The following is a 115,343-nucleotide window of genomic DNA, read 5'->3' on the forward strand; positions in this document are numbered from 1 at the left end:
AAAGGAAAGTAAGAACTGGGATGATTTTAGCCGCCGCCTGCAATACCATTTTAAGGCTTATGGTCAAAAGGGGCTGCATCATAGTCCGGGCAATTACACCGTAGATATAAAGCCCGGTTCCCAGAACGGAAAACTGGCAGTCACCCTGACTACTGAAGCCATGAATGGTTTAGTTTACTATACTTTGGACGGTTCAGATCCGTCACTGGAAAGTAGCAAATATCAGGCTCCGGTAAGTATCGATTCCTCGGTAGTTTTAAAAGCAGTAACTGTGTTAAACGGCCGTGTGATGGGAGTGAAGCCAGCTCAGCAATCTTTCGCCGTGCACAAGGCACTCGGTAAGAATGTAGAGTATGTTAATCCAATCAGCCGGTTCTACCAGGCGGATGGCCCGAATACGCTAACAGATGGTGTGAAAGGCACTAATTCAGTAACTAAGTTCTAGCATGGCATCAGTGGCCGCGATCTGATCGCTACGATCGACCTCACGGAGGAAAAAGCAGTAAAACAAATTTCCGCAGGCTTTCTGCAGAACTATAGCGACTGGATCTTTATGCCTTCTCAAGTGAAGTTTGAAACTTCCCTTGATGGCAAAACCTTCAGGGAAGCGAAAATTGTAAACAATTCTGTATCCCCGGAAGAGAAGTCAGCTCTTCAAAATTACACTGCTGATTTTCCTGAACAAAAAGCACGTTATATTCGCGTAAGCGCGAAGAATGGCGTATTGCCGGCCAGTCACGGTAGTGCGGGTAAGCCAGCCTGGGTTTTTGCGGATGAGATTGTAGTCAAATAAGTAAAAATAAGATGAAACGATTGTTAAGCTTGTTCTCTTTAGTCATTTGGTCAATCGCACTGATGGCACAGAATGCTGAAGTAACCTTATACTTTAAGAAACCTGCTGCAGTTTTTGAAGAAGCATTGCCGCTCGGGAATGGAACACTGGGTGCCATGATCGGGGGCAACCCCAACACCGACCGTATCACCCTGAATGAAAAGACGCTGTGGAGTGGTGGAGTTCAGGACGCTGATCGCGCGGATGCTCATACTCACCTTAAGCCGATCCAGAGTTTTTTAGTGGATGGACGGAATAAGGAAGCCCAGGATCTTCTGCAGAAGCAATTCATTTCCAAAGGTTCGGGTTCGGGTCTGGGAAACGGTAAGGACGTGCCTTTTGGTTGCTTTCAAACGTTCGGCGACCTTTGGATTCGCTGGAAAGATACCACTGCGGTTTATACGGATTACAGCCGTAAGCTGGATATCTCCAAAGCGATAGCGGTTACAACCTGGAGACGAAAAAACGTCACTTACAGTCAGCAAGCTTTGGTCAGCATCCCCGGGAAAGTTCTCGTCCTCAGGCTAAAAGCATCTCAAAAGGGAAGGATCAATTTTACGACCACACTAAGCAGGGCAGAGCATTCGCAGATTATTGCAACCGGACAGCGGGTTCTGATGGAAGGTCAGCTCAATAATGGCGATCACCCCGGAATGCGTTTCGCATCTGCTTTGCAGGTGATCAATATAGGCGGTAAAAGATCAATAAAGGGAAAGGAAATAGAGGTTATGGGTGCTGACGAATGCCTTTTGATCTGAACTGCTGCTACTGACTACCTAATTGATGACTATGCCAAACGTGGGCCTGATCCCGTACTCACCGTGGCTAACAACCTGGATCAGGCTGTGCGGAAGACCTTTGTTCAGATTGAGAAAGAGCACTTGAAAGCATACGCATCTTTTTGGGATCGCAACAACTTCAGTCTGCATTCGTCCGTTGCAGGAATTGATGCGCTAAGCACACCGGAACGACTCGCAAGGTATGCCGCTCAAAAACCTGATCCGACTTTACCGGTGTTATACTATAATTTTGGAAAGTATCTGCTCATCTCTTCATCGCAGCCTGGTGGCTTACCGGCAAATCTGCAGGGCTTATGGGCCGACGATTACCAAACCCCATGGAATGGTGATTACCATCTAAACATTAACCTCCAGATGAATTACTGGCTGGCCGACCAAACAGGGTTGGGGGATCTTGCGGAACCCTTACATCGTCTTATTGCTGGTATGGTAACACCCGGAATAAAGACGGCCAAAGCTTATTACAATGCACCGGGGTGGGTGGCGCACGTGATTTCAAATCCATGGGGATTTACTTCGCCCGGTGAAGGTGCCGACTGGGGCTCTACTCTTACGGGAGGTGCCTGGTTATGCCGTCATATATGGGAACACTATCAGTTTAGTCGTGACACCGCTTTTCTGGCCAAATATTATCCTGTAATGAAGGAAGCGGCCATGTTTCTCTCGTCTATCCTGATTGAAGAACCTCAACACAAATGGCTGGTAACTGCGCCTTCGAACTCGCCCGAAAATACTTATATCATGCCCAATGGTTTCAAGGGGCAGACAGTAATGGGGCCGGCGATGGATATGCAGATCAGTCGCGACATTTTTTCAAGTGTCATTGAAGCTGCCGCGATTCTGAAGAAGGATAAGGAATGGACTACAAAACTGGATAGTATACGGTCAAGGCTTGCTCCAAACCAGATAGGTAAAGAAGGCGATATCAACGAGTGGCTTGCCGATTGGAAGGATGCAGAGCCTTCGCATCGCCATGTTTCTCATCTTTATGCCCTGCATCCGTTTGATGAGATCACTCCCTGGGCGACGCCCGAGCTAGCGAACGCTGCCCGTGAAACCTTAGAGCAGCGCGGTGATGGCGGAACCGGGTGGTCGAAAGCCTGGAAGATCAATTTCTGGGCGCGTTTAGGCGACGGCGACCATGCACTGAAACTTTTCCGGGAATTGCTGACGCCGGTAGATCCCCGCAGTAAGTTAAAAATGAGCGGTGGCGGGACTTATCCCAATTTGTTCTGTGCTCATCCGCCATTCCAGATCGACGGCAACTTTGGCGGAACAGCTGGTATCGCCGAGATGCTGATGCAAAGTCAGGGTGTGGATAACGTAATTCGCTTGTTGCCCGCCTTACCTTCGGATGCCGGCTGGCAAAGTGGATCAGTGAAAGGGATGCGTGCCCGGGGAGCTTTTATTGTTGATTTCAGCTGGGAAAAAGGAAAACTGGTGCATGGCAGCATCCGGAGTTTGAAAGGAGGCCACGTTAAAATTCTAATGCCTCCGAACGCCCGTATAAAGAGTGCGGCGGGGAAAGTAATTGTTGGTCCCGTAAGAGATAGTCGTATTGCAGAGTTTCCTGCTGAAAAGAATGGCACCTATGTAATCTCATTTTAATTGATCTGGTACTGACTTAAAAAAATGATACATGATGAAACGAATATTTTTGACAGTGTTGGTGTACGTTTTACTCCTATTGGGTAGCGCATCAAACGGACAAACGAAATCTTCTTCAGGTGAAATTCTCGCCGCAACGCCGCCTATGGGCTGGATGAGCTGGAATTATTTTGCTGATAAAATTAATGAGAAAGAATTGCGGGAAATGGCCGACGCGATGGTTAGTTCCGGGATGTTAGATGCAGGCTAATCAGTATCTTTTTATTGATGACGGCTGGCAGGGTGGCCGTGATAATAGGAATAATATCCTGGCTGATCCTGCTAAGTTTCCCTCAGGAATTAAAGCTCTTGCGGACTATGTTCACAGTAAAGGCTTAAAACTCGGTATCTATTCAGACGCCGCACAGCTTACCTGTGCCGGCTACACAGCCAGCTTAAACTTCGAAGCACAGGATGCCAGGACCTTTGCTGCCTGGGGAATTGACTATCTGAAATATGATTACTGCGGCGCTCCTGCAGACTCTGCGACGGCTGTAATCCGCTATAAAAAAATGGGTGAGGCTCTCCGGAAAAGTGGCCGTGATATCGCTTTTGGTATTTGCGAGTGGGGTGACAGAAAACCTTGGCACTGGGCCGCCGAAACAGGCGGGCAGCTTTGGCGTACGACAGCCGATGTTCGCGATAAATGGAAAAGCAAAAACTCCTTCAATTCGGCCAAAGAACTTCATGGTATTGGTGCGGGTATCCTGGACATTGCAGATATTAACAGCAGCCTGAGCCAATATGCCAGACCGGGAGCCTGGAATGATATGGACATGCTGATAGTTGGCTTGTATGGTAAGAAAGGCCCTTCCGGCGACTTGGGCGGTATCGGTTGTACAGATACGGAATATCAGAGCCAAATGAGCTTATGGAGTATGATGGCATCCCCGCTTGCGGCCACAAATGATATCCGCAACATGAATGCGGCTACAAAGCGCATTTTATTAAATAAGGAGATCATTGCGATAAACCAGGACGCGCTGGGTAAACAAGCTGAACGAAAGGTAAGCAATGAGGATTGGAGCGTTTTCGTGAAGCCATTGAGTAACGGCGATTATGCAGTTGCGATTTTAAACCGTTCGGACAAGACGAAGAATTATTCGATCAAATGGTCAACACTGGGACTAACCGATCAATATGTAATTCGTGACGTCTGGCAGCATAAGCTAATCAGTAAAGGCCGGAAATGGAAAGGACGGGTCCTAAGCCATGAAACGAGGGTCTTTCTGTTAAAAAAGGTTTAATGAGAATTACTTAATCTTTCGGAGTGCTGAGCTTTTGTGGGCAGCGATATGATCGGTTTTATCACTCTTGATCTCGTATTGCGGATCATCTTTGCTTGCGTGATGGGTGTACCCTTTATAAGGAAAGTCAGATGTATGAACTTTAATAATGGTACCGCTGACCTGGCCGGCCTCCGAGTTCCAGCTAACGTGATCACCAACCTTGAAAGCAATTGACATAATTTTCAGATTGAACATAGAACCGATCTATTGGTTCGGACAACTAAATTAACAATAAAATCATCGAAGAAATAATGAAATACCTGGTTGCAATTTTTGTCTTCTGCTGTCTGAGCCTTTCGGCATCGGCACAACGTGACACCTTAAATCTCGACAAAGGCTGGCAATTTGCCGTCGACAAGAAAGCCGAAGGTATGGCCAGTGCCTGGTTCAATAAACCGCTTGCCGATTCCCGCAAGGTTCAGCTGCCCCATACCTGGAACGTTGAAGATGCCAACCAAAATCATTATGGCTGGGGTTGGTATCAGCAAAAGCTGAATATTTCGGCTAACTGGAAAAATAAAAATGTGGTATTGGTTTTCGGGGCGATCAACCATACTTCGCACATATATATCAATGGCAAGAAAGCATTTGAGAATGTCGGCGATGGCTTCAGCAAGTTTGCCGTCAACCTGAACGGAAAACTTAATTACGGCAAAGAAAATGTGATCACTGTAGCCGTGAATAATGACTACGGCAAAAACAAAGTTCCCTTCGGCAGCTCTTTCGATTGGGCAAACGATGGCGGATTGATCCGTTCGGTCTATGCAATAATTTCAGACAAACCGGCCGCTAATTATATCCACGCAGAACCGGTATTAAAGATGGCCGACAGTTCTGCAACGCTGAAGGTCAAGCTTGGCTTTGATGCTGATGCAAATAAAAATATCCGGCTTGCCGTAACCATCACTGAAGAGAATCAGCCATCAAAGGAGGTGATCCTAAAAGCCACGGGCAAACCAGTGTGGGAAAAAGGGGAAGCAATTCTAAAATATGCTTTACCGCGCGTGAATCTCTGGCATTTTGATCATCCCAACCTTTACCGTATTGATGTGACCGTGTTGAATGGCCGTAAAGCAGTTGATCAGTTAAGTACCAATGTGGGCTTTCGTGAAATCAAGTTTGTGAATGCGCAAACTCACCTAAATGGCGAGCGCATTAAAGTAATGGGAGTGGAGTGGACGGCGGGATCAAATCCTGATTTTGGGTTTGCCGAACCTGCCTCCGAGATCATTCGGCATGGTAAGCTGATGAAAGATGTAAACTCCATTTTCAGTCGCCAGCATTTTCAGCAGGATGATCTCTTTTATGATTTCTGCGACCGTAATGGAATTATCGTACAGCAGGAGCTTCCGCTTTGGGGACCTGAGACACCATCCAACGATACGATCCGGACCATTGCTATGAGGCAGCTTGAAAGAATGGTGAACAATATGTATAATCATCCCAGCATATTTTCTTGGGGAGTAGGAAACGAACTACGGGGCCGTGATGCAGAGATGAAAGAAATGATCGCCGATCTGCTGAAAAGATCGCGGGAGCTTGATCCGACAAGGATGACCGGATATGTAAGTAATACCTTAACAAGCAGCTTCTATAATAACCCGAAATTTGTTCCTGATGCTGCGGCTGACGGCGATTACCTGATGATGAATGAATATGGTGGCAGCTGGTGGGATATCCCCAATGGGAAAATCCATAGTTACCTGGATAGTGTGCATCAGAGCTATCCGAAGATGCCCTTCTTTATTTCCGAATTTGGCTTATGCGAACCAAATTTCAAGGGAGGTGATGTGAGAAGAATTGAAGACATGATCTATCATATGGCTATCTATGAAAGCAAACCCTATGTAGAAGGCGCCATTTATTTTGACCTTACGGATTACCGCACTCACTACCCAGGCACACCAGAGAAAAACAAATTTAGAAGAAGGGTGCATGGCGTTTATGATATGTATGGGTATCCGAAACCATCTATGAGAGTGTTGCGGGAACTTTCATCGCCGGTAGAAGTGCAGCAGCTCCGCCAATGGAAAGAGGGGAAAGCCAACGTATTAATATTCGGTTCCATTGGATTACCACAGCATTCCGTAAAAGGTTATAAGTTATACCTGAGTGATAAAACAGATAATTATTCTGGCACGAAAGCGTATGATCTACCTGAGATAAAGCCCGGTGAACGCCTGAATTTTGAAGTGGATGATCTTTACAACGGCCAGGGTATTATAACGATCGTAAGACCGACCGGCTTTGTGGCTTCTCAGAAATCATTTTACTGGACGGAAGCAGACCAATAGGAACTGCTATTTATGTTACTGGTAAAGCAGTCGCCGACTCAGTGATAAGAGTTAGAGATTTGTTGATCTGTAGAGCCTAAAAAACTCCACACACAAAACTTTATGGATTTCTTGTTTTGTTAGTTTAAGTTGATGCCGAAGGTGTCGAACGTTTATAGGAAAGATATTGCTTACGGAGTACGACCCCGAGGGGGTCGTAGATTTAGGATTGGTATTTTTCTATAAACGGGTTATCCCTTCGGGATAATTGGGCCATTGTTCCTGATGAGTAGCCGAAGAAGCAAGGTCAAGCATCTGGCAAAAAAGAAATCCTAACTTATGTTGCCAAGAGTTTTGGTGAACAATAGATCAAAAGCCTCTTTCAAACGGCAAGGAAATCAATGAATACTGAACTTCTAAAAATTGTACCTGTTCTCCCCTCTGCAGATATTGCGAGAGATATTGCCTGGTATAAAACTAAAACCGGCTTTGAAACCTATTTCGCTGACGATATGTATGCGGTACTTTACCGGGAAAAACCTTGTTATACACTTACAATGGCATGCAGACACGGAGAGCGATCCTTTGTTAGGAGGTTCGGTGATCAGGGTTTATGTGAAGCATATTCAAGCCCTTTTGGAAGAGTTCGTAATAAGAGGAACTGTTACCGCTAATGCGTTTAAGCATCATACTCCCTGGGGAACTAATGAGTTTGGTTTTTTTGATCTTAATCAGAATGCCGTCTTTATTATGGAAGACATTTAAATGCAAGATCACTAAGAAGCGTAATCATCCTATTTAACAAATCTCCGTGAGGCAGTACAGCTTTCAAAATCATTGTAAATGATAAATAAGGATGCTAACTTTAAGTGAAAAACACTGATAAAAAATATCAGGGAGCTCCTCGGAGCTAGGTGGTATAGCGGATAATTTCTCACACGAAGCCACTCCCGGAGCTTAGAAGCGTTTCCCAGAGTTTTTCGGACTGCAGTGCACTTCCGTTATCCGCTATATTCTTCGGTAGGAGCAGCCTGTTTGTAGAGGTCGATTAAAGGATAGTTCAGCTCCAAAGGAGCTTCCTGCATTCGCTAATATTTATGGAATAATTAATTCGGGTTCGAGCTTGCGTTTTCGTTCAGCAAAATTCTTTGACCATGATACGATTTCTCGCTTTTTCTTGCAGCACTATCAAATAAAAGAAGAAATAATCTGTTAATTGGATTTGCCAAATTTCCCACAGATTAAGCTTCCACTAAGTAAATGGCGCTTTAACGTACAAAAATGTATACCTTCTTAATAGCTTGTATGATTTTGTTTGGTCGGGGTTCAATGTGGAAAGCTCCAACGAAGCAAAGAACTATATGGTTAACCACGAGGGCTTATATTGAGTCAGTTTCAGTATATTTATTTATGACTATTCAAAGAAAGCATGTAAGTAAACTCAAGGAAATTTTGCTAGGTAGCTTGCTTTTGTTGAGCATTTTTTGTCTTCCTTCTTTCAGTATAGCTGCACAGGTAAAGTCGAAGCAGGCTGCACAAACCGAATTGCCGATGATGAATCTGCAGAGGGACGGCCGGTCGCTGGTATATAAATATGCATCTATTTCAAGCAGAACTCTCCAAAACTGCGCGTTTCAGAGAATTGATTTTGCTCATATCCTTCGTTCCTACAACGGGGTATTGCAGACACGCATAAAGCACCTGGCTGTTCAAAGCAGGCATTTCAGCAAACTCCGGGTTTATATTCCTGCAAGGATAATTTCTCAATATCCTGAAGAAGAATTCATTATTTCCTGATTAGGACTGTGGCTTAAGCTGCTGTCCTCACTACTTACTATCAACTTTTCGAATTATTACCACTCATCAGGAGAGTGAATTTATTCTGCGTGACATGAAAATTCTCAAAAAGAGTTTAAGATGGTTTATACTCATCTCATTTATACTACTCGCCTCGGCTGGTCTAGGTATTAACGGAGCTATTACAGTTGTGGAGACCAGAAAAAGGGAGTCCGAAAACGACGCCAGGATTGAACAGGTTGATCAGATTGGAAATACTTCGGAAAAAAATTAAATCAGCTAAAGCGATTTACTGAACATCCGTATTTGGACTAATCGATTTTGTGATTATTTTAGTTATTGAAGGCCGGTTTTTACCACTTCCGGGTAAAGGGTAAACGTGAAAGCAATTATGACTGAAAATTTTAAACTGACTGCAGTCAAGATCATTCATACCCTTATCTGGGTATTTTTCAACGTGGTTATCTTCTACTTACTTTACGCCGTAATAATTAACAAAATTAACAAATGGATATGGATCTGCATTGGGTTGGTCGCTTTGGAAGGTGTTATTCTGCTTGTATTTAAGAGCATATGCCCGGTTACGCTAATAGCACGGAGGTATTCGGATTCTACAAAGGATAATTTTGATATTTATCTGCCGAATTGGTTAGCGAAGTACAACAAAGCGATTTACACAACTATAGTGTTGATTGCTATTGCTATTTTGATCTATCGTCTATCTACTTAGCAGTGTATCTACCGACCCGGTTCAGAGCAATTTAACGATCACGAGAGAGTATCAGGCTTGTAAGCTGGTGAGAATGATCTAGATAGGGAAAAAGGAAGTATGAGATTCATTAAAAAGTGGCTTAAAACAGTTGAAAGAGCATAATTTCTAAACATATAAGCACTTCTTTCTTATATTTATATTAGCTATTAAAATATCGTTGTTAAGTAAAATATAATATAGTGACCGAGAAGCAAACCGACAGGGTTAAAACAAAAATTAAAAGGATTCGGGGAATTCTTGCGGCGGAGAAAAGACAGTATGGTGGCTATGATGACAGCCGGGGGCTACGCTATATTCCGCCAGGACTGTATATTAAAATGGAGGATTATGCGGGAGGCTTAACTTATTTAAGGTGGTTTAAGAAGAATTTTACTGATGACGGAGGATTTCCCGACTTTCTGTTTGAATGGACAATCATTCTTTTTATGAACAACAAGTTGAAAGATGCAGAGAAAAAGGCAATAGAAACATTTTGTTCTAACACTTACTTTTTCGATAAATTTTTCGGCAAAGAGATCATCCCGTTAAAAAAGTACGAAGGTTCAAATGTTGATTCACCTGAATTTACCCAATACCTACCATATACAAGCGAACAGCCGGATTTGCGACAATTCGCTGAATGGTTAAGCACTTTAATCAGTGAACAAAAGTTTAAAGATTTCAGCTCTAAAATTATTGCTATTAACAAACGCTTGCTCACCGAAGACGATCAGGAAACACGGGGCTATCTTTTTAAGCAACTTGAACAGATGAAGGAGAATTATGAGTAGATTGGACTGCCACAGATTTTATGGTTTTCACAGATTAATTTTTATATAGATGGAAGGTCCGCAACTTCATAAAGTACAATTAATCTGTAAAAAATCTGTGAATCTGTGTGCCCTTAACCGATTCTTTTACCCAGGGTATTGTATCAATCTGCTCTCACAAACGTGAACATCCATTTCTCAGGATTCTGCCAGTCTTTACCTTTAAAACTGCCTATCGGCGCTTTGATAAGCACTTCATTCCAGCCTTGTTTTAATAATATCTTTGTCGGTTCGCGGTACTCATAGCCTTCGTCAACTAACGGAATTTCGGGATCTCCTTTCTGACCCCCCTGTTTCCACTTTGGCGGATCTATTAACTTACCGTTTACCCAAACCTTACTTTTGTGATTATCCCAGGTGCCCGGCAAAGGGGAATCAGTAGCTGGTGAACGGGAGATATTGTTGAAACCGATCCAGAAGTCTTTAGAGTCTGCAATATCACTCCAGATCCGTGTAGCGGCGTACCAGGTTGAATTTTCCTTTGGGTCCTTTAGTGCGCCCGTAATCAGGTTAGCCCACCAATGCCTCAGCACTACTGTACCACCTATGATTTGTTGAACAGGGTCAGCATCGGCATTGAAACTTTTAGTTTCAGGTTCAAAGCTTTTTTCAAGATCGCCCCCGTTAGCATACGGTCCGAAAAGATTCCATGCAGTTGCCGATTGCTTCACATAGGGAAAAGGCAAGCCTGAAAAGTATTGGTCTTTGTGGTCAAGAAGGCGATCTTCAAAGTTTGAAAATTCAAGTGTTCTGATTTGGCCGGGTTCACCTGCATTAGCTACCCATCCTGCATGTCCTCCGCCTTGCCAGCTACGCTCTGCAAAAGCCAGCATGGCGGGGTAAACCGGGTTCATTTTCAATACATCTTCTCCAGTTTCAACCCGACGGTCAGGCCACATACAGATCGTTCCACCCAGAACAGACCGATCCCCCTTTTCTTTGCCGGCTATCTTGCGGTTGAATATGGTAACTACACTTTCCAATGGATCCATATGGTTTAAGTATAGATGACGCGAGTCTATGAACTGGATGTCTGATTTATTTGAAACAAGCGCGTTATCGTCCATCCATAACTGCCGGATGGTTTTGTCCGTAAAGTTACCTCCGGGTTCCCAGCCGATGATCTTTTTGTCAAAGCCTTCGATATATGCTGATACCTCTGGCAGGAAGTTCTTGTTGGTGATCTTAACTTCGTCGGCACCGATATGAATATAAGGCAGATTGTAAGTTTCGAAGAATTCCTTCAGTATGTTTTTTACGATCTGCAGGCCTTCTTCGGTCTGCATGTCAGTTTTCATCGCTCTTCTAAAAGCAGCGCTATGGCCTGGCATATCAATTTCGGGCACCAGGGTAATATGCCGTGCTTTACAATAAGCAATCAGCTCCTTCATGTCCGCTTCTGTATAAAACTTTCCTTTATTCCGGATCATGGTTTCCGGGTCTGTCAGCTGCGGGTATCTTTTGCTTGCCAGTCGCCAGGCAATATCTTCAGTGAAGTGAAAATGGAAAATATTGTACTTATAGCGACTCATGATATCAATCTGCTGTTTCAGCAGATCCATAGACTGGTAATTCCGTCCCACATCCACCATATAGCCCCGCCATGAGAAAGCCGGCCAGTCGGTGATCTCGCAGCCCTGTATTGTTTTGTCTAAGATCAACTGTTTAAGCGTTTGTGCCGCATTAAAGATTCCGTGACTGGCATTCGCCCGGATCATAATTTTATTTGCATCCACCGACACGGAATAGGCCTCATCTTTGTGTTGCGGAGATGCTACCTCAGCTATGCTTAGTTGAATATATGGATGCTTTCCTATGCTGCTTACAATGGGAATTTTAAAACCCTGTTGGTTTAAATATTGCTGAAGTTTAAGAGCTTCCGCTTTTAGGGTGGGATTACTGACCATAATGCTCTTGTACTTCGCTAATGGGAATTGTTCCCTGGCCCAGCTAACGTTTTGGGGCATCGGAATTAAAGCCGGTACATTGTATATGCTGGCATAAAGAGTCTCTCTCCATTTCAGGTAACCGGCACCGGTTAGGTGTAGTCCATCATTAGTATAAGCGACATTTAACCGGCCGGTACTATCGGCAAGGGCAGGATAAATGTCCAGGTAAGTGTAATGCTTAGCCGGGGCGTTCTCTTTCAAGATCCGGTTGACTGCAGCAATCTCCTTTCTTTTGCCCGTGTGGCCGGCAAACTTTCCGAAGCTCTCGTTAACGGGAAATATGCTTTGTACATAAAGCTTTGTAGCCGGAGATTTAGCCTTAATAAGATCTGCTATCCAAAGAATATTCCGGACGACGCTGTCAGCTTTAATGCCTTTGGCGAGGTCATTGGTGCCGATAAGAAGAAACACCTTAGCGGGTTTACGGTTGTAGACTTCATCAAGGCGGTGCAGAATGCCGGCAGTTATATCACCGCTGATGCCGCGGTTTTTTATCCGCAGGTCATTAAACAGTTCGCTCCATTCGGCACCATCCGAAATACTGTTTCCTAAAAAGATAAGGTCATCTTTAGTTTGCGGAAGCGTTTTAAAGTGACTTACCCGCTGATGATAATATGTCGGGAAGAGTGAATCGGCAAACTGAGGTATTTGGGGCTGAGCTGAAAGCTGCGAGGTGCAGAATACTAAGATCAGAAGAAGGATTCTTTTTAACATTTTTATTGCTATTAAATGCCAAGATAGCAAGTCGTCTGATTATTAAACAACGCAAACGTTTGACTGATTTAGAGATGATCAAAGGGTGGTTCCACCCTGGAAACACTTAAGGTCTGCTTAAAAGTTTAAAATGATATGGAGATACTTGCCGGAATTTCTAAATAACCGATATTTGTTTTCGATTGTATTCGGGTTTCTTCGAACCCATCGAGGAATTCGTGAGTAGAATAAACGTTTTGAAACTTTGAATCTTTGTTAAAAGAAATCTAAAATGAACCAGATAAAGGGTGTGCACCATGTAACGGCAATTACCAGTAGCGCAGAAAAGAATTACGAGTTCTTCACTAATGTATTGGGAATGCGCCTGGTGAAGAAAACGGTAAATCAGGATGATATTCAAACCTATCATTTGTTTTTTGCCGATGACAGAGGCAGCGCAGGAACGGATATGACTTTCTTTAACTTCCCGGGCATTCAGAAAGGAGTACACGGAACAAATGAAATTTCAAAGACATCGTTCCGTGTTCCCGATGATGAAAGCCTGGAATATTGGGTAAAACGCTTTGATCGCCTTCAGGTTCAACACTCCGGAATTGAAGAGCAGTTCGGGAAGAAATCACTTTCCTTCGTTGATTTTGATGATCAGCAATACCAGTTGATCTCAGATCAATTCAATAAAGGACTGGAATCAGGTACGCCCTGGCAGAAAGGTCCGGTGCCATTAGAATATGCAATTACCGGATTAGGTCCTGTATTTATTCGTATTTCGAACTTTACAAACTTTAAGGAAGTTCTGGAAAAGCTCTTATTATTTAAAGAGACAGGTCAGGAAAGATCATTTCATTTGTTTGAAATGGGGGAGGGTGGAAACGGTGCTTCGGTTATTGTAGAAGATAATGCTGATCTTGCTGATGGACGTCAAGGTTTCGGGACCGTACACCATGCAGCGTTCCGCGTGGAAGATCGCGCAGCTTTAGATGAATGGATTAAGCGGATGAGTAGTTTGAGGATTCCTACATCGGGTTACGTAAATCGTCATTTCTTTGAGTCGCTGTATGTAAGAGTGGCACCTCAAATTTTGTTTGAGTTTGCTACAGATGGTCCTGGCTTTATGGGAGATGAACCTTATGAAACACTTGGAGAGAAACTTTCTTTGCCACCATTTCTAGAGGCCCAGCGCGAAGCGATAGAGAAATTAGTTCGCCCGATTAATACTGTAAGAAGCACTAAAGAATTTGTTAAAGAGTAAAAGAAAACAATCACACTGATCTGATACTCTTTCAATATTAAAACGATAAACTCGGCTAAAAAATAATTAGTGAAAATGATAAAGCGGCAGAACCCCACGGTTGGCCGCTTTATCGTTTAAAACCGGTCGGGTTTTCATCATTCGCTCTGGGAGCAAATAACATTGCGACCGTAATTATAGCCTGGAATTATAAAATTTCCGCTGCTTGCCTTACCGCAATTGTTTCAACCCAACTCTCAAAAAGCCTCCATAAAAGTTTTTAGAAATTCATTGGTGAGAGTTCCATTATCGTCAAATAGAGATTTAGCCCCACCTAAATAGCATTCAGGTTGTGCCATGGTCGGCACATTAACAAAAACAAGTGACTGGCGCAGGTGATGATTCGCACCAAAACCGCAGATATTGCCGATTGAAACACTTACGACCGCACCGGGCTTGCCATCCCATGAGTTTTGTCCGTAAGGCCGGGAACCTACATCAATTGCATTCTTTAGCACCGCCGGTACTGAGCGGTTATATTCAGGAGGCTAGTGAAATTGAACTACAACAATAAGCTTAGCTTTCTGTTGACTTATGACAAAGCGTGACTAGCTTCTCCGTTTTTGTCTGTATCGAATGATAATAAGCGCGGTCAGATTTGTGGGATGACGTACCGGCTTAAGATATCAATGAGGTATGTTGAGTCAAATTTATTGCCTCTGCAATCAAAAACAATTCTTAATCTAATTAGATTCTATTATGGAAATCGTCGCTTCGCTCTTGATTTTGATCATTTACTTTCTACCAAGTTTCCTTGGCTCAGATAAAGAGGATTCCGGTGGAATTCTAATGCTGAACGTCTTCCTGGGTTGGACAATTGTCGGGTATTTTATCGCTTTGCAAAGGGCGTTAGCCACTGATATCCACCCAGGATGACTTTAAAAGGGTTAGCGTTTAACTTCGCTCTTTAAAACTTATCATTACAGTTGTCGTGAATTACAATTAAGAATTGAGCATTTCGTTCGACGTTTCGATAACATCGGATTTTCTGAGATTTGATACTTACAAAATTGAATTTACATAAGCATCTCCAATTAGTTCGACCAATTTAGCGCTGACTACCGCCTTCCCTATAATAACCCATGTTGCGTTTCCAGTTAATTCTATTTCGAAGTTTTCAGTTTCAGGAATTTGGCATAGATATTTAACCCTGTCTTTATCGCATATGGCAGTTGACAATAGCACAGCAATGTCTTTACCTCTATACTTAACTTTTAGCTGTGTGGGCATAATATGTAAACGATCATTCGGCGGCAGACATTAATTCATCGGCTAAGCTCCGTTGGAAGTAACCGTAGACTTGTTGAAAGTCACTTGAGGAGATTTAGTCGATCGATCTTAGTAAGATAAAATCTTATCTATCCCGTTCTGCAGATGGCAACATCCAATACATGAATCAAACCCTGTTTATTCCTCAGAATATAAAGGTAGGGGGTGTTGACGTAGTAAAAACCCCTGATTTAAGAGTGGTTTTTACCTGATTTTAAAAGGGATCCTAGTTCCCCGTTCAAAAGTTCCAAAATTATGGTTTCCCGTAATCAGTTTACGTTGTTATCTAAAGGTCTGATATCCTGAAAGCAGGTCATTCCCAGATGAATTAGGAAAGCACATTCATAGGCTTCGCAGGATGATCTTTTGATATGGACTGGTGGGACAGTCTTCAAAAGATGAGATAAAAAGTCTCCTGATTATTTATTCCCGCAAGCGTTTTCCTGATTTAGTCTGATCTCTACTTATGTGTGAGATAAGAAGTCCGGTGATAACCAGGATGACCCCCGCAATAGTAAACTCATCAATCCGGTCTTTCATGAGCACTGCCGCAATTGCATAACCAAATACAGGGCATAAGAACAGCCAGAAACCGGCTCTAAGTGTGCTGATTCGGATAAGCCATAGCCACAATAATACAGCGGCGATTGATACAGGTATGGCCAGCCAGAGAACGGCCCCCCAAAATGAAGCATCGAAATGATTTGCTGTATCCTGATAATAAAACCATGTTACCGGCAAGAGAAATAATCCGCCTAACAATGTTTGCCAGCCGTTGATGGTAAATAAATGCAAATTGTTCCATTTTTGAGCTGCGAAATAAAGCGAAGCAAAAGAATAGGATAGCATGCTTAGCAGTAAGATAAGCAGACCCGAAACGGTTACTGATGCTTCGGATAAAAGAGGCCAGGCGGCACAGAGCACCCCTGCCGAGCAGATCACCAGTGCGATAACTGACTGAACAGTAAGTGGTTTTTTAAGGAGAAATACGGAAATAAAGCTGATAAAAACAGGATTGGTTGCGACTGCTAATGACCCGATACCTGCGGTTACATGCTCCATTGCGATGACATAACATCCTAAATAGATGGTTATATTCAATAACCCATAAATAGCTAATTGTTTCCATTCTTGGCCGGAGGGGAGCCGGTTGCCTCGCAGTACGTGGGAAACAAATAACATCATCGCGGCCGCAACTGCAAAACGCATGAGGGCTATGACAAGCGGTTGCGCTGATGTTAGACCGATTTTGGTTGCCGTAGAGGCTGAAGCCCATAAGATTGAAAATAGCAGACCTGCGGCTATCCATGTATATTTTTTACGGCTTACAGCTGGCACCTATTCTTCTTTCTTTAGATAATCGTTCAGGATTTGCTGGCAATACCACTCCTGACGGGGTAAATGAAAAGGTCCTTTAAACAGATTTCCTTTTGCTGTTTGAGCAACGCTGCCATCGCGGTGCAGGTAGCCAAACCATTCCCCGTATTCTTTATCATGGAAACGGCTATAGGCATACTCATGAACCATTTTATGCCATTCCGCGTACTTCTCGTCCCCTGTCATCAGGTAGGCGAGCAGAGTGGCTATAATCACTTCATTATGTGGCCACCAGAATTTCATATCCTGCCAGTATTCCTGAACGGGTTTATTATAAACATCCCGAAAGTACAAAATTCCGCCATGTTCCTTATCCCAGCCGCGTTCCCACATGTAATCCAGCATCTTACAACCCAGCTTAATTAAATGCGGATCATTATCACGGTATTTAGCTTCGTGAAGAATAAACCAGGCCCCTTCAATAGCATGACCGGGATTCAACGTGCGGCCGTCGATATGATCAATGATGGAGCCGTCGGGAGCCACCTGTTCCATGACGCAGCGGATATCGTCTTTAACAAAATACTGTTCTATTTCAGCAATCCATTTATCGATCCACTCGTCGCATCGCGGGTCACCAATTGTTTCCCGGAGCTGCTGGGCGGTATTCATCATGATCATCGGTACACCAATCCCTTTTGAAGGCCGGGTATCTGTAAATTTAGAAGGGAGAATGCCGGGCGTGGTTGCGTATTCAATGCACTTACCGAAAAGGTAACGTGCCTTTTCAGCTGCCGCCTCATCACCACTGGCCTTAGCGTAGGCCGCATTAGCAATAACTGCGAAAGTTTCAGAAAAGTAGTAACGGCGTTTGCGGATCGGCTTTCCCTCACGGGTGACATGAAAGAACATCTGCCCGTCTGTGTCGAAACAATGCTTGTTCAGGAAGTCAATTCCTGACCTGGAACCTGCCAGCCATTCCTGCTTCGGTTCAATCGTGTTGTACAGGGTGGATAACAGCCATGCTGCGCGACCCTGTATCCAAACAGCTTTATCATCATCGATCAATGAACCGTCCTGATCCCGCATCAGCATGTAGCCGCCAAATTTCTCATCGATTGAACGGGGAAACCAAAATGGCACGGTATCCTGTAATAGTTGCTTTTGGTAAAATGTTCTCAGGCTCTTTAGGTCTTCGACTGAATATCCCATGGTGTTTATTTTAATTTTGCTGATCAGGAATTGCAATCCTGGTTTTTAATGCGAATAAATCCTCTTTATTATCTCCAGATTGCAAGCCCGGACAAGCGTTTATTTAATGGGTATGGTAAAAGTGGAAGCCGGCAGCCCGGCTTCGTTAACCAGATTGGCTCTTGTGTAAGGCTGCCACGCATACAATACTTTTTTAACATTTTCGCCTTCAGGTATCTTCAAATGAACCCGGTTTTTAATGATCGTAGCCGATACAGGAATGTGACGGCCTTTCTCGGTTACCAGTTCAAAGCCTGTTAACACAATACTCCCTTTTGATGATAGTTCTTTTGCTTCTGTAAATGAAACCAACACCTGGGTCCCGTTTTTGACAGCGCTAATTGCCACCGGTCCGCTTGCTGAAACCGGCTTATAGTAAGTGGTTTTCAAAGCTAATAAGGCTAAGCGGTACCCGATCTCTTTCTTTTGAACTGGATGTACATCTAAGGAATCACCGAGATCAGAACTTACAGCCATATCTACGCCAGCAATTTGCGTCTGGAGCTCACGCTGCATATTCCTGAAATAAGGCCAGGAAGGCCTGTCAATGGAAGAAAGCTGGACGTAATAAAAGGGAAGATTCTGTTTCCACTGCTGCCGCCAGCTTTTAACGAGTGCTTTGAATTCCGCCTGGTAGAGTTCTGCGTTGTGCGCATTGCTCTCACCCTGGTACCAGATCACGCCTTTGACGGGCGAATGGACCAGGTTAGCGATCCCGGCTTCGTAGTTGTAAGCGGGTTCATAGGGGTGCCGCTGGTTGGTGATTCCGGAGTTTTTCAGGTTCACATCAGCACGCTCACGAACCCAGGGCATTATGAAGTCTGATTTCCGCCAGTTGCTAAGCAGGTCGACCAGTTGCTCGTCATGCTCCAAAGTCTTCCGGTCAATCCATGATTCAATGGGCGAGCCGCCGACAGCAATTTCAATTAAGCCTATTGGGACGTTTTCACTTGTTTGTATTTCTTTCCCGAAGTAGTAGGCGATAGCAGAAAACCGGTCAGCGGAGGACGCATCCGAAGTCTGCCAGGCGCCGGAGAAGAATTCAAGCTTGTTTGTTTTTGCCAGTGTTGTTGAATCCCAGGTTGTATTATTGGTTTCGCTCACGCCATTCAGCTTAAAGAGGCGGAGATTTTTGTTGCCAGCCTGTCTCAATTCTCTTTCGGCGTCTGCCGACTGGTCTAACCGGAAAGCCATATTCGACTGTCCCGAACAAAGCCACACATCACCAATCAGGATGTCGTTAAATACGATGTTTTTCCTGTCTGCACGAACCTTTAACTGATAAGGCCCGCCTGCAGGCATGGCGGGGAAATTCACCTGCCACTTCCCATATTGATCGGCGGAAGTACTTAGAGTTCTGCTGTCGAAGGTAATATCAATCTTTTGTCCGGCATTCGCCTTACCGTAAATAGGGATAGTAAGGTGACGCTGTAACACCATATGATCATTGAAGATTTGTGGAAGTCCTAATCCGCCGAAATCTCCCGTTAAAGCCTGGTAGGCTGTTTTTGCAATAATGGCGGCACCTTCCTTATCAGGGTGCAGGTTATCTGCAAACAGATCCGGGCGATTGTGCAAAGGTTGGTAAAGGTTAATGAGCTGCGCATTGTTTGCTTTAGCAATAGCTGGGATCTTCTCCTGGATCTGCCAGTACCAGTCACGGGTACCTGAGCGGAAGCGCGGATGTCCGCTGAAGATAGGAGTGAGCCGGCAGACGAACAGTTTGACTTTAGGATTTTGCTCCCTTAGCGTATCCAGAAGCGAGGCATAGTCTGCTTCGAAGTTATCCCTGAACTCGGGCCAATTACGCGGATCGGTATCATTTAAACCCAGGTGAATAACAGCAATATCGGGTTTGAACGCTATTGCTGCTTCAAACTCCTTTGTTTTAAAATAAGGCCGGTGACCCTTCTTCAATAAAGTTGCACCGCTCAGCCCGAAGTTCTTCACTTGATAATTATCGCCCAGAAGTTCCTGCAGAACCGACGGGTATGCTTCGCGTGCCGGGTCTTTCAGGCCGGCGCCAAACGTCACTGAGTTACCTATAGCAGCCACTTTCAGCGGCGTCTGCGCCCACGTATCGATGTTCGCTAAGCATAATACACCAGTGATCAGCAGGAAAAACCTGAGTAGAATTTTCATGCTATTTTACAATATCACTAACCGGTATCCGCATAAAGTACAGGTCTCGCTGACCTTCATATAAGATTCCGATGGTATGATCATCTATCTTCGTTAGTGCCGAATAGCCAAAAGTCGGACGATCGTCAAGGAGCAATTCATTAACAGGAAGCCATGTTTCACCCAGATCAAGGCTTGCCTTGATAGTGATATCCTTTCGGGCAGTCTGTGTAGCCACGTTGCTGAAAAACAAAACATCCTGCATTTTGCCTTTTATATTAACGCGGGCTTTGATAAAACTAGCCATACAAACCGGGTCAGGAAGGGCTTCATACGACGTAGAGTGCTCCAGCCAGGTTTTGCCCATGTCCTTAGTTGTGGCTACGCTTCTAAAATTACCGCGGTTGTCACGCATGTTCAGCATCAATGTGCCCGGAGTTGTTTCTACCACCTGGCTTTCCGTGGTATTTGATTTGGCGCCTATGCCGCTTTTCCATGTTTTCCCATGATCATCACTATAGATAATCGAAGAATGTGGAATGCCCGGCTTTTTACTTTCGTCCCAATATTGAGATGGGAAAACCAGCGTGCCATTTTTCATTACGATTCCATTACCCGGACCGTTAAAGTATAAATGCCACTTTGGATCTTTAACCTGGGTGGTGATATTGTAGGGTTTTGACCATGTTTTGCCGTCATCATCACTGCTTACCAGCACAAACTGTCCGGTAGTATCCGGTGAGAGGCCCGGTTCAGAACCAGCTATCGAGCGATTGCCTTTGCTCCATAAAGCGGCAACCCAAATCTTTTTTGTAATGGGGTCAAATAAAACTGAAGGGTCGCCCACGCCATTATTCTCATGCGGTTCGCCCATGTCCATAATAACTTTCATCGGCTCCCACGTATGCCCGCCATCGGTGCTGCGGTTCAGGCCCACGTCAATATTTGCCGGCAAATCGCCTGAATGTTTATAGCGAATGTCATAAACTGAGATCAGGGTGCCTTTGTCAGTGGTAGCTATTCCCGGAATGCGGTAGGTGTTCACACCATCATCTCCGGCTTTGCGGATTGCAATTCCTATTCTTTTTGAAAAACTTGCTTTCCCACCCTTTGGATTCGTGGCTTTCTTAACTTCATGCTTCCCTGCAGCGGTAGTCAGGCTGCTAACGCGAAGGTTTACTTCCTTATCTATATTTGCATCCTTTTTTACAGTTGGACTTACCCAGATATAATATAGTCCCGGTTTAAAATTGACGATCACTGGAATACTCATAGATCCTGACAAGCTGGTTGCTGAAGCCAGGATAGTTGCTCCGGTCAAAAAACTCCGCTCATTGTCTTTCCGGATCAGTACATCAATCTTTTCGATTGCTTTTACGGCATTGTCGTCAAGTTGTAATTGGATACTTTTATAAGTTACATCTTTACCTTCCGGCACGTGAACTCTGATCTGTGCCGCCTCATTATAAGGCATTTCTTTCATCAAAGGAGCATCAGGATAAATGGCGGAAAGCTTAACCGTAGGCAACTGTGCCGTTATGGTTTTGGGAGAACAGCCGAGGGCTATTAATGCCAGCGCTGCGATCCACAAAGTGCATTTGTTTGTATTTTTATTCATTTCAATAAATCAAAATTATAAAATCAGGATTTGTTTAGGAACCCTGAACATTGTTCAAAAATCAGACTTACGATATGTAAAGTGTAATCTGATGATGTACTGTATTAAATTTCTTCCAGTTATGCAGGACTGTCTGATACCTGAAAATCATTATGCTTCGGTTGTAAAAAGGAAATCTGGATAACCAGGGCCACCAGTACAATTCCGGCCAGCATGGCGAAATCCTTCCCGAGATTACCTGCATCTGTCGACTTGCCTAAAAGGTCGGTAATGTAAGCTCCGGCAAACACTCCGGTCATGTTCATGATCCCGTAAGCAGTAGCCCGGTATTTGGATGAAACAAACTGGCAAAGGATCGGCATATTGTTGGCATCAAACATTCCGAAGCCTATCCCAAAGCAAACACCTGCACCGATAACATGGATGAGGCTATGCCCGAATCCTAAAAGTAGTAGCGATGGAATAGTTAAACCCAGGCCAATGGCGCTGGTATAAATTCTGCCCTTCAAATTCTTCTGCACCCAGCGGTCGGATAATATGCCGCCAAAAATAACTCCGATAAACGAGGAGGCCGCTATTGTAATAGTAGACAGAGGACCCGCCTGCGACATCGGGATGTTTAGATTTTCAGCGAATAGTGTGGGCAGCCAGTTTTTAGTGGCCCAGCCCGGAAGGCTTGGGATGGTAAAATAGAAAAGGATGATCCAGAAAGAAATATTGGTAAAAAGCAGGGCCAGCCCTTTGAACAGCGGCGAACTTTGTTTAACCAGGAATTGATCTGATCCGGCGATCGCTTCCTGCGATTCCTTCTTATCCCGCAGGAAAAGTATTAGTACCAGAGAGTACACAACCCCGATCAGACCGAATGAATGAAAAGTGGTTTGCCATGAATAGGAAGTCGCAATAGTTGCTCCAAAGCCTCCAAGGGCTTGTCCCATATAAAGACCGGTCATGTGAATGCCGATGGCAAGTGACCGGGTCTTTGCACTGTGAAAGTCTGCTATCAATGACAGTCCTGCCGGGATATACAAGGCTTCGCTGACGCCCATAATGGCTCGCAATATGTACAATTGGTTAAAAGTCGTCGCATAACCCATCGCAAAAGTAACGGCTGACCAGACAAACAAGCTGCCGATGATTAGCCATCTGCGGCTGAATTTATCAGCTATAATACCGGATACGGGGCTCATGAAGCCGTAGATCCACAGAAAAATGGCCATCAGGTAACCGAAATTAGTAGCCGACTGCAATTCCGCAATATCGATTTGCATGGCCGGCCTCATCGTGGCCAGCATCTGCCGATCCATATAGTTCAGAAGTGCAACAAACCAGAGTAAACCTACTAATACCCAGTGGTAATTCTTTGAGATTCTAGACATTAGATTGAGATTTGAGAATGTGAGACTTTAGATGTGAGACTTGAGATGTGAGACTAAGGCTGTTAGCCTTACTTTCGTTTAACCACACCCAGCATGATATCGGGTGTGCGGACGCCGGGCTGAATTTCACCGTTTGACAGTATGATATCTTCGCCCCATTTCGTAGCGGTGGTAGTTACTCTGGCAGGGAAAGGTAGCTCGCCTATTTTCAGCCAGGAGTTGTTCAGGGTATTGTATGATAATATGCCCCGGTAGAATCCTTTATGAGTGGTACTTAATAGATTCTTTTTCGCGGTAAGCTCCGCTTTTTCCTCCGACGTCTTTGATTGTGCGATCAGCGATAAATAGGTTTCTATTTGATGAAAGACTTCACCGTTATCGCCGCCCATGATTAGCAACTCATTCTCCGACACCGCTACACCGGTACCGGCTGAGAAGTTCGTGGTGCTGTTTCCGTCAGAAACAGGAGCACCACTTGCCCAGCTTTGGCTGCCCGGGTTGTAAACAAATACGGTATTATGAAGTTCACTAATTCCCGACAAAGTTTTAGTACGTCCGCCAACTACGTAAATTTTGCTGCCTTCCGCATCCTTTTGCGCCACAACCACTGAATTCGCCAGTGACACAGGCAAGTGCGGCAAATAATTCCACTTCCTTTTTTTATCAGTAAGATCAAGGCTAAAGAAGCAGGATGAGGTGGATTTTGCTTCATCGCCACCGACCGCGTAGACCAAATTGTCCAGATGAGTAAGTGCGACGTTAGTTAGAGCTATCGGCAGATTGGGTAGAGGCTCTACTTTGAGCTGGCTTTTAGCGGAATTTAATTTAATGAGCCAGGCTTTGTCGGAGATCCCCTGGTCGTTTTCGCCGCCCGCATATACCACTCCATAAGGCGTAGCTGTATTTCCGCAATACGCTATGGGTTCCGGCAACTTTGCAAACAGCTTCTCATTCCAGACATACTGGCCGTTTTTCTTTTGAAGCACTTTGATTTCATCAGAATAGTGTTTTTTCCCGCCATCCCAAGGCATCTTATCCGGAAAATTAGCCCCTCCCGCTACAATCATCGATTCGCTGTAAACTGCATTAATGGCACCCGCAAACCCGATCGACGGACTCCCGTCTGCATCAGGCAGGGTGGCGATCTTTTTCCATTCAATGGAGTCGATAACAACTTTTTGGGAGAAGGCATCTGTGTTAACTAACATGATACAGAGAGATAAGGGGAAAAGACACTTATTGATCATATTGTGTTTCATGAGCCCGGGATTTGAAGTCGTCGAAACTAAGACTTTGTACATCGTTTTTGAAGTCTTCAAACTGCGCGGCACTCATGTTCTTTACGGGCAGTCTGAATTCCCCGCAATCAATATCAACGAGTTTCATGTAAGCTTTGCCGACAGAAATACCGCCATACTTGCCCAATAAACGGATCATGTCAATTGATTTCTGCTGTAACTCGGCAGCCTTTTTAAGATCGTTGCCATTAAAGGCATCAATTAAAGAATAATATAGTGGGGCTGCGTAATTAAACGTACTTCCCACAGCACCTTTTGTTCCAAGGGCTAGTGCAGAAAGCATATTCTCATCGCGGCCCCACAACATATCGTATTTGCCGTTCTGAAAGGTCATGCAGCTCTGGAAGTCCATGAAGTCTTCGTGCGTGTATTTGATCCCTGCAAAATTAGGAATGCGGCCATCTATAGCCTGCAGCAGATCAAACATCGCGAAGTTTACACCTGTCAGAACCGGGATATGGTAATAGTAGAAGGGTATATCCGGTACGCTTTCGGCTACCGCCAGGCAGCACTGGGCAAGCATTTCTGCGCTGGCAGGCTTGAAGTAGAACGGGCCGGTAAATGAAACCGCAAAAAGGCCCGTCGCCTGGGCATGCTTTGCCAGATCAATGCAATCGGCAATACAGGTTCCGCCAAGGAACATCATCACCTTAAAGTCATCGTCATGATTAGAGCAGGCCGCCCATGCTTCGGCCACCGCTTTTTTCTCCGAAAGGGTCAGTGAAACACCCTCACCGGTTGAACCGCAAATAAAAGCGCCTGTTACACCGTTGGCCTTTAAAAACTGGTAGTACGATGGAATAATTGATAAATTTAGGTTGCCTTCAGCATCCATAGGAGTGAAGGGAGCAGATATTAAGCCTTGTAAATGTTGCATTAGTATATGAGTTAAGAAAGGGAAATTAAACCAGACAGCTAATTTAGAAAAGCTGTCTGGTTTAAAAACAATTAGAATTGAGGATAACCCGGGTTTTGCTCCAATAGTCGGTTATTAGTTAATGAGTTCCGGTCGATTGGCCACAAGAGTCTGAAAGCTTCGCCTGCAGGTAAGGAAGTGTGAGCAAACACGAAGCTATCGCCCATACGACGCAGGTCATACCATCTCTTACCTTCAAAAATAAATTCCAGGAGACGCTCCTGTAAAATAGCTTCCTTAGGATTCGAGTCGACAGCCTGGTTAGGATAAGCATGCTGGGCCGGATTATAATTAATCCCGAATGCTCTGCTCCGAACCTGGTTGATTTCTGATGAAGGATCTTCGCCTAAGGCCACTTTCGCTTCCGCCAGCATTAGCAGAAGATCGGCATAGCGATAAATGGGATAATCATTGGTATAACTTCTTGACCCTGCGTTTTGCTCGCCCGCGAATTTTTTAACGAAGGCACCGGCAATAGTATAGTTGTTACCTTCTTTGCGGTAAGCAGGTTGTATGGTGGTCAGTCGGCGACTGTCAAGTTCGTTGTATTGCCTGAATGTAGCAACCTTTACCGGAGCCCGTAACAGGCCACCCCAGTTGTCGGTGGATACGTTAAACTGGCGGTTAGCAATAGAATCATGAAAATTGGCGATCAGTCCGCTTTGAGGAACAAAAGATCCGGCAACGAAATCTAACGATGCTTCCATTAACTGGTTTCTTGCGGCAAAGATCATTTCGTTATTTCCTTTCGTTGTTGTTGAAAAAACATCAGCGAAATTCGGCAGCAGCGTTAATGCGGGAACGTTGCTTTGAATCTCTGTTAATGCATTCTTGGCGGTGGTCGCATCCGGTGTACCGCCGTCGCGATTGCCGGTCCATAAAAAGACTTCGGCCTTAAGCATCAGAGAAGCCGGTTTAGACCACTGTGATTTGGCGCCCTTGAAGGCATAGCTGCTCCCAAAATTAGTGAGAGAACTTTCAATGTCTGATTTAATCAGTGTCATCACTTCAGCTTCGGCAGAAGCAGCTTTGGCAAGGTTAGAAATATCAATATCATTAATAGGTTCGGTTTGTATTACCACCTTACCCCATGTTCTCAACAGCTGGAAATAGTAGTACGCCCGCATGCCATAAGCCTGGCCTAAATAATAGGTCTTATCGGCATCAGCCACCACGGTTGTATTGTTTAATTTATCAATCAGCAGGTTGATCTGGTTGATATTGGTATAAAACCCGCCGAAGTTACTTACGCCGGCATTATCCAGATCGAGGGTATGCAGCCACATGCGTTCGAGGCCCTGGGTTGCTTCGCCCGTAAAGGAAGCGGTAGTGCCCGGGTCAAGACCGAAAATGTCTGCCCGCATTTCTCCCAAAAGCTGGAAAGTGCCCGTGTGGCTGCGAAAGCGGCTGTGCACACCGGTTACAAAGGCGTTGAACTGATCGGGAGTTTTCCAATAACTCTCGTTACTTAAACTGCTTACCGGTGCCAGGTCAAGTGAGTCTTTGCAGGAACTGCCCAGAAGGGTCACAACTCCTAAAGCGATTATAATATTTTTTATCTTCTTCATGATGAATTGTCTTATTGAATGATTAGAAAGAAACCTGAAGGCCCAGAACCACTGATCTTGGAGTAGGGTAAGCGCCTGCGTAGATCCCGGTTACCCGGTTAGAACCGGCAATAGTGCCGGGTATAGTCGGTGGCTCGGGTGTTGGCCCGCTAAACTTAGTAACGTAGAACAGGTTGTTACCGGTTACATATACACGCGACTGGGAAAAGACCTTTGTTTTTTCCATCAGGCTTTTAGGAAGATTATACGACAGTGAAACCTCGCGAAGCGCTAAATAGTCCCCTTTTTCATAAAAGCGGGAGTTATTGCCATTGAGAACAGAACCCGCATTATTTGCCCGCGTATAATTTTGTTTAGAACCTGCAACCTGGTCGGCAAAGTATACTTTTGGGATATCAGTAATCGTGTTGGTTGGCGACCATGCGTTCTTTTGCAGGTCTATGTAGTTGAATGTTCCCTGGTAGTTTCCTAAAGTCCGCGCAACCAGGTCATTGTAGATCGTATGACCCAGCGCAAACTCAAACCGGCTATATAAGCTTAACCCTTTGTATGCCAGAGAGGCGTTAAAACCTCCGGTCCAGTCAGGGTTAACATTTCCTAAATAAACCTGGTCGCGCGAGTCAATGATATTATCTCCGTTTACATCTTCCCAGTTCACATCTCCCGGAGTGATCCGTCCATTCGGACCTGCCGGAAGGTTTGGTCCTGTAATTCGGGCAATGGCATCTGTCCTGTTGCCTGCAACGCTTGCCACTTCCGCATCATCTTTGAAGATCGATACTTGTCTGAAACCGTAGATGGTCCCTAATGATTGTCCTTCCTGTAAGCCGCCAACCCAAACCAGGCCGCCCGCTGCAGGGTCGTAGATCTGGAAGCCGCCCTGACGGTTGTTCTCGTTACCGTTGAAAGGTAACTGAAGGATCTTGTTTTTCACGAAAGACGCATTGGCACCAAGGCTCAGGCTTAAACCGTTGGGCGCATTCAATACATTGGCGTTAACACTGAACTCGTAACCCTGATTCTGGAAAGTACCCAGGTTAGTTTTAACAGAGCCGAAACCGGTATAGCTTGGCAGAGTCAGATCTGTTAATAGGTCGCTGGTTTTACGATCATAGTAGTCAAATAATAGGGTGATCTTGTTGTCTAAGAAGCCCATATCCAAACCCACATCTACGGTTTTACTCTTTTCCCAGCGCAGATCATTGTTTGCAATACCGGTATTCAGGAAACCCGCAGCGCCGTTATAATTGGTCTGCAAGCCGTACACGCCCTGCACTTCATACCTACCTAAACCTGCAACGTTGCCGTTTTCACCGTAACTGATACGCGGTTTTAAAGTGGAAATGTATTTAGACAGGCCAGAATTCTGAAAAAATGATTCGTTATGCACGTTCCATCCTCCGGAAACACCAGGGAAGAATCCGTTCCTGTTATCGCGCGAAAGACTGGAGATCCCGTCCATACGGAAAACAGCAGACAACAAATATTTCTGATCGAAATCATAACTCAGACGACTGAAAGCAGAAGCTATCCGGTATTCAGATTTTGAACTCGTATTTGCGCCCGCAGCAAATGTGGTTGAAGCATTTACCGTTGGGATATCATCTGTGGGAGCATTCTGACCAAAAACCCGCATGAAGGACGTTTTGCTGTCATAGTACTCTGCGCCTATCATTGCGTTTAAATTATGACGCTCGGCAAAAGTTTTGGTATAATTCAAAATACCGTTGTACTGCGTTTGAAAATCCCGGTCTAGCGAGTTGGAAGCATCCCGGCTGGTGCTGCTGAATGTTTGCGGCGTCGCGAAGATGTTAGCATAAGTCTGCGTTGATTTTTGGAACGACTCATTGAAGTCCTCCAGTAAATAAGCGTTTGCTGTTCCTTTGAAGTACAGGCCAGGTGCCAGATCCCATTTTACAGACCCGTTAACCACCACTCTGTTTACCTGGTTATCACGCTCGCGCCGGCCCAGCCAGTATAGAGGATTGCCATCGCTGGCGCTGTTTCCCGGATTGGGTTGTGTTTTTGCCGCATCAAGCCATGGATTGAAGGTTGGCCAGACAGCCATGCTTCGGTAAAGAGAATTTACTTCGCCGGCTAAAACGCCTATCTGGGAAGAGTTAGAAAGCGTTACGCCACTGGTTACCTCAATATTTGATTTTACTTTATACGAGCCGTTTACATTAGCAGAGTAGCGTTTATAATCCGAACCTACTATTACACCATCTTCATTGAAATAATCGAAGCTGGCAAAATATTTCCCCTTTTCATTTCCCCCCGTTACGTTCAGGTAATGATCTTTGGTATACGTATTTCTAAAAACAAGATCCTGTACCTCTCCGCCATGATCTTTAAAAAGTATCTTACCGCCATAAGGATCGTCCATCTGCTTCCAGCCCTGTGTTAACAGCGACTCGTTACCCGTTAGGGTTCTGATGTCAAAAGTGGCCAGATCGGCTGGATTTGTGGATAAACCCAATCCTCTCGACGAGTTCACCTGGGCCAGGGTACGGCCGGCATTCAAATAGCCTAAGCGGGTATAGTGGATATAATCCTCCGCACCCAGATATTTATAGCCTTCACGTTCGCTGTTATAGCCGCCGGTAAACTTGTAGGAAATTTGGGCAGATCCCGCCTTTCCCTGTTTGGTAGTAATCAAAATTACTCCATTATTTGCCCGCGCACCGTAGATAGCGGTGGAGGAAGCATCTTTCAAAAGTTCAATGGATTCTATATTCTCTGATGGGATATCGTTATAAGACCGGATCACACCGTCCACTATAGTTAACGGTGACCCCGGATTATTGATCGAAGCACCGCCACGCAATAAGATTGCGGGAGCTGCACCCGGCTGGCCGGTGGTATTAACCACCTGTAATCCCGAAACAGTACCCTGTAATGCGCTGCCCACATTGGATCTCGGGGTGTTTGCCAGCACATCTTTATCAAGCTTGGCAATTGAACCTGTTACATTGGCCCTGCTTTGAGTGCCGTAACCAACTACTACTACCTCGTCCATTTGCTGGGTGCTCGCTTTTAACGTTACATCAACCATGGTTCTATTGTTCAACGGAATCTCCTGGCTTTCATATCCCAGAAATCTAAAAACTAAAATGTCATTTGCATTTGCCTGAAGGCTAAACGCGCCATCCTGGTTGGTTTGCGTGCCTGTGGTTTTTCCTTTTACCACCACGGTTACGCCCGGCAAAGCGCCCTGCGCATCCTGAACTTTGCCAGTAACAGTTTGTGTTTGAGCCTGTAAACTATTCCAGGCCAGAACTCCGAAGACCAGCAACAGTGTTTGGAGCCACGTGATTTTTGATTTCATAATTTATTCGGTTAAGTTTGTATTATGTATGACATAATTCAAATCTAGTTTATTTATCTTCACATATCCAAATATTATTTTAACATTATTTTAACATCAATTGAGCAACTTATCGTTTTCATAAAATGCTTTGATTTAGTTACTTTGCGCCACCAAAATGAAAGATAAAATGAATGGAAGTGATCTTCTCAAAATAGATACGACGTCCCTGGTTGATAAGGTTGAGAAGCAGGTCATTAAATTTCTGACCGATAAAAATCTGAAGGTGGGGGATTCTATTCCCACCGAGCTAGAGCTCACCGTTGCTTTAGGTGTTAGCCGTACGGTTATTCGCGAAGCATTACTCAGGTTACGGATGATCGGGCTGATCGACTCAAAGAAGAAGCGCGGATCGGTAATAACCAGTCCTGATTTGATTTCCATCCTCGAGCGCAGCATGGATCCCAGGCTGCTGGATGATGACACATTAAAAGAGATTTTTGAGATGCGGTTATCCCTCGAGATAGGGATGGCGGATTTTATTATCGAACGGGTCACCCCGGAGGATATTAAGGAACTCCGGGAGATCGTAGCTAACGATCCGCCCACCTCACCCGAGCATATGTTCTTAATTGAACAGGAGATAAGGTTTCACGGGAAGCTTTATGATATTGCGCAAAATAAAACGCTGAAGAAGTTCCAAAGGCTTTTGCTGCCGGTTTTCAATTATGTGCATTTAAGCGGACTGCTGAAAAAACCGGTTCAGATCAAGAAATACGCTTCGCACGCCGACCTGGTAGATGTAATTGAGAACGGTGATGCCGAGGGCTTAAGGAATGCCATGCGTAACCACCTTGAAAACCACTTTGCGAGGTTGTTTGATTAGAAAAGAAGCTCTGTTTCTATGCCCGAAGTTGATGAGCAGCAATCCAGAACGTCAATTATCCGTTTAAAACCGGGCCGGTTCAGCATTAGCCTGCTGTATGATTTTCTCAAACTCTGGTTTCAACGCAATGTACTGTTTAAGCAGGGTTATCTGATTCATTGCCCGGTTAAAGTTATGCTCCGGGTATCGGGCTCCGTAGTAGGTGTCGTTGTTTAAATAATCTGCCAAAAACCTGATGGCTTGCATATAAATTATAAACTCTCCGGAATAAATAAACAGCTCTTTCTCGCCCTCTGTAAGATGCGGACCCATCTCGCTGAAATAGCCGTTATAAATCGCCCGGAAAAAATCAGTCCTGATGTCAATCTTAGTAAAATCCACTTCTTCCTCATTAGCATGCGAGAGGTAAGTGCGCATCATATCACCGGTGTCGCTGAAAAAATAACCCGGCATCACGGTATCCAGGTCAATAACGCACATGCCCTCATTCTCTGCGTTAAAGAGCACATTACTGATTTTTGTGTCATGATGTATCACCCGGTGCGGAATAGATCGGTCATCACGGATCTGATTATACATGCTCACAATGTGTTCATGCTCTTTAATAAAGGCTATCGCTTCAGTGGCCCGGCTGAGCCTTTCCAGCGACGCATTGGTGCAGGCTTCCAGAAACTGCGCAAACCGCAGGGTCAGGTTATGGAAGTCGGGGAGTGTATAGGCCAGCTCGTCGGCATTAAATCCGGAAAGAAGCTTCGAAAATTTTCCGAATTGCAGCGCAGCTTCAAATGCCTCGCCACTGGTGCGGGCAAAATCTAATGTTTGCGAACCTTCAATAAAAGGCAACAGGCGAAAATACCCGTCCCCGGTATGGATCAGCGTTTGGCCGTTGGCAGCGGCGATGGGAGCTACAAACAGGTAGTCAGGGAAATGTGAAGCCAGGTAGGTTTTGAGTTTAAGCAGATTCTGATCAATGTCTTCAGGCTTTTTAAATACATGGTCATTAATCTTCTGAAGTATATAGCTTTTATCGCTGCTGCTTACCTTCCAGGTGTTATTGATCAGCCCTGAGTGAAATTGCTGAACGGAATAGTCACTGCTATCCAATTCATACTGTTTTAAAATAGGGCCTATCATGTAATCCTGGTTTAAACTTATGCTGAAATATCAAATTTAAGTATTCAACTGTTGCGCTTTTCACGCAAACGTTTGTTTGATTTTAAGAGGGGGTAATAGAAGGAGGTTAATTTCCGGACTTTTCAGGCATAAACCGCTCATTAACAATTAATTTCGAATCGATGGTTAAGCGGTAGTAGGCGTTGTTTCCTTCTTCTTCACTAATCGGTTTATTGATCAGGTCCAGCAAAATGCCGGTTGCTTTTTGTCCCTGCTGATAGGGGAATTGTTCTACAGAAGCCATGGGCCCGTTGTCCATATGATTAATGATCGGCAGATTAGCGTAGCTCACAAAATCAATGTCCTTATTGATCCGGATGTTTAGCGAACGCGCGTGGCGGATAGCGTAAAGGGCAACGTAATCATTAAACGTGACGATGGCGGTAGGCCTCCTTTTGTTGCTCAGCAGCCTGTCCAGGGCGTCAACAGTGCCCTTCTCCGTAAGGTCGCAATTGGTGACCAGTGTGGGGTCAAATTTCAGCCTGTTCTTGATCATGGCTTTTATATAACCTTCTTTACGCTCCAGGGTAGCATGCAGGGAAGTCGGACCATTAATTAAGCCTATTGAACGGTGCCCCTTCTTTAAAAGGAACGTCACAGCGTCAAATGTTCCAGTTTCAATATTACTGTTCACATAATGGATGTCTTTCAGCAAGGGCACGCGATCAAAGAAAACAAGCGGTATATTTTGCTTTTTCAGCATTTCAAAATGTTCGTACGTGGAAGTATTTTTAGTTATCGAAACCAGCAGTCCGTCTACACGCTGGTTTTTCATCTTTTCAACCAGCTTTTTTTCCATCTCCAGATCATCATGCGACTGGGCCAGCAAAACCGTGTAATCCTTTTGATAGGCGGTATCCTCTATCCCGCATATGGCCGACGAAAAGAAAGACTCCGAAAGTTCCGGTAAAATAACGCCCAGAGTGAAGGTTTTTCCCTGCTGGAAGTGAATAGCCGCACGGTTGGGCTCGTAATTCAGCTCCAAAGCTTTCTGCCTGACCCTTGACTTGGTAGTAATACCAATACTGGGATGATCATGAAGTGCACGCGAAACAGTAGAAACAGAAATATTTAAAGATTTCGCAATTTCTTTAATGGTAGCAGGCTTCGGGCTCATTTTCAAATATTGGGATTTTAATTTAAAACCAGATTTTAATTTAAATTATGCATGCTCTATTTCCGGTAAACTTTTACCGGCGGGCCGTCCACCTGCATCCGTATTATAATCCTCATTTTTTTGACCAGCCAAATAGCCGTTTCAAACACCCATCCGGGGCGCTGATCAGCCCGGGAATTCTGCTACTCGCCGTCCGGGCTTAGTATGTGCTTAGTATGTGCTTAGTATGTGCTTACTATGTCATGAGTATATCGCGAAGCTGTGATCACATAGCGAGTACATTGTAATTATAGACTTATCAAATTTTTTATTATATTGTAAACTTATTTAATTCAAACAGTAGTTAGGTTAATCGGATATGGCAAACGCAGATGACGGAATTCTTGGAAAATTTCGTGGAAAAATTGGGACGGTAGTTGGAGTTTCAAGTGGCGGCGGGTTTTATATGCGATCTTTGCCGCGAAAAAGAACCAAGGCAGGCCCGGTAGAGTTAAACAACAGGGCTAAATTTAAATTGATTCTCAATCACCTGGATCCGTTAAAGGGTCTGGTCAAAGCAGGTTTTAAAGATCATTATACCAAAACGGGTGGCTATAGAGCGGCCTTTGCTTACAACCGTAAGCATGCCATTGCCGAAGATGATAACGGGCTGCACCTGGATCCGGCCTTGTTCAGGTTCAGCGGGGGCGTGCTGCCAATTGCAGTTAATCCCGCAGTAAGCTTGTCTGACGACCTGCTCGAAATTACCTGGGACACAAACCCTGTAGCCGAAGGAAATCCTTCTGATCAGCTGATGGTGTTGTTATACGATACGGTTAATTCCAATGTTCTGACAAGAATATTTGATGGTCCGTTTCGCGTTGCCGGCAATTTCACCGTCAGCATACCTGTGCTAATGAAAGGTGGGGAAGCAGAGTTATACATTGGTTTTGTTGCGGCAGACCGGTCCGCGCAGTCGGAAAGCCAGTATTTAGGGCGGTATGCTCTTTAGAGGACGGATTAAATCTCTTCGCTGAACTTTTACTTTGATAAAAAAGTTTATTAGTGACAGGATTTAAAATCGAGAGGTATTATGAGCGATAAAATTGCAGTACTCGTACAGTCTGGTTGCAAACAAGGAAGGTAGTAGCAATTGTTAATTTTCGAAGGTGATAACGGTAGCATGATCGCAGTTCGCTTGCATCGTTGCATGTGCTTTTGCAACTAAGCAGGGTTTCTTTCTGTCTAAGCAGGGTCTCTCGTAGAGGACCCTGCCTGCATCGTGATTGCCTCTCCCGGAGAGAACATTTCTTAAAAAACAATAATCCACTATGAGTATCAAAAACGAAACATGATACGTTTGATCAAACCTGGTTTGTCACCTTCACATGCTATAAATGGTTAACTCTTTTCGATATGACTGACAGTTATGATCTGGTTTACAATTGGCTTCAACTAATTAAAGATAAAGGCCAGGCAGAAACGCTTGGCTTTGTAATTATGCCGAATCATGTGCATGTGCTTTTGCAACTAAGCAGGGTTTCAGTCAATCTTAATTTGATGATCAGCAACGCTAAGCGATTTATCGCTTATGAATTAATTAAAAGGCTACAGGAAAAAGACGAACAAGTCTTATTAGATCGCCTATCACAAGGCTGTTCAGAAAAAGAAAGAGCGAAAGGGCAGAAACATAAAGTCTTTGGGTCTTCATTTGATGCTAAGCCGGTTTATACTGAACGATTCTTTTTGCAGAAATTAGATTACATACATCACAATCCGGTTAAAGGTAGATGGAATTTAAGTAAGGATTATAATAAATATAAACATAGCAGTGCTGCGTTCTATGAAACACGAATAATTCATCCTTTGATATCTGTGAAACATTTCCGGGATATTTAACAGGCAGGGTCCCCTGCGGGAAACCCTGCCGATACATAGAAGTAGAACCTTGATAATAAAGTTTTCCCTAGAAAGGCCGCCATCAATTTGTGAATGAATACTTCGTACGAAATAACCAAAGTATTCTCGCCTCGCAAATAGAATGTTTTTAAGGTCACCCTTAAAATATCTGCTAGTTAACAATTGTTGACGAGTTGCGGTTTAGGGAAATTAATTCTCCAACTAAAATTACTAATCGAATTATTTAAAAATTCATGATTTCTTCATGTTCCCGCCATATTTTCATCCTGTACTAATACAAATCAAACGGGTTATTGTATGGAAATTCATAAAATGTCAAAAGAAAACGAGCAGCGAAAATATGAATTTTATGCTGAGTTAGACCGGCTGAGCACTTTGCGGGACGAGTCTGGGTTTAGCTATCGAAATTATGTTTATTTTAACTATAATCAGATACCGGTTATCTCAGGCGAAAAGGAAATTATCGAAGAAGTCTATCAAAAAATTTTTTTACTTAGCAAGATTGAGCAGTAAACTTCAGGAGCCAACTACATTTCGTTCTATAACTACTAGTAACTTGGAAGTATCAAACGGCTTTGTTAGAAAATCGTCAAATAAATGCTTTTGTTTAAGCAGGGTCTCTCGCAGGGGATCCAGCCGGCACTGTGACTCAAATTGTGGCTATACGATCTAGTCAGGGTTTTTTGGCGAGGATCCTTCGTGAAAAAAGTAGCGCAATCATGAGCATAAAGACGAAACATGATACGTTTGATCAAACCTGGTTTGTCACCCTCACATCTTATAAATGCTTTTGTTTAAGCAGGGTCTCTCGTAGAGTATCCTGCCTGCATTGTGATCCAAATGTTGGTTATATGGTCTAGCTGGGTTTCTCGAGAGGATCCTTCGTGAAAAAAGTAGTGCAATCATGAGCATCAAAACGAAACAAGATAGATTTGATAAAACCTGGTTTGTCACCTTTATGACCTATAAATGGTTAGCTCTTTTAGCAGTCAGGGTCCCTTGCGGAAGACCCTGCCGATACATAACACGATAGGTTTGATCAAACCTGAATTGTCACCTTCACGCTTTATAAATATTAAATGGTTAGCTCTTTTAGCAGTCAGGGTCCCCTGCGGGAGGCCCTACCGGTACATAAGCAGCCGACGCGATTACTACAACTGGCCTTGACCATTAAATCGCATTTATACGGTTTCAAGATAACAATAACCATCCTTTCTGATAAAGTAAGGCTAAAAAGCTGGTTAGATAGAATTATTAAATGGAGGGATGAAGGTCTGGAATCCGCTTATTTAACGATTATTCAGCCCTCTGAGTAAGAGGTTCCAAAGCTGGTTGACGACGCTAAAGAAATATTTAAAGGACGTAATCGTTTAATTCAAACACCCTAACTCAGATGAGTTGGTCTTACCGGCTTTCAAAAGTCGTGAAGCGTTGGATTTGCAAATGCGATGATTCAGTTTCAGGCGACTTTAAGCGGGGCGAGGCTTTAAAAGTATGAAAAATAGAATAACACTTTGATTTCCCAAATTTGAAGAGGGATGGAAGGTGACTCATCATCATACGTCCGCCCCACTTAATTCCAATAGTCTTGCTGGAGTTTTGAATATTTTATTTATTTCAACAAAAGGCGGTTGACAGCCTGTTTGAGAAGGGTCACAACATAAGCAACAAAAAAGCCTTCTTTCAATAATTGAAGAAGGCTTTTATAGTCAATCATCATGAGGTCGGGAGGGGAATCGAACCAACCTGTACAAGATCTTGCAGGACCTCTGCCTGCGCCACTCGGCTACCCGACCATATTGTTTATTGAAAATATTCCATTTTCACTATGAATAATCGAATCTTAGATAGATGATCGTTGCAAATATATTATTGAATTAATTAAATCAACTACCGTTTACTCAATAATGAATACCGTTCACCCTTATTTTGTATCGCCTTTGTAGTTATCACCGTCATAAATAGAATTCGTAGTTATGTTTATTTGCTTCTATGCTTCAAATTGACACATCTTCAATAAATGCTGGCCGTGAAGATTCTTAGCGAATCAGATTTTTAATACTGGTAATAGGTTTATCAATCTTTGGCTGAAAGTATTTCGCGCAATACCTTTAAAAAAGTTATACCAATTATACCACCGGACATGAAACCGTATAATGCAGCGCTGTTTAGTGCACTAATTCAGAACAGGACGATCCATCCGAACCAGGTTGCTAAGTCTTAGCAGGAGATCATTCTCGTCCGGAAAGCCCGTAGTTATATATGGAACACTTCCCTGAAGCAGCCAGATCAGCGCTGGATCTTCGAGTGTCGTTTTCAGGGTTTTAAACTGTATCCGATGCCTTGCATCGGGAAATATGGTATCAAGTATGACAGATTTATTTTCTGTGATTCCAACGCGCATTTGATACTTATTAAAGCTCAAAATATTGTTGAGTTGTTTAGCTGAGTCCAGGTCCTCGCATATTAAAATTATTATGCGCTGCTCATTCTCATCGATAACGTATAAATCGTAATATTTTGTAAGGTCAAATTCTTCTGGCTGTATCATTCCTGTAATATTATATTGTATATGATTATTGGCTTAACTAAGGACAATGAATTAAGAGTAAAAAAAGTTTGCCTCGCACATTAATCCTGAAATAATTAAGGGATTCTATCTCTTTCCCGATCAGCTTTTAGATGCACCCGTAGATCAAACTTTCATCAACCGTTGCTCTTATTCATTAAATGCAAATTACTCCATGCACATGAAGACCAGATGAATTTTAATTAATAATGAGAGAAGGAATGTAAATCGATGAGGCATCGAAAGCAATAGCTACATGCCTGTAAATCGTTTGTCTATAATATACCGGCCTTAAAAATTCGAAGAATATTTGCTATTCCTGCACACAAAAAAGGCCTTCGTCAATATTGAAGGAGGCCTTTTTTGTTAATTAAGAGGTCGGGAGGGGAATCGAACCAACCTGTAAAAGATCTTGCAGGACCTTTGCCTGGGCCACTTGGCTACCCGACCATATATTTGAACTATATGCAATATTAGTTCTTGAATATGAAGAAGAGATGAAGTTTTAATAAATAATTGCTAAGCGGGTGCTGATCAGTGAGGGGCTAAAAGCTGGTAATAAATTAAGGGATTCTGGCAAGATTAGCGCCATGAACAATACTACGTCTGTAATTAGCGAGAGGGAACGGCTAATTACTCAAACTCGCTTGAAGCAGAAAACTGGAGATACAAGAAGTTCAACCATGTGGTATTTAGGAGCACTGCTGCTAATGTTTGCCGCTGTATTTATTTTCCGGTGGAAGTTAAATGATTAATTATAAGACAGGTAGCACTAACTCTCATCGAGGAATTTTCTCTCTTGAATGCTCCGTTATAGCGTAAGCTTACATAACCCTATGTCGTAAACCACAACGATAGCTCTGAATAGTAGCCTTTCTGATTTATAGACATTTGTGCAATTGCAGAGATCTTAGATAAAACGAAGGTACGCTTGACCCATTTTTCCTATTGTTAGTCACCTACGCAAACGTTTGCGTAAGATATAGCCGTCACATTTAGACTACTAATCAATTTGTTTACTTTAAATTAGATCTACAGGTAATTCAACATTTATTTATTGTTTTTATGATAAAAAAGCTAAAAGTTGAAGTTAATGCAGATTTCCTGGCGCAGCATGAATCAGACGCAGAGCTGATTGTTCAACTCAAAGCCGGGAACGAACGTGCTTTTGCCGAAATCTATAACCGCTACAAGGGTGTTTTATACCTGCACGCTTTAAGAATGCTTCAGGACCGGGATGAAGCCCATGACGTGGTGCAGGACCTTTTCACAAACCTTTGGTGCAACAGAGGTAGCCTGGTTTTAAAGGCTACACTTTCGGCATACTTGTATGCGGCAACCCGCAATCGGATATTGGATATTTTTGCCCGCCAGAAAGTGGCCGGAAAGTACCAGGATTCTCTTAAACACTTTATGGAAACCGGCCACTGTATTACGGATAACCAGGTACGTGAAAATGAATTAACCCACCTGATCAATAAGGAAATTGAGTCGCTACCTCTGAAGATGCGGCAGATATTTGAACTCAGCCGCAAAAAATTCCTTACACACCATCAAATTGCGGAGGAACTCCATCTGTCGCCGCTTACGGTTAAAAAGCAAGTTAACAATGCCATCTACAGGCTCCGCCTGAAACTCGACCTCCTGGTTTCCCTCCTTGCCTTAGCGGGTGTCTGTTAAAGAGGTATTGGTTTGACGACCTCTTAATAGCGTAAATGAATGCTTTACAAGGTGGCAAACCGTTTTTGTTGCTCATACTATTCCATCCAAGTCAAAATCAAGGTCTTTATTTCTGCCACCAGGCTCTTTTGTTGCTGCCTGCCCTGAAGCAAAAATATTATTTCGTTCATCCCTCTACTACCATGGCTACTTCTAACCGTCATAACGTTAAATGGGGATCTGTTAGCTTTTATATGAGATCAGTACAAGGTGTAGAATTATTAAGAAAGTACTGCAGCGGCGAAAGTCTGACGGAAGGCGAGACAGCGATTATTGAAAGCTGGTACCTCCAGTTAGCCGAAACCAGAAATGCAGTGAATCCGGACGGCGATGAGCTAGCTGTTGAGCTTGACGCAATCTGGGAGGACATTAAATTGAAAAACCAGGGTGTTGAAAATCGTTACCATCGGAAAATGAGAAATATTTGGTTCGCAGCGGCTTCAGTTGCGTTGCTTATTGCGGCGAGCATTTTTCTTTTTAAGCCTGAAATGCAGAAGTCTCAGGTAGTAGTTAAAACACCGAAGACCGACGTAAAACCTGGAGGGAATAAGGCGTATTTAACTTTAGCCGATAATACAAAGATCAGCCTGGAGGATGTATCCATAGGCGAAATTGCTAAACAAAGCGGCGCTAATATTTCTAAAAAATCCGATGGCAGTTTGGTTTATCAAATAGCCGCAGATCGGGGAAACCGAAGCAGCGAACTGCAATATAATACTATTGAAACGCCAAAAGGAGGGCAATACCAGGTTAACTTACCGGATGGAACCAGGGCCTGGCTCAATTCGATTTCCTCCATACGATTCCCTACCTCGTTTAGCGAAACTGAACGAAATGTAGAGATTACGGGTGAAGTCTATTTTGAGGTAGCAAAAAATAAACTGGCACCTTTTACAGTAAAAGCTGGCGACCATAATATTACGGTGCTAGGCACAAGTTTCAATATAAATGCTTACAGCGACGAGTCAGAAGTTAAAACAACGCTGCTTGAAGGCAGTGTGGTGGTAACAAGAGGGGGGGCTACCGTAAAGTTAAAGCCCGGACAGCAATCTATTGCCCCACATTCCTTAACTGGCAAAATTCAGGTTACCGAGGCGGATACACAGGCTGCAATTGCCTGGAAGAACGGATACTTTCATTTTAACCATGCATCCCTGCCCGAACTGATGAGGCAATTTGGCAGGTGGTACCAGGTGGATGTAGAATATAGCGGACCTATAAAGAAATATGAATTTGTTGGCAAAATTGGCAGGGACAAAAGCTTGTCGAAAGTTCTGAATATCCTGAAAGAAAGCGGGGTGAACTTTAAGATCCAGGATCGAAAACTCTCAGTAACACCATAGATGATTTAACCTTATGACGAACATACCATACGAACATGGATACAGGAAACGAAACATAACACGCCGGTCCTGATAGTATACGGCTAAATTTTCATATTCTAATTAGGAATATGATGATTCAAACAAGAAAAAGACCAAACTAAACCACCTTAATTATGCAAATAAATTTGTTTGGCAAATGCCTCAAAATTGCGAAGGTCTTGCCCCTAAAACCAATTTTAGCTATGAAATTGACAGCCCTGATGCTGTTAATGTGCGTGCACGTTTCTGCTAAAAGCTATTCTCGAAAAATAGACGTGTCAACGAAGAATGTGTCCCTGATGAAAGTGTTTTCTTTAATTGAACAACAGACCGACTATACATTTTTTTATGATAATAACCTGGTCAAAAACGCAGGCTTGGTAACTGTTGACCTGAAAAATGTCAGCGTTGAGCAGGTGCTTAATAAGGTCTTAAAAGACAAAGGCTTAACCTATACCGTAGTTGACCGGACGATTGTTGTTAAAAGCATGCCGATATCTAAGAATGTAGAAACGGAAAAGGTACAGGACGTTAAGGGTAAAGTAACTGATGCGAAAGGTGCTAGTTTACCGGGCGTAACTATTAAAGTAAAAGGCAGTTCTGTTGGCACCTCAACAGATGTCAACGGAAACTTTTCGCTCAATATAGAAGCTCAAACAACATTGGTGTTTTCTTACCTGGGGTTTATTACCAAAGAAGTAATTTATTCTGGCCAGGAGTTTTTAAATGTAACCCTGGAAGAGGGTAATTCTGATTTAGATGAAGTGGTCGTAATTGGCTATGGAACCCAAAAGAGAAGGGATCTTACAGGTGCTGTGTCTTCGGTGAAAACGGAAGATGTGGTAATTTCTTCAGGTCCCGAAATCGGCAACATGTTAAAAGGTAAGGTTGCCGGCTTAACTATCCGGCAAAACAGTGCACAACCCGGTGGAGGTTTAGACATTTTAGTGCGGGGTGCAGGTTCTGTTAATGCTAGTAATGCACCTTTAATTGTGGTGGATGGTTTCCCGATAACAGAACTGCAGCAACCGGGCAGCGGCGGAAGGTACGATGCCGGCACCCAAAGTACCTTAAATTCATTTAACCCAAATGATATAGAATCGATTGAAGTTTTAAAAGATGCCAGCGCCACTTCTATTTACGGGTCGAGGGCTGCCAACGGGGTGATATTAATTACTACAAAAAGGGGAATTGAAGGAGCTCCTATTGTTCAATACTCCAATAATTTTACGATACAAAAATTTAAAAGCCCCTTTGATGTACTGCCATTGAACGAATGGATGCAGGAGCGGAATATTGCAGGCAGGGAACAACGGGAATTTGAGAATAATGTGTTTCCTTACGGAACAAAAACAGCAGCCCAATTAGATGCAGAAATAGGGCCGTACAGAAATCTGTATACGCAGAATGCCATTAACAATGTGGGCAGAGGGACAGACTGGATGGAACTGGTGACGCGGGATGGTGCCACCATGCAGCATAACCTTTCTGTTTCCGGGGGAAGTAAAACAACTAAATACCTTTTATCTGGAAATTACTATGATCAAAACGGTATTGTAAAAAACTCTGAGTTTAAGCGATTTTCTATAAGAGCTAATATAGATCAGCAGATAAGCAAGTACATTAAACTGGGCGTGAACTTAACTGCAAGCAGGATAGGTAATCTGAACAGCCAGTTGGGAGGTGACCAGTTTGAGAACTCAGGTGTAATTCGGGCGGCAATCCAGCAAGGTCCACACATACAAGCTATAGACGAAGAAGGAAACTATCCTTTAAATCCTCAATTAGCTTTACAGCCCAACCCTTATTCTTTATTAACCATTGCAGACGAGGGCCGGATAGAAAGAATGTTATTAAACTCTTTCCTGGATATAACTCCTGTTGATGACTTAGTTGTAAGACTGAAGGCAGGTATGGACAGGGGAAACACAAAAAGGCAAAGCTATATACCGAAGTCGACACTGATTGGTCAAATGGAGCAGGGTCGAGCTTTTATTGCTAATGCAGATAACGATAATTACCTATTAGAGGCCACTGCAAATTACACTAAGACAATTGGCAAAGGACATAAATTTGACATATTGGGCGGGGTATCTCAACAGAAATTTATTGACAGGTATAGCAGCAGCGGTGCTACGGGTTTTTTAACAGATGCCTTTTTGTGGAATAATTTGGGTGCGGCAACTAACCCGCTACCATCTACTTCCTCAGGGCCCGAAAATATCATCGCTTCCTATTTCGGTCGTTTAAATTATAATTACAACGGTCGCTATCTGTTCACTTTTACAGTTCGTACAGATGGTGCCAGCGTTTTTGCGGTAAATAATAAATGGGGAACTTTCCCTTCAGCAGCAGTGGCCTGGAATGTGGCTGAAGAACCTTTTTTCCAAAGTATAAAGAATACAGTTTCTCAATTGAAATTAAGAGTTAGCTATGGGCAAACAGGGAATGCTACTATAAATAGCAACGCCTTTGCAGCTTACAGTGCATATCCGGCATGGTTATCAGCCAATGATACCCGATTGATCGGAGTTTCTTTATCAAGGCTGGAAAATCCTGACCTGAAGTGGGAAACCACCACTGGAGCTAATGTTGGGCTAGACTTTTCCCTATTTAACGGTAAGGTCGATGGCTCGGTAGAAGTATATGACAACATCATTTCGGATCTTTTAGATATTAAGCCTCTTAATTCATACCAGGAAGTAAACTCCATTATTGCTAACGTGGGTGAAACGCAGGGACGCGGCATCGAAGTATCTCTAAGTACGAGAAATATCAATACGCCTAATTTTCAATGGAGAACCTCATTCAATTTCTCGCGATATAAAGATACCTGGAGAGAAAGGGCGGCCGATTGGAAACCGTTTGTTTATCAAGATCAAAAAGACCCAATTAGAGCGGTATATAGCAGAGTTGCGGATGGAATTTTACAAGCCGGAGAACAAGCCCCTCAGTCTCAGCCGGAGCTTAAACCGGGGATGATTAAAATTAAAGATATCAATGGATATGTCCGTGACGAGTTTGGTAATCCCGCCGTTGATGAAAACGGCAGATTTTTAAGATTAGGAGCTCCCGACGGCATAATTGATGATGCCGATACCCGGTTGTTAGGCACATCAGATCCGGGCTATATGGCAGGTATCACAAACATTGTGAGCTATAAAAATTTCAGCCTTAACTTTGATTTCAACGGGCTATTTGGACGCCAGTTCGCCGATCCTAATTTCCTTACCTACGGTGTTGTTGCCGAGCCTGTTTTTGTTCAGGGTTATAACGCTTTAAGAACTGTGAAAAACAGGTGGACCCCAACAAACCCCTCAACCACTCACCCAAGTTCATTTTATGGACGCTCACCATACGGGTCGGGAGATTTCTTTCTGCAGGACGCGTGGTTCATCAGGCTGCAAAATGTGTCCTTAGGTTACAATTTACCAACTAAATGGTTAAAGGGAGTATTTTCCTCTGCCCGGATACATGCGGATGCGCAGAATTTGTTTGTGATAACACCTTATGATGGGGTAGATCCAGAGACGGATTCATACACAGCGGCTTACCCAAATCTGCGATCTTTCACTGCAGGGCTAAATTTCACATTCTAATTCACCTTTAAAACATAAAAAGATGAAACTATATAAAATCTTAATCCTGTCGTTTATACTTCTGCTCGGTAGTTGTACTAAAGATCTGGTATCTATAGATTATTCAGAGATTAATCCCAATATTTTTCCAAAATCTGCCGCAGACCTTGAAGCGATGGTCAACGCAGCTTATCATCCAATAAGAGGCGGTTATGGCGACGGAATATTTAACACCGCAGAGACCGGAGTAATGTTTACCAGCGACGCCACCACAGAGTTGCTTTTTGGCCCTTACGGTGCCCAGCAGCAGGCATCTTTACACAATTTCCGGTCAACAGATGTGGCTTTTACTCAATATTATGATAACTATTATAATAAGATCAGCCGTATGACCAATACCATCGACCTGATACAGGGTTCGACGGTAAGTGAAGATTTAAAAACGAAAGCCATTGCAGAAGTACGCTGTGCAAGAGGAATATTGGCTTACACTTTATTTGATCTTTATGGCCCAATTGTAATTGCCCCTTTAGAAGTGTTAAAAAATCCATTGAATGAAGAGCCGCTTGCCCGCCTGACTAACGAGGAAATGGTAAAGTTCATAGAAGACGACCTGATTGCTGCTGCAGAAAGTTTGCCTGGTCCGGCGGAGGCAGAATACGGAAGGTTTAACAAAGCATTAGCAAAAATGGTACTCATCAGACTTAACCTGCACGAAAAAAGATGGGACAAGGTTTTAGCGTTGGCGAATGAGATCATCGCCTACAATTACTATTCGTTAGATCCGGATTATGTAGGGATGTGGGATCTGGAGGGAGCTAAAGGTAGTCGTGAAGTGATCTGGGCTATTCCCTGCGATTATGCCGGTACGAGCGAAAACCAGTGGCAACTAATGGTACTGCCCGCAGTTTATGCTCCGAAAGGCGGTTTCGGCACCATACAGAGCACCTGGTATTTTTACGATTCTTTCGAAAGTCTGGACAAGAGGAAGACCATGCTGATTGCTGAGTTTACAGGAACGGATGGAATTACATACTCCCGGACAAACCCGGGTACATTGATTAACCTTGGCCCGATACCACTTAAAATTAATGAAGATGCAGCCCGTACCACTGGTTTAACAACCGTTGATATGATCATGTACAGGTATGCCGATGTGCTTTTATCTAAAGCTGAGGCTATTGCAAACTTAGGAGCTCCTACGCAGGAAGCCATGGACCTGGTTAATCAAATAAGAACGAGGGCCGGTCTCCAGGATAAAGCACTCGGTAATTACAGTTCGGTATCAGCTTTTAATGACCTGATATTATTAGAGAGAAGCCACGAATTTTGGTGCGAGAATGGGCAGTACAGAGCTGACCTGATTAGACATGGAAAATTTGTTTCAAGAACGCAGGAGGTAAAGAAATCTACGTTTACGGGACCCAATAAAGTAGTTTTTCCTTTTTCTCCAGCGAAGGTTGCGGAAGGCAAGGGGAAATTCTTGCAAAATCCCGGCTATAATTAAGGGAGGTTTATGGGTACTCATGAAACGGTTTACGTGATAAGGAGCAACTTTAAGATTGAGTAATGAGAGCAAATAAAAATTACGTTATACTTTTCCTGATGTTGTTGAGCTACGGCAATATGACCTGTAAAAAAAGTAGTCCTGCCAGGCAAGCCGTTGCTGACAGCGAAATAACCTATGAAATATCAAGTGAGCTTTTCCCAAATCCGGAACGTGGATTTATGAAAACTTTAATTGTTTTTTCTGAAGGCCAATCCCTGGATGTTGCCCAATTAAAGTTGCTGAGAGGCCAAAATATCTCCCTGGCTTTAAGGGTATTTTATTTAGAAGGCTTTAAAGACAGGGTTATGAATTCTGCCCAGCTTACCCTGATACGGAGTGACCTCGATAAGTTCAGGGAAGCTGGAATGAAAGCTATTCTTCGTTTCGCTTATACGGACGATATGAATGGTACCGATGCATCATTACCGGTGATAGAGCAGCACCTGGATCAGCTTAAGCCAATCTTTGAAGAGCACAAGGATATCATCGCGTTTGTACAGGCTGGCCTTATTGGTGCCTATGGGGAGTGGCATACTTCAAGCAATGGTTTGGCAAATACCGAAGATCAACGCAAAGTGTTATTTAAGTTACTGAGTGTACTGCCCACTGAAATAATGGTGCAGGTGAGAACACCAGGATATAAGCAGCAGATATTTGAGACGAACCTGCCGGTGACAAAGGAAATAGCTTATAGCACCGAAAATCGCTCAAGGGTTGGTCACCATAACGATTGCTTTTTGTCGGGGGGCACAGACTATGGCACTTACTCCGATATCAGTGCCCAAAAGCAATATATAAGCAATGAGGCATCTTACGTACCCACAGGTGGCGAAACCTGCCCCCCAACCGGAGGGTACTCCCCGAATTGTGTAGAAGGGCAGCGGGAAATGAGGCTGCTTAAATGGACTTATCTTAATTTAGATTATTACCCGCCAACCATTGCTGCCTGGCGAGCTTCGGGTTGTTTTGATGAATTTCAGAGAAACCTGGGTTATCGTTTGGCTTTAGTAAGTGCGGTATTTCCGAAGGAGGCAGCTTTAAATAGCAGGAAGAAAATCAAGATAATCGTCAGTAATAAAGGTTATGCACCCCTCTACCATCAAAAGAAGATATTCTTAGTGCTAAAGAATGCCGCTTCAGGACAGGTTCACGAAATCCCCCTAACTATCGATCTACGCGATTGCAAGCCAGTTGCTAATTTAACTATTGACGAAACCGTGGATTTGACGAATGTCCCTGCCGGTGATTATGGACTTTATTTAAGGATTGCAGACCAGTCACCAAAATTGATGTCCAGAGTAGAGTATGCAATAAGACTAGCGAATACAGGTATGTGGACGGAGGAAAACAATGGGATGAATAATTTAAAACATCAGTTAAAGATTGCGAACATGTAATTATCATTAAAACTAACCTAAGATTATGAAAAAAAATATTTGTTTACTCGCTTTAGTGTCAATAATCTGCGCAGTTTTTTCTTGTAAAAAAGAAGATTCGGAAAGCGGGACGAAGGCCGTTTTTAGTTATGTAGCCGATGGTTTTAAGGTTAATTTTACTAATTTTTCTTCAAACGCTACCGAGTATAGCTGGGATTTTGGAGACGACAGTGGCGAAACGTCTAATAGTAAGTCTCCACAACATATTTTTAAAAAGAAGGGCGATTTTTTAGTTTCCCTAACCGCTAAAAACGGAGCAAATACCAGCACTTTTATAGACACCGTTACTATCATTGGCCCAAATATTACCATAAATGGGGATTTCTCAGATTGGGAATATGTGAGCTTTACACATGAAAACCCCGCTGGTACGTCAGGTACTCTATTAGCGCTTAAAACCTTTGCCTCCGCTACGGATATTTACTTTTACATGGAAGGAACAGCTGACATGAAGGTGGAACTTTTTGATATGTTTATTGATGCGGATAATAATCCTGCAACAGGTTATAATATAGGGGCCTACCCTGCAGGATCGGGAGCAGATTTTTTATTAGAAGGCCCGCCCGTAAAGCCCGGTTGGGGATCGGTTTATAAGCATACAGGTGGCCCCAATGATTTTAGTTTTACTCCTGTTGCCACCTTTGATGATGCGATGAATTTTTCTTCTATCGTTACTTCGGGTGCAAAAAACATTTTTGAATTCTCCATTAAAAAGAGCGCTTTAGGTGCACCCAAGAGTTTTGTTAATTTTTGCTTTTTTGATCTTTCGTCCGGTTATGCGGAATTAGGAAAGTTGCCGGGAGCACCAACTGCAAAGTTCATCGCGGTTCCACTATGATAATATAAATTATAGAATTTGATGTTAACACGAGAACAGTGAATAAGAATTTCAGGAATTTATTTCAAAAGGCTGAAGGATGACATTTAAAAAAGTTTGCTAAGATGACTGAAGGGATCAAACGCGTGGTTGTCCTGACTTTAATTATCCTGAATATCAGTATGGTTAATGCACAGTCGAAAAAAGTTAATTATATCAAAAGCATAGAAGATTTTCCAAACCCGGAACGTGGTTTTTATATGGCTGCCAACGAGAAGCCTGGCGAACTGTCTGCAGGTGAATTAAGTCAACTTCGGACAGTTTATTCTCCCAAAAGTCCAAGAGCTAATTATTCTACATGGATCTCTTTAATATATCGTGGCTACCTGCTTACAGATTTCAGAAATAAAGATATAAGTGACGAGTTTCTTTCAAAAATACAGAAGGATTTTGATGCTATCAGAGATGCCGGGTTGAAAGTGATATTAAGGTTTTCTTACATCGATAAAACCATGAAAGGCGAATGTCCCGATAAAGCCATTTGCCCCCCTTATGGCGATGCTCCAAAGGTAATTGTACTGCAACATATTGCACAGCTCAAACCTATATTACAGAGGAATGCAGACGTGATTGCTGTAATGCAGCAGGGTTTTATAGGCATATGGGGGGAGAATCATTATACTGATTATTTTGGCGACGCATCTGGCAACGCCCTGGGTTATGTACCCGATAGTAGCTGGGTAGACCGGAACGAAATTTTAAAATCGTTGCTTGATGCTGTACCCAGAGACAGAATGGTGCAGGTAAGAACGCCGCAGATTAAACAGCGATTCCTATATGGACCACAGGCACCGATAACTACAAATCCAATCACGCATTCTGAGAGTTATACACGCAGTGATGCTGCACGAATAGGTTTTCATAACGACTGTTTTTTAGCAAGTTTTGATGACTATGGAACTTTTTCTGATTACGGGAATTCGGCAGGAAAGACTAAAACATCTGTAAACGAAACTCTTCGTAAATATTTCGAAGTAGAAAGCAGGTATGCTGTTGTAGGCGGAGAAACCTGCGATGATGCTTTCAGTCCCCAAAATGATTGTGCCCCTCTTGGATATGCGGAGAAAGAAATGGCAGCCATGCACTACAGTTTTTTAAATGTGAGTTATAACAACTTGGTAAACAATGATTGGGAAACACAGGGGTGCATGTCCACGATCAAGAAAAGACTGGGCTATCGTTTTGTTTTAAAAGAAGCTGCTTTGCCAGAAAAGCTTAATACAAACCAAGCTCTAAAGATCAGCCTCAGCCTAGAGAATGAGGGTTTTGCTTCTCCCTATAATCCCAGGGAGCTGCGACTTGTTTTACGGAACACGACAACCAGAAAAATCCATTCACTGACTTTGAGGTCTAATATTCAGAATTGGTTTCCCGGAAGTATCGAAATCAATGAAACTGTTGCCCTTCCCAAGGACATAAAAAAAGGAACTTATCAGTTGTTGCTTAGCCTTCCTGATAAATACGATCTTTTAAAGGACCGGCCTGAGTACAGTATCCGTTTAGCTAATGAAAATGTTTGGGAGTCTGAAACAGGCTTCAATAGGTTAAATCATAATTTGCAGATAAATTAGAAAGAGGTTAATGATTGAACAATCTAAACAGTACTCTCTGGAAAATACCCGTCTGCTTTCGCTGGATGTTATGCGTGGCTTGATCATGATTCTGTTGGCCGCAGAAAGTTGCCTGTTCTATCAGTCTTTATCCAAATTAGAGCCTGGTGGGATAACTCTGCTGGTTGTTAACCAGTTTTTTCATCATCCATGGCATGGCTTGCGATTTTGGGATTTAGTTCAACCGGCTTTTATGATGATGGCTGGATCAGCCATGTATTTATCATATCATAGTAAAGCCAAAAAGGGCATCAGTTGGAATGAAAACCTTAAACATATTACTGTAAGAAGCCTGAAGTTATTTTTACTTGGGGTTGGTTTGCATTGCGTGTACGCTGGTGAGTTGGTATGGGAACTGTGGAACGTATTGACACAATTAGCGGTAACCTCGTTTATTGCCTATCTGATTATCCGAAGGAACTATTTCTTTCAAATAGGGTTTTCGGTTTTACTGCTCATCATTACGGAGTGCTTATACAGATATACTTCAGTTCCGCAATTTAACCAGCCCTTTGTGGAGCATCATAACTTTGGCGCTTTCGCTGATTTGTTAATAATGGGCAAAATAAATTCAGATGGTTGGGTGGCTATCAATTTTATCCCTACAACCGCACACACCATTTGGGGCGTTTTAGCGGGGAAAGTCCTTATGTCATCATTTAACTCCTCGAAGAAAATTTCCATATTGGTCATATCGGGAATGCTTCTGTTAGGGATTGGCCTCCTAATGGATATTATAGGACTGACACCCATTATCAAAAGAATCAGTACAAGCTCGTTTGTTCTGGCATCCGGAGGTTGGGTATTGTTGATTTTGGCTTTTCTGTACTGGATGGTAGATATTAAAAAGCTGAATAAGTACGCCTGGATTTTTGTTGTAATAGGGATGAACGCCATATTTATCTACCTGTTTTTTGAAACAGTTGGCTTGCAATGGCTAAATGGTGTGGTTCTGATTTTTGTTAAAGGCGTAGCCTCTCTACTTCATATTTCAGCCAGTGCGACCGATGTTTATTCCTCATTAGTTACTTTGCTATTAGAGTGGTATTTATGTTATTGGCTTTATCAGAAGAGGATATTCTTTAAATTGTGAGGGAGGTTATAAACGTTTTTAAATACAACTTCAAATTATCAAATATACCATGTCATCAAATCGCAGAAAGTATTTATACGGGGTTATGTGACTTAGCGCTAATCTATCGCCTAGTATTTTTATCCTTTCCCAGCTCTACCCGCACTATAGTTATTTCCTTCGATTCTTCCCCCTCGGCAAGTTCTATAATGGTGGGAAGGATTTTTACTCAGGAGCTTTTTGCTCACAACCTTTGCGCATCTATTTTGGTTTAGGCAGGATGCTGACTACTACCCTTGATTAGCGTTTTGACAATTAAATTAAGTGAGGATCTGCAATTTCAAACGTTTGCGTTGACTTTGTCACCGGGCAAATTGTGCAGTTCGCCTTCTTATTATTTATCTTCCAAAAATTCCGGTTTAATTCCTTTTGAAACCAGAGCTAACCATAACCGATATGAAATTTACGTCTGTGTTCTTAACATTATTATTTCTGATGATGGGTTTTAATTCCCGTGCTTTTTCGGGAGAGATAAATGAGCCATCGGTACAGACCTCAATTCCTCTTGGCGGAAATGCATTTATTACTCATGGGGTCAAGACGCGAATTACTGACAAAGGTTTAAGCAACTGGAGTGAGCAGTCAGCTGTTACCAGTATATATTTTAAAGTCGAAAAAGCAGGGGACGTGAAGTTGAGCCTTCGGGCTAAAGCCTCTGAAGGCAAGAGCAGGATAAGAATTTCTGTAAAAGGCAAGCACTACGAAAAAGCGCTAACTAACGCAAAATTTGAGGACCTGAGCGTTGCAAAAATGAGAATAGCGGCGCCCGGTTATGTAAAAGTTGATCTGCAGGGAATTAGTAAGGCTGGAGATTATTATGGCGAGATTTCAGATCTTATTATTGAGGGCGATGAGCGGGTGATTACAAGCCTGGTGTATGTGAAGGAGAATTCGGACGGTGGTTTCTATTTCGGCCGTCGGGGACCTTCCGTTCATTTAAATTTCAGCATACCTGATGCCGAAAAGGACAATATCGAGTGGTTTTATAACGAGATTACGGTACCCGAAGGGCAGGATGTGATTGGTTCGTATTATATGGCGAATGGATTTAATGGGGGATATTTTGGCATCCAGGTGAACTCGCCAACTGAACGCAGGATCTTGTTTTCTGTATGGAGCCCGTATCATACAGATGATCCAAAAAGCATTCCTGACAGCATGAAAATAAGGCTGCTTAAAAAAGGTGCAGGTGTAAACACAGGTGAATTTGGAAACGAAGGCTCTGGCGGTCAAAGCTTTTTACGTTATTCGTGGAAGTCGGGACTAACATATGCGTTTCTAACCAGGGCTCAGCCGAATGAAGCTAAAAACACCACGGTATTTACTTCGTATTTTAAAGATCCGGGGCAGAACGCCTGGACACTTATAGCCAGCTTCGAACGGCCACAAACGAACAGTCATTTAAAAGGCCTGTACTCGTTTCTTGAAAACTTCAGTCCTGAAACCGGGCACATAGAAAGGCATGCAAATTTCGGCAATCAATGGGCGATAACTCGTAATGGTGAATGGCATGAGATAACCGCTATAAAGTTTACGGCTGATAATACGGCTAAAAAGAACTTTCGGAAAGATTATTCGGGCGGTGTTAAGAATGACATATTCTATTTGCGAAATTGTGGATTTTTCAATGATCATGTTACCATAAACCAGGTGTTCAGCAGGATATCTACTAAAACGTCAAAGCCAGGTATCGATTTTAATACGCTGCCATAATTCGAAATGCTAGAAATACCAATCAATGAATAAGATATTAACCCTGCTTTTCCTTTTTGCAACTATCGGTTGCAACGCACAAAAAGAACTTCCTAAAAATGGATGGACCACGCTTTTTAACGGCAAAGACCTGAAAGATTGGAACGTGAAGATCAAAGGCCACCCTGTAAATGAGAATTTCGCCAAGACCTTCCGCGTGGAGGATGGGGTGATGAAAGTAAAGTACGATGGTTACAAAGGCTGGAACGAACAGTACGGCCATATTTTTTATAAAGAAAAGTTTTCCGCTTACCTGCTGGTGGTAGAATACCGTTTTACGGGCGAACAGATAGAAGGTGGTCCGGGTTGGGCCTGGCGGAATAGTGGCGCCATGCTGCATGGCCAGTCGGCGCAAAGCATGGGACTCGATCAGGATTTCCCGATCTCGCTGGAGGCGCAGTTTTTAGGCGGCGATGGCAAAGCAGAACGAAGCACGCTGAACCTGTGTACGCCTGGTACGAATGTGTTTATGGATGGGAAACTGTTTACCCCGCATTGCGTCGATTCATCTTCTCCAACCTTTCATGGCGACCAGTGGGTACGGGCCGAGATCCTGGTGCTGGGCGATTCGCTGATCCGGCACCGAGTGGGCGGGAAGACCGTGCTGGAATATACGAAGCCGCAGATCGGCGGTGGTAATGTCGAAAATTACGATCCAGCCGTCAAAATCGATGGCCAGCCTTTAAAAGAAGGGTACATCTCGCTGCAAAGTGAAAGCCACCCGGTGGAATTTAAGACAGTGAAGCTCTTCAACCTCCAGAAGTATATGAAGGATCCAAAAAAGCTGCAGCAAACCATTGAGCAGCTGGAACAAGCAAAAGAATAAACACGAGCATCAGAGCATGAATAAGAATAAAATCGGCGCCTGTCTACTGGCGCTCCTGCCTTTTACGACCTTCTCCCAGGATCAACCGAAATCCTACACGCAAAAGCTTCCCGGCACGACGGTCAGCTTTGAGATGGCTGCGATCCCGGAGGGCACGTTTACGATGGGCAGCCCGGAAAATGAAAAGGGCAGAGAGGCTGACGAAGGCCCGTTGCATGAAGTAAAGATCCATGCGTTTTATATGTCCAAACAGGAAATTCCGTGGGATATCTACGAGCTATACGTCTACAAAGACTATGATGTGACGATTAAATCGGCAGGGGTGGACGCCGTGACCCGGCCTACCAAACCCTACCTGGATATGACCTTCGGTATGGGCAAGGAAGGTTACCCCGCGGTGGGGATGACCCAGTACAATGCCCTGCAGTTTTGCAAATGGCTGTACGATCGCACGGGCGTGTTCTACCGTTTGCCGACGGAAGCCGAGTGGGAGTATGCCTGCCGGGCGGGTTCGAACACCGCGTATTCCTTTGGCAATGACGTCGCCCGATTAGGGGACTATGCCTGGTACGCCGGTAACAGCAAAGAAAAGACACAGCCTGCGGGAACCAGGAAACCCAATGCCTGGGGACTTCACGATATGCACGGCAATGCCGCCGAATGGACCATCGACCAGTACGATGCCGGGTTCTACAATCAAAGTAAAGGCAAGCTGGCGGATAACGCGGTGGCCCCACCCGTGAAACTCTATCCGCACAGCATCCGCGGCGGTTCGTTTCAAAGCGAGCCGGCTGAGCTGCGTTCGGCCAGCAGAGCAGCCTCCGATCCGGACTGGAAACGAATTGATCCCCAGATTCCCAAGAGTAACTGGTGGTTTCCCGAAGCTCCTTTCGTGGGGATCCGCCTGGTGCGGCCTGTGAGCCCGCCCTCCAAAGAAGAGATTGATACCTACTATAACCGTAAACCCATTGCAGATTATTAAACCCTTTTAGCATGAGCAGTAAAAACCAGAACTTACTAACCCAACGCCGGTCATTCATCAAAACCTCCGCCCTGCTGGCCGGGGGGGTGGCCCTGAGCAACTTGCCTTTCTATGGCGCTTACGCCGCAGGCAGCGGAACCATCAAGATCGCCCTGATCGGCTGCGGTGACCGCGGTACGGGTGCGGCCTTCCAGGCCCTGAGCACAAATTTCAATGTGAAACTGGTCGCCATGGCCGATGCCTTCCGCGACCGGATCGACAAGAGCTACGAGCCGATGTTCACCAAGTTCGGGAAGGCCAAAGTGAATGTACCCGAGGATAAAAAGTTCGTGGGTTTCGAGGGCTACAAGCAAGCCATCAAGGAAGCCGACGTGGTGATCCTGACCACCCCTCCGGGCTTCCGGCCGATTCACTTTGAGGAAGCCATCCGTCAGAACAAACACGTGTTCATGGAGAAGCCGGTGGCTGTGGATGCGATCGGGGTGCGTAAAGTGCTGGCTGCCGCCGAAGAAGCCAAGCGGAAGAAATTAAATGTGGTGGTGGGCTTGCAGCGCCGTTACCAGAAAAACTACCGCGAAACCATTAAGCGTATCCAGGACGGTACGGTGGGGGATATCGTTTCCGGCCAGGTGTACTGGAACAGCGGGGGCGTGTGGGTGAACCCGCGCACCGCCGGTCAAACCGAAATGGAGTACCAGATGCGCAACTGGTATTACTTCAACTGGCTGTGCGGCGATCATATTGCTGAGCAGCATATCCACAATATTGACGTGGCCAACTGGGTAAAGAACAGCTACCCGGTGAAAGCGCAGGGTACCGGCAGCCGGGCTCAACGCGTGGGGAAAGATTACGGCGAAATCTTCGATAACCATACGGTCGAGTTCGTGTACGAAGACGGTACCGTCCTCCAAAGCCAGTGTCGCCATTTTGAAGGCACGCAGAACCGGGTGGACGAAAGCTTCCAGGGCACCAAAGGGAAGGTTTACCTCTCGGCCAATAACACCGGCAAGCTCTGGGATCACAAGGGCAACGTGCTGTTCGACTATGCGGGCAAAGGGGATCCGAACCCTTACCAGGTGGAGCATGACGAACTCTTTGCGGCCATCGATGCCGGCAAATACCAGTTTGCCGATGCGGATAACGCAGCTAAAAGCACGATGACCTCGATCCTGGGACGCTATGCCACTTACTCCGGTAAGGAAGTGAAGTGGGATGACGCCCTAAACTCCAACGTGAACCTGATGCCTGACCGATTTGCCTGGGATGCCATGCCGAAAGTACTACCGGATGCGGATGGGAATTATCCGTTCGCCATACCGGGAAAGACGAAGGTTATCTAGGAGGGAAAGTGGAAGGTTGAAGGAATGAGTAGCAGTAGCAGTGGCAGTCGTGTAGCGAGCCAGGCTACTGCTGCTTTGACCTGCTACTGCTACTCTAACCTGCTGCTACTCTCTTCCTACTTAAGCTCTTATATTGATTACCAGCCTAAGGGTTTTAATATCTCAATCCGTTGGGATTTCCAGAGAGGACTCACGTTTCATTCATTACTTCCAAAGGAACCTTGGTTATCTTTCAATCACTCATAAGATTGCGTTTCTAGCTCCTTCAACAAAAAGTCGAATACTCAAATTCAGCTGTAACCTTTTGTAATGCCAAAACCTGTCAAAGTAATTCTATCAAGGGAAAGGCTTTGATAAACACGGCCTTTATAATAAAAATTTAATAATTATTTAATGCTTACTTAATTGATTAAGCTCGCGCAATGGCTGCCTTAAAAAACCATTTAGATGAAGACCTGCTCAACCTATTGAAAAATGGGGACCATGATGCATTTACTGAAATCTATGAACGGTATTGGAAAAAGTTGTTAGCTATAGTCTTTAATCATACCAAAGATAAATTCTCGGCGGAGGAGATTGTTCAGGAAATTTTTGTCTGTATCTGGAATAGGAAGTCTGAAGTTAAAATTGACAATTTATCGGCCTACCTGGCCACAGCAGCTAAATTCTCGGTGTTCAAATATTTAAAAAGAGAGTTTAATAAAAAGCAACTGGCAGAAAGGAACTTCCAGCGACCCGTTGTATCATTTGAAAATGAACAAATTGAAGCCCGTTTTTTAGAAGAGTATATCAATGGGGTTATTGAACAGCTTCCTGATAAATGCAGAGTGGTTTTCAAGTATAGCAGGGCGGATGGTCTGAATAACGCTGAGATATCAAAGCGAATGAATATTGCAGAAAAAACTGTGGAGGCTCACCTCACCAAAGGCATAAAGATCATTAAACTTCGCTTAAAAAATTCAGGAACCCTCCTGATAATCTTAATTCATTGTGTCAATTAATACTGGTCTCCAATGGTAAAGCATTCGCTTTTTTACACAACTTATAACTTGTTAAAAAAAAAATTAACACCCACTAAGGGTAACCCCTGGGCTTAGGGTACCTCCGGTTATAAATGCGATAGAATGAACCAGGAAGAAGTCAACATCCTAATTGGTAAATACCTGGATAACCTGGCGACTCCACAGGAAAGGGAGCGTCTTCTAGCCTGGTACCGAGACAAAAACGATGGAGAAATTGAGTGGATCGCTAACGATCCGGATGAAGAAAATACTGTAAAGGCAAAAATATTCAATGAGATTAATCTACAAATCAATCAAAGTAGGAAAACCATTGTAATAATGAATTGGTACCGTTTTGCAGCGGCAGCCATGCTTTTGTGCGCAATCAGTGCAGGTCTTTACTTCTATCAAGAGCTTCCCGATAAGAAGGATCAGTATACACAGGGAAAACCATATGATATTAAGCCTGGATCAAATAAGGCGATCCTCACTCTGGCTGATGGTTCAAAAATATCTCTTGATGATGTCTCAACGGGCGAAATTGCAGATCAAGACGGTATTAAAATTTCCAAAAACACCGAAGGTCAGCTTGTTTATACGATATCAGATTCAAAACTATCCAACGAAATCCTTTCTGACAATACTCTGAATTTTAAACCTCTATACAATACGATTGAGACTCCAAAGGGAGGCCAATACCAGATTAACCTTCCGGATGGGACTAAAGTCTGGCTAAATGCTGCAGCCTCACTGAAATATCCAACGATGTTTACAGGAAATGAGCGGAATGTAGAATTAACCGGAGAAGCATATTTCGAAGTAGCCAAAGATGTCAATAAACCATTCAAAGTACTTTCAACCGGCCAGGAAATTAAAGTGCTGGGCACTCACTTTAATGTAAATACATATAGTGATGAAGGTAGAGTCAGAACAACACTGGTAGAAGGAATTATAAAAGTCGGTTTTGCCAATTCATCAATTTCCCAAATTCTTAAACCCGGACAACAATCAATTATGTCTGGAAATGGCTTTGATATTATTGATGCGGATATAGAAGACGTGACAGCTTGGAAAAACGGGTATTTTATTTTTAAAGATGAGGATCTTGAAAGTATTATGAGGGAAGTTTCCAGGTGGTATAATGTGGAAATTCACTATGCACGGAAGCCGGTTGCTCAAACCTTTTTGGGTGTAGTTTCCCGGTCAAAAAATGTTTCGGCAGTACTGCATGCATTGGAATCAACGGGGAAAGTTCAATTTAAAATCGAAGAAAAGCGAATAACAGTTTTATAAGCCACCAACCTAAAACTTAAATTATATAATTATGAAAAAAGCCTGTAACTAAAGATGTAGAAGAACACTGGCCATATTTCATTGAAAAGTCGGAGTGCTCGAACACTCCGACTAACGATAAGGCTAAAATTAAAAGTATTTCGAACACCAGTTAACTTAAACCTAACAACCAAATGTATGAAATTTTACACTCTATTTAGGACGCGGCAGTACCCAGGTATTCCTAAAACAATGCTCCGAGTTATGAAATTAACCTTCGCCATATTAACTGTATGTTTTCTTCATGTTAACGCCAGGAGTGTTGCGCAAAAGATTACCTTAAAAGAGAAAAACGCTTCTCTTGAAACCCTCATTAACAAAATCAGGAAACAAAGCGGATATGATTTTCTAGGCGATGCCGGGCTTATCAGACAAGCAAAACCCGTTACTGTTAACGTTAAAATGGCCAGTATTGAGGAGGCCTTAAATGCATGTCTTGCGGGTCAGGCCTTAACCTTTTCAATTCAGGATAAAATTGTTGTTCTAAAGCAAAAAGAACCTTCAATTTTACAATCGGTCATTGATTATTTGGGAGCCATTGGTGTTAAAGGTAAAGTATTAGATGAGACCGGCCAACCCTTGCCAGGCGCAAGCATTAAAGTGAAAGATGGAACTTTAAATACTGTGTCTGATATTAATGGATTTTTCAGCCTGAGAAATGTTGATGAGGCTTCCATCCTGGTTGTTTCGTTTTTAGGATATAATCCGCAGGAAGTTAAAGCCCAGTCAAAAGCGGAGTTGGTCATTCAGCTGGTACCACAACTTTCTAATCTTAATGAGGTAGTGGTAGTTGGCTATGGTACCCAAAAGAAAGTTAACCTCACCGGTTCGGTTGCTGTTGTCACTGCCAAAGAGCTTGAAAGCAGACCTGTAGCCAATGTCACGCAAAGCTTACAGGGCCTGGTACCAGGTTTAAATGTAAATGTTGGGGGCAATACTAAACCGGGTCAAAATTTTAATCTGAACATACGTGGAATAGGAAATATAAGCGGGGGTGACAATCCTTATATTCTGGTTGACGGGTTAGAAATGTCATTAGGAGATGTAAACGCGAATGATATAGAATCAATATCCGTATTAAAGGATGCATCAGCTTCGGCCATATACGGATCCAGGGCAGCTTATGGCGTAATCCTGGTTACTACGAAAAAAGGAAGCGCCGATCGCACAGCTTTTTCCTATTCCAATAATGTGGGATTAACAACTCCTGTTAATTTGCCGGATATGGCAAACTCATTAGATTTTGCTAAATTTTATAATTCGGCCACATTCAACGCTTTGGGCATCAGGCAATACTCAGATGATAAATTAAAGTTGTTAGAGCGGTATATTCAGAATCCCAACGAAATATCGGTTTTCCCGGAAGTAAACAGTAACAACTATGCTAATTGGGAGAACAGTTCAAACGGGGTAGCTAATACCAACTGGTTTGGTTTGCATTATAAGCCTAATGCGTTAAAACAAAATCATAACCTGAGCATGAGCGGCGGTACTAAAGCGACCCAGTACTTTGTTTCCGGAGGTTATTATGGTGAAGGTGGAAGTATGCGATTCGCCGACATTGATTATAACCGTTATAATTTAAATGCCAGCGTTACTTCTCAAGTTGTAAGCTGGGCTAAGTTAAAAGTGAATACAAAATACACGCGGTCCAAATTTACCAGCCCTTTTTCAGGATTTGAGAATCTCTTTTTTCATAACCTGGCCCGGATGAGGCCAAATGTGTCTCCTTATGATTTAAACGGAAACTGGTCAGAACAGTCTATGGTTCCTTACCTGCAGTCTGGTTCGGAAGCACGGGATGATCACACCAACCTGGCTCTTTTAACCGGGTTAGAATTCGAACCGATAAAGAAATGGAAAATCAATGTAGACCTAAATTTAAGGGAATCAACCACAGAACAAACTAATTTGAAGCTTCCGGGAACAATTTATGGAATAAACGGTACTCCGATAACGGTTAACCGGTCTGAATATAACATCCCGTTAAAAGGTAGCTATGGCCGCGGCATGTTGAATTCGCGTTACATTTCTCCCAACATTTATTCTTCTTATAATTTCAACATTAATGAGGCGCACAATTTTGCTGTAATAGCGGGATTTCAGCAAGAGCTTAGTGAATTCAAGAGTTTGACTGCCAATGCCCAGGATTTGATCAGCAATACACGCCCCGGCGTTTCCCTGGTTACCGGAGCTCAAACAGTTAGCGAGAGCAGAACACATTGGGCGACCAGAGGAGGTTTTGGACGTTTATCATATGACTACAAGTCTAAACTTCTTTTGGAATTAAATGGTCGGTATGATGGGTCATCGCGGTTTGCGTCTGACTCCAGGTGGGGATTCTTCCCTTCGGTATCTGCAGGCTATAATATAGATCAGGAGAAATTTTTCCAGGAGAATGTGCAATGGTTAGATCAGTTAAAAATCCGTGGTTCGTACGGTTTCCTGGGCAATCAGTCGGGGGCCGGTTTGTATTCCTATGCAGAAAATATGAACATCACCGTACCGGGTATTGGCACAGGAGGCAGATGGTACTTTGGGAATGGAAGGGAGGCATATATAACCGTTCCGGGGGCGTTTAATCCGTTTATTACGTGGGAAAAAATTGAAAATACAAACCTGGGATTAGATTTTACCGCTTTCAACAGCAGGTTTAACGGTAGCGTTGACATTTATCAGCGGAATACCCGGGACATGCTGGGACCTTCGCTGGATATAGCTGATATGTATGGCGCAACACCGCCGCTAAGTAATAATGCGGATCTTCGTACCCGGGGCTGGGAGCTTTCTTTAAACTGGTATGGTAAAATAAGTGAGCAGGTTTCTTTTACGGTAGGCGGATTGCTTTCAGATAATCAATCAGTGGTAACGAAGTATCAAAATCCGAATAAAAATAACCCAAGAGACTCCTGGTATGTTGGTAAAACGGCAGGTGAAATTTGGGGTTACACGTCTCCGGGTTTGATTCAAACGGCCGAAGAAGCAACAGCATTTAACAGCCTGGATCATTCATTTCTGTCGGGGCAGCCCTGGAAACCAGGGGATGTGAATTACCTGGATTTGAATAATGATGGGAAGATAAATCAGGGGGCCAACAGTATCGGAGATATGGGTGATCTGTCGATCATTGGTAACAGCAGCGCACGCTATTCATATTCACTGAATGGCTCCGTTACCTGGAAAAGAATTTCTATGAGCATGCTGTGGCAGGGTATTGGGAAACGCGAATTCGCACCAAACATGCTGGACGCTTACTTCTGGGGTTCAGGAGCCTTAGCGCAAGTAACCGTATTTAAGCAGCATCTTGATTACTGGTCAACTGAAAACCCGAATGCTTATTATCCCAATCCTTACGCTTCGCCGGTAGGCTCTATTAATTCTTACGCTGGTAAAACCCAGCAGGTGTCAGACAGGTATCTTCAGGATGCTTCTTATCTCCGACTTAAGAATCTAACCTTCAGTTATAGTTTACCTGTTAGCTGGGTGCAAAAGGCCAAAATGACCAGGGTTAACGTTTTTTTCTCGGGAGAGAACCTACTTACTTTCACAAAGCTGGCTAAAATGTTTGACCCTGAAACGCTTGTAGGTGGGAATGCGCCGGGTAAAATATATCCGTTGAGCAAAGTATATTCTTTTGGTCTTAATCTTAGCCTTTAATACGAATCATCATGAAATATATTAATCAAATATGCCTTGTTGCGATCATATTGACCTTTATATCGTGCAAAAAAGACTTCCTTGACAGAGAGCCGCTTGATGCGCTTTCAACTTCCGGCAGCCTGGCGACTACCAATGAACTCCGCCTTTATGTTAATCAATTTTACGAAAGCTTTCCAGGGCATCCTGCAGTTACGGGTAACACTGGGATTGCCTTTTCGGATGCTACCAGCGACAACATGATCATAACTGCGGTTGATATCCGTTTAAACGGAAACCTGACACTTAGTAATGCCTCCCGAATTACTGAATACAACAGTATAAGAGCCGTTAACTACTTTTTGGCAAATTATAAAAATGCCACAGGTGATCAAACCATTATTGACCAATACGCGGGTGAAGCCAAGTTTTTCAGGGCCTGGTTTCATTTTAATATGGTTAAAAAGTATGGTGATGTTACCTGGGTAAATAGTGTTTTGCCTGCCGAGCAGGAAATGACCCAACAGGCGAGGGATTCACGTGTGGTTGTTGTTGATTCTATTCTGGCAGATCTTGATCAGGCCATCAACCTGCTGCCCGCTGTGAGTACTAATTCGGGTATGCGGATACATAAAGATGTAGCTCTGGCTTTTAAATCAAGAGTTGCCCTTTATGAAGGAACCTGGCAAAAGTACCATAAGCAGGATAATGACCCTTTCTGGAGTAAAGAGGTTACTGATTCGAAAATTACCGACCTGCTAAACACAGCTAAAACAGCAGCCCAAACCGTCATCAATAGCGGCAGGTGGTCTATCTACAATACAGGTAAACCGTTGGAAGATTACGGAAACTTATTTACCACGCTAAACCTTTCTGCAAACAACGAGGTGATGTTATGGAGAAAGTACGATGCTAATGAAAATATCGGCCATGGGATTAGTAAGTATCTTTCAACTGGTGGGGGTGATATGGGTGTTACCTTGTCTCTTGTGGATGACTATCTGACCAGGAACGGTGCGCCGTTTATTGGATCATCAAGAGCTGACGCTCAATCAGTGTATGGAACAGAATTGCGACCGGATCTTCGTGATCCGCGGCTATCGCAAACAGTAGCTGTCCCGGGTAAACCACTTAAGCCGGGAGGAACCGTACCTAGCTTTCCGCCCATCAACCAGAGTGGTTTTAACCGGAATACGACAGGCTATCCCTTATATAAATATATTGAGGTTAATAGTGCATCAGCCACATTTGATGATAATAAAAGTTCGGTGCCCGCAATTCAGTTCAGGTACGCAGAAGTTCTGTTGAATTATGCTGAAGCATTGGCCGAGTTAGGCGAATCACCTGTATTGATAAGTCAGGCTTTACAGCCACTGCGTGCCCGCGCCGGAATGCCTGCTGTGGATTTTGATAGAGAATATAATACGCAGGCGGATTATCCTTTTAAAGACCTCGATAAAGCCATTCAAAGTGTACGCCGGGAAAGAAGAGTGGAATTCGCCGCAGAAGGAACACGGTTGGATGATATCTTTCGCTGGTCGGCAGCTGACGTGCTGATAACTGGGAAAAGACCTCTGGGGATTTTATTTACCGGCAGTAACATCGCTAACGAAAATACGTCAAGCGGTTTTTATAAAGATGCTTTGTTATATTATGATACGCCACCAGCTGGCAAGCCAGTAAACTTTTATCTAACTGGCAGTAATGCGAGCCCGCTCCGTTATATGGACCCCTACCGTGGTACTTTACCCTCTGGCTTTGCTTTCAATTTGTCAAGGGATTATCTGTTGCCCATTCAGGATAGGATGATTCAGCTAACAAACGGACAATGGACACAAAATCCTAACTGGTAGTGAAACATTGAATTAATATAATCAAACCTATTAAACAAATATTAGAGAAAACTTGCGGTAGCTGGCTGGTCAAAAAAAGAGGGAAAGGCTCCTGCAAGTTTCCGGAGATTTTATAATCAAGATTATTAAGATGAAAACATTGAAGAATTTTTATAGCATATGCGTCGTATTTCTGTTGTCTCTGATTTTAGCAGGTTGCAGCAAGGATGAAATGCCTCCAAAACCGGTGCCTTCGGCTTTCACAGTAGATGTTCAGGGTGCTCTACCAATCTATCCGGCAGCCGGTATGGATGTAAACGTCACAATTAACGCAGGTACTAACGGTTGGTGGATAGTTGTACCCGATGAAGCCAAACAGTGGCTTAAGCCAGCTAAGGCCTTTGGCTCTGCCAATCAAACGATTGTAGTTAAAATTTCACCTAATACCACCGGCCTATCCCGGAAGGTGGAAATGGCTGTAAATCCGACATTTAATCTTGAACCGGTAACGATTACTTTTGAGCAAAGTGGAAATTAATTTGATCAGGCAGCAATATGAAATTATTTAGAGGACCAATATTAAACTTATCTCTGACTTTAGTTTTCCTGGTTTCATCACCAGCGGCTTTTAGTCAGGCGAATCGCCCCAATATTGTGATCATTGTATCTGATGATCACTCTTTTCAATCCATCAGTGCCTATGGCGGCAAACTGATGCAAACGCCTAATATTGACCGCATAGCTAAAGAGGGCGTGATTTTTAATAAGGCTTATGTGACTAATTCGATATGCGGCCCCAGCCGGGCGGTGTTGCTCACCGGTAAATACAGTCATAAGAACGGGTTTAAAGACAATGAAAATTCAAGTTTTGATGGCAGCCAGAATACCTTTATCAAAGAGCTTCGCGGGGGTGGATATCAAACTGCATGGATAGGAAAATGGCATCTGGAAACTCAGCCGGAAGGTTTTGATTTCTGGCAAGTCCTTCCCGGCCAGGGCAGTTACTACAATCCGGACTTTCAAATGATGGACGGCAGCACGAAAAGAATCGATGGTTATGTATCCACTGTGGTAGAAGACGTTTCAGAAAAGTGGCTGGATAAACGTGATACTACCAAACCCTTCTGTTTGGTTATCGGTCATAAAGCTACCCACCGCACCTGGATACCTGATACAACCGACATGGGCATGTTTGATAAGGTAAATTTTCCCTTGCCTGCCAATTTTTACGACACCTATAAAAATAGGGAGGCCGCCCGTGTTCAGGACATGACCATTGACAAGACCATGATTATGGGTTATGATTTGAAAATGTTTCCTGCCGAAGTAAAGGATGGTTCTGTAACCAGGATGAATGCTGAGCAAAGGGCAAAATTTGATGCGTACTACAAGCCCATTAATAAAGATCTTAAGGCTCTTAACTTAAGCGGGAAAGAACTGGTGGAATGGAAATACCAGCGATACATGCGGGACTACTTAGCTACAGCAGCCTCTTTAGACCGCAATATCGGTCGTACCCTTGATTATCTGGATAAAAATGGTTTAACGAAAAACACCATTGTCATTTATGTATCCGATCAGGGGTTTTTTATGGGAGAACATGGTTGGTTTGACAAGCGTTTTATGTACGAAGAATCGTTCAGAACTCCGATGGTTATGCGCTATCCGGGTGTGATTAAACCGGGCAGCGTATCTAACGATTTTGTAATGAACCTGGATATCGCGCCAACCATGCTTGATGCCGCCAACATTGCGGTTCCTGAAGATATTCAAGGGGAATCCATATTGCCTCTACTGTCAGACAAAAAAGGGAAAAGCCGTGATGCTCTTTATTACCATTATTACGAGAATGGAGAACATTCGGTGTCGCCGCATTTTGGCATCAAAACCAAGCGCTATAAACTCATCCGTTTTTATAAGAGAGTGGAATCATGGGAACTGTACGACCTTCAGAACGATCCCCATGAAATGAAAAACCTTTATGGAAAGAAAAAACATGCAAAAACTACCGCCATGTTAAAAACTCAGTTGAACGATTTGATAGGTAAATATGAGGATGGTGATGCGTTAAAAATCCTCAAATCAGATCATTCGCTCTATTAAGCTACTCTTTCATTTATTAAAGTTAATAGGATTCGCGCTTTAACAATCGTCTGAGTTGCCACTATAAATTATGAATAAAGCAAATATCCGATCGTACTCACTGCTTCTGTTTTTGTTAAACGGGATTTGGTTTCAAACCCGGGCGCAGGTGAATATTGTTCCGTTACCAGCAGAACTTCAGGTTAACAATAACCATTTCATTATTGATGGGAATACTTCCATTCAATTTGATGGTGGCAATGATGATTTACATGTGCTGGGTAAATTTTTTGCAAAACACATTCGTGGTATCTCAGGACATGAACTTTCGCTGAACCGGCAGAAAAAGAAGTCCATTAGTTTTATATTAACAACCTTACCAGGTTTAGAATCGGAAGCCTATCAGCTTAAGGTTTCGTCCTCTGCCATTCAAATAATGGCAAATACCAAAGCCGGTATTTTTTACGGCTTGCAGTCATTGATACAAACACTGCCCGCTATCCGCACCAATGAGGCATTGCAGGTGCCCGGCATGGAAATAACTGATGAACCCCGTTTTGCCTGGCGGGGTATGATGCTTGACGTAAGCCGGCACTTTTATTCTGTTGAGGCCATTAAAGATATTCTCGACCTATTGGCCTTGTACAAAATGAATGTATTCCACTGGCATTTAACAGATAATGAAGGGTGGCGGCTGGAAATTAAAAATTACCCTAAACTAACATCAGTTGGTGCCTGGCGAAAAGAAATACCTGGTTCTGTGATATATAAAAAGGAGCCGGCTCCAACAGGTCCCCAGTACGTTTATGGAGGTTTTTACACGCAGGAGCAGGCTAAAGAGGTGGTGGCTTATGCCACAGCCAGGAACATTACCGTGGTGCCCGAAATTGAAATGCCCGGGCATTCGGGAGCCGCTTTAGCGGCTTACCCTGAATTTTCCTGCAGCCAGCATCCACAGGCAACACCAAATTCAACTACCTGGAACGGAGTTGTTGATCATACCAAAATCAGTTTTAATTATTGTGCCGGACGTGACAGTTCTTTTGTTTTCTTACAACAGGTGTTGGATGAGGTGATGCAGGTATTCCCATCAAAATATATCCATATTGGAGGTGATGAAGTGGATAAAGCCTATTGGGAAAAGTGCGACAGGTGCCAGGGAAGAATGCAGGCAGAAGGGCTAAAAACTGAGGAAGAATTGCAAAGTTATTTTATTGGCCGGATAGAAAAACATCTTCTTGCTAACAATAGAAAACTATTGGGATGGGATGAAATACTGGAGGGAGGTCTGACGCCGTCGGCAACGGTAATGAGCTGGCGCGGAGAAAACGGCGGGGTGGCCGCAGCCAAACAAGGTCATAACGCCATCATGTCGCCAAGTAAGCCGCTTTATTTCAACCGCTACCAGGCAGGACCTGAGGGTGAGCCCTTTGCAGCAAAGGCTTCTATTAATACTCTCGAAAAGGTATATCAATACGATCCCCAACCCATTTCACTGAACAGTTCTGAAAAAGAACAGATTATTGGTGGTCAGTTTGCTATCTGGACCGAATTCATCAGCTCGGTGCAGCACCTTCAGTATATGATGTTACCGCGTATGCCCGCCATAGCCGAGGCGCTATGGTCGCCATTGGCCTCAAAAAATTATGTGAGCTTTGTTAACCGCTTAAATGGCTGGCATTTTATAGGTTGGCAACAAAAAGGTATACGCTTTCATCCCTCGCTGTTTACAGGCCAGACACATGAAGCAAACCGTAGATGAATTGTTTTAAATGCGGCCCAGTGGTTTTCCTGGAGAAGTTCCACAAAACTTCGAAATGGACGAAAGTATAACGATGTAGGGTATAGTAGTTGGCCATCAAATAAAGGATCCGATAACGACTACCAAGCTTTGGCGACGCTGAAATTACCTTTAAACATTAATTCAATATTCCCCAAAACTAATCCACTATGAAGAAACATTTTTGCATGATTTTACTGGTTACCCTGGCTAGCTATGAAGGCTTTGCCCAGCAAATCAATATCATACCACGACCTAATAAAATATCTGTCGAACCGGGCAAGCTAGAACTTAGCAAGATCCAAAACATTGTGTATACGGCCGATACAAGAAAAGAAGCCGGCTTATTGCAGAAAAATTTGAAAGAAGGTTTAAATGTGCAGCTTTCCCTGAAGGCTGGTAAGAATCTGAGTAATTCTATCAACCTTTCACTAGATCCCGCTATGTCAAGTACTCTGGGAAATGAAGGGTATAGGCTAAAAGTGAGTTCTTCAAAAATAGTAATCAAGGCGGCCACTACTACCGGGCTTTTTTACGGACTCCAGTCGTTACAGCAGGCCATTGATTCTACTAAGAATAGCAAGCAAATTGCGTTGATGACGGTGGAAGATAAACCCAGGCTTAAGTGGCGTGCCTTTATGCTGGATGAAGCAAGGTATTTTAAGGGCACCGAACAGGTGAAACTTTTGTTAGATGAGATGGCCCGTTTGAAGATGAACGTTTTCCATTGGCACCTGGTCGATGATCAGGGCTGGCGCATTGAAATTAAAAAATATCCTTTGCTTACCAAAGTTGGGTCTCAACGTAAAAGCACCCAGGTTGGCGAATTGAAATGGAAAAGCAGCAAACAGTCAGGCGAGCCGCATTCCGGGTTCTATACACAATCCGAAATCAAAGAAATTGTGGCATACGCCGCCGACAGGCATATTAATGTAGTACCCGAACTTGAAATGCCAGGCCACGCCAGCGCGGCATTGGCAGCGTACCCCTGGTTGGGCACGGAAAATAAGCCAGTTGAAGTCGCCGTAAAATTTGGGCGATTCGATGATATTTATGATGTGACCAATCCAAGAGTAACCGGTTTTATCAAAGATGTCCTACAGGAGGTATTCACTCTTTTTCCCTCCAAAGTTATTCATATTGGTGGCGATGAGGTGAGCTATGAAGCCTGGACGAAATCTGAGAAGGTAAATGCCTACATGAAAAGTAAGAATTTAAAAACCTATGCGGATCTGCAAGTGAATTTTACCAATGACATTTCGCAGTTTATTGAAAAAAATGATCGCCGGATGATGGGCTGGAATGAAATTATGGGCATCAACATTCATCCGGATTTTGAAGAGAAAAAAGGGGACGATAATGCGGAGACCTCATTGGCGAAAAACGTAATTGTTCATTTTTGGAAAGGCGACGCCAAACTGTTGAAGCAAGCTGCACAGCAGGGCTATGACATTGTAAACTCCTTACATGAACGTACTTATCTGGATTATTCGTATTCATCGATCTCACTTTCAAAGGCCTATGACTTTGACCCGGTACCAAAGGATCTGGATGTCCGTTTTCACAACCAGATAATCGGCACTGGCTCCCAGATGTGGGGCGAGTGGATTCCAACCAATGGAGAGATGCACTACCAGGTTTTTCCACGTTTGGCGGCTTTCGCTGAGGTGGGCTGGACCGATACTGCTTTAAAAAATTATGAACAGTTCCGGCAGGCTTTGCTGCCCATTTTAAAAGATTGGGAAAAACGGGGTATTCATTTTGCACCCTTGAATGAGGCCGAGGTTGCGCAAAATTGACGGTCTTTAATGTCCTCGTGATGACCTGTTGCTACCTGCTTCCAGTTATGGAAGACCAGGACATTTTATGAATAGGATATACTAACCCCTTTTTCCGCTACTTAACTTCTGCTTTATGAAAATCATGTTACTTGATCACATCAGATTTGCCTTCACAGGGCTGCTATTATTTATTTCCTTAAATGTATTTGCCTTTAATGAAACGCCGTCCATTTACCCCGAGCCTCAAAAAAGTAGCTTCACAGGTGAACGTTTTGGGGTTCCGGCCTTCAGGATTGAAAGCCATATTTCACTTGCAAAACATATTCCCGAGCTGTTGAATACAACTTTCCCATCGGGTCCGGTTACTAAAAACTTTCCGTTTATTGTAAAGAAGCCGGCAGCAACAGATCCTGATTTAAAACGTGTGGGAGCCTATCAATTAGCGATTGGGCAAAACGGGATAACAATTGAGGCCAACAACCAAAGGGCAGTGTATTACGCCGTTCAAACTTTACTGCAGCTGGCAGAAAAAGATGCGAACGGTTTGCTGACGTTGCCCGTTGGGCAAATAACGGATTATCCCGATGTAGCGTTTCGAGGTACCGTTGAAGGATTTTATGGAGATCCATGGAGCCACCAGGACCGCATCGAGCAGTTACGGTTTTACGGTAAACTCAAACTCAACACTTACATCTACGGGCCTAAAGATGATCCGTATCACTCGTCTCCCAATTGGCGACTGGCCTATCCTTCAGAAAATGCGCAGCAAATCAGAGAATTGGTTGAGGAAGCCAAACGGAATGAAGTTGATTTTATCTGGGCCATTCATCCCGGTAAGGATATCCAATGGAACCTGAGCGACAGCCTGGCCATTTTGAAAAAAATGGATATGATGTATGCTTTGGGCATCAGATCGTTTGCCGTGTTTTTTGATGATATTTCTGGTAGCGGCACAAACGCAGCCAAGCAAGCCGGCTTGTTAAATTATATTCAGAAGGATTTTATCCAAAAAAAGAAAGACGCAGGAGCGCTGATCATGTGTCCCACGGAATATAATAAAAGCTGGGCTGACCCTAAACCCAATACTTATCTCGATATTTTGGGAGATCAGTTGTATCCCGCTGTTCATATCATGTGGACCGGCAACCGTGTAGTCGACGATATCACGAAGGAAGGCCTGGAATGGGTGAACAAACGGATAAAGCGTCCCGCATTTGTCTGGTGGAATTTCCCGGTGAGCGATTATGTTCGTGATCATCTGCTGATGGGCCCTTCTTACGGACTTGATACCAACGCGAGTGCGGATATGTCCGGCTTTGTGTCAAACCCGATGGATAAAGCCGAGGCATCTAAGCCTGCGATTTTCAGCATTGCGCTATATTCATGGAACATGAAAAGTTACGATCCCGCGCGAGCCTGGCAAGCGGCGAATAAATTTATCATGCCTGAAGCGCCCGAAGCTTTTCAATTATTTAACACGCATAATAGTGATCCTGGTCCAAACGGGCACCGGTACCGCCGGGAGGAATCGGTAGATATGAAACCCTCGATTGATTCATTTTTACTAAGTTATGGCAAAGGGAGCTATCAGGAGGACTTAGCAGAAAGAATTAGCTCTGAATTTCAACTAATTGTCCCGGTGGCTGAACAGCTAAAAGGGAAAAGCAAAAATAAGCGGATGCTTGAACAAATATCTCCCTGGTTAATACAGTTTGAACTACTGGGCAAAGCAGGAACTTCAGTTATGAGAACGGCAGCTTTATTAGATGAGAAAGATAAAACTCAAGCCTGGTCGGAATATCTGAGAGCCGAGTCTTTGCTTGATAGCATGGTGACTATTGATAAAACCTTGAATCAAAACCCCTATCAGCCGGGGGTAGAAACAGGGTCATTGGTGTTGGCGCCCTTTATAAGGGAGATGTTTAAGCAGACCGGTGCATCATTCATCAACACTTTGGATAAAGGGGAAGCCAACGAAGAAGCGAACCGGAGGACTGCTATTTATACCAATTCTGAAAAGTTGCGTAACCAGCCTTTGTTGCTTGATAATAACAGCCTGGCTATTTCGCCTGTGCTGGAAGTGTTGTCGCTGAAGAAAAACGAGTATTTTGGACTAAGCCTGGAAAATGGCCTGGTACCTGCCGACCTTGAGTTTAACCTGGTATCTGGAAATCTGTCCACCTGGGGACGCTTTGAGGTTTCAGTTGATGGCAATACCTGGCAAACCATCCCGGTGGTAGAGAAACGGGGAAAGGGTAATCTTACCACATTCAGCCAGCCTGTACAGCTTATTCGATTCATTAACTTTTCGGATACTACACGCAGCCTCTTTTTAAAAGGTTTTAAGCTGTTAATTAAACCCTTAGCCGACCAGGATAAGGGATTGTTTGCTCAGGACGGAAGCATTCAGACTTTTACCCCTTTTACGAATTCTTCTCCTGCAAAGGTAAACCTGCCCGCCGATCTGCAGAAAGCCACCATTGGTATTCTGTTAAAAACCAGTGGTGAAAAGGTTTCTGTGTTTGCTGTAAATAAACGAGGTAGAAAAACATTGGTTTATCAGGGTGCGGAGGAACTGTTCTCAATAGATGCGGGCCAGCTTAAAAAAACGAAAAGTCTATTATTTGAAACTAAAGTCTCAGCTCCTTTGAGGATTTATGAGATAACGAACAATTAAAAATATGCGAATTGCATTATTGCTCATTTCAACATTCCTCGTTTCTCTGCAAATGGGGTGCACCGTTGCAGAACGTACAAAAAAGGTCGTATTAACCGGTGGTAAGGGTGCGCGAAAAACGACTGACGAGATTACTGTGTTGCAAAAACGCCATTGGAAATTAGTTTGGGAAGATAATTTTGAAAATGATGGAAACGTAGACCCGTTGAAGTGGACCCTGGTAACTAAAGGAACGCCGGACTGGAAAAAATACATGACCACCTCGAGCGATTATGCCTTTGTGAAAGACGGAAAATTGATTTTAAAAGCGGTAAAAAACGCAGATGGTTACCATACCGGAGGAGTGGAGTCTTCTAAAAAGTTTAGTTTTAAATATGGTAAGGTAGAAGTAAAAGCGAAGCTAAGTTCCGGCCAGGGAACCTGGCCAGCAATATGGATGATGCCGGAAAAGGAGGTATTTGGCGGCTGGCCTGGGAGCGGCGAAATCGATATCATGGAACATCTTAATAACGATGCAAAAATTTACCAGGTGATCCATTCGCACTATGTGGACAACCTCGGTATCACAAACGACCCGCCTAACAATCACACCCCGCCGTTCTCTGTTGGCCAGTTTAACACTTTCGGGGTAGAATGGTTTCCTGAAAAGATTGATTTCCTGGTAAACGGTAATATAACTTTTACCTACCCAAAGAAAGCGGGCTTGTCTGCCGATAGGTTGCAATGGCCCTTCGACGAACATTTTTACCTTATATTAAATCAGGCTTTGGGAGGCTCATGGGTTGGTGTAATTGATGACTCTGTACTACCTGTTCAAACAGAAATTGAGTATGTGAGGGTTTATGGATTGGCAAGCTATTAATTTAATAGACCTGGCTGAGTTTGGTTCTTCAGCAAAATGTTAACCGGCTGCTTTAAGCTGCCCTGTGAGCTACATCTTTATCGGTTAGGGATATAAAAGCTTTAGAAGTCGTTTTATCGATTAAACTTAAGAAGTTTAAGGATTTTACATAGGTATTAGTATGAAAAAAATCGCAGTACTAATTTTCTGTTTTATCACTCTATCTGCTTCGGCGCAAACGAACCTGTAAATTATTCCCTTCCCAAAACACTGAAAGAAAATAAGGGGAACTTCAAATTGAATAACCAGACCGTTGTTCCTTACAACGAGCCCGGACTGAAACGTTAGATCCATCCGTTGCAACAAATGCGGAGGGCTATGTACTGGATGTAACACCATCAGCTATTTGTATTAAAGCCAATGCAGAGAATGGATTATTTTACGGTTTACAAACACTGATGCAATTAATTCCTGTTGGCGGTAATAATAAAATTCCGGCGGTTCATATTGAAGACGAGCCACGCTTTAGCTTGCGAGGAATGATGATGGATGTATGTCGTCATCAGTAGTCGGTTGATTTTATTAAACGATTTATTGACCAGCTGGCATGTCACAAACTCAATAAATTTCACTGGCATTTAACCGAAGACCAGGGCTGGCGTATTGAAATTAAGAAATATCCAAGGCTGCAGGAATTAGCTGCTTTCCGCGATGAACACAGGTTGAAAATGAATGTCATAAGGATAATGGTATCCGTTATGGCGGCTACTATACTCAGGGGCAGATAAAGGAAGTGGTTGCTTATGCTACGTCACGATATGTTGAAGTTATCCCTGAGATTGAAATGCCCGGACATTCGGTATGTCTCCGAATTCGCATTTATATTTTGATGGCTATCAGGATGACCAGAGCATTGAGTTGATGGATGCGGGCTGGTTATTTTCACCTCTCGAAAAGGTGTATGCTTTCGAGCCCCTTGATCCACAAATGACCGATCAGGATGCGCAACATCTGTTAGGTGCACAAGCAAATGTGTGGACAGAATAATCACCACAGAAAAGTATTTTGAGTACATGGTATATCCTCGCATGGATGCATTGGCTGAAATAACATGGGATACCCAAAGCACAAAAGAACTTTGCTGGTTTTGAAGATCGTTTGAAAGCACAATTAATCCGCTATGATCAAAAAACAATCAACTACCGTATTCCTACGCCTCACTTACAGGTAAGTTATGGTGCTGATTCGGTTGCCACTGTATCCTTAACCGACCGTACAGCCCATGGTGTTATCCGTTATGAAATTGATAAAGAAATAGTAACAGCCGCGTCGCCGATATATAGTAAACCAGTGTTCGTAAAACCTGGTTCTTTATTGCATTTCGCAACTTTTACCAATAACGAGAAGCAAAGTTCTATCGACTATTTCCCCAAGAAGGCTAAGAAAAAATAAAGCGTAACCATGTGGTCTGCGCTGTTTCACCTAACCAACATCAAGGTGGAGGCCTGGGGATCATGCCACAGGAGCAGAGTAGTATTAAAAGTAACATGACTAATTGGTTGTTAGTTATAGTTTGGTTAGATAACCCGGGCCTATGTTCGGGTTATTTTTTATAGCTGCGATGATAAATCTTAAACAGGCGTTTATTGGCATTCATCCAGGTAAGTATCCTATGATTATCAAACGTTTGCGTTGATTAAGGGGCTTGAAAATAATTTTCGTCAGCAGTTTTATATCTAACTTCAAATATCGTTTAATAAAGATAGCGTGCTTTAGGGGTGAGAGAACTTTTAGCTCCTATATAGAACAGCCGGATTTCAATTTTTAATTTTTAATGAAACCAATTATGTCAACTAACAGAAGGAATTTTTTAAGAAATGTAACCCTTGGAGCAGGCGCGCTCGCAACTGGCTTTCCCTCCTTTGACGGGTTGCTGGCCAATGAAATAGACAGAGACTCTGCCTTTCAACCTGGATTGCCGGCCGGCAGGAACATGTGCGGCTATGCTGCACCGAGACTGGAAAAAGTCCGTATTGGCTTTATTGGATTGGGCATGCGTGGCCCGAGCGCAGTCCAGCGGATAAGCCATATTGAAGGAGTGGAAATTAAGGCACTATGTGATAAATTTCCAGACAGAGTTAGCAAATCTCAGCGCATATTAAAGAATGCCGGTCTGCCTGCTGCCAGAGAATACAGTGGTGAGGAAGGCTGGAAAGCCTTATGTGAGAGTAATGATATTGACCTGGTTTATATCTGTACGCCCTGGTCATTGCATACACCGATGGCGGTCTACAGCATGAACAATGGTAAACATGCCGCCGTAGAAGTGCCGGCTGCTTTAACGGTAGATGACTGTTGGAAGCTAGTGGAAACTTCCGAGAAGACCCGAAAGCATTGCATGATGCTGGAAAACTGCTGCTATGACTTTTTTGAGTTGATGACCTTGAATATGGCACGCGCCGGGGTTTTTGGGGAGCTTTTGCACGCCGAAGGAGCGTATATACACGACCTGCTTGATCTTAATTTCGCTAAAAACGGATATGCCGATATGTGGCGGTTAAAAGAAAACATTGCCCATAATGGAAATGTGTATCCCACGCATGGTTTGGGTCCGGTCGCTCAATGTATGAACATCAATCGCGGCGACCAGTTTGATTACCTGACCAGCATGAGTACTAACGATTTTATGATGGCGGCTCATGCCGGGCAGCTGGCTGCAAAAGATGACTTTTATAAGCAGTTTACCGGTAAGAAATATCGTGGCAACATGAATACCACTATGATTCGCACTGCGAAAGGTAAAACCATCATGGTACAACATGATGTAACTTCTCCCAGGCCTTATTCGCGTATTCACCTGATTAGCGGCACCAAGGGCATGGCCCGCAAATGGCCTGATCCCGAGAAAATTGCTTTTGGCCACGGCTGGATAAACGAAAAAGAGATGAAAAAATACGAAGAGCAGTACACGCCTGAAATTGTTAAAAAGATCGGCGACCTGGCTAAGCAGGTTGGCGGTCACGGCGGTATGGACTTTATGATGGACTGGCGCCTGATTGACTGTTTGCGCAACGGTTTGCCGTTAGATCAAGATGTCTATGATGCCGCTTTGTGGAGTGTCGTAACACCTCTGAGTGAAAAGAGCATCAACAAAAGGTCAGACTCTGTTAATGTGCCTGATTTTACCCGTGGCGCCTGGAAAACGAATCAGCCTTTAACTTTAACCCTGGCAGGTGGAGGTACAACAGGTGTACGTAACGTAAAGAAAGCTGCCAGTAAAGGTCAGCTGGAAGTTCAATAGGATTTTGTTTAGTTAGTGGTAGTAAGGACCCGGCAATCGCCGGGTTTTTTTATTGTTAAGGTATTGTTAAAAAATCAGCGCAACCGTTTGATTTTGTATAGCCTTTAATATTTGCTATGACTTTGGATGACTTAAAGTCTTATTAAGCTTAAAAAAAACTCCTTAAAGGTATTCCATATGAGTTAGTTAAGCGCAACGTCCCAATAAATATGCGTTGCGTTTTGGTAGAAAGCGATTAATTATAGGAGTTGTTGGTCGAAATCAGCAAACGTTTGCGTAACATCTTTTATACAACGGGTTTTGTTTCTATCTACCTTCCAGAACATTAAGGAGATCCTAACTGTGAACATTATCAAATTAAACCAACCAGCCAATGACCAAAATTTATGAAAGTATCCTTTATTGCTCTGCAAAGAGTTTATTGAGGACCAGACAAGAATTAGTGGGTAGATGGACCCAAGACCAAATTAACTAACCAAATTAATATGAACAGAAAGATTTACTATCTATGCAGTTTTATGCTGTTCTTTTTTGTAAATGTTGCTTCCGCACAAATCATCGTAGAAGGTAAGGTTTACTCGAAATCAGACAAACTGCCTTTACCGGGAGCTACGGTAAAAGAAAAAGGCACAACAAACGGAAAGTCAACCACAGCAAACGGTTCCTTCTCCATATCAGTAAAGAAAGGTGCTATACTCGAATTTTCTATGCTTGGCTTTAAAAGTCAGTCGATAGCCATAGAAGGAAAAACTGACTTTGAAATTTTTCTTGATGACGATACAAGGGCGTTATCGGACGTGGTAATTATCGGTTACCAGGAAGTAGATCGGAAGAAGGTCACTGCTGCCATTACTTCTATCAGAGGGGAAGACATAGAAAATCTTCCGGCGCCAAGCCTGGACGCTTTACTTCAGGGAAGGGTTCCCGGACTGAATGTGCAGATCAATAATGGGGCGCCTGGAAGCAGTCCTATATTTCAGGTTAGGGGAAATTCTTCTTTTAGCCTGGGCTTAAACGAGGCACAGGCACTAAGCAGCCCATTATTTATCATTGATGGGATTGCTACAACAGTAGATGACTTTAGCGCTTTTGACAATACCGGAACCAACTTTCTGGCAGGCATAAGTACTAATGATATTGAATCAATTGATGTTTTGCGGGATGCTGCTGCTGCTGCTATCTATGGCTCGAGAGGTGCAAACGGAGTAGTGGTTGTAACCACCAAAAAAGGCAAAACAGGCAAACCCAAAGTTACATTTAATGCCTATTCTGGCTTTACTCAAAAGCCAGCTTTACAACAAACTGTGCTTGGCGCGGAAGAAAGGAGAATGAAGTTAGATTGGTTGAACTATTGGGCAAGAAATGATAATCCTTTTGGGAGGATGAAGGATCTGCCGATGATTTTGACCGACAGTATTAATCCAGCATTTAATAATGCCACCGACTGGCAAGATCTATTTTATCAGGCGGGTGTAATACAAAACTATGACGTCGCTGTTGCTGGGGCAAAGGAAGGTTTCACATACAGAATGGCCCTAAACCATTATAATGAAGAAGGTATTATCAAGGCCACCGGTTTCAAGCGTTATTCTTTTGCCACCACTTTAGGTATAGATGTACTCAAAAATTTCCATGTAGACGGGGTATTTCGATTATCAAGGGCTGACCGAAGCGTAGGACGGGCAACCAGGCCGGGCGAAGTGTTACCCATCACCGGAGAGGGTGGTAATTTCCCAAGTTCTTTTCTGTACTTAGCCCCGCAGGACATCGCGAACTATACAGGCGACTTCGAGCTTTCTAAGGACAAAAATTTTAATGATAACCTGCAATCAAATATTCGGTTTGAGTTTAAGCCCACAAAGCATATTCGTTTGGAATCTAACTTGATGGGCAGTTTCAGCTCCAATCGCAGGGCTTCTTTTCAGCCATCCGTATTAGACGAAAATGGTGTTGCCTTTGCAGGCGACTGGGATAGCTTTAATCAGAATCTGAATGTTAACACACGGGCCAATTTTAATAAAAGATTTGGAGGTGATAATCACAGCATAAACACTACAATCGGACAGGAGATTAATATTCTCAAAACCAACTCTTCCAATGTTCAGGGTTATGGAATTCCAAGCGACCAGATCAATGTAGTGAAGGGTGTTGATCAGCGGTTTTTATATGGTGGTTCTGATGCTTTCGAGTCGAGGTTGTTGTCTTATTTCGCACAGGGGGAGTATTCGTTTAAAGACCGGTATCTTCTAAGTGCAGTGTTCAGAGCAGACGCGTCATCGCGTTTCGGAAAAAATAATCGTTGGGCATTTTTTCCCGCCGTTTCTGCAGGCTGGATTGCCTCTGAAGAAAGCTTCATGAAAAATATCAATGATGTAGTTCCTTTATTAAAAATAAGGGCAACTTATGGACAAAGTGGTAATCAGCCCAGCAACTACTACCTTTCATATAACACTTACCTTACTAATCAGGGTAATTACGCTGGTAGTGAGGGTGGTACTTACAATGGGGTAACTGCTGTTACACCAGATTTCAACAGCGTTGCTCAGCCCGACCTGACATGGGAAAAGCAAGAGGAAGTGAATATAGGTTTTGATCTTGCTTTATTCCCTCAAAGCCGGGTTTATATCGTTGGTGATTTTTACGTTAAAGACCGAAACAACAGTTTGCTGGTAAGACCTTTAGCCAAAACTACGGGCTATGGATCGGTAAACTCCAATGGAGCAGGAATAAGAAATACCGGTGCAGAAATTAGTATAACTACCCATAATTTTAGCGGGGCAAATGCATTTCAATGGAATACGACGGCTAATTTCGCTTTTAATAAAAACCGGATCACCCGGTTGCCTGACGGCGACCGTGACATCATTGTAGGTAATTATATTTTTTCTGTAGGTTCTCCGCTTTATGAACATTACCGGGTAAAATCAAACGGCGTTTATTCGGGTGCTGATGGTGTCCCGGTAAACCCCTATACAGGTGAGAGAACAGCTCATTGGTATGCCGGCAATTATGTGGAACCAGGCTCATTTAATTGGACAGATGTTAACGGAGACTATATTGTTTGGGATCATGCCGACAAGCAGAGAATAGGAAATTCTGATCCGATGATCGTGGGTGGATTCTTGAATGATTTCTCCTATAAAAACTTTTCACTCGGCGTTTATACTTCATTTACCCTTAAACGTAACATCACCAATGGTTTCAGGCAGCAGCAACTGGATAATTTAAAGCAATTGAATCAATTTTATGGATCTCAAATTCCGGATATCTGGAAACTTGATACCTGGCAAAAGGAAGGTGATGAATCGAAATATGCCAACTTAAATCCATATGGCAATTACTACTACCAATTTTATGATTTTTCATCTGCCTTTATAGAAGACGGAAGCTATCTGAAAATCAATAACGTTCGGATGGGTTACCGCTTTGGTGAAAGTATCAGTAAACGGTTAGGCATGAACAGCCTGAGCTTGTATGCTGTCGTGGACAATGTGTACACGTTCAAAAATAAAAACACGGACACTCCTAATCCTGAACAAGTTGATGGTTTTGGCAGATACTCAGGTAACAGTTATCCTATCCCACGCAAGTACACGGTAGGTTTAAATGTGGTGTTTTAACAAGAATATAGCTTAAAGAAAAGATGGACATTATATATAATATTCGAAAACTAAAGTTGATAGCGGTTTTGTTAGTATTAACGATATTGACTTCCTGTGAAAAGTTTGTTGATCTGAAGCCAGAAAACAACACTTTCAACGAAGCATTTTGGCAAGATGAAAAAGATGCGCAGCAAGGTTTGGCTGGAGCTTATGCCCTGTTAAGGAAAAGTTTACATGGTGGTTATTATAACGACTCGTACTTCGTTTACGGGGATATAGCCGCCAAAGAATTCTCCGAAGCAGGTGACGGTGATTTCCCGAGATATGTACTGAATCAGGCACGGGATCTAAATTTTAACGGCCCAGCTGGCTACCTGGAATACACTGACTGGACCACCTATTATCAGGTTATTAACCAGTGTAACCTCATAATAGATAAAGTAGCTGCCATTCCGGATGACAAATTTGTGAATGAACCCACTAAAACCAGGAACAAGATCATCGGTGAAGCTTATTTTCTCAGAGCATTTACCTATTTCTACATCTCACGGGTATGGGGTGACGTACCACTTGTTTTGGAATTGGAAGATCCGGTTAAGGCTAAGGACATTCCGCAAACTCCGGCTGCACAGGTATTGGCGCAGGCAATTAAAGACGCAGGCAAAGCCGCTGAGCTACTAGATTACGGACATGCAAATGCTAGTGAAAGAGCTGTAAGGGCAACCAAAGGATCTGCCAATGCGTTATTGGCTCATATTTATATGTGGCAGGGTGATGCCGTTAACGGGGCACAGGCTGCCTCAAAAGTAATCTCCGAGGGCGGTTATTCATTAGTCTCAACCGGAGACTATGCAAGGGTTTTTACCGGGAAATCAAACGAGGGGATTTTTGAGATCAACAAAGATTTTTCTCAAAATGAAGCGCCTATTAACGCTGGTTTCCCTTATATGTGTTTAAAAGATCCATACATAAGCGGTAAAGCTTTAGCAAGTGTTGTTAACAAACCTCTGTTAACAGAGCTTTATAAAGATCTTAATGATATCCGGATTAATGCTTTCTTCGCTAATTATTCGAGCACAACACCCCAATGTATTAAATTCTCAAATGTTGTTTATAAGGAAGCGGCAACCTCCACTCAACCTGCTGTAAGTAATCCGCTAATTATATTTCGTCTGGCTGATATTATCTTGTTAAGGGCTGAAGCATTAGCTAAGCTCGGAGATTTCACGGGCGCAAAGGCAGAGCTTCAAAAAATCACTGATAGGGCCAACGTCGCTCCTTATAGTGGCCCGGATGCTCAATTGTATGAATATATTATTGATGAGCGAAGCCGCGAATTATTCATGGAAGGACACCGGTATTATGATATCGTGCGTTCAGGCTTTCTGGATAAAAAATTAGGTATGACTGGGGATCGGGTTAACAGGAAAGGTTACTACTGGCCTATTGCAAATGCTATTTTAAATGAAAATCGGTTATTGGTTCAGGTACCTTTCTGGCAGAACAAATAATATAATTATGGAAAATATTATGAAAACAGCAAAGCTATTTATATACTTTTTGATGACTGCATTAATAGTTTCATCGTGCAGTAAGGATGATTATATTATCGGAGGTGGGCTGCATAATGCCAATCTGAATATGAGCACCTATGATTTTTTGCGCAGCAAGCCCCTGTTTGATACGGTTGCGTTACTGATTGATAAAGCCGGTATGAAGGGCGAGTTAGATCAAGCAGGAACTTTTTTCGCTCCTACTGATTATGCAGTGATGAATTATATCAATAAGCGTAACCAGGAAGTAAGAGAAACTGATGAGAATCTAAGATATACAGTTGATACTCTTATAAAGTATGATCTCCAATCCTTCAAAGATTCGGTAAAGATGTACCTTATTCCAGAAGTCTTAAACAGGGATGCCTTAACCAGTGATGGTAAGGTGTATAGTACCATGCTTACAAATATGGTGAAACTCTCCTTAGAGGATTCCAATGATTATACGGGGAACGTATCCACCAAGCCGAAATATGTGTATTACACCTATATCATTGCCGAACAGGATGACCCTAATAACAATTCAATCCCGGATGAAGAAAGGGACCAAAAGGTGCATGCACAGACTTCCGGCTTGATTTCCACTACCGGGGTTGTTCACGTTTTAAATAATTCACATATTCTTTTCTTTAGGCAATAGGTTCATTGCTAACTTTAATTTACTCGATATGAAATTTAATTATATTTTTCGATGTGTGTTAGCCCTTGTATGCATCGCCAGTTTGAACGCCTGTAAAAAAGTCCCCAATGGCTTCCTAAGCGAAGGCATTAATTACAGTTCTTATCCTCTTGACGTAGAAGCCGGCCAATTCCGGACATTCCAATTAAACATTGACGATTCTACGGTTCCTCTCAAAGTTAGTTTAGTTGAGGTAAGGGATTTTAATACCAAACAACCGGTTGATATTTTGACCAAGCCGCAAGAGGTTTATGTCTGGCAGAAAGAATTCGACCCGGTAACCGACACATCATTAGAGATTATTAATGCCAAACGCAAGGTTGAGGAAGTTGCGCCCATGATTATCCAGGAAAAAGGCGGTCAGGTTTTGATGACTACTGCAACCAAATATGTTCCGGCTGGCATGTATGAAATAGACGTCAAAGTTGAGAACTCACGGGGTGAAAAGATATATAAAAATGCAGCCGTGTTTAACATTAAACAACCCGAACTTTTTCGCAATGATAATGCTCCTTATTACCTGGGTGTATTGAAGGGCAAAGAATCTGTGGCGTGGAATCCGATTGAAACCCAAACAAATGATTTAACCGTGATGGAGATAAAGAAAATTGCTGCAAGCCCGAACAAAGTAGTGTTAAAGTTCGAGGATAAAAATGGCAAACTTTTACGTCCGGGAATAGACGTGGTGCCAAGACCAAACGGAGCAGGTGGTTTTTTACAAAATCTGTCGTGGTATGCTTACAACACTGAGAATGCCGCTACAGAATTCGTATACAGTTATCCCTTAAGCCCTTTTCCTTATAAAACACGCGGAAACGGCTTTTGTAATTATTACCGTATTCCAGCAGACAACATTGCAACCATTGATAGCGCCAATACGATAGCTAAATCAACATGGCATTTGCATTATCGGTTTTGCGGGCAATTGCAACAGGAAGGACATTATGAGTATATAGTTCGGCTGCGTAAGGTGACGATGAAGTAAGCTTGCTATAAAAAAGCCGTCTGATTTTGACTGCTCCCATAAAATATCTAAACTTTTGGGGGCAGTCCACTATTTGGTGCATGAAGAGATGGTATCTTATACTTTGGAGAAATTACTATTCGTATGCTAAGAAGCCCGTCAACTAGTAAGTCAGTTAGAGACCCGGCAATCGCCGGGTTTTTTTATTGTTAAGGTTTTGTTAAAAATTCAACGCAACCGTTTGATTTAAGTCCATATAATGGAAATCGGATAGCACCAATGTGTGTAAAACGCTGTCGGGTTTTAAGGATTGCCTGAAATTCTTTCTGTTGAATTAATTAGGTTGAATATTTCCGTATTACAATTACCCGATCGACAGAAAAAGATTTGGCCTTAGGTCATTATGTGCCTGAAATAGCAAACGTTTGCGTAACATCTTTAAATAGTTGCCCTTAATTTCTCTCTACCTTCCAAAATTGGATGGGTATTCTAAAGCCCTTTTATCACTTAATTAATCCCACCAAACCATGACCCAGATCTCTAAAAGGATCCTTGAATGTTCTGCAAAGAATCTATTTACGTTCAGATTGCAGTTCAAAAGTGTTTTCAGCCAGCTCCCGAAAACAATGGAAGAGTACCCGCTAACGATAAAGTTTAACAAAATCAAATAGTCAAATTACAGTTTATGAGAGCAAGAAAAACATTCTTTCTGGCAATGCTTGTTGCAGGTACTTCTTTATTTTTCTCTTGCGAGAAAAAGGAAGAATTGTCTGCAGATTCAAGAATATACATGCCACAGGCAGTTAAGAAGCCATTTCCCCAATCGATTACTTTATCAAGTGAACCCCAATCGATGATCTATGGGGCTGCTTTCGGCGGATTGGGATCTACGACAAACGACATAACGGTTACTTTTGCTGTTGATAAGGATGCCGTCGCGGCATACAATACAGCCAATGGAAGCACTTATGAAGTTTTCCCGGATGACAGCTATACGCGAGAGGCATTAAGCGCTGTTATTCCAAAAGGCGAAGTAACTACCAAACCTTTAAAAATCAGTGTGACAGGAAGCAAATTTAACGCGGCCAAGAAATACCTTCTGCCCGTTACCATTGTAAGCTCGTCAGCAGGCACGATCAATGAGGCTATCCGCACCACCTATTATGCTATTGATAAGCTGTCGAACATTTATGATGGGGTGTACAATGTAACCGGAACCCTGGTTGATCATGTTGCACCTACCATAACAGGAAAATACCCGCTTACAATCCATCTGCGTACAGTTGATGCGAACACAGTTGAGTTCTGGAACCCTGGAGATGGCGCTTACAACCATCCGATATTAAGCGGAGGATCACCCAGTTCTTACGGAAGTTATTCACCTATTTTCAAATTAGACGCTAGCAATAAAGTTATCGAAGTGGTAAACTATTTTGGACAACCTGCGGCTAATGGCCGATCTGCAAAGCTTGATCCTGCCGGAATAAATAAATATGACCCGGCTACTAAAACGTTAGAAATAAGCTATTTCCTGGTCCATACAACTCAGGGCGACAGAGCTCTTTTTACCGAGAAATTTGTCTATACGGGCAAAAGGTAGTAGGATGCATGCTGATTTTATTAGACAACAAATTGAACACTAAGAATAGAAATATGAAAGAGAAATATACCCGGCTAATTCAGCCTGGAGTACACGCCATCGGGTTACTCTGGTTGGTAACGATATCTTTTTCGGGCTTCGCCGCGGAGCCTCGGTACGATATCAATAACGCAAAGGCTTCCTTGAAACTTAGCGCTAACCCGTTAGAAAAAGCGGTATCTGCTAATCCTGAAATTCAGCAATCCTCAAAAGCCGAGAAGATCGAAGTCAAAGGAACTGTATCTGATAACACAGGTCCATTGCCTGGGGTAACCATCAGGGTAAAGAATACCGAGCAGGGTACATCCACAAATGCAGAAGGAAAATTCACCATTTCAGTTGAACCCGGTAATATTCTGGTGTTCAGCATGGTCGGTTTTGAATCTTCGGAAGTGACTGTAGGAAGCCAAAGCACTATCAATGTGACATTAGCAGAGTCTACAAGCACACTTGAGGAAGTAGTAATAGTAGGTTATGGCGAGCAGAAGAAAGCGAATTTAACCGGTTCGGTTGCCACTATTGGGGCAAAACAATTGGTTAGCAGGCCAGTGACTTCTGTGCAGAATGCCTTACAAGGCTTAACTCCGGGCCTTACGGTACTGAACCGTCCGGGCGATGTGGGAAGTGATGTTGGTTCTCTTATTGTACGTGGCCGTACGAATTTGTCGCAACCAAGCCCAATGATTGTAATTGATGGTATTCCTGTTTCATCCAGAGAGTTCGCATCACTCAGCACCAATGATATTGAAAGCATGTCGGTATTGAAGGATGCGGCATCGGCTTCTATCTATGGTTCACGGGCGGCTAACGGTGTGATACTGGTTACCACGAAAAAAGGTGCCGAAGGAAAGATGACCATCGACCTGAGTGCAAATTATGGAATACAGTCGCCAACCAGGAGTCCGGAATATCTGGGTTCGGCAGATTATGCGATGCTTTTTAACGAAGCAATGGTAAATGCGGGCAAGCAACCGAGGTTCAGTGAAGAACAAATAGCAAAATTTGCTTCTGGCAGCGACCCTGATCTATACCCCAATACCGATTGGTATGACCGGGCACTTATTGATAATCCTGCGATTAAAGATGTACAGCTCAATTTTAGCGGGAGCACCAAGGCGACCAGCTATTACCTGGGTTTGGGCGGCCTTAACCAGGAATCATTTGTACAGGATAAGGACCAGAACCGCTATAACTTACGTTTAAACACGGAAAGCCAGGTATTGCCAGTTTTAAAAATTGGAAGTAATATTTCCTTCATCAAACAGGATTTTGATACTCAGGGTGGTGAAATGAACTGGGTTGCCTTGAACCGGCTGGTACCAACCATGGTTGCTACACATAGTGACGGGACGTGGGGGACCATAAATGCAGGTAGCGTAGATGCCACCCTGGCAAAAGACAATGTGTTACGCAATATGGCTGAATCCGGCAAAAGATGGAGCCGCGACAATATATTCCAGGCGGGGTTAAATGCCACTCTGAATCCATTTAAAGGCTTAACTGTTAAAGGCCTGGCGTCTTTGAAATATGATAACAGACAGAACTGGATTTTTAACAATGAAATGCCCGCTTTAGTCAATTTTGCGAGTCAGGCTGAGATTCCGTCCACTGCCGTGCTTCTAAACGAGATGCAGGAGCGATGGAGCAGAAGACAGAGTGTTATTGTGCAAGGTTACGCCGAGTATGAAAAAACCATTTTAAAGCATAACGCCAAAATCATGGCAGGTGCTTCACAGGAAAGTGATGTTTTCAGAAATTTATTCATTGGCAGAAAAAGGTTCCCTACTAATCAACTAGGTACAGTAGGAGCGGGCTCAAGCGACCCGGTAGATATTAGCGACGGCGCCAATAGTTCAAGTAATGTTGAATGGGCCATCCGGTCCTATTTTGGCCGTTTAAACTACGCATTTAACGACAAATATCTGGTCGAAGCAAATCTTCGTATGGACCTTTCTTCCCGTTTCCATCCCGACCACCGGGAAGCTTTGTTCCCGTCTGTTTCGGCAGCCTGGAGGGTTTCTGAAGAGGCGTTCATGAAGGATGTTTTATGGTTAGATAATTTAAAAGTTAGAGGCTCCTGGGGGATTTTAGGAAACCAGGATAACGTTTCTCCGGGTAACTACTTTTCCCTTTTGAATACTGGCTACTCATATAATTTTGATGGCACCCCGGTTGACGGGATCTGGCAGTCGCAGGGTACCAATATTTTTGCGACCTGGGAAAAAGTGCACATGAAAAACGTGGGACTGGATTTCGCATTATTGCGCGGCAAGTTGGACGTTACAGCGGAGTATTACGTGAAAACTACCAAGGATATCTTATTAAACCAGCAGGCATTAGCGACCTACGGAATTGGTATGCCAACCAAAAATACGGGGTCGACAGAGAATAAAGGAATTGAACTAATTCTTAACCATACAAATTCAATTGGTAAGGATTTCAGGTACAATGTATCGGTTAACATGAGTAAGGTTAAAAATACCATTCTCAATTTAGGCGAAGACGACGACCGGATCAGTGGGTACTGGATAGAGAAGGTAGGCGGGTCAGTGGGCGATTTCTACGGCTACGAAGCACTAGGCTTATATGCCAGCAACGATGAGGTAGCTAACTCACCTTTCCACTCCGGATCGACCAAAGCTGGTGACATCCGGTATAAGGATCAGAATGGTGATGGCCTGATTACTTTAGCCGGCGACCGGGTAGTGCTTGGTAACGATGTTCCTTCCTTTAATTATGGTGCATCTATTGGAGCCTCCTATAAAGGCTTTGATGTTGCTGCCCTGGCCTATGGCGTGTCGGATGTGAAGGTTTACCGCGATGGTGAAGCTTCATTCTCGTTCTTTAACGGAGCCGGGGTAAAACCCCTTCATTTAAAGCGCTGGACAACTGACAACCCGAACCCGAATGCTGCATATCCAAGGATGCTGATCAGTGCCGATGGAACCCAGAATTATAACTCTACCTCATCCTTTTGGCTTTTTGACGGATCGTTTGTCCGTATCAGGAGCTTGAGTGTGGGATATACTATTCCGGGAAAAATTGCTCAAAAGGCAGGCATGCAGTCGGCCAGGATGTACATTTCATCGAACAACCCTTTCACCTTTATGAGCGATGACCGTTTAACAGACTATGATCCTGAAATGGCATCGGGTCGTGGTGGATATTTAGGCGCCAAAACCTGGTCATTAGGTTTGAATGTAAAGTTTTAAGGTAACGAAATCAGAAGATCATGAATCAAAGAAAATATATACTAATTGCAGCATTAGGCGCAGTTACCATACTTGGGTCCTGCAAAAAAGACTTTTTAGAAAGACCTCCGCAGGATCAACTATCTGAGAGCACTTTTTGGACTTCAGAAAAAGATGCTTATGCGGCGCTTAACGCTATCTATTCAGGAATTGATGGCAGTGTTGAGAGTGCTATCTATGGCGACGGTGCTACGGATAATGCCCATGCGCAATACCCCTGGGAAAGCAATGCCACTGTTATCTCATTAGGTGATGTTACAACCGGCCTGAATGATGGTTTTAATTATAGCACCATCAGGACAGCGAATTATTTTTTGGAGAATGTGGATAAAACGCCAATGGATGAAGCGTTGAAAACCAGGTTTAAAGCAGAGGCGCGTTTTTTAAGAGCCTTCAGGTATGCCAATATGGTTAACAAGTTTGGTGATCTGCCCTTAATTATAACCACAGTAACACCCGAGGAGGCTGCAGTAGCCCGAACTCCGAAAGCAGAAGTCGTTAAATTCATAACAGATGAATTAGGGGAAATTGCCGCTATCCTTCCGGAAAGCTACACCGGCGGGAAAAGCAACGAAAAAGGACGAATTACCAAGGGAGCTGCGATAGCTTTAAAAGCCCGGGTGCATCTGTATAACGAGCAGTGGCAGGAAGCTGTTACGGCGGCAGAGCAGGTAATGGCAATGAATTATAATCTTTTCACTGTTTCGGCTGAAGCGGCTGAAGATCTAAAGGATGATTATGCCTCGTGGGTTACATTTGCCAATGCCAGCGAACAAGCTAAATTCCGTTTAGGCGTCCGCAGTTACGAGCAATTGTTTTGGGAGCAGAATGAGGGTAATGCAGAGGTAATTCTTGACCGCCAGCACATACAAGAGAAAGACACAAAATATAGCAATACCTATTTATTGTCTGATGATCTGGGTGGCTGGAGCTCGGTGGCTCCAACGCAGCACCTGGTTGATGAATACGGCGATTATAAAGATGGAAAACCCGTTACCACTGTCAGCTCCGCTGTAAGAGCGCAGCGCTATGCCAGCAAAGAAACTGATGCTGCTTTTTATGACGAGTTTAAAAACCGGGATCCCCGGTTCTATGCAACCATCCTTTTCGATAAAAGTCCCTGGAACAGAATCTCAGAAGCTGGCGACTATGAATTTATTTGGAAGAAAGGGGGAAACAACTGTTCGAAAACAGGATATAATTTTAGAAAATATGTGGACCCTGAATCGACCAAACAGCAGATTGACAGCTACGCAAATCATATCCTTATTCGTTTTGCAGAAGTTCTGTTAACTTACGCTGAGGCGAAAAATGAACTGAGCGGTCCTGATGGTTCTGTCTATACTGTTTTAAACAGGATTAGAAACCGGGCTGGACTGAATGATATCGACCAGGCAACTTACAATAGCAAGGAAACTCTTAGATCGGCTATCCGACATGAACGAAGGATTGAGCTTGCCTTGGAGGGACACCGTTATATGGACATTCGCCGATGGAAAGTGGCGCCAGTTGTAATGACAAATATTTTTGACATCACCAACGGACTTGTTCAGACAAGGTTATGGTATGATAAACTGTATTTAATGCCTATACCACAGAGCGAGGTTGATAGAAATCCAAAATTAGACCCTAATAATGTGGGTTATTAATAAATCGCATTAGCAGAGAAAAGCCACCTTCAAGTTTGGGTGGCTTTTTATGGACCGACGGTCATTATCAGTTCATTTATAAGTTGACACTATTTGTAGGAGACGATACCTGTAACTTTGCACCATTGGTCGCTGCCAATTTGAGCAATCCTTTAATCACTTGTTTTTGCCCTTAAATTTTACGCAAGCGTTTGCATGGCAATCCTGTAGATTAATTTCTTACATTCAAATTCTCGTTAATCGTTCGGGTGCTAATAAAGAGGCAGGTTTGAAGGAGGCGAAACCTGTCCGCCATAATATTTCAATGAAAATTAATTTCATCTACGGTTTGTCAGGGTTTCTGTTTTTCCTGCTAGCCGCGTCTTGTTCCTCTGTAAAACAAAGGACGAGTAATATCACCTCTGCCAAACAACCCAACATCATCTACATTTATGCTGACGACCTGGGCTATGGTGAGTTAGGAAGTTACGGCCAGAAAAAAATCAAGACGCCCAACTTAGATCGTATGGCTCAGGAAGGAATGCGCTTTACGCAACATTACGCCGGATCGCCGGTTTGTGCGCCTTCCAGGGCAATTTTGATGACGGGTAAACACTCCGGACACTCTTATATTAGGGGTAATCATGAACTGGGTGGTTTTGCGGATACTGCTGAACGCGGTCAAATGCCATTGCATGCAGAAAGCTTTACCGTTGCCGACCTGCTGAAACAAGCCGGTTATAAAACCGCATTGATCGGTAAATGGGGAATGGGAATGAGTAATACAGAGGGGTCTCCGCTAAAACACGGGTTTGATTATTTCTATGGCTACCTTGATCAAAAACAGGCACATAATCATTACCCAACTCACTTATGGGAAAACGATAAATGGGATACGTTAAGACAGGACTTTATCGATGTTCATAAATCAATTCCTGCCACTGCAACGGATGCTGATTTTGATCGCTTTAAGGGAAAGGAATATGCGGCGGAAAGAATGACGGAAAAAGCGCTTTCATTTATAGACCAGCAAAAGGAGGGACCATTCTTTTTATATCTTCCTTATGCACTGCCTCATCTCTCGCTACAGGTACCTGACGAATGGACAGCAAAATATAGCGGTCAGTTTGATGAAAAGCCATATTACGGGCAACAGGGTTATGCTCCCCATAAATATCCAATGTCCGCTTATGCGGCAATGATCAGTTACCTGGATGCGCAGGTTGGAATAATTATGCAAAAGGTTCAAGACTTGGGACTGGATGACAACACCATCATCATGTTTTCCAGCGATAACGGACCAACTTTTAGCCGTAGTGTGAACACCGGCTTTTTTAACAGTGCCGACGGACTGCGCGGATTAAAGATGGACTTATATGAAGGTGGAATCCGGGTTCCTTTCATTGCCCGATGGCCTGGCCATATTGCGGCGAATATAACAAGCGATTTAGTTTCGGTACAATATGATCTGCTGGCTACACTGGCCGATCTGACCGGTCAGAAAGCGCCGGTTAACGATGGCCTTTCTTTTTTGCCGGAATTGGAGGGCAGATCATTACAACAGAAAAAACACGATTACCTGTATTTCGAATATCCGGAAAAGAATGGTCAGCTGGCCATACGTATGGGCGACTGGAAGGGTGTTAAAACCAATCTGTCGAAGAACGCCTCATCTCCATGGCAGATCTTTAATTTGGGAGCAGACCGTAACGAACAAACCGATGTCGCTGCAAGTCATCCGGACCTGATTAAGAAATTTAATGCAATCGTAAAGAAAGAACACGTCAGGCCACCGTTAGCAGGCTGGGAGTTTGTTGGTGAAGTAATAAAAAACACCTCCAAATAATTGAGTATGAATCGCAGGAGCATATTGAAGGCATTATTTCTTGGTACGCCCACTTTGGCGACATCAGCTGATAGAGAGCCGGTTTTCATCGGTTTAAGGGCTGAAGATAAGGGAATCTCAGATAAGAGATGGTATGTTTTATCCGGGCCATTTGGGAGGCGGGAGTTATCGCATGGTCAGCCAGAAATGAACTGGCTGATTGAGAACAGTACATTGACCTGCATGGGTCATTTGCCCGATACAACTGCATTTTTGTCGGATTACCGGTTATCCGGTGAAGGTAAATCGTTTAAAGCTGAAATGCTTTTTACTTATAGTAACGAATTGAGTGATCAAACCGGTCAGGGCCTGCATGTTGGATTTAGGTTCTCTTCAAACGGAAATATAAATGAAGAGGCTCGGCCTATAGATGCAGGTTTGTCAAGCGACGGATCGCTATTTATCGGTGAAGATAAGAGCGATAGACTTTTGAAGGAAGAAGTTCTAAACGAACCTTTGCGGCTTGCCTTATCAGTCATAACCCAATCATCCGGAATATGCTTTGCTAAACTGAGAGCCTTTGATCGTTCAGGAAATACACTGGCAACGCTGAGTTCAACAAAATATACTTCTTCCGATTGGCAGGGGAATATTGGCGTATTAAGTGATTATACCGGTGCTAACAAATATAATCAGCCCTCAGTGGTCATTTGCAATTTTAAAATAGATGGTGAAAAGCTTGTCGAAATAGAGTTAAAAGATGAGCCGAATACTTATATAACTCAGAAATGAAAATTTAAATATTAAATAATGAACAGAAAAGACTTTTTAAAGGGCGCCGGTGCTGCAGCAGCTTCAATAGCAATACTTCCCGCGGATAGCTTATTTGCAAAAACTCTTGCAGATCAGAAGGTGCGCCTGGCTATTATTGGGGTTGGTGCCCGTGGCCTGAATCACCTGGATTTGGTTTTGCGAAGAGGAGATTCGGAGCTGGTGGCTATTTGCGATACAGACGACAAAACTTTGCAGCTGGCTAAAAACATGATCTCCAAAAGTGGTAAAAAGATGCCGCAGATCTTTACCGGAGATGATTCTGCGTGGAAAAAGATGCTTGGAGTTAAAGGCGGTCTGGACGGAATTATAATAGCCACTCCATGGGAGTTGCATAAGGAAATGATTATCAGCTCGCTCGAATCAGGAATCAAGTATGTGGGAACAGAGGTAATGCTTGGGATTACGCTTGAGGATCATTGGGATGTTGTAAAGGCAGCAGAAAAATACAATGCTCACGTAATGATGCTGGAAAATGTTTGTTACCGCCGTGATGTGATGGCGGTATTGAATATGACCCGTAAAAACCTATTCGGCGAATTAATTCACCTTCAGGGAGGTTACCAACACGATCTGCGTGAAGTTAAGTTTAACGACGGGAAAGGATATTATGGTGGCGGTGTTGAATTTGGCGAAAAGGGATATTCCGAGGCCCGTTGGAGAACCAATCACTCGGTTCACCGCAATGGAGATTTATATCCAACCCATGGCATCGGACCTGTTGCTCACTATATCAATATTAATAGGGGTAATCGCTTTCTTACCTTAAACTCATTTTCATCCAAAGCAAGAGGACTTCATAACTATGTGGTTGCTAAAGGGGGCGAAAATCATCCCAATGCGAAAGTGAAGTTTAAGCTTGGTGATGTGGTTACTACGCAGATCAATTGTGCTAATGGTGAGACTGTATTGTTGCAACATGATACAAATCTGCCAAGGCCTTATTCGTTGGGCTTCCGGGTACAAGGTACTGAAGGAATCTGGATGGATGTCAACAAAGGGATCTATATAGAAGGGAAATCTGCTAAGGCTCATCAATGGGATGAAGCCAAATCATGGCTGGACAAATATGACCATCCTTTGTGGGCCAGGTGGAGTAAAGAGACCGAGGGAGCTGGTCACGGTGGAATGGATTTCTTTGTTATACATGCCTTTATAGAAGCTATTAAACGGAAAACGGAAACTCCAATGGATGTATATGATGCCGCGGCCTGGAGTGCCATTACGCCTTTGAGTGAGCAGTCTATTGAACTGGGAAATGAAACTGTCGAATTCCCGGACTTTACAGGAGGTAAATGGATGAATAGAAAAGCGGTGTTTGCGCTTACCGATGAGTATTAACAAACCGGCATCTCAACAATAATTGGTTGGGGTGTCTGGTTAATTTTGATGTCCGGACTTTCAACATTATCCTGGTTATCGTTGGATAGTTATAATTGCGGTCTGGACATAGCGGGACTATTAGAAGAAAGAGGAATGAAGAAGATTATTTTCGGTCTATTATTGCTTGCCTTATATTCCTGCGGAGGGACGAAAACCAGCAATTCAAATCTTCCATCGAAGTTGGAGGACAGCGCTTCCTGCCATACTAATATGCCTGCAAGATTCACCGCTTTGTCACCTGATCATTCAAACATTAAGAAGGGTACCGCCGAGTACTCAGGCATGATATGGGTTGAGGGGGGTACTTTTAATATGGGTGCGGATGATGGTGAAGGGCGGAAAGACGAATACCCGGCGCATCGGGTTCAGATTGACGGTTTCTGGGTAGACGAGACTGAAGTGACAAACGCACAATTTGCGGCCTTTGTTAAGGCGACAGGCTATACCACTGTGGCCGAGCGTAAACCCGATTGGAATGAATTGAAAAAGCAGTTGCCTCCCGGAACGCCCAAGCCTGATGAGGACGTTTTAGTTGCGGCATCGCTTACTTTCAAACAACCTGGTCGACCCATTCCATTGAATAACGCTTCTCAATGGTGGGAGTGGACGCCTGGAGCCAGTTGGAAACATCCTCAAGGGCCGGCAAGCAATATAAAAGGTAAAGAAAATCATCCAGTTACCCAAGTGGCCTGGGAAGATGCGAGTGCCTATGCCAAATGGGCTGGTAAACGCTTGCCTACCGAAGCAGAGTGGGAATTTGCAGCACGTGGAGGATTAAAAGATCAAAAATATCCCTGGGGTAACGAGGCAGTTGAAACCGGGAAGCCCAAGGCGAATACCTGGCAGGGACAGTTCCCGGTTCTTGATAAGAAGTGGGACGGTTTTGGAAGCACTTCGCCGGTCAGATCATTCGAACCAAATGGCTACGGACTTTATGATATGGCCGGGAATGTCTGGGAGTGGACTTCCGACTGGTATGCTGAGGACTATTACCAAAGTTTAGAAGGGAAAACTACGGGCAATCCTCAGGGACCAGATAAAAGCTTTGACCCGAATGAACCTACGGTACCTAAGAAAGTAATCCGCGGAGGTTCGTTCATGTGTCATGATTCTTATTGCAAAGGTTACCGGGTAACGTCTAAAATGAAATCCTCATCCGACTCAGGTTTAGAGAATACAGGTTTTCGGTGTGTGGTAAATTGACATTATCGATCATACTATCAAATTGTCGAACTGGGGCGGGCAAATGCTTCAGGCGGGATTATAGGGAATAAAAGTTACGATAACTAGTTGGTTAGCTTATAGTTTGGTTAACTGCATGATGCCTATTGTCCTGTTCCAACCAGGTTCTTACTTGATTCAGAATTGATGGAAGCGGCGGAATTAATTTATAACAGGCGAAATATATGCTATGGAGTTTTTGATAGCTGGGACAGATGAAGAAAATGTCAAAAAGTATTACAGCTTTTTTCACAAAGTGTTAATGGTAAGTTTTTAAATGAAAACTAAAAAGAAACTTCTTATAGTATTGCTGGGGTGTATAATCTTATGGACTTATAAAAGTGATGGTATTAAATCCATTGCATATTATGGTGATCAGTTTTATACAGCATATGCAGATACAACCAATAAATATGTTGACTGGAAAGTGGCAGGAGGAAGTAGGGAAAATATTAAATATTCACGTCTTAAACAGATCGATACCTCCAATGTGAACAAATTAGAAGTGGCTTGGGTATATCACTCAGAAAAAAAAGACACTTCCAAATTTGGCTCTATGCAGTGCAATCCAATCATAATCGATAAAGTACTTTACGGAGTATCTCCAAGATTAAAGTTGTTTGCCATAGATGCTGCGACAGGAAAGGAAAAGTGGCATTTTGATCCCGCTGATTCGATAAATAATAGATTTTGGCATCGCAAAAGTGTCAATATGAATAGGGGGGTAGCATATTGGGAAGAAGGTTCAGATAAGCGAATTATTTATACTGTAGGACCTATTGCCTTTGCTGTTGATGCAGTAACCGGAAAACTCGTAAATAGTTTTGGCAAAGATGGAGGAGTAGATCTGAGAAAGGGTCTGGGAAGAGATGAAACTAAGATGTTTGTAGCCCCTACTTCTCCAGTGATGATCTATAGAAATATGTTTTTTTTAAGTGGACTTGTCAGTGAAAACACCCCAGGACATATTCGCGCTTTTGATGTTAAAACGGGTCAGCAAAAATGGATTTTTCATACGATTCCGCAACCAGGTGAACCTGGGTATGAGACCTGGGAGGATAAAACTGCTTACAAAAGAATGGGTTCGACTAACAGTTGGTCAGGCTTTAGTCTTGATGAGAAAAGAGGTATTTTATTCGCAGGAACAGGCAATCCGAGCAATGACTTTTACGGCGGCGACCGATTGGGAAAAGGATTGTATGGGAATTGCGTACTGGCCATAGATGCTTTTACAGGAAAGCTTAGATGGTATTTTCAAGCCGTACATCATGATGTATGGGATATGGATATTTCCAGCCCTCCAATATTGACTACCATTACACGTAATGGGAAGAAAATTGATGCTGTTGCGCAAACTACTAAAACAGGGCATATTTTCGTTTTCGAAAGAGTTACCGGTAAGCCACTTTTTCCTATTGTAGAAAGAAAGGTCATAAGCAGCACCCCTATATTAGGAGAGAAGCTTTGGCCGACTCAACCTTTCCCAGTTTTACCGAAGCCTTTTGCAAGACAAATCTTAACGGAAAAAGACCTTAATACGCTAGTTAGTGACTCTTCCTATCAGGACATTAGAAAAAGATTCAAATCTTATCGTTCGCAAGGTATTTATACACCTCCTACCAAGGAAGGTAGTATCGTATTCCCAGGTTATGATGGTGGAGGCGAGTGGGGAGGTCCGGCATTTGATCCGGAATCAAACATCTTGTATGTCAATGCAAATGAAATGGCCTGGGTACTAAATCTGGTAGAAGAGGAACAACAGAAGACGGGAATTAGAAGCAATTTGGAGGCAGGTGCTAGTTTATATAGTAAACATTGCATGGGGTGTCACGGACCTGAACGCTTAGGAGCAGGTGACTATCCCTCTATTGTAGGGGCGGGTAAGAAATATAATTTGATTCAGTTCAATGAACTGCTTTCAACCGGACGACGGATGATGCCTGGATTCAACCATTTAACAGCGGAGGAAAAAAAAGCAATTGGATCATTTGTTCTTAACCTTAAGTCAGAACAGGCAAAGCCATATAAGGGGCCTTCAGATATGAAGGTAACATCCAAAAAGGACCCTAAACCAGCTTATACTTTTACGGGATACAATAAATTCTTAACGAAAGAAGGATATCCTGCTATAAGTCCACCATGGGGAACATTAAACGCTATAAATTTGAGTACAGGCAGCTATGAATGGAGAATTCCTTTAGGTGAATTCGAAGAACTGAAGAAAAAAGGAGTTCCGCCAACTGGCCGGGAAAATTATGGCGGGCCGGTGGTTACAGCAGGAGGGCTTATATTTATTGGAGCTAGTGCTGATGGAAAATTCAGGGCGATAAATAGTAAAAATGGTAAGATTCTGCTCGAAGTTGATCTGCCCGCGCCTGGAGTTGCAACACCTGCGGTTTATTCAATCGACGGGAAACAATATGTGGTAATAGCCTGCGGCGGATCAAAATGGGAAGGAGGCAAATCTGGAGATGCTTATGTTGCATTCTCGTTACCGGAAAATTAACGATTTGGTTTGCTTGATTTTCCTATTGGCACTAGCAAGCAGTGACCACTTTGCAAAGTAAGTTAATATCATACCGCGACCTAAAATTTGAAAAGAGGCTTAAATGGCAACTCCCACAGGCTGGCAGGAATTCAATAATTCTATTGACGATCTTCTGAGTAACAATTTTTTGTTCGTGCTTTAATAACACTTACGGAGGGAAAAAACCTTGCGCTTTCAAAAGAAGGCTATGAAAAGGCCGCTAATGTAAACTGGTGATGGAACGTTGGTTTGTCGCCGGCATTTATTGACCGGTCATGCAATCTGTTCTAAAGCCATGCGTTGGAAAAAAAATAGCAAAGGTGGGTGCGAGCCAACTTTTTATGAGCATGAGCATATACGTCAATGTGGGTTACTCTTAAAATGAAACGGGTGGACTACTCTTGCCGACGGTGTAACCACCGGCTTGGCACTGCAATAGAAATACACCACAAATCTGCCAATTAAATAAGACCAAGGAATGAAAAGTAAACTATTAACTATTTTAATCTTGCTTCTGGCGTTTCGGGTCATCGGCCAGCAAAAACCAAACATTATCATTTTTATGGTTGACGATATGGGCTGGCAGGATACTTCCGTTCCGTTTGGAGACCAGGTTACCGAGTTAAACAAGCGGTACCATACACCCAATATGGAGCGTCTTGCAAAAGAGGGTATGAAATTTACCAACGCGTACGCGACGCCTGTTTGTACACCCACGCGCACCAGTATGCTTACGGGCATGAACGCGGCCCATCATGGTGTGACCAACTGGACTTCGCCCCAAGGAAATAGCCCAACCGATAATGCCGACACGCAGTTGAATCCGCCAAAATGGAACCATAATGGTTTAAGTCCGGTAGCAGGTATTGACCATACTGTTTATGCCACGCCCTATCCGAAGGTGTTAAAAGATGCCGGATATTTTACGGTACACGTTGGCAAAGCACATTGGGGTCCGGCCGGAACGCCTGGAGCTAATCCTTATAATCTTGGCTTTATGGTCAATATTGCGGGCCATTGTGCTGGCCATCCGCAAAGCTATTTAGGGCTAGAGAATTATGGCAACATATCCGGTAAAGCTGGATTGCAGGCTGTGCCCGACCTACAGGAGTACCATGGAAGCGATATTTTTTTGAGCGAAGCCCTAACTCTTGAAGCTTTGAAAACTTTGGAAAATCCGATTAAAAACAAACAACCATTTTATTTGAACATGGCACATTACGCCGTTCACGTTCCCATCCAGGCAGATAAACGCTTTATTCAAAAATACCTGGATGCTGGTTTGGAAGATATCGAGGCAGGTTACGCATCCTTGCTTGAGGGAATGGACAAAAGCCTGGGCGATATATTGGATTACCTGAAAGCTAAGGGCGTTGAGAAAAATACCATCATTATTTTTATGAGCGATAATGGGGGATTAAGTACTCCCGGGAATCGGGGCGGCGAGTCGCATACCCAAAATTTGCCGCTTAAGGCGGGCAAGGGCTCGGTATACGAAGGCGGTATTCGCGAACCTATGCTGGTTAAATGGCCGGGTGTAGTTAAACCGGGTTCTGTCGCCATACAACCTGTAATTATTGAAGATTTTTTTCCAACTATCTTAGAGATGGCGAAGGTAAAGAAGTATAAAACAGTGCAGTCAATAGACGGGCAAAGCTTTTTGCCTATTCTGAAAAACCCACTTTATACAGATACCAGCAGAATTTTGATTTGGCATAGCCCAAATAAATGGACTACACCAGATGGGCCGGGTATCAACTTCAGATCGGCCATACGACGGGGTGCTTGGAAACTTATTTATAATATGCGTTCGGGAACCTCAGAACTGTATAACCTGGAAGAGGATATTGGCGAACACGTCGATCTGGCTGCTAAATATCCTGAAACGGTAACGATGCTTTCAAGTTTGCTTTCTGATCAGTTGCGGAGATGGAAATCACCAATGCCATCTTTTAAAAAAAGTGGGAAAAGCGTTCCGCTAGCGGATGAATAATTAAAATGCCTGGCTGGCTAACCGCTATTATCAACCATGCAAATATTTGAATATCAATATATGCTTATGAGTCAATGGAGTCATAGCGTATTCTCACCTCTCTAATTTAACAGAATGCTATTCTCTAAAAAAGTACTCTTCTCGCTCCTCTTATTGATTTTACAATGCAGTGTGCGATTTAATGCCGAAGCCCAACAAACAGTTAAGCTACAGCTGCTATCAGGAGAAAATTGGTGGGGCGGGGCAGGTCAATACGGGTATAAAATGCCCTTCGATAGTAAAAGCAATTTCACCTATAACCTCTATGGCGACGCATCCGGCAATCAATCTTCGCCAATGCTTATTTCTAGTAAAGGACGATGGATTTGGTCAGATGAACCGTTTCGCTATCAATTTAAAAACGATTCCCTGGTGGTGATATCGCAAAAGGAAAAAATCCTGCTAGGCAAGGCTGGTAATAGTATTGCCAGTTCATACCGTTTTGTATCGAAGCGATTCTTTCCCAGCTCTGGCCATTGGCCAGACTCCTTATTAGTAACCGCTCCTCAATATAATTTATGGATCGAACTGCAGTACAACCCAAATCATGAAGACGTACTATTGTATGCAGATAATGTACTGAAGAATGGTTTTCCGGCCGGTGTATTAATGATCGATGACAACTGGAGTAACTATTACGGTGAGTTCGATTTTAATAAGGATAAATTTCCCGACCCCAAGAAAACTATCGCGGCATTACAGGCGAAAGGGTTTAAAGTAATGCTCTGGATCAGTCCCTTCATCTCACCCGACAGCGAAGTTTTCAGGGAACTTCAAAAAAGAAAGTTGTTGCTAATGAATAATGAATCAGATGACAAGAAGGTTTGGAAAGATGCAAAGAAACCTCTATTGATTGAGTGGTGGAACGGCTATTCTGCTTGCCTTGATTTAACAAATCCGGACACTAAAGAATGGCTTATCAGCAAGTTGAAATTCCTCCAAAAAGAATATGGGGTGGACGGTTATAAATTTGATGCCGGAGATTCTTATTTCTACGACAATAAAAATTTGCTTTCTTATCAGGAAGCAGCGCCTAATGATCATTCAGAAGACTGGGCTGAGGTCGGTTTATCATTTCCGCTAAATGAATACCGTGCTATGTGGAAGATGGCTGGTCAGCCTTTGGTACAACGCCTGGGCGATAAAAGCCATGATTGGCACGATTTGCAAATGCTTGTTCCAAATACCATTGCACAACAATTGTTAGGTCATACCTTTACATGCCCCGACATGATTGGCGGTGGGCAAATCGATTCCTTTGTGCCGGGTGCAATAATCAATCAAAAGCTCGTGGTGCGGTCGGCACAGGTGCATGCAATGATGCCGATGATGCAGTTTTCTGTAGCACCCTGGCGTATCTTAGATTCATTGCACTTAAATGCTATTCAGGAAGCTGTGGCCTTACGACAAAAAATGATGCCGCGAATTATGAATGTGCTGCGCCGGGCGGCCGAGCATGGTGAACCAGCATTACGATCATTAGAATATAATTATCCGAACCGAGGCTATGAGAAGATAACTGACGAATTTATGCTTGGCGATGATATATTGGTAGCTCCTGTGATTTCGGAAAAAAATGAAAGGACAATTGTGTTGCCTCCGGGGAGATGGGTCTATAAGAATAAAAGATGGAAAGGAGGAAGAAGTTATCAGGTTAAAGTTAGTTTGGAAGAGATTCCTGTTTTTATCAAAGATAAACAAGTATCAAAATAAAGAGAATCCCAAATAACGCTTCTAATGATGGGAGTGGACGTCTGGAGCCCGTTGGCAACATTCTTAGGGTCCGGGAAGCAATATAAAAGGTAAAGAGTATCACCCGCTAACCCAGGTAGCTGGAAAGAAAGGCTACCGGGTTACTTCGAAATGAATCCTCGTCCAACTGGGGGTTAGAAAATACTGGGTTTCGTTTCGTTGCCAACTAACTATATTGTCTTGGTATCGAATTTTATTAGTTACTTTCAATCGGTTTAACTTCTTCCTCAAAAAGATCAAGAGGCTTATCCAGAAGGACTGCAATGACCGTCATAACCGGGTCTAGCTGATCTTCCGGAATGTCGATATACAAAGTGCCGGGAATCTCACTCCAGTATTGCTTATTTAAAATTTGATGTGGTAACAATGTTCCATTCCCTGCAATCCTAACCCTCTGAATCTTGTTTTTTATCCCTTTGATGGCTATGGGGCCAGTTGGTTTGCCATCTACGAATAAGTAAAGTGTTTGCCTGTCTGCCGACAAAGTGCTTGGACCGGTGTAGTAGCCATGCGGAAGTGCCTTCAAGCTTTCATCAATTGCTTCACTATGTTTTACAGTCCAGCGGTTTAATTGCTCAAGTACCTTTTTCTCTTTTGCGGATGCTTTGTCAATCGCGGGTATCAAATTCTTGTGCAAGGGGTTTCTGCCCGCAGATAGGTCATCTGCTAATGCATAGACCATTTGTGTTGCCGGAGGATTTCCGGATTCTTTCACGGCATCTTTAAGGAGCTGATTGTAATTGGCAAAAGTGGGTTGCTCAGCAGAAAATTTGGCTGGCTGATCAAACTGAAGTGCGATAACGGTTGCTACCGTATCCAGATCTTCCGTGCGAATATCGATACTGATGATACCCATCTCTTTATCACTTTTATAATCGAGCTTTCTATTGCTGCCAATTACCTTTACTGATTTTGGAGATGATTGTAAGTTTTTAATCTGGACAGGGCCTGAAGGTACGGTCTCAACAAAAAGATAGATCGTCTTGCCATCTGCGCTCACCGTAGTTTTCCCGTGGAAATTATTTTGTGCGATCCCAGCTCTGGTTCCAAAAACGGCCTCCGCATGTTTTTTGTTCCACCGCCCTAGTTCTTTTAGTATGTTCACTTGTTCATCGGGAATAGTACCATCAGGCTTCGGCCCAATGTCTAACAATAAGTTTCCCCCGTTGCTGATGCAGTCAATAAATATCCGGATGATCTGGTTTGGCGTCTTGTAATTACGGTCATGTTGCTGATATCCCCATGAATCATTCATTGTTAAACAGAGCTCCCAATATTTATCTGCCGGTTTAACAACCGGAACTCCCTGTTCGGGGGTAGAATAGTCTCCATAACCTTTCAGACGAGAATTAACAATAACATCCTTATTATATTTCTGCAGCAGCTTTTGTACCTCAGGGGCCTGCCATTCTTCAGCGCTGTGTTCCCAATCACCGTCAAACCAGTAGAGATCAGGATTGTAACGACTGGAAAGTTCTTTAAGCTGACCCTGGTAATAATTTAAATATCTGTTCCATCGTTTGGGCTCAGCTGTAATGTCATAGCGTTTTTTAATCTTGGTAAAAACGTCATAGTCAGAATGACTCCAATCCGGAAGTGAGTAATAGATCCCGGTCTTTAGCTTTTGCTGACGTAAAGCCTTAACGAAAGGCGTCAATACATCGCTTTTTGCCGGCGTATGTTGTTTCGTGTTGATGCCTCCCATTTTGCTGTCCCATAAAGAAACACCGTCATGATGTCTTGAAGTGATCACTGCATATCCAGCACCACTCTCTTTGATCAGTTGCGCCCACTCTTCCGGATTATAATTCTTAGCTGTAAAACCGTTTAACTGTTTCATGTAATCGTCATGGCTAATGTAATTATTGAAAAAAGCCCATGATTCAGGAATGCCGTTGACACTATAAATTCCCCAGTGAACGAATATGCCAAGCCGGGCATCTTCAAACCAGTCCATTTTGGAGGACTCGGTCTTTTGAGAAAAAGAAGGCATAGCTATAAAGAGAAGAATAGAAAAAATGAGGGTCTTAGAATTTAATTTCATATCGCATTAGGATTAATTTCTTAGGTCTTTAGATTGACCTCGTTCCTGATTCAAACATATCTATAAATTTTCAAGCGAGCTGGAAAAAACTTGAATAATGTGTGCGCGCACAGAGTTTGTGATTTCTTTAAATCGGCCAGCAAAATCTTGGAGTATGTTAATTGACCATAGTTCGAAAACTTATCTATATTAGTTCGAAAACTTATTAATGGAAAAAACCTTAACATTAATCTGAGCAAATGACACAATCAAAGTATTATCTCGTCTTACTATTATTCTTAATTCACGTATCTGAGGTTCGGGCACAGAACAAGATTGAAAATCTCATCATTATCACTACGGATGGTTTACGGTGGCAGGAAGTATTTAAAGGTATGGATTCGGTTATTGTTGATGAAAAGAAATACAACCAGGGCGACAGCAGTTACATCTATCAAAAATACGGAGCAGCATCTCCTGATGAGAGCAGAAGAAAATTACTTCCTTTTCTTTGGGAAACTGTTGCAAAAAGCGGGCAGATCTACGGCAATCGCCAGTTTAACAATAGGGTTAATAATGCAAATCCGCATTGGTTTTCCTATCCAGGATATAGCGAGCTTTTTACCGGTTATGCAGATCCTAAGATAAATTCAAACAGTTATAAAAGTAATCCACATCTCACAGTATTGGAGTTTTTACATGGGCGTCCTAAATTTAAGAACAAGATAGCAGCATTTGGTGCGTGGAATGCGTTTGACCGCATCTTAAATGAAGAGAGAGCCGGGTTTCCAGTTGTTTCAGCTTTTGACCCAACAGGAGGGAAATCTCCCACCAGGCGGGAACAACTCCTCAATAAAATGCTTGCCGACAGCTATAAGCCGTGGGGTGAGGCGGAGTGCCTGGATGTTTTTACTCATAATGCAGCGATGGAGTACATGCGGACTAAACATCCTAAAGTTCTCTACATAGCTTACGGTGAAACCGATGAGTGGGCTCATGCAGGGCAATACAAGTCTTATCTCGATGCCGCACACCAGGTGGATAAATGGTTGGCTGATATTTGGAGCTATATTCAGAAGACCCCAAATTACAAAAACAAAACGGCCATGTTGATTAGTGTCGATCATGGACGAGGAGATAAGAACAAAAGTCAGTGGACCGATCATGGCAGTAACATCTCTGGCGCAAGTGAAACTTGGTTTGCTGTAATAGGTCCGGAGATTATTGCCAAAGGTGAGGTAAAACAGGATATGCAACTTTATCAGCAGCAACTTGCCCAAACAATAGCTATCATGTTTGGCTTAGAATTCAAAGCGGATCACCCGGTCTCTCCGGCTGTAGATATAAGATGACGGCTGATTCTACCTGGCGGTATTTATTGCCGGGGTTTTTTATCTAAGTTCTTTTAGATATTTCGTCCTATATGAGGCTGCTGAGCTCTTTTGATTCCGCATTTCCACTGCCGGGTAATCATCAATTGGATCTGAAATCTTAATGCTTGATTAATTTTTATAAACGAAGCTTAATTTAAAAACAATTTATAAATTGTGTCCGCACACACTAGCAGAATCCAATTTGTTATCCATGTCAGATAAAATCATACGCATTAAAGATATTGCCGAAAAAGCCAGGGTTTCTACCGGCACCGTAGATCGGGTCATTCATAACCGGGGTAATGTGGCAGTAGAGGTGCGTGAACGGGTGTTGCAGATAATTGAGGATCTTGATTATCAGCCAAACATGATCGCAAGAGCCCTGGGTGCTAACAAAATTCATACGCTTTCCGCTCTTATACCCGACCCATTCTTTGATTCCTATTGGCTGGCACCTAAGGTTGGAATAGAAAAGGCAGAAAAAGAGGTTGGCCAATATGGTATAAGAGTTCAAAAATTTCTCTTCAATTCATATCAACCTGAGTCATTTGTTCAAAAGGCTGTTGAGGTAACTGCTTCTAATCCTGCCGGAATACTGGTTGCCCCAATTTTTTATCGTGAAGCTTTACCATTCTTCGAGGAATGGAATAAGAAGAATATCCCCTTCATTTTATTTAATACGCAGATTGAAGACTACAGCCCACTTAGCTTTATCGGACAGGATTCCTATCAAAGCGGACTGTTAGCAGGAAAGTTGGTAAGCTACGGTCAGTCGGCTCCGTGTACAGTTTTGGTTGCACATTTTGATGAAGAAATTAGTAACTCGGCTCATCTTCAGAAAAAAGAGGAAGGCTTCCGGGATTATTTCAAAACAAACAATTTAACAAAAAAATTCAAGATCATAAGGGCCGAGTTGAGCACCGCAAACACCAGTTCCTTCAGAAAGCTTTTTATGGAACTAGTGAAGGATAATCCGGAGCTGGCGGCAATTTATGTTACTACCTCGAAAGCATATAAAATAGCTGAACTTTTAGAAACGGCACAAGTTGGTCATCTAAAATTAATTGGTTATGACCTTATTCCTCCTAATATAAAATATCTTAGAAAAGGCATTGTTAACTTTTTGATCAATCAAAATCCTGAAGGTCAGGGATACTGGGGAATTAGCCAGCTTACCGATCACCTGGTTTTTAAGAAGACAGTTTCTAAGGTCAAATTTCTGCCGCTGGATATTGTAACTAATGAAAATCTTGAATACTTTTCTTAATAGCGGATTAAATTACATTTTATGCCAACTATTTGGATAAATATATTTATTATTGTGTGCGCACACAGTCTGTGCCATTGTTATTAGTGCCTTTAATGCAGATATTCAATTAGCTCATTAATAAAACCTTAGCAAACATCGCCGGATAGCTTATGAAAATACTGCAGGTTCCTTACTTTTCTCTAAAAGACACACCTGCTTCATTAATGCAAGTCTCAAATTTTCTTGATCATAAAACAGGGGAGGACATCGCCATAGCTCCATGGAGAGAGTATAGTGACAAGCCAATAGTACGGTTTTCTATAGCCCATTCCGGTAATTCGATCTTCCTCAAATATTATGTTACTGAAAAAGAGGTAAGAGCTGTTTATACAAAAACAAATGAACCGGTTTACCGGGATAGCTGCGTCGAGTTTTTCATCGCACTTGAGGGTGACGATAGTTACTACAACTTTGAATTTAATAGCGAGGGTGTTTGCCTCGCAAGCTTTGGAACGGGGCGGGAAGACCGTAAAATGCTGCCCCTGGAAGTGATCCATCAGATAAAATACCTGAAAGCGGCACCTCAACTTTCCAAGGATCAAAAATATTATTGGGAACTATGCCTTATCTTACCAGTAGCGGTGTTTTGTTTCCATCACCTTACCAATGTTTATGGAAAAGTATTTAAAGCCAATTTCTATAAGTGTGGTGACGATCTCGCTGAAGCTCATTTCCTGGTTTGGAACAACATCGATTCTGAAGAACCTGATTTTCATCTTCCCCAATTCTTTGGCACTCTAATTTTCGACCAACATCAATCGTAAATATATAATCATGAAAAGAAACCACCTATTATTATTGATTTGTTTTCTCGCTCTCCATGCTGTTCGGACGAATGCTCAGGATATAACCCCCGTTTCCCAACGGAAGGTTTCGATAATCCCACAGCCGTTGCGGGTAACGGAGGCTGAAGGAAGTTTTGTAATCCAACCTGGAACACGTATTTACATTGATCCCAAAAATCCCGAGCTCAAGCGAATCGCTATAACGCTTGCTGAGCATGTAAAATCAGTGACAGGCTATTCCCTGAAGGTAAAAACAGGTTCGGCGGATTCTAAGAACTCAATACTATTAACATTAAAGGGTGCTCCTGATAGCCTTCTAACGGAAGGTTATTTGCTTCTGTCAGATCCGCAAAAAGTCGTTTTGAAGGCTAACACGGCCCAGGGTCTTTTTTATGGAATGCAAACGATCTACCAGCTCCTGCCGGTTAAAGGGTCAGCAGGTATAGCGCAAAATCAAGTTTCCATTCCCGCAGTGACTATAGCAGATAAGCCAAGGTACGGCTGGCGTGGAATGATGCTGGACGTAGGCAGGCATTTTTATCCCGTTGATTTTGTGAAGCAATTTATTGATTATCTGGCGATGCATAAAATGAATAGTTTTCACTGGCATTTAACAGAAGATCAGGGCTGGCGGATTGAGATCAAAAAATATCCAAACCTGACCAAAACAGGTGCCTGGCGTGAAGGTACTTTAATAGGTGCATACAGTAATAATCCGCAGTATGATTCGGTGCGCTACGGTGGTTTTTATACTCAGGCGCAAATTCGTGATGTAGTAGCTTATGCAAAAGACCGTTATATAAACGTAGTTCCAGAAATTGAAATGCCCGGCCATGCCGTAGCTGCTTTGGCATCCTACCCGGAACTATCGTGCACCGGAGGACCGTTTAAGGTCGGAAAAATCTGGGGTGTTTTGGACGATGTATACTGTGCAGGAAATGAAGAGACTTTCAAATTTCTGGAAAATGTGCTGTCAGAGGTTGTTGAACTATTCCCGAGCCCCATTATTCACATAGGCGGTGATGAAAGTCCAAAAGTACGCTGGAAAGCATGTCCTAAATGCCAGGCTCGTATAAAAGCAGAAGGTTTAAAGGATGAGCATGAGCTGCAGAGCTACTTTATCAAGCGGATCGAAAACTTTCTGTTAACTAAAAACAAGCGCATTATTGGATGGGATGAAATTTTGGAAGGCGGACTTGCACCAAAAGCAGCGGTTATGTCATGGCGGGGAACAGAAGGTGGTATTGCTGCTGCAAAACAGCATCATGAAGTAGTGATGAGCCCTAACTCGCATCTGTACTTCGATCATCTGCAGGGTAAGGCAAGTCAGGAACCTTTAGCTATCGGGGGGTACACTACGTTAGAGAAGGTCTATTCTTATGATCCAACACCTGAAGAATTAAGTGCAGAGGAATCAAAATATATCAAGGGTGTGCAAGCCAATTTATGGACTGAATACATTCCAACGCCACAGAAGGCTGAATATATGATGATGCCGAGAATGGCTGCGTTAGCCGAAGTTGCCTGGACACAGCCCGAACAAAAGGACTGGAATAACTTCAAATGGAGAATGGAAGATCAATATGCCCGTTATGCAGCAAAAGGAATAAATTACTCTAAAAGCGCCTACAATGTAAGACAAAACATTGTTATTGAGTCCGCCATGTCAAAGGCTACGGTTACTTTATCAACCGACTCTCACGATCCTCAAATTTTCTATACAATTGATGGATCTGAACCAACTTCGACCTCAAGGCAATATAAGAAACCGTTTGAAGTTCGCCGCAGTGCAACTATTAAAGCGGCAGCATTTAAGAACGGACAGCAAATCGGTAAAACGTCATCGCAACCTGTGGTTTTTGAAAAATAACCTAATCTTAATCTTTAACCTTATTTACTAGGCATAATGGCAAATACTTCCTTTTCAAGCTCCGGTGCAGCAAGAGCTGCAAATCAAAAAACAAGTCTTTATCCTATTATCATTATGGGGGTCTTGTTTTTTATCTTTGGTTTTGTAACCTGGCTGAATGGTACACTCATCCCATTTTTACAATTAGCGTGTGAGCTTACAACATCACAAGCTCTGCTGGTGACTTTTGCATTCTACATGGCTTACTTTTTCCTGGCAATTCCTTCCTCATATATTCTGAAGGCCACCGGGTTCAAAAATGGAATGTCGCTTGGGCTATTCATTATGGCTGTCGGGGCGTTGGTATTTATCCCGGCGGCTAACTCCAGAGAATTTGGGCTGTTCCTTACCGGACTGTTCATTCAGGGAATGGGTCTTGCATTATTGCAAACCGCTACCAATCCTTATATTTCTGTGTTGGGACCTATAGAAAGCGCTGCCCAACGGATCAGCATAATGGGAATTTGCAATAAAGTTGCCGGGGTGTTAAGTCCGCTTATTTTAAGCGCCCTAGTATTGAAAGGTGCTCAGGCCATAGAAGACCAGGTCCTTGTAATTACAGATCCGGCAGAAAAAGCTGTGCTGTTGGATGCACTAGCAAATCGGGTAATACTTCCGTACGTTATAATGGCTGCGGTACTGATCCTTTTAGCCGTTATGATACGTTTTTCTTCATTACCAGAGATTAACACCGATGAAGACCATATTGATGAAAGCGGCAATAAGGTAGCTTCTAAAGCAAACGTTTTCCAGTATCGCAATCTTACTCTCGGCGTTGTCTGCTTGTTCCTTTATGTTGGCGTTGAAGTGATGGCAGGTGATGTGATCGGCACCTATGGTAAATCTTTAGGAATGAGTCTTGATCAGACCAAGATTTTTACCTCTTATACCCTGGTATCCATGGTTGTTGGCTATATAATTGGAATAATTGCAATTCCAAAGTACATCAAGCAGGAAACTGCCTTAATGATTTGTGCCATGGTAGGCATAGCGTTTACTATTGCGGCCTTTTTTACTACCGGATTTGTTAGTGTCGCATTCATTGCCTTGTTGGGTCTTGCAAATTCATTGATGTGGCCAGCGATATTTCCAATGGCCATTAAAGGTTTAGGCAAATTTACCAAGATCGGATCAGCATTGCTGATTATGGGTATTGCTGGCGGAGCCATCCTGCCCCAGGTGTATGCTTATTTGGAAACTACAATGAGTCCTCAATCAGCCTTTTTCTGGAGCATGTTACCATGCTATGTGTACATTCTATATTATGCTGTTGCGGGGCATAAAGTTGCTCCAGTGGATGCCACAAGGATAAAGCCGGCTTTAAGTGTTACTGAATTAGGAGTTTAGTAAAGTTTTATAAATGAAGAGAAGAAGATTTATTCAAAGTGCAGGCTTATTAAGCGCAGGGCTTTTTATAGACCAATTATCCTTCGCTGCCTCTCCGGAATTTCCGGTTGTTAGGGTGGCTAAAGCTGCACGGAAGTTTCAGAGTAAGTCAGTTGATAAAGCAATAGCACAATTCAGATCTAAAGTAAAGGATCAAGAGCTTACATGGCTTTTCGAAAACTGTTTCCCTAATACGCTCGATACCACTGTTACTTTCAGTATGAAAAACGGTCGTCCGGATACGTATGTAATAACCGGCGACATTGATGCCATGTGGCTACGGGATAGCACTGCGCAGGTATGGCCCTATCTCAGCCTTGTCAAGTCAGATAAACCACTTCAGCAGCTGATAGCCGGAGTGATTAACCGGCAGACAAAATGCATTCTTAAAGATCCATATGCTAACGCATTCTACAACGATGAAAATAAGGTTGGCGAATGGAAGTCTGATCTTACTGAAATGAAACCGGGCATTCATGAACGGAAGTGGGAAATTGATTCATTATGTTATCCCATAAGGCTGGCATACCATTACTGGAAACTAACTGGCGATACTGCACCTTTTGATAGCAAATGGAAAGATGCCATTGCAAGCACTCTAAAGGTGTTTATAGAGCAACAGCGTAAAACGAACCAGGGGCCATATAAATTCCAGCGGACTACGGCATGGGCAACGGATGGAGTTCCACTTGCAGGCTATGGTTATCCTGTAAAGCCTGTGGGTCTTATCTGTTCTATTTTCAGGCCGAGTGACGATGCTGCAATTTTTCCGTTTCTAATTCCATCAAACTTATTTGCTGTAGTAAGCCTTAAGCAGGCTTCTATAATGATTAGGGAAATTTCCCGGGATGAAGAACTAGCGAGCGAATTGAGCGCATTGGCGCAAGAGGTAGATCAGGCCATAGCAAAGTACGGTATCATCAACCACCAGGATTTCGGTAAGGTATATGCTTTCGAGGTGAATGGTTACGGAAGTTTCAGTTTGATGGACGATGCTAACATTCCCAGTCTGCTATCTCTTCCTTATCTGGATGCTGTTCAGAACATAGACCCTGTTTATATAAATACTCGGAAACTGGTTCTTTCTCAGAATAACCCATTCTATTTTAAAGGAAAAGCCGCTGACGGCCTTGGAAGTCCTCATACCGGCTTAGACCTAATATGGCCCATCGGAATAACTACGCGTGGTTTAACCAGTAGTAATGACGAAGAAATAAAGTCGTGCATCCAAACTCTTAAGAATGTTCATGGAGGCACTGGTTTTATGCATGAATCCTTTCATAAAGACGATCCTAAAAAGTTTACCCGGGCATGGTTCGCGTGGGCTAATACTTTATTCGGGGAGTTTTTATGGAAAACCCTTCAGGAAAAACCTCACTGCTTGCAAAGCTGATTATTTTGGAGTGACTGATTAAATTTTAAGATGTTTTTAATTATTTATTATAATACCCTAATTTGATATGGCCCGTTTAAATCTGCTGGAAGAAACCCGCTTTGAGAAATTACCTGTAACCGTTTTTCCCGATCAGCACATTGCCGCCCGCCGGGTGGCCCGGCGCATTGCCGATCTGATCATTCGCAAACAAGCAGCCGGTGAAAATGCCGTGCTGGGCCTGGCTACCGGGGTCACGCCCATCGGGATGTACGAGGAATTGGTTCGCCTGCACCGCGAAGAAGGCTTAAGTTTTCGTAACGTGGTGACCTTCAACCTGGACGAATACTTTCCGATGCGGCCCAACTCGCCGCAGAGCTACGTGACCTTCATGAAGGAAAACCTGTTCAACCATATTGATATCGATATGGCCAACGTCCATATTCCGGACGGCACTTTGAAGCTGGAAGACATCCCGGCTTACTGCCTCGACTATGAAAAGAAGATCACTTCCTACGGAGGGCTGGATCTGCAGATCCTGGGGATTGGCCGTACCGGACACATCGGCTTTAACGAACCCGGCTCGGCGCCCAACTCGGGCACCCGCCTGGTGACCCTGGACGACCTGACCCGGCGGGATGCCTCGCGCGACTTTGGCGGTAAAGCCAACGTGCCGACCAAGGCCATCACCATGGGCATCGGCACCATTTTCAAGGCACGGCAGATCATCCTGATGGCCTGGAATGCCAAGAAAGCAACCATCATCAAAAAGGCAGTGGAAGGGGAGATCTCTTCGGACGTACCGGCCACCTACCTGCAGTTGTCGGAAAGCGTGGAGTTTGTGCTGGATCAGGATGCCGCTTCCGAACTGACGCGATTTGATACCCCATGGCTGGTCAAGGACTGCACCTGGACCGATCCGCTGATCAAAAAGGCGGTCATCTGGCTCTCCAATTACCTGAATAAGCCCATCCTGAAACTGACCGAAGAAGATTACAACAACCATGGCATGGCCGAACTGGCCACCGAGAAAGGTCCCGTTTACCAAATCAACATTCATATATTCAATAAGGTGCAGCACACCATCACCGGCTGGCCGGGCGGCAAGGCTCACGCCGACGATAGCCAGCGTCCTGAACGTGCCCTGCCGGATCACAAGCGGGTGATCATCTTTTCGCCGCACCCGGACGATGACGTCATCTCGATGGGGGGCACCTTTATTCGCCTGGTCGACCAGGGGCACGAAGTGCATGTGGCCTACCAGACCTCCGGCAATACGGCTGTCTGGGACGACGAGGTGTTACGCTTTGTCGAGTTCGTGACCGATTTCAGTGAGGCCATTGACCTGGACACCACCAAACTAAAAGAGCTGTACGCCGGCATGCGCTCCTTTATCGAAAGCAAGCAGCCCAACCAGATCGACACCAAAGAGATTCAAACGGTCAAGGGCCTGATCCGCAAGGGCGAAGCCATCAGCGGAGCCCGCTATGCCGGCCTGTGCGATGAGCGGATCCACTTCATGGCCCTGCCTTTTTACGAAAAAGGGAAAAGCCAGAAAAACCCGGTCAGCGAAACCGATATCCAGATGACGGTAGACCTGCTGCAAAAGGTCAAGCCCCACCAGATCTTTGCCGCGGGTGACTTTGCCGATCCCCATGGCACGCACAAGGTTTGTTTTGACATCATTCTGCAGGCCCTGGCGCGCTTAAAAGACGAGCCCTGGATTCAGGATTGCTGGCTGTGGATGTACCGCGGCGCCTGGCACGAATTCGAAACTCATGAAATCGAGATGGCCGTACCGCTCTCGCCGCAGGAGGTTGAACGCAAGCGCTTTGCCATCTTTAAACACCAGTCGCAGAAAGACCGGCCTGTGTTTCCGGGCGATGATGCCCGCGAGTTCTGGGTACGGGCCGAAGACCGGACACGCGAGACCGCCCGGGCTTATGACAAGCTCGGCATGGCCGAATATGAAGCAATGGAAGCTTTCGTGCGGTATAAGTTTTAAATAAAAACATTACCAGATTCACTTAACAAGTTGAAATTTTAGCGATAGTCTGTTGAAATTTATTTGTAAGCAGCCACATTAATAACAGAAAGCCTTCCGAAAAGAAGGCTTCTGTTGTTTAAGACTGTAGGCAAGGCAAGTTACGACCAGTAAACCGATACATCAACAGAGCCATCCAAAAAAACTACTCATAATAATGCAATGCGATCTGTAAATTTCTTCCTCACAATAAACCTTACATCTTTTACATCTAATTCCTTTGAAAATTCAATAATTTGAGTCCGATATATTGCTGCAACATGCCTGGATATACATTGTAAATGATGTTGGTTATCGCGATAATTAACGCCCACCCAAACGCATTCATTACAAGAGCTATAGCCATTATTAGAGAAAAAAATATAAACAGCAGAAAATGGAACTTCTCGAACATGTATGTTTGACCTACAAGTTTGCTAATGGCGAGTTGCTTACGGGAAACCAGTCTATATTCGGGGAACCTTTTCCTTACCAGCCGATTGATAATTTCACCGTTCTGAGTGAACTTATTAATCCAGTGTACACCCAGCTTTTTGTAGAAGCTGATTTTCTCGCTTAAATGAATTCTTCCAAAAAAAGCCCCAGGGAGAAGTACTGTTAGGAGGCTGATCGATAAATAAAGCAGCAAATAGGTTAGCTCAACAAACTTGTAGCAAAATATTGAAACCGGTAAAAAGTTCAGAATTGACCAAATAGTATTGGGTACTGTGTTATAAATGGCAACTGTTTGTTTCAAGTTCATGTGATACTCAATTCAAAGGATGCAATCTTTTTCAATTAGCTAAGGCAACCCAAATTTGGCTATTTCAATCCATAAATATTGAGTAAAGCGCTTTATTAACCACATGCTTACCGCAATCATAAACTTTAAAAGACATCTCAATTGGTAGCTATCGTTAATTAAACTAGCTAGTGGAAGAACAGAATTGTCCTGGGGTTGCATTTCTAGTCTCCGAATTGGCAGCTGCATCGGGTGATGGAAGTCATTTTAATCGGTGTATTTTTAGCATAACTTTAGCTTTTATGATAGTTAAATTTGCTACCGAAGTATTGGAAACGTTTCACCTCATATACCTCGCTTAGTAATTGTAGTACCCTGATCCTTTGCTATGAAAAAGGTTTACCTTCTCATATTCTTATTCTTACTTCAATTTTTTGTAACAGGCTGCAAAGGAAAAGGCAGCACTATTGCTGAAATTAAAAGGGATACAACCATAACTAAAAGCAATTCTTACTCTGAGCTCTTTCTGGACAGCATGGCGCTGGCGAATTACATTATGTCCGAACTCGCCGATGATGATAATGCATCTAGGCTAAGGAATTTTTACAACAGCAGGAACTATCAATACGCCTGGTTTAATAAAGCTGGACTGGCAGAGCAAGCCCGGGCATTCTGGAACCTTCAGCAAAATTATGTCTCATTTTCTAAAGACAGCTTGCTTTCAGATTCAAGTCTGTCAAAAATGGTCATGAAATTCATTGATGAAGATGTGCCTATTCATGAATCCGATACTCAACTAGTTAATACGGAACTCCAGCTAACCTTACACTTCTTTAAATACGTTGAACACGCTTATGCCGGAAGGGTTAATCCAGAAGAACTCCAATGGCATATACCAAGAAAAAAAGTTAATGAGATTGAACTGCTTGACTCGCTTATATCAAATAAAGGTCAACGTCTGGAGACTTGGGAGCCCTTAAATCGCCAATACGGACTATTAAGGGATAAGCTCAAAGACTATTATTCACTCGAACAAGCGGACCCTCAGCGGGAGATCCAACTAGCCAAAAATCAAATCCTTAAAATGGGAGATAGCTCTTCCTTTCTCCCGCCAATAAAGAAGAAACTAATTGCATTAAAGGATTACCAGTCTGAAGATACCACAAGTAAGTTTAATATTGAGTTTGCTATTGCGGTAAAGCAGTTTCAAAAGCGGCATGGGCTCAATCAACACGGCAACATTGATGC

86 protein-coding genes and 2 tRNA genes (2 of these 88 running past the window's edge) are annotated in these 115,343 nt (G+C 43.3%); 68 read left to right on the forward strand and 20 right to left on the reverse strand.

The features are described 5' to 3' along the window. The 6 genes from AC1MCB_RS00440 to AC1MCB_RS00465 form a co-directional block, all read left to right on the forward strand. On the forward strand, nt 1-445 hold the 3' portion of the coding sequence (locus tag AC1MCB_RS00440; protein WP_479966777.1) for a beta-N-acetylhexosaminidase. It extends 1,514 nt beyond the left edge of the window; only the last 445 of its 1,959 coding nucleotides appear in the window; the start codon falls outside the window, past its left edge; it ends in the stop codon at nt 443-445. 81 nt (nt 446-526) lie between these two features. Then, nucleotides 527-793 (forward strand): hypothetical protein, encoded by a 267-nt coding sequence (locus AC1MCB_RS00445; RefSeq protein WP_479968769.1) that lies wholly within the window; start codon nt 527-529, stop codon nt 791-793. 11 nt (nt 794-804) lie between these two features. Beyond that, nucleotides 805-1,590: a glycoside hydrolase family 95 protein gene (locus tag AC1MCB_RS00450; protein ID WP_479966778.1), complete on the forward strand. Its 786-nt coding sequence runs from the start codon at nt 805-807 to the stop codon at nt 1,588-1,590. Nucleotides 1,591-1,677: 87 nt separating this feature from the next. Then, a complete protein-coding gene (locus AC1MCB_RS00455) occupies nt 1,678-3,240 on the forward strand; it encodes a glycosyl hydrolase family 95 catalytic domain-containing protein (protein WP_479966779.1) in 1,563 nt (520 codons plus the stop codon). A 31-nt stretch (nt 3,241-3,271) separates the two neighbouring features. Continuing rightward, the gene (locus AC1MCB_RS00460; RefSeq protein ID WP_479966780.1) at nt 3,272-3,490 is read left to right on the forward strand and encodes a hypothetical protein; all 219 of its coding nucleotides are present in this window, start codon (nt 3,272-3,274) and stop codon (nt 3,488-3,490) included. After that, a complete protein-coding gene (locus tag AC1MCB_RS00465; protein ID WP_479966781.1) occupies nt 3,480-4,526 on the forward strand; it encodes a glycoside hydrolase family 27 protein in 1,047 nt (348 codons plus the stop codon). Before AC1MCB_RS00460 ends, AC1MCB_RS00465 begins: the two co-directional genes overlap by 11 nt. 6 nt (nt 4,527-4,532) lie before the next feature. Here AC1MCB_RS00465 and AC1MCB_RS00470 read toward each other — a convergent pair whose 3' ends face one another. After that, complete coding sequence (locus AC1MCB_RS00470; protein ID WP_479966782.1) at nt 4,533-4,745, reverse strand: hypervirulence associated TUDOR domain-containing protein; 213 nt, start codon at nt 4,743-4,745, stop codon at nt 4,533-4,535. Between the two features lie 74 nt (nt 4,746-4,819). Here AC1MCB_RS00470 and AC1MCB_RS00475 point away from each other — a divergent pair, with 74 nt between their 5' ends. The 6 genes from AC1MCB_RS00475 to AC1MCB_RS00500 all read left to right on the forward strand — a co-directional run bounded on the left by AC1MCB_RS00475 (nt 4,820) and on the right by AC1MCB_RS00500 (nt 10,180). Next, nucleotides 4,820-6,862, forward strand: coding sequence for a glycoside hydrolase family 2 protein (locus AC1MCB_RS00475; protein WP_479966783.1), 2,043 nt, complete (start codon nt 4,820-4,822; stop codon nt 6,860-6,862). Between the two features lie 468 nt (nt 6,863-7,330). After that, nucleotides 7,331-7,606 (forward strand): VOC family protein, encoded by a 276-nt coding sequence (locus AC1MCB_RS00480; protein WP_479966784.1) that lies wholly within the window; start codon nt 7,331-7,333, stop codon nt 7,604-7,606. A gap of 516 nt (nt 7,607-8,122) precedes the next feature. Next, entirely contained in the window at nt 8,123-8,638 is a 516-nt protein-coding gene (locus AC1MCB_RS00485; RefSeq protein WP_479966785.1) for a hypothetical protein, read from the forward strand. Nucleotides 8,639-8,732: 94 nt separating this feature from the next. Then, nucleotides 8,733-8,912, forward strand: coding sequence for a hypothetical protein (locus AC1MCB_RS00490; RefSeq protein WP_479966786.1), 180 nt, complete (start codon nt 8,733-8,735; stop codon nt 8,910-8,912). A gap of 117 nt (nt 8,913-9,029) precedes the next feature. After that, a complete protein-coding gene (locus AC1MCB_RS00495; RefSeq protein WP_479966787.1) occupies nt 9,030-9,368 on the forward strand; it encodes a hypothetical protein in 339 nt (112 codons plus the stop codon). A gap of 221 nt (nt 9,369-9,589) precedes the next feature. Further along, nucleotides 9,590-10,180, forward strand: coding sequence for a hypothetical protein (locus AC1MCB_RS00500; protein ID WP_479966788.1), 591 nt, complete (start codon nt 9,590-9,592; stop codon nt 10,178-10,180). A 143-nt stretch (nt 10,181-10,323) separates the two neighbouring features. On the opposite strand, the gene AC1MCB_RS00505 is transcribed toward AC1MCB_RS00500, so the two are convergent. Next, a complete protein-coding gene (locus AC1MCB_RS00505) occupies nt 10,324-12,882 on the reverse strand; it encodes a family 20 glycosylhydrolase (RefSeq protein WP_479966789.1) in 2,559 nt (852 codons plus the stop codon). Between the two features lie 271 nt (nt 12,883-13,153). Here AC1MCB_RS00505 and AC1MCB_RS00510 point away from each other — a divergent pair, with 271 nt between their 5' ends. Further along, nucleotides 13,154-14,131 (forward strand): ring-cleaving dioxygenase, encoded by a 978-nt coding sequence (locus AC1MCB_RS00510; RefSeq protein ID WP_479966790.1) that lies wholly within the window; start codon nt 13,154-13,156, stop codon nt 14,129-14,131. 236 nt (nt 14,132-14,367) lie between these two features. Here AC1MCB_RS00510 and AC1MCB_RS00515 read toward each other — a convergent pair whose 3' ends face one another. Beyond that, nucleotides 14,368-14,628 carry an NADPH-dependent FMN reductase gene (locus tag AC1MCB_RS00515; RefSeq protein WP_479966791.1) on the reverse strand — a complete coding sequence of 87 codons (261 nt, stop codon included), beginning with the start codon at nt 14,626-14,628 and terminating at the stop codon, nt 14,368-14,370. Between the two features lie 241 nt (nt 14,629-14,869). Between AC1MCB_RS00515 and AC1MCB_RS00520 the strand changes: the two genes are divergently transcribed. Beyond that, nucleotides 14,870-15,046, forward strand: coding sequence for a superinfection immunity protein (locus AC1MCB_RS00520; RefSeq protein ID WP_479966792.1), 177 nt, complete (start codon nt 14,870-14,872; stop codon nt 15,044-15,046). A gap of 126 nt (nt 15,047-15,172) precedes the next feature. Here the strand turns inward: AC1MCB_RS00520 and AC1MCB_RS00525 are convergent, their stop codons facing one another. The 10 genes from AC1MCB_RS00525 to AC1MCB_RS00570 all read right to left on the reverse strand — a co-directional run bounded on the left by AC1MCB_RS00525 (nt 15,173) and on the right by AC1MCB_RS00570 (nt 30,235). Beyond that, nucleotides 15,173-15,400 carry a hypothetical protein gene (locus AC1MCB_RS00525; protein ID WP_479966793.1) on the reverse strand — a complete coding sequence of 76 codons (228 nt, stop codon included), beginning with the start codon at nt 15,398-15,400 and terminating at the stop codon, nt 15,173-15,175. 462 nt (nt 15,401-15,862) lie between these two features. Next, complete coding sequence (locus AC1MCB_RS00530) at nt 15,863-16,777, reverse strand: DMT family transporter (protein ID WP_479966794.1); 915 nt, start codon at nt 16,775-16,777, stop codon at nt 15,863-15,865. Then, a complete protein-coding gene (locus AC1MCB_RS00535; protein WP_479966795.1) occupies nt 16,778-17,968 on the reverse strand; it encodes an AGE family epimerase/isomerase in 1,191 nt (396 codons plus the stop codon). Nucleotides 17,969-18,067: 99 nt separating this feature from the next. Continuing rightward, entirely contained in the window at nt 18,068-20,149 is a 2,082-nt protein-coding gene (locus AC1MCB_RS00540) for a GDSL-type esterase/lipase family protein (protein ID WP_479966796.1), read from the reverse strand. 1 nt (nt 20,150) lies between these two features. After that, complete coding sequence (locus AC1MCB_RS00545; protein WP_479966797.1) at nt 20,151-21,746, reverse strand: exo-alpha-sialidase; 1,596 nt, start codon at nt 21,744-21,746, stop codon at nt 20,151-20,153. A gap of 119 nt (nt 21,747-21,865) precedes the next feature. Next, nucleotides 21,866-23,125, reverse strand: a complete 1,260-nt coding sequence (locus AC1MCB_RS00550; RefSeq protein WP_479966798.1) for an MFS transporter — start codon at nt 23,123-23,125, stop codon at nt 21,866-21,868. 68 nt (nt 23,126-23,193) lie between these two features. Continuing rightward, on the reverse strand, nt 23,194-24,333 hold the full coding sequence (locus AC1MCB_RS00555; protein ID WP_479966799.1) for a galactose oxidase: 1,140 nt from the start codon (nt 24,331-24,333) through the stop codon (nt 23,194-23,196). A 28-nt stretch (nt 24,334-24,361) separates the two neighbouring features. Continuing rightward, nucleotides 24,362-25,300: a dihydrodipicolinate synthase family protein gene (locus tag AC1MCB_RS00560; RefSeq protein ID WP_479966800.1), complete on the reverse strand. Its 939-nt coding sequence runs from the start codon at nt 25,298-25,300 to the stop codon at nt 24,362-24,364. A 71-nt stretch (nt 25,301-25,371) separates the two neighbouring features. Further along, nucleotides 25,372-26,907, reverse strand: coding sequence for a SusD family outer membrane lipoprotein NanU (gene nanU, locus AC1MCB_RS00565; RefSeq protein WP_479966801.1), 1,536 nt, complete (start codon nt 26,905-26,907; stop codon nt 25,372-25,374). A 22-nt stretch (nt 26,908-26,929) separates the two neighbouring features. Continuing rightward, on the reverse strand, nt 26,930-30,235 hold the full coding sequence (locus AC1MCB_RS00570) for a SusC/RagA family TonB-linked outer membrane protein (protein WP_479966802.1): 3,306 nt from the start codon (nt 30,233-30,235) through the stop codon (nt 26,930-26,932). A 157-nt stretch (nt 30,236-30,392) separates the two neighbouring features. On the opposite strand from AC1MCB_RS00570, the gene AC1MCB_RS00575 reads away from it, so the two are divergent. Then, nucleotides 30,393-31,100, forward strand: coding sequence for a FadR/GntR family transcriptional regulator (locus AC1MCB_RS00575; protein ID WP_479966803.1), 708 nt, complete (start codon nt 30,393-30,395; stop codon nt 31,098-31,100). A 63-nt stretch (nt 31,101-31,163) separates the two neighbouring features. Here the strand turns inward: AC1MCB_RS00575 and AC1MCB_RS00580 are convergent, their stop codons facing one another. Both AC1MCB_RS00580 and AC1MCB_RS00585 read right to left on the reverse strand, forming a co-directional pair. Beyond that, nucleotides 31,164-32,234: a phosphotransferase enzyme family protein gene (locus AC1MCB_RS00580; protein WP_479966804.1), complete on the reverse strand. Its 1,071-nt coding sequence runs from the start codon at nt 32,232-32,234 to the stop codon at nt 31,164-31,166. 106 nt (nt 32,235-32,340) lie between these two features. After that, nucleotides 32,341-33,390, reverse strand: a complete 1,050-nt coding sequence (locus AC1MCB_RS00585; RefSeq protein ID WP_479966805.1) for a LacI family DNA-binding transcriptional regulator — start codon at nt 33,388-33,390, stop codon at nt 32,341-32,343. Nucleotides 33,391-33,748: 358 nt separating this feature from the next. Between AC1MCB_RS00585 and AC1MCB_RS00590 the strand changes: the two genes are divergently transcribed. The 3 genes from AC1MCB_RS00590 to AC1MCB_RS00600 all read left to right on the forward strand — a co-directional run bounded on the left by AC1MCB_RS00590 (nt 33,749) and on the right by AC1MCB_RS00600 (nt 35,802). After that, complete coding sequence (locus AC1MCB_RS00590) at nt 33,749-34,381, forward strand: DUF6266 family protein (protein ID WP_479966806.1); 633 nt, start codon at nt 33,749-33,751, stop codon at nt 34,379-34,381. A 404-nt stretch (nt 34,382-34,785) separates the two neighbouring features. Continuing rightward, nucleotides 34,786-35,268, forward strand: a complete 483-nt coding sequence (locus AC1MCB_RS00595) for a transposase (protein ID WP_479966807.1) — start codon at nt 34,786-34,788, stop codon at nt 35,266-35,268. Between the two features lie 318 nt (nt 35,269-35,586). Beyond that, nucleotides 35,587-35,802: a hypothetical protein gene (locus AC1MCB_RS00600; protein ID WP_479966808.1), complete on the forward strand. Its 216-nt coding sequence runs from the start codon at nt 35,587-35,589 to the stop codon at nt 35,800-35,802. Nucleotides 35,803-37,010: 1,208 nt separating this feature from the next. Here AC1MCB_RS00600 and AC1MCB_RS00605 read toward each other — a convergent pair. The 3 genes from AC1MCB_RS00605 to AC1MCB_RS00615 all read right to left on the reverse strand — a co-directional run bounded on the left by AC1MCB_RS00605 (nt 37,011) and on the right by AC1MCB_RS00615 (nt 38,308). Beyond that, nucleotides 37,011-37,085, reverse strand: a tRNA-Ala gene (locus AC1MCB_RS00605). Between the two features lie 380 nt (nt 37,086-37,465). Continuing rightward, nucleotides 37,466-37,840: a hypothetical protein gene (locus AC1MCB_RS00610; protein ID WP_479966809.1), complete on the reverse strand. Its 375-nt coding sequence runs from the start codon at nt 37,838-37,840 to the stop codon at nt 37,466-37,468. Nucleotides 37,841-38,233: 393 nt separating this feature from the next. Further along, nucleotides 38,234-38,308 (reverse strand) — tRNA-Ala (locus tag AC1MCB_RS00615). Between the two features lie 615 nt (nt 38,309-38,923). Between AC1MCB_RS00615 and AC1MCB_RS00620 the strand changes: the two genes are divergently transcribed. The 42 genes from AC1MCB_RS00620 (at nt 38,924) to AC1MCB_RS00825 (ending at nt 101,134) form a co-directional block, all read left to right on the forward strand. After that, nucleotides 38,924-39,538 (forward strand): RNA polymerase sigma factor, encoded by a 615-nt coding sequence (locus AC1MCB_RS00620; protein ID WP_479966810.1) that lies wholly within the window; start codon nt 38,924-38,926, stop codon nt 39,536-39,538. Nucleotides 39,539-39,573: 35 nt separating this feature from the next. Then, nucleotides 39,574-40,920: a FecR family protein gene (locus tag AC1MCB_RS00625; RefSeq protein WP_479966811.1), complete on the forward strand. Its 1,347-nt coding sequence runs from the start codon at nt 39,574-39,576 to the stop codon at nt 40,918-40,920. Between the two features lie 224 nt (nt 40,921-41,144). Next, nucleotides 41,145-44,540: a TonB-dependent receptor gene (locus AC1MCB_RS00630; RefSeq protein ID WP_479966812.1), complete on the forward strand. Its 3,396-nt coding sequence runs from the start codon at nt 41,145-41,147 to the stop codon at nt 44,538-44,540. 22 nt (nt 44,541-44,562) lie between these two features. After that, the gene (locus AC1MCB_RS00635; RefSeq protein ID WP_479966813.1) at nt 44,563-46,026 is read left to right on the forward strand and encodes a RagB/SusD family nutrient uptake outer membrane protein; all 1,464 of its coding nucleotides are present in this window, start codon (nt 44,563-44,565) and stop codon (nt 46,024-46,026) included. 62 nt (nt 46,027-46,088) lie between these two features. Beyond that, nucleotides 46,089-47,465, forward strand: coding sequence for a DUF4832 domain-containing protein (locus tag AC1MCB_RS00640; RefSeq protein WP_479966814.1), 1,377 nt, complete (start codon nt 46,089-46,091; stop codon nt 47,463-47,465). Nucleotides 47,466-47,490: 25 nt separating this feature from the next. Continuing rightward, nucleotides 47,491-48,342, forward strand: a complete 852-nt coding sequence (locus AC1MCB_RS00645) for a PKD domain-containing protein (RefSeq protein WP_479966815.1) — start codon at nt 47,491-47,493, stop codon at nt 48,340-48,342. Nucleotides 48,343-48,446: 104 nt separating this feature from the next. Next, on the forward strand, nt 48,447-49,952 hold the full coding sequence (locus tag AC1MCB_RS00650) for a DUF4832 domain-containing protein (protein ID WP_479966816.1): 1,506 nt from the start codon (nt 48,447-48,449) through the stop codon (nt 49,950-49,952). A 10-nt stretch (nt 49,953-49,962) separates the two neighbouring features. Continuing rightward, a complete protein-coding gene (locus AC1MCB_RS00655; RefSeq protein WP_479966817.1) occupies nt 49,963-51,084 on the forward strand; it encodes an acyltransferase family protein in 1,122 nt (373 codons plus the stop codon). A gap of 435 nt (nt 51,085-51,519) precedes the next feature. Beyond that, nucleotides 51,520-52,836, forward strand: coding sequence for a DUF3472 domain-containing protein (locus AC1MCB_RS00660; protein WP_479966818.1), 1,317 nt, complete (start codon nt 51,520-51,522; stop codon nt 52,834-52,836). Between the two features lie 25 nt (nt 52,837-52,861). Beyond that, entirely contained in the window at nt 52,862-53,701 is an 840-nt protein-coding gene (locus tag AC1MCB_RS00665; protein ID WP_479966819.1) for a 3-keto-disaccharide hydrolase, read from the forward strand. A 16-nt stretch (nt 53,702-53,717) separates the two neighbouring features. Then, a complete protein-coding gene (locus tag AC1MCB_RS00670) occupies nt 53,718-54,683 on the forward strand; it encodes a formylglycine-generating enzyme family protein (RefSeq protein WP_479966820.1) in 966 nt (321 codons plus the stop codon). 11 nt (nt 54,684-54,694) lie between these two features. Further along, a complete protein-coding gene (locus AC1MCB_RS00675) occupies nt 54,695-56,023 on the forward strand; it encodes a Gfo/Idh/MocA family protein (protein WP_479966821.1) in 1,329 nt (442 codons plus the stop codon). 422 nt (nt 56,024-56,445) lie between these two features. Further along, nucleotides 56,446-57,024: an RNA polymerase sigma-70 factor gene (locus tag AC1MCB_RS00680; protein WP_479966822.1), complete on the forward strand. Its 579-nt coding sequence runs from the start codon at nt 56,446-56,448 to the stop codon at nt 57,022-57,024. A 123-nt stretch (nt 57,025-57,147) separates the two neighbouring features. Continuing rightward, entirely contained in the window at nt 57,148-58,317 is a 1,170-nt protein-coding gene (locus AC1MCB_RS00685; RefSeq protein ID WP_479966823.1) for a FecR family protein, read from the forward strand. A 243-nt stretch (nt 58,318-58,560) separates the two neighbouring features. Beyond that, the gene (locus AC1MCB_RS00690; protein ID WP_479966824.1) at nt 58,561-62,013 is read left to right on the forward strand and encodes a TonB-dependent receptor; all 3,453 of its coding nucleotides are present in this window, start codon (nt 58,561-58,563) and stop codon (nt 62,011-62,013) included. Nucleotides 62,014-62,024: 11 nt separating this feature from the next. Beyond that, the gene (locus AC1MCB_RS00695) at nt 62,025-63,845 is read left to right on the forward strand and encodes a RagB/SusD family nutrient uptake outer membrane protein (RefSeq protein ID WP_479966825.1); all 1,821 of its coding nucleotides are present in this window, start codon (nt 62,025-62,027) and stop codon (nt 63,843-63,845) included. A 130-nt stretch (nt 63,846-63,975) separates the two neighbouring features. Next, on the forward strand, nt 63,976-64,362 hold the full coding sequence (locus AC1MCB_RS00700; RefSeq protein WP_479966826.1) for a BACON domain-containing protein: 387 nt from the start codon (nt 63,976-63,978) through the stop codon (nt 64,360-64,362). Nucleotides 64,363-64,379: 17 nt separating this feature from the next. Beyond that, the gene (locus AC1MCB_RS00705) at nt 64,380-65,927 is read left to right on the forward strand and encodes a sulfatase family protein (protein ID WP_479966827.1); all 1,548 of its coding nucleotides are present in this window, start codon (nt 64,380-64,382) and stop codon (nt 65,925-65,927) included. Nucleotides 65,928-65,997: 70 nt separating this feature from the next. Beyond that, nucleotides 65,998-67,668 (forward strand): beta-N-acetylhexosaminidase, encoded by a 1,671-nt coding sequence (locus tag AC1MCB_RS00710; protein ID WP_479966828.1) that lies wholly within the window; start codon nt 65,998-66,000, stop codon nt 67,666-67,668. Between the two features lie 188 nt (nt 67,669-67,856). After that, nucleotides 67,857-69,485 carry a beta-N-acetylhexosaminidase gene (locus tag AC1MCB_RS00715; RefSeq protein WP_479966829.1) on the forward strand — a complete coding sequence of 543 codons (1,629 nt, stop codon included), beginning with the start codon at nt 67,857-67,859 and terminating at the stop codon, nt 69,483-69,485. Between the two features lie 115 nt (nt 69,486-69,600). Continuing rightward, the gene (locus tag AC1MCB_RS00720) at nt 69,601-72,144 is read left to right on the forward strand and encodes a beta-N-acetylglucosaminidase domain-containing protein (protein ID WP_479966830.1); all 2,544 of its coding nucleotides are present in this window, start codon (nt 69,601-69,603) and stop codon (nt 72,142-72,144) included. A gap of 4 nt (nt 72,145-72,148) precedes the next feature. Beyond that, entirely contained in the window at nt 72,149-73,006 is an 858-nt protein-coding gene (locus AC1MCB_RS00725) for a glycoside hydrolase family 16 protein (RefSeq protein ID WP_479966831.1), read from the forward strand. 389 nt (nt 73,007-73,395) lie between these two features. Further along, nucleotides 73,396-73,554 (forward strand): glycoside hydrolase family 20 zincin-like fold domain-containing protein, encoded by a 159-nt coding sequence (locus AC1MCB_RS00730; protein WP_479968770.1) that lies wholly within the window; start codon nt 73,396-73,398, stop codon nt 73,552-73,554. 33 nt (nt 73,555-73,587) lie between these two features. Further along, on the forward strand, nt 73,588-73,773 hold the full coding sequence (locus AC1MCB_RS00735; RefSeq protein ID WP_479968771.1) for a family 20 glycosylhydrolase: 186 nt from the start codon (nt 73,588-73,590) through the stop codon (nt 73,771-73,773). Then, entirely contained in the window at nt 73,770-73,907 is a 138-nt protein-coding gene (locus AC1MCB_RS00740) for a family 20 glycosylhydrolase (RefSeq protein ID WP_479968772.1), read from the forward strand. Before AC1MCB_RS00735 ends, AC1MCB_RS00740 begins: the two co-directional genes overlap by 4 nt. Continuing rightward, the gene (locus AC1MCB_RS00745) at nt 73,847-74,032 is read left to right on the forward strand and encodes a family 20 glycosylhydrolase (protein WP_479966832.1); all 186 of its coding nucleotides are present in this window, start codon (nt 73,847-73,849) and stop codon (nt 74,030-74,032) included. The genes AC1MCB_RS00740 and AC1MCB_RS00745 overlap by 61 nt, the downstream gene beginning before the upstream one ends. A gap of 111 nt (nt 74,033-74,143) precedes the next feature. Next, complete coding sequence (locus AC1MCB_RS00750; protein WP_479966833.1) at nt 74,144-74,437, forward strand: chitobiase/beta-hexosaminidase C-terminal domain-containing protein; 294 nt, start codon at nt 74,144-74,146, stop codon at nt 74,435-74,437. A 394-nt stretch (nt 74,438-74,831) separates the two neighbouring features. Beyond that, nucleotides 74,832-76,286, forward strand: a complete 1,455-nt coding sequence (locus tag AC1MCB_RS00755) for a Gfo/Idh/MocA family protein (protein ID WP_479966834.1) — start codon at nt 74,832-74,834, stop codon at nt 76,284-76,286. A 485-nt stretch (nt 76,287-76,771) separates the two neighbouring features. Continuing rightward, a complete protein-coding gene (locus tag AC1MCB_RS00760) occupies nt 76,772-79,906 on the forward strand; it encodes a SusC/RagA family TonB-linked outer membrane protein (protein ID WP_479966835.1) in 3,135 nt (1,044 codons plus the stop codon). A 23-nt stretch (nt 79,907-79,929) separates the two neighbouring features. After that, nucleotides 79,930-81,399, forward strand: coding sequence for a RagB/SusD family nutrient uptake outer membrane protein (locus tag AC1MCB_RS00765; protein WP_479966836.1), 1,470 nt, complete (start codon nt 79,930-79,932; stop codon nt 81,397-81,399). Between the two features lie 52 nt (nt 81,400-81,451). Next, nucleotides 81,452-82,081, forward strand: coding sequence for a fasciclin domain-containing protein (locus AC1MCB_RS00770; protein ID WP_479966837.1), 630 nt, complete (start codon nt 81,452-81,454; stop codon nt 82,079-82,081). A gap of 28 nt (nt 82,082-82,109) precedes the next feature. Further along, a complete protein-coding gene (locus AC1MCB_RS00775) occupies nt 82,110-83,105 on the forward strand; it encodes a hypothetical protein (protein WP_479966838.1) in 996 nt (331 codons plus the stop codon). 664 nt (nt 83,106-83,769) lie between these two features. Beyond that, nucleotides 83,770-84,684: a DUF1735 domain-containing protein gene (locus AC1MCB_RS00780; protein ID WP_479966839.1), complete on the forward strand. Its 915-nt coding sequence runs from the start codon at nt 83,770-83,772 to the stop codon at nt 84,682-84,684. A gap of 53 nt (nt 84,685-84,737) precedes the next feature. Next, a complete protein-coding gene (locus tag AC1MCB_RS00785) occupies nt 84,738-87,935 on the forward strand; it encodes a SusC/RagA family TonB-linked outer membrane protein (protein WP_479966840.1) in 3,198 nt (1,065 codons plus the stop codon). A gap of 20 nt (nt 87,936-87,955) precedes the next feature. Further along, nucleotides 87,956-89,623 (forward strand): RagB/SusD family nutrient uptake outer membrane protein, encoded by a 1,668-nt coding sequence (locus AC1MCB_RS00790; RefSeq protein WP_479966841.1) that lies wholly within the window; start codon nt 87,956-87,958, stop codon nt 89,621-89,623. 304 nt (nt 89,624-89,927) lie between these two features. After that, complete coding sequence (locus AC1MCB_RS00795) at nt 89,928-91,448, forward strand: arylsulfatase (protein ID WP_479966842.1); 1,521 nt, start codon at nt 89,928-89,930, stop codon at nt 91,446-91,448. Nucleotides 91,449-91,454: 6 nt separating this feature from the next. Further along, nucleotides 91,455-92,219, forward strand: a complete 765-nt coding sequence (locus AC1MCB_RS00800; RefSeq protein ID WP_479966843.1) for a hypothetical protein — start codon at nt 91,455-91,457, stop codon at nt 92,217-92,219. Nucleotides 92,220-92,237: 18 nt separating this feature from the next. Then, nucleotides 92,238-93,599 carry a Gfo/Idh/MocA family protein gene (locus AC1MCB_RS00805; protein WP_479966844.1) on the forward strand — a complete coding sequence of 454 codons (1,362 nt, stop codon included), beginning with the start codon at nt 92,238-92,240 and terminating at the stop codon, nt 93,597-93,599. Nucleotides 93,600-93,734: 135 nt separating this feature from the next. Then, nucleotides 93,735-94,844 carry a formylglycine-generating enzyme family protein gene (locus tag AC1MCB_RS00810; RefSeq protein WP_479966845.1) on the forward strand — a complete coding sequence of 370 codons (1,110 nt, stop codon included), beginning with the start codon at nt 93,735-93,737 and terminating at the stop codon, nt 94,842-94,844. 295 nt (nt 94,845-95,139) lie between these two features. Then, entirely contained in the window at nt 95,140-97,368 is a 2,229-nt protein-coding gene (locus tag AC1MCB_RS00815; RefSeq protein ID WP_479966846.1) for an outer membrane protein assembly factor BamB family protein, read from the forward strand. A 499-nt stretch (nt 97,369-97,867) separates the two neighbouring features. After that, nucleotides 97,868-99,382 (forward strand): sulfatase, encoded by a 1,515-nt coding sequence (locus AC1MCB_RS00820; protein ID WP_479966847.1) that lies wholly within the window; start codon nt 97,868-97,870, stop codon nt 99,380-99,382. A gap of 114 nt (nt 99,383-99,496) precedes the next feature. Then, nucleotides 99,497-101,134: a glycoside hydrolase family 31 protein gene (locus AC1MCB_RS00825; protein WP_479966848.1), complete on the forward strand. Its 1,638-nt coding sequence runs from the start codon at nt 99,497-99,499 to the stop codon at nt 101,132-101,134. A gap of 235 nt (nt 101,135-101,369) precedes the next feature. Here AC1MCB_RS00825 and AC1MCB_RS00830 read toward each other — a convergent pair whose 3' ends face one another. After that, nucleotides 101,370-103,217, reverse strand: a complete 1,848-nt coding sequence (locus tag AC1MCB_RS00830) for an alpha-L-fucosidase (RefSeq protein WP_479966849.1) — start codon at nt 103,215-103,217, stop codon at nt 101,370-101,372. A 239-nt stretch (nt 103,218-103,456) separates the two neighbouring features. On the opposite strand from AC1MCB_RS00830, the gene AC1MCB_RS00835 reads away from it, so the two are divergent. The 7 genes from AC1MCB_RS00835 (at nt 103,457) to nagB (ending at nt 113,335) form a co-directional block, all read left to right on the forward strand. After that, on the forward strand, nt 103,457-104,548 hold the full coding sequence (locus AC1MCB_RS00835; RefSeq protein ID WP_479966850.1) for a phosphoglyceromutase: 1,092 nt from the start codon (nt 103,457-103,459) through the stop codon (nt 104,546-104,548). Nucleotides 104,549-104,780: 232 nt separating this feature from the next. Continuing rightward, entirely contained in the window at nt 104,781-105,836 is a 1,056-nt protein-coding gene (locus AC1MCB_RS00840) for a substrate-binding domain-containing protein (protein WP_479966851.1), read from the forward strand. A 152-nt stretch (nt 105,837-105,988) separates the two neighbouring features. Next, the gene (locus AC1MCB_RS00845; protein ID WP_479966852.1) at nt 105,989-106,642 is read left to right on the forward strand and encodes a carbohydrate-binding family 9-like protein; all 654 of its coding nucleotides are present in this window, start codon (nt 105,989-105,991) and stop codon (nt 106,640-106,642) included. A gap of 10 nt (nt 106,643-106,652) precedes the next feature. Next, nucleotides 106,653-108,533 (forward strand): beta-N-acetylhexosaminidase, encoded by a 1,881-nt coding sequence (locus tag AC1MCB_RS00850; RefSeq protein ID WP_479966853.1) that lies wholly within the window; start codon nt 106,653-106,655, stop codon nt 108,531-108,533. A gap of 36 nt (nt 108,534-108,569) precedes the next feature. Beyond that, on the forward strand, nt 108,570-109,919 hold the full coding sequence (locus tag AC1MCB_RS00855) for a sugar MFS transporter (protein ID WP_479966854.1): 1,350 nt from the start codon (nt 108,570-108,572) through the stop codon (nt 109,917-109,919). Nucleotides 109,920-109,932: 13 nt separating this feature from the next. Next, entirely contained in the window at nt 109,933-111,351 is a 1,419-nt protein-coding gene (locus AC1MCB_RS00860) for a glycoside hydrolase family 125 protein (protein ID WP_479966855.1), read from the forward strand. Between the two features lie 67 nt (nt 111,352-111,418). Continuing rightward, complete coding sequence (gene nagB / locus AC1MCB_RS00865; protein ID WP_479966856.1) at nt 111,419-113,335, forward strand: glucosamine-6-phosphate deaminase; 1,917 nt, start codon at nt 111,419-111,421, stop codon at nt 113,333-113,335. Nucleotides 113,336-113,585: 250 nt separating this feature from the next. On the opposite strand, the gene AC1MCB_RS00870 is transcribed toward nagB, so the two are convergent. Next, the gene (locus AC1MCB_RS00870; protein WP_479966857.1) at nt 113,586-114,116 is read right to left on the reverse strand and encodes a glycosyl-4,4'-diaponeurosporenoate acyltransferase CrtO family protein; all 531 of its coding nucleotides are present in this window, start codon (nt 114,114-114,116) and stop codon (nt 113,586-113,588) included. 367 nt (nt 114,117-114,483) lie between these two features. Here AC1MCB_RS00870 and AC1MCB_RS00875 point away from each other — a divergent pair, with 367 nt between their 5' ends. Continuing rightward, nucleotides 114,484-115,343 carry the 5' portion of a L,D-transpeptidase family protein gene (locus tag AC1MCB_RS00875; protein WP_479966858.1) on the forward strand. The gene runs 754 nt beyond the window's last position, so the window shows 860 of its 1,614 coding nt (coding positions 1-860); its start codon is at nt 114,484-114,486; the stop codon falls past the right edge of the window.

Source organism: Daejeonella sp. AP26 (assembly GCF_056680515.1).

Bases quoted from the DNA above. Each gene is read 5' to 3' on its own strand.
- AC1MCB_RS00450 (WP_479966778.1), top strand. From the start codon at position 805: ATGAAACGATTGTTAAGCTTGTTCTCTTTAGTCATTTGGTCAATCGCA.
- AC1MCB_RS00685 (WP_479966823.1), top strand. From the start codon at position 57,148: ATGAACCAGGAAGAAGTCAACATCCTAATTGGTAAATACCTGGATAAC.
- AC1MCB_RS00505 (WP_479966789.1), bottom strand. From the start codon at position 12,882: ATGTTAAAAAGAATCCTTCTTCTGATCTTAGTATTCTGCACCTCGCAG.
- AC1MCB_RS00810 (WP_479966845.1), top strand. From the start codon at position 93,735: ATGAAGAAGATTATTTTCGGTCTATTATTGCTTGCCTTATATTCCTGC.
- AC1MCB_RS00475 (WP_479966783.1), top strand. From the start codon at position 4,820: ATGAAATACCTGGTTGCAATTTTTGTCTTCTGCTGTCTGAGCCTTTCG.
- AC1MCB_RS00770 (WP_479966837.1), top strand. From the start codon at position 81,452: ATGACTGCATTAATAGTTTCATCGTGCAGTAAGGATGATTATATTATC.
- AC1MCB_RS00610 (WP_479966809.1), bottom strand. From the start codon at position 37,840: ATGATACAGCCAGAAGAATTTGACCTTACAAAATATTACGATTTATAC.
- AC1MCB_RS00545 (WP_479966797.1), bottom strand. From the start codon at position 21,746: ATGAATAAAAATACAAACAAATGCACTTTGTGGATCGCAGCGCTGGCA.
- AC1MCB_RS00815 (WP_479966846.1), top strand. From the start codon at position 95,140: ATGAAAACTAAAAAGAAACTTCTTATAGTATTGCTGGGGTGTATAATC.
- nanU (WP_479966801.1), bottom strand. From the start codon at position 26,907: ATGAAGAAGATAAAAAATATTATAATCGCTTTAGGAGTTGTGACCCTT.
- AC1MCB_RS00765 (WP_479966836.1), top strand. From the start codon at position 79,930: ATGGACATTATATATAATATTCGAAAACTAAAGTTGATAGCGGTTTTG.
- AC1MCB_RS00510 (WP_479966790.1), top strand. From the start codon at position 13,154: ATGAACCAGATAAAGGGTGTGCACCATGTAACGGCAATTACCAGTAGC.
- AC1MCB_RS00755 (WP_479966834.1), top strand. From the start codon at position 74,832: ATGTCAACTAACAGAAGGAATTTTTTAAGAAATGTAACCCTTGGAGCA.
- AC1MCB_RS00835 (WP_479966850.1), top strand. From the start codon at position 103,457: ATGACACAATCAAAGTATTATCTCGTCTTACTATTATTCTTAATTCAC.
- AC1MCB_RS00870 (WP_479966857.1), bottom strand. From the start codon at position 114,116: ATGAACTTGAAACAAACAGTTGCCATTTATAACACAGTACCCAATACT.
- AC1MCB_RS00780 (WP_479966839.1), top strand. From the start codon at position 83,770: ATGAGAGCAAGAAAAACATTCTTTCTGGCAATGCTTGTTGCAGGTACT.
- AC1MCB_RS00695 (WP_479966825.1), top strand. From the start codon at position 62,025: ATGAAATATATTAATCAAATATGCCTTGTTGCGATCATATTGACCTTT.
- AC1MCB_RS00670 (WP_479966820.1), top strand. From the start codon at position 53,718: ATGAATAAGAATAAAATCGGCGCCTGTCTACTGGCGCTCCTGCCTTTT.
- AC1MCB_RS00490 (WP_479966786.1), top strand. From the start codon at position 8,733: ATGAAAATTCTCAAAAAGAGTTTAAGATGGTTTATACTCATCTCATTT.
- AC1MCB_RS00850 (WP_479966853.1), top strand. From the start codon at position 106,653: ATGAAAAGAAACCACCTATTATTATTGATTTGTTTTCTCGCTCTCCAT.
- AC1MCB_RS00585 (WP_479966805.1), bottom strand. From the start codon at position 33,390: ATGAGCCCGAAGCCTGCTACCATTAAAGAAATTGCGAAATCTTTAAAT.
- AC1MCB_RS00680 (WP_479966822.1), top strand. From the start codon at position 56,446: ATGGCTGCCTTAAAAAACCATTTAGATGAAGACCTGCTCAACCTATTG.
- AC1MCB_RS00840 (WP_479966851.1), top strand. From the start codon at position 104,781: ATGTCAGATAAAATCATACGCATTAAAGATATTGCCGAAAAAGCCAGG.
- AC1MCB_RS00520 (WP_479966792.1), top strand. From the start codon at position 14,870: ATGGAAATCGTCGCTTCGCTCTTGATTTTGATCATTTACTTTCTACCA.
- AC1MCB_RS00800 (WP_479966843.1), top strand. From the start codon at position 91,455: ATGAATCGCAGGAGCATATTGAAGGCATTATTTCTTGGTACGCCCACT.
- AC1MCB_RS00725 (WP_479966831.1), top strand. From the start codon at position 72,149: ATGCGAATTGCATTATTGCTCATTTCAACATTCCTCGTTTCTCTGCAA.
- AC1MCB_RS00465 (WP_479966781.1), top strand. From the start codon at position 3,480: ATGCAGGCTAATCAGTATCTTTTTATTGATGACGGCTGGCAGGGTGGC.
- AC1MCB_RS00790 (WP_479966841.1), top strand. From the start codon at position 87,956: ATGAATCAAAGAAAATATATACTAATTGCAGCATTAGGCGCAGTTACC.
- AC1MCB_RS00660 (WP_479966818.1), top strand. From the start codon at position 51,520: ATGAAATTTACGTCTGTGTTCTTAACATTATTATTTCTGATGATGGGT.
- AC1MCB_RS00560 (WP_479966800.1), bottom strand. From the start codon at position 25,300: ATGCAACATTTACAAGGCTTAATATCTGCTCCCTTCACTCCTATGGAT.
- AC1MCB_RS00785 (WP_479966840.1), top strand. From the start codon at position 84,738: ATGAAAGAGAAATATACCCGGCTAATTCAGCCTGGAGTACACGCCATC.
- AC1MCB_RS00760 (WP_479966835.1), top strand. From the start codon at position 76,772: ATGAACAGAAAGATTTACTATCTATGCAGTTTTATGCTGTTCTTTTTT.
- AC1MCB_RS00635 (WP_479966813.1), top strand. From the start codon at position 44,563: ATGAAACTATATAAAATCTTAATCCTGTCGTTTATACTTCTGCTCGGT.
- AC1MCB_RS00495 (WP_479966787.1), top strand. From the start codon at position 9,030: ATGACTGAAAATTTTAAACTGACTGCAGTCAAGATCATTCATACCCTT.
- AC1MCB_RS00655 (WP_479966817.1), top strand. From the start codon at position 49,963: ATGATTGAACAATCTAAACAGTACTCTCTGGAAAATACCCGTCTGCTT.
- AC1MCB_RS00580 (WP_479966804.1), bottom strand. From the start codon at position 32,234: ATGATAGGCCCTATTTTAAAACAGTATGAATTGGATAGCAGTGACTAT.
- AC1MCB_RS00705 (WP_479966827.1), top strand. From the start codon at position 64,380: ATGAAATTATTTAGAGGACCAATATTAAACTTATCTCTGACTTTAGTT.
- AC1MCB_RS00845 (WP_479966852.1), top strand. From the start codon at position 105,989: ATGAAAATACTGCAGGTTCCTTACTTTTCTCTAAAAGACACACCTGCT.
- AC1MCB_RS00550 (WP_479966798.1), bottom strand. From the start codon at position 23,125: ATGTCTAGAATCTCAAAGAATTACCACTGGGTATTAGTAGGTTTACTC.
- AC1MCB_RS00645 (WP_479966815.1), top strand. From the start codon at position 47,491: ATGAAAAAAAATATTTGTTTACTCGCTTTAGTGTCAATAATCTGCGCA.
- AC1MCB_RS00640 (WP_479966814.1), top strand. From the start codon at position 46,089: ATGAGAGCAAATAAAAATTACGTTATACTTTTCCTGATGTTGTTGAGC.
- AC1MCB_RS00775 (WP_479966838.1), top strand. From the start codon at position 82,110: ATGAAATTTAATTATATTTTTCGATGTGTGTTAGCCCTTGTATGCATC.
- AC1MCB_RS00805 (WP_479966844.1), top strand. From the start codon at position 92,238: ATGAACAGAAAAGACTTTTTAAAGGGCGCCGGTGCTGCAGCAGCTTCA.
- AC1MCB_RS00590 (WP_479966806.1), top strand. From the start codon at position 33,749: ATGGCAAACGCAGATGACGGAATTCTTGGAAAATTTCGTGGAAAAATT.
- AC1MCB_RS00665 (WP_479966819.1), top strand. From the start codon at position 52,862: ATGAATAAGATATTAACCCTGCTTTTCCTTTTTGCAACTATCGGTTGC.
- AC1MCB_RS00825 (WP_479966848.1), top strand. From the start codon at position 99,497: ATGCTATTCTCTAAAAAAGTACTCTTCTCGCTCCTCTTATTGATTTTA.
- AC1MCB_RS00485 (WP_479966785.1), top strand. From the start codon at position 8,123: ATGTATACCTTCTTAATAGCTTGTATGATTTTGTTTGGTCGGGGTTCA.
- AC1MCB_RS00535 (WP_479966795.1), bottom strand. From the start codon at position 17,968: ATGGGATATTCAGTCGAAGACCTAAAGAGCCTGAGAACATTTTACCAA.
- AC1MCB_RS00675 (WP_479966821.1), top strand. From the start codon at position 54,695: ATGAGCAGTAAAAACCAGAACTTACTAACCCAACGCCGGTCATTCATC.
- AC1MCB_RS00470 (WP_479966782.1), bottom strand. From the start codon at position 4,745: ATGTCAATTGCTTTCAAGGTTGGTGATCACGTTAGCTGGAACTCGGAG.
- nagB (WP_479966856.1), top strand. From the start codon at position 111,419: ATGGCCCGTTTAAATCTGCTGGAAGAAACCCGCTTTGAGAAATTACCT.
- AC1MCB_RS00745 (WP_479966832.1), top strand. From the start codon at position 73,847: ATGTCTCCGAATTCGCATTTATATTTTGATGGCTATCAGGATGACCAG.
- AC1MCB_RS00820 (WP_479966847.1), top strand. From the start codon at position 97,868: ATGAAAAGTAAACTATTAACTATTTTAATCTTGCTTCTGGCGTTTCGG.
- AC1MCB_RS00525 (WP_479966793.1), bottom strand. From the start codon at position 15,400: ATGCCCACACAGCTAAAAGTTAAGTATAGAGGTAAAGACATTGCTGTG.
- AC1MCB_RS00795 (WP_479966842.1), top strand. From the start codon at position 89,928: ATGAAAATTAATTTCATCTACGGTTTGTCAGGGTTTCTGTTTTTCCTG.
- AC1MCB_RS00540 (WP_479966796.1), bottom strand. From the start codon at position 20,149: ATGAAAATTCTACTCAGGTTTTTCCTGCTGATCACTGGTGTATTATGC.
- AC1MCB_RS00700 (WP_479966826.1), top strand. From the start codon at position 63,976: ATGAAAACATTGAAGAATTTTTATAGCATATGCGTCGTATTTCTGTTG.
- AC1MCB_RS00460 (WP_479966780.1), top strand. From the start codon at position 3,272: ATGATGAAACGAATATTTTTGACAGTGTTGGTGTACGTTTTACTCCTA.
- AC1MCB_RS00570 (WP_479966802.1), bottom strand. From the start codon at position 30,235: ATGAAATCAAAAATCACGTGGCTCCAAACACTGTTGCTGGTCTTCGGA.
- AC1MCB_RS00860 (WP_479966855.1), top strand. From the start codon at position 109,933: ATGAAGAGAAGAAGATTTATTCAAAGTGCAGGCTTATTAAGCGCAGGG.
- AC1MCB_RS00720 (WP_479966830.1), top strand. From the start codon at position 69,601: ATGAAAATCATGTTACTTGATCACATCAGATTTGCCTTCACAGGGCTG.
- AC1MCB_RS00600 (WP_479966808.1), top strand. From the start codon at position 35,587: ATGGAAATTCATAAAATGTCAAAAGAAAACGAGCAGCGAAAATATGAA.
- AC1MCB_RS00830 (WP_479966849.1), bottom strand. From the start codon at position 103,217: ATGAAATTAAATTCTAAGACCCTCATTTTTTCTATTCTTCTCTTTATA.
- AC1MCB_RS00575 (WP_479966803.1), top strand. From the start codon at position 30,393: ATGAAAGATAAAATGAATGGAAGTGATCTTCTCAAAATAGATACGACG.
- AC1MCB_RS00625 (WP_479966811.1), top strand. From the start codon at position 39,574: ATGAATGCTTTACAAGGTGGCAAACCGTTTTTGTTGCTCATACTATTC.
- AC1MCB_RS00855 (WP_479966854.1), top strand. From the start codon at position 108,570: ATGGCAAATACTTCCTTTTCAAGCTCCGGTGCAGCAAGAGCTGCAAAT.
- AC1MCB_RS00715 (WP_479966829.1), top strand. From the start codon at position 67,857: ATGAAGAAACATTTTTGCATGATTTTACTGGTTACCCTGGCTAGCTAT.
- AC1MCB_RS00620 (WP_479966810.1), top strand. From the start codon at position 38,924: ATGATAAAAAAGCTAAAAGTTGAAGTTAATGCAGATTTCCTGGCGCAG.
- AC1MCB_RS00595 (WP_479966807.1), top strand. From the start codon at position 34,786: ATGACTGACAGTTATGATCTGGTTTACAATTGGCTTCAACTAATTAAA.
- AC1MCB_RS00710 (WP_479966828.1), top strand. From the start codon at position 65,998: ATGAATAAAGCAAATATCCGATCGTACTCACTGCTTCTGTTTTTGTTA.
- AC1MCB_RS00650 (WP_479966816.1), top strand. From the start codon at position 48,447: ATGACTGAAGGGATCAAACGCGTGGTTGTCCTGACTTTAATTATCCTG.
- AC1MCB_RS00690 (WP_479966824.1), top strand. From the start codon at position 58,561: ATGAAATTAACCTTCGCCATATTAACTGTATGTTTTCTTCATGTTAAC.
- AC1MCB_RS00630 (WP_479966812.1), top strand. From the start codon at position 41,145: ATGAAATTGACAGCCCTGATGCTGTTAATGTGCGTGCACGTTTCTGCT.
- AC1MCB_RS00555 (WP_479966799.1), bottom strand. From the start codon at position 24,333: ATGTTAGTTAACACAGATGCCTTCTCCCAAAAAGTTGTTATCGACTCC.